Annotated in this window: 95 protein-coding genes, 1 pseudogene and 1 riboswitch (1 of these 97 running past the window's edge); of the genes and pseudogenes, 32 read left to right on the plus strand and 64 right to left on the minus strand. The window is 34.0% G+C overall.

What is annotated here, in order from left to right:
- Window positions 1–516: 516 nt before the first annotated feature.
- Window positions 517–1,752, minus strand: a complete 1,236-nt coding sequence (locus BLR17_RS00005; RefSeq protein WP_066328735.1) for an ABC transporter permease — start codon at window positions 1,750–1,752, stop codon at window positions 517–519.
- 91 nt (window positions 1,753–1,843) lie between these two features.
- Window positions 1,844–2,341 (minus strand): YkgJ family cysteine cluster protein, encoded by a 498-nt coding sequence (locus BLR17_RS00010; RefSeq protein WP_066328733.1) that lies wholly within the window; start codon window positions 2,339–2,341, stop codon window positions 1,844–1,846.
- A gap of 89 nt (window positions 2,342–2,430) precedes the next feature.
- Between BLR17_RS00010 and BLR17_RS00015 the strand changes: the two genes are divergently transcribed.
- The gene (locus tag BLR17_RS00015; protein WP_066328731.1) at window positions 2,431–3,132 is read left to right on the plus strand and encodes a class I SAM-dependent methyltransferase; all 702 of its coding nucleotides are present in this window, start codon (window positions 2,431–2,433) and stop codon (window positions 3,130–3,132) included.
- A gap of 48 nt (window positions 3,133–3,180) precedes the next feature.
- Here BLR17_RS00015 and BLR17_RS00020 read toward each other — a convergent pair whose 3' ends face one another.
- From BLR17_RS00020 to BLR17_RS00055, 7 genes are all read right to left on the minus strand, one after another.
- A complete protein-coding gene (locus tag BLR17_RS00020; protein ID WP_066328729.1) occupies window positions 3,181–3,813 on the minus strand; it encodes a 7-carboxy-7-deazaguanine synthase QueE in 633 nt (210 codons plus the stop codon).
- 132 nt (window positions 3,814–3,945) lie between these two features.
- The gene (locus tag BLR17_RS00025; protein ID WP_066328751.1) at window positions 3,946–5,616 is read right to left on the minus strand and encodes a tetratricopeptide repeat protein; all 1,671 of its coding nucleotides are present in this window, start codon (window positions 5,614–5,616) and stop codon (window positions 3,946–3,948) included.
- A 47-nt stretch (window positions 5,617–5,663) separates the two neighbouring features.
- Window positions 5,664–6,575, minus strand: a complete 912-nt coding sequence (locus tag BLR17_RS00030; RefSeq protein ID WP_066328727.1) for a PstS family phosphate ABC transporter substrate-binding protein — start codon at window positions 6,573–6,575, stop codon at window positions 5,664–5,666.
- A gap of 232 nt (window positions 6,576–6,807) precedes the next feature.
- Window positions 6,808–7,620 carry an energy transducer TonB gene (locus BLR17_RS00040; protein ID WP_066328724.1) on the minus strand — a complete coding sequence of 271 codons (813 nt, stop codon included), beginning with the start codon at window positions 7,618–7,620 and terminating at the stop codon, window positions 6,808–6,810.
- Window positions 7,621–7,660: 40 nt separating this feature from the next.
- Window positions 7,661–8,212: an ExbD/TolR family protein gene (locus BLR17_RS00045; protein WP_066328723.1), complete on the minus strand. Its 552-nt coding sequence runs from the start codon at window positions 8,210–8,212 to the stop codon at window positions 7,661–7,663.
- Between the two features lie 19 nt (window positions 8,213–8,231).
- Entirely contained in the window at window positions 8,232–8,870 is a 639-nt protein-coding gene (locus BLR17_RS00050; RefSeq protein WP_066328721.1) for an ExbD/TolR family protein, read from the minus strand.
- A gap of 47 nt (window positions 8,871–8,917) precedes the next feature.
- Entirely contained in the window at window positions 8,918–9,736 is an 819-nt protein-coding gene (locus tag BLR17_RS00055) for a MotA/TolQ/ExbB proton channel family protein (RefSeq protein ID WP_066328720.1), read from the minus strand.
- A gap of 378 nt (window positions 9,737–10,114) precedes the next feature.
- On the opposite strand from BLR17_RS00055, the gene BLR17_RS00060 reads away from it, so the two are divergent.
- Window positions 10,115–11,629, plus strand: coding sequence for a helicase HerA-like domain-containing protein (locus tag BLR17_RS00060; RefSeq protein WP_066328719.1), 1,515 nt, complete (start codon window positions 10,115–10,117; stop codon window positions 11,627–11,629).
- 133 nt (window positions 11,630–11,762) lie between these two features.
- Here the strand turns inward: BLR17_RS00060 and BLR17_RS00065 are convergent, their stop codons facing one another.
- Window positions 11,763–13,106 (minus strand): FAD-dependent oxidoreductase, encoded by a 1,344-nt coding sequence (locus tag BLR17_RS00065; RefSeq protein WP_066328717.1) that lies wholly within the window; start codon window positions 13,104–13,106, stop codon window positions 11,763–11,765.
- Between the two features lie 229 nt (window positions 13,107–13,335).
- On the opposite strand from BLR17_RS00065, the gene BLR17_RS00070 reads away from it, so the two are divergent.
- Window positions 13,336–15,153, plus strand: a complete 1,818-nt coding sequence (locus BLR17_RS00070) for a hypothetical protein (RefSeq protein ID WP_066328748.1) — start codon at window positions 13,336–13,338, stop codon at window positions 15,151–15,153.
- Between the two features lie 57 nt (window positions 15,154–15,210).
- Here BLR17_RS00070 and kynU read toward each other — a convergent pair whose 3' ends face one another.
- The 17 genes from kynU to BLR17_RS00155 form a co-directional block, all read right to left on the minus strand.
- Window positions 15,211–16,488 carry a kynureninase gene (kynU, locus tag BLR17_RS00075; protein WP_066328716.1) on the minus strand — a complete coding sequence of 426 codons (1,278 nt, stop codon included), beginning with the start codon at window positions 16,486–16,488 and terminating at the stop codon, window positions 15,211–15,213.
- Window positions 16,489–16,621: 133 nt separating this feature from the next.
- Complete coding sequence (queA, locus tag BLR17_RS00080; RefSeq protein ID WP_066328715.1) at window positions 16,622–17,671, minus strand: tRNA preQ1(34) S-adenosylmethionine ribosyltransferase-isomerase QueA; 1,050 nt, start codon at window positions 17,669–17,671, stop codon at window positions 16,622–16,624.
- 173 nt (window positions 17,672–17,844) lie between these two features.
- Window positions 17,845–19,074: a 3-phosphoshikimate 1-carboxyvinyltransferase gene (gene aroA, locus BLR17_RS00085; protein ID WP_066328714.1), complete on the minus strand. Its 1,230-nt coding sequence runs from the start codon at window positions 19,072–19,074 to the stop codon at window positions 17,845–17,847.
- 113 nt (window positions 19,075–19,187) lie between these two features.
- Window positions 19,188–19,514, minus strand: coding sequence for a nucleotide pyrophosphohydrolase (locus BLR17_RS00090; RefSeq protein WP_066328713.1), 327 nt, complete (start codon window positions 19,512–19,514; stop codon window positions 19,188–19,190).
- A 1-nt stretch (window position 19,515) separates the two neighbouring features.
- On the minus strand, window positions 19,516–21,507 hold the full coding sequence (locus tag BLR17_RS00095) for a DUF3857 domain-containing protein (RefSeq protein WP_066328712.1): 1,992 nt from the start codon (window positions 21,505–21,507) through the stop codon (window positions 19,516–19,518).
- 4 nt (window positions 21,508–21,511) lie between these two features.
- On the minus strand, window positions 21,512–23,533 hold the full coding sequence (locus BLR17_RS00100) for a DUF3857 domain-containing protein (protein ID WP_066328711.1): 2,022 nt from the start codon (window positions 23,531–23,533) through the stop codon (window positions 21,512–21,514).
- Window positions 23,534–23,539: 6 nt separating this feature from the next.
- On the minus strand, window positions 23,540–25,447 hold the full coding sequence (locus BLR17_RS00105) for a DUF3857 domain-containing protein (protein WP_066328710.1): 1,908 nt from the start codon (window positions 25,445–25,447) through the stop codon (window positions 23,540–23,542).
- A gap of 180 nt (window positions 25,448–25,627) precedes the next feature.
- Window positions 25,628–27,148, minus strand: a complete 1,521-nt coding sequence (locus BLR17_RS00110; RefSeq protein ID WP_066328709.1) for a hybrid sensor histidine kinase/response regulator — start codon at window positions 27,146–27,148, stop codon at window positions 25,628–25,630.
- 160 nt (window positions 27,149–27,308) lie between these two features.
- Window positions 27,309–27,680, minus strand: a complete 372-nt coding sequence (locus BLR17_RS00115) for a DUF7793 family protein (RefSeq protein ID WP_066328708.1) — start codon at window positions 27,678–27,680, stop codon at window positions 27,309–27,311.
- Window positions 27,681–27,757: 77 nt separating this feature from the next.
- Complete coding sequence (locus BLR17_RS00120) at window positions 27,758–28,147, minus strand: DUF7793 family protein (protein ID WP_066328707.1); 390 nt, start codon at window positions 28,145–28,147, stop codon at window positions 27,758–27,760.
- Between the two features lie 120 nt (window positions 28,148–28,267).
- Complete coding sequence (locus tag BLR17_RS00125; protein WP_066328706.1) at window positions 28,268–30,679, minus strand: aminotransferase class I/II-fold pyridoxal phosphate-dependent enzyme; 2,412 nt, start codon at window positions 30,677–30,679, stop codon at window positions 28,268–28,270.
- Between the two features lie 193 nt (window positions 30,680–30,872).
- Entirely contained in the window at window positions 30,873–31,325 is a 453-nt protein-coding gene (gene dtd / locus BLR17_RS00130; protein ID WP_066328705.1) for a D-aminoacyl-tRNA deacylase, read from the minus strand.
- Window positions 31,325–32,302 (minus strand): ribosome small subunit-dependent GTPase A, encoded by a 978-nt coding sequence (gene rsgA, locus BLR17_RS00135; protein ID WP_066328703.1) that lies wholly within the window; start codon window positions 32,300–32,302, stop codon window positions 31,325–31,327. The genes dtd and rsgA overlap by 1 nt, the downstream gene beginning before the upstream one ends.
- 105 nt (window positions 32,303–32,407) lie before the next feature.
- Entirely contained in the window at window positions 32,408–33,490 is a 1,083-nt protein-coding gene (locus tag BLR17_RS00140) for a bifunctional 3-deoxy-7-phosphoheptulonate synthase/chorismate mutase type II (protein ID WP_066328702.1), read from the minus strand.
- A gap of 55 nt (window positions 33,491–33,545) precedes the next feature.
- A complete protein-coding gene (locus BLR17_RS00145; RefSeq protein ID WP_066328701.1) occupies window positions 33,546–34,403 on the minus strand; it encodes a prephenate dehydrogenase in 858 nt (285 codons plus the stop codon).
- Window positions 34,404–34,406: 3 nt separating this feature from the next.
- Window positions 34,407–35,552, minus strand: a complete 1,146-nt coding sequence (locus tag BLR17_RS00150; protein WP_066328699.1) for a pyridoxal phosphate-dependent aminotransferase — start codon at window positions 35,550–35,552, stop codon at window positions 34,407–34,409.
- A gap of 58 nt (window positions 35,553–35,610) precedes the next feature.
- A complete protein-coding gene (locus BLR17_RS00155; RefSeq protein ID WP_066328698.1) occupies window positions 35,611–36,447 on the minus strand; it encodes a prephenate dehydratase in 837 nt (278 codons plus the stop codon).
- A gap of 287 nt (window positions 36,448–36,734) precedes the next feature.
- On the opposite strand from BLR17_RS00155, the gene gldA reads away from it, so the two are divergent.
- The gene (gene gldA, locus BLR17_RS00160) at window positions 36,735–37,631 is read left to right on the plus strand and encodes a gliding motility-associated ABC transporter ATP-binding subunit GldA (protein WP_066328696.1); all 897 of its coding nucleotides are present in this window, start codon (window positions 36,735–36,737) and stop codon (window positions 37,629–37,631) included.
- An 80-nt stretch (window positions 37,632–37,711) separates the two neighbouring features.
- On the opposite strand, the gene BLR17_RS00165 is transcribed toward gldA, so the two are convergent.
- The 12 genes from BLR17_RS00165 to BLR17_RS00220 all read right to left on the minus strand — a co-directional run bounded on the left by BLR17_RS00165 (window position 37,712) and on the right by BLR17_RS00220 (window position 54,375).
- The gene (locus BLR17_RS00165; RefSeq protein ID WP_139068380.1) at window positions 37,712–40,783 is read right to left on the minus strand and encodes a T9SS type B sorting domain-containing protein; all 3,072 of its coding nucleotides are present in this window, start codon (window positions 40,781–40,783) and stop codon (window positions 37,712–37,714) included.
- A 109-nt stretch (window positions 40,784–40,892) separates the two neighbouring features.
- Window positions 40,893–41,729 (minus strand): polysaccharide deacetylase family protein, encoded by an 837-nt coding sequence (locus tag BLR17_RS00170; RefSeq protein WP_083189472.1) that lies wholly within the window; start codon window positions 41,727–41,729, stop codon window positions 40,893–40,895.
- Between the two features lie 56 nt (window positions 41,730–41,785).
- The gene (gene metF / locus BLR17_RS00175; RefSeq protein WP_066328694.1) at window positions 41,786–42,739 is read right to left on the minus strand and encodes a methylenetetrahydrofolate reductase [NAD(P)H]; all 954 of its coding nucleotides are present in this window, start codon (window positions 42,737–42,739) and stop codon (window positions 41,786–41,788) included.
- A gap of 78 nt (window positions 42,740–42,817) precedes the next feature.
- Window positions 42,818–45,502, minus strand: a complete 2,685-nt coding sequence (gene metH, locus BLR17_RS00180) for a methionine synthase (RefSeq protein WP_074517096.1) — start codon at window positions 45,500–45,502, stop codon at window positions 42,818–42,820.
- A 190-nt stretch (window positions 45,503–45,692) separates the two neighbouring features.
- Window positions 45,693–46,022 carry an NTF2 fold immunity protein gene (locus tag BLR17_RS00185; RefSeq protein ID WP_066328693.1) on the minus strand — a complete coding sequence of 110 codons (330 nt, stop codon included), beginning with the start codon at window positions 46,020–46,022 and terminating at the stop codon, window positions 45,693–45,695.
- 53 nt (window positions 46,023–46,075) lie between these two features.
- Window positions 46,076–47,077, minus strand: a complete 1,002-nt coding sequence (locus BLR17_RS00190) for a homocysteine S-methyltransferase family protein (RefSeq protein WP_066328691.1) — start codon at window positions 47,075–47,077, stop codon at window positions 46,076–46,078.
- 326 nt (window positions 47,078–47,403) lie between these two features.
- Window positions 47,404–48,456: an NAD(P)/FAD-dependent oxidoreductase gene (locus BLR17_RS00195; RefSeq protein WP_066328690.1), complete on the minus strand. Its 1,053-nt coding sequence runs from the start codon at window positions 48,454–48,456 to the stop codon at window positions 47,404–47,406.
- Between the two features lie 101 nt (window positions 48,457–48,557).
- Window positions 48,558–49,178, minus strand: a complete 621-nt coding sequence (locus tag BLR17_RS00200; RefSeq protein WP_066328689.1) for a precorrin-2 dehydrogenase/sirohydrochlorin ferrochelatase family protein — start codon at window positions 49,176–49,178, stop codon at window positions 48,558–48,560.
- Window positions 49,179–49,188: 10 nt separating this feature from the next.
- A complete protein-coding gene (locus tag BLR17_RS00205) occupies window positions 49,189–51,279 on the minus strand; it encodes a HEPN domain-containing protein (protein ID WP_066328688.1) in 2,091 nt (696 codons plus the stop codon).
- Window positions 51,280–51,366: 87 nt separating this feature from the next.
- Window positions 51,367–52,611, minus strand: a complete 1,245-nt coding sequence (locus BLR17_RS00210) for a sulfate adenylyltransferase subunit 1 (protein WP_066328687.1) — start codon at window positions 52,609–52,611, stop codon at window positions 51,367–51,369.
- 94 nt (window positions 52,612–52,705) lie between these two features.
- A complete protein-coding gene (gene cysD, locus BLR17_RS00215) occupies window positions 52,706–53,605 on the minus strand; it encodes a sulfate adenylyltransferase subunit CysD (protein ID WP_066328686.1) in 900 nt (299 codons plus the stop codon).
- Between the two features lie 68 nt (window positions 53,606–53,673).
- Window positions 53,674–54,375: a phosphoadenylyl-sulfate reductase gene (locus tag BLR17_RS00220; RefSeq protein WP_066328685.1), complete on the minus strand. Its 702-nt coding sequence runs from the start codon at window positions 54,373–54,375 to the stop codon at window positions 53,674–53,676.
- A 346-nt stretch (window positions 54,376–54,721) separates the two neighbouring features.
- On the opposite strand from BLR17_RS00220, the gene BLR17_RS00225 reads away from it, so the two are divergent.
- Window positions 54,722–55,504, plus strand: coding sequence for a sulfite exporter TauE/SafE family protein (locus BLR17_RS00225; protein ID WP_066328684.1), 783 nt, complete (start codon window positions 54,722–54,724; stop codon window positions 55,502–55,504).
- A gap of 78 nt (window positions 55,505–55,582) precedes the next feature.
- On the opposite strand, the gene BLR17_RS00230 is transcribed toward BLR17_RS00225, so the two are convergent.
- The gene (locus BLR17_RS00230; protein ID WP_066328683.1) at window positions 55,583–55,993 is read right to left on the minus strand and encodes an RrF2 family transcriptional regulator; all 411 of its coding nucleotides are present in this window, start codon (window positions 55,991–55,993) and stop codon (window positions 55,583–55,585) included.
- A gap of 263 nt (window positions 55,994–56,256) precedes the next feature.
- Between BLR17_RS00230 and BLR17_RS00235 the strand changes: the two genes are divergently transcribed.
- Window positions 56,257–56,892, plus strand: a complete 636-nt coding sequence (locus BLR17_RS00235; protein WP_066328682.1) for an outer membrane beta-barrel protein — start codon at window positions 56,257–56,259, stop codon at window positions 56,890–56,892.
- Between the two features lie 66 nt (window positions 56,893–56,958).
- On the opposite strand, the gene BLR17_RS00240 is transcribed toward BLR17_RS00235, so the two are convergent.
- From BLR17_RS00240 to BLR17_RS00265, 6 genes are all read right to left on the minus strand, one after another.
- The gene (locus BLR17_RS00240; RefSeq protein WP_066328680.1) at window positions 56,959–58,131 is read right to left on the minus strand and encodes a trans-sulfuration enzyme family protein; all 1,173 of its coding nucleotides are present in this window, start codon (window positions 58,129–58,131) and stop codon (window positions 56,959–56,961) included.
- 109 nt (window positions 58,132–58,240) lie between these two features.
- On the minus strand, window positions 58,241–58,672 hold the full coding sequence (locus BLR17_RS00245; protein WP_066328678.1) for an OsmC family protein: 432 nt from the start codon (window positions 58,670–58,672) through the stop codon (window positions 58,241–58,243).
- Window positions 58,673–58,735: 63 nt separating this feature from the next.
- Window positions 58,736–58,978: a putative signal transducing protein gene (locus tag BLR17_RS00250; protein WP_066328677.1), complete on the minus strand. Its 243-nt coding sequence runs from the start codon at window positions 58,976–58,978 to the stop codon at window positions 58,736–58,738.
- Window positions 58,979–59,030: 52 nt separating this feature from the next.
- Window positions 59,031–61,442 carry a bifunctional aspartate kinase/homoserine dehydrogenase I gene (gene thrA / locus BLR17_RS00255; protein WP_066328676.1) on the minus strand — a complete coding sequence of 804 codons (2,412 nt, stop codon included), beginning with the start codon at window positions 61,440–61,442 and terminating at the stop codon, window positions 59,031–59,033.
- 22 nt (window positions 61,443–61,464) lie between these two features.
- Window positions 61,465–62,427 (minus strand): alpha/beta fold hydrolase, encoded by a 963-nt coding sequence (locus tag BLR17_RS00260; protein ID WP_245683094.1) that lies wholly within the window; start codon window positions 62,425–62,427, stop codon window positions 61,465–61,467.
- Window positions 62,428–62,498: 71 nt separating this feature from the next.
- Window positions 62,499–62,603, minus strand: a riboswitch (SAM riboswitch).
- A 173-nt stretch (window positions 62,604–62,776) separates the two neighbouring features.
- A complete protein-coding gene (locus BLR17_RS00265; RefSeq protein ID WP_066328672.1) occupies window positions 62,777–62,983 on the minus strand; it encodes a hypothetical protein in 207 nt (68 codons plus the stop codon).
- A 931-nt stretch (window positions 62,984–63,914) separates the two neighbouring features.
- On the opposite strand from BLR17_RS00265, the gene metK reads away from it, so the two are divergent.
- Both metK and BLR17_RS00275 read left to right on the plus strand, forming a co-directional pair.
- The gene (gene metK, locus BLR17_RS00270) at window positions 63,915–65,165 is read left to right on the plus strand and encodes a methionine adenosyltransferase (RefSeq protein WP_066328671.1); all 1,251 of its coding nucleotides are present in this window, start codon (window positions 63,915–63,917) and stop codon (window positions 65,163–65,165) included.
- 187 nt (window positions 65,166–65,352) lie between these two features.
- On the plus strand, window positions 65,353–65,967 hold the full coding sequence (locus BLR17_RS00275; RefSeq protein WP_066328670.1) for a deoxynucleoside kinase: 615 nt from the start codon (window positions 65,353–65,355) through the stop codon (window positions 65,965–65,967).
- A 58-nt stretch (window positions 65,968–66,025) separates the two neighbouring features.
- Here BLR17_RS00275 and BLR17_RS00280 read toward each other — a convergent pair whose 3' ends face one another.
- From BLR17_RS00280 to BLR17_RS00295, 4 genes are all read right to left on the minus strand, one after another.
- Window positions 66,026–68,449 (minus strand): sodium-translocating pyrophosphatase, encoded by a 2,424-nt coding sequence (locus BLR17_RS00280; RefSeq protein ID WP_083189469.1) that lies wholly within the window; start codon window positions 68,447–68,449, stop codon window positions 66,026–66,028.
- A 109-nt stretch (window positions 68,450–68,558) separates the two neighbouring features.
- Window positions 68,559–69,089, minus strand: a complete 531-nt coding sequence (locus BLR17_RS00285) for an inorganic diphosphatase (protein ID WP_066328669.1) — start codon at window positions 69,087–69,089, stop codon at window positions 68,559–68,561.
- A gap of 92 nt (window positions 69,090–69,181) precedes the next feature.
- Window positions 69,182–71,671: a DUF5686 and carboxypeptidase-like regulatory domain-containing protein gene (locus tag BLR17_RS00290; protein WP_066328667.1), complete on the minus strand. Its 2,490-nt coding sequence runs from the start codon at window positions 71,669–71,671 to the stop codon at window positions 69,182–69,184.
- A 69-nt stretch (window positions 71,672–71,740) separates the two neighbouring features.
- Window positions 71,741–72,718 carry a pyruvate dehydrogenase complex E1 component subunit beta gene (locus BLR17_RS00295; RefSeq protein ID WP_066328666.1) on the minus strand — a complete coding sequence of 326 codons (978 nt, stop codon included), beginning with the start codon at window positions 72,716–72,718 and terminating at the stop codon, window positions 71,741–71,743.
- A 267-nt stretch (window positions 72,719–72,985) separates the two neighbouring features.
- Between BLR17_RS00295 and BLR17_RS00300 the strand changes: the two genes are divergently transcribed.
- From BLR17_RS00300 to BLR17_RS00315, 4 genes are all read left to right on the plus strand, one after another.
- A complete protein-coding gene (locus tag BLR17_RS00300; protein WP_066328665.1) occupies window positions 72,986–73,732 on the plus strand; it encodes an electron transfer flavoprotein subunit beta/FixA family protein in 747 nt (248 codons plus the stop codon).
- A gap of 81 nt (window positions 73,733–73,813) precedes the next feature.
- Window positions 73,814–74,782, plus strand: coding sequence for an electron transfer flavoprotein subunit alpha/FixB family protein (locus BLR17_RS00305; protein ID WP_066328664.1), 969 nt, complete (start codon window positions 73,814–73,816; stop codon window positions 74,780–74,782).
- 139 nt (window positions 74,783–74,921) lie between these two features.
- A complete protein-coding gene (locus BLR17_RS00310) occupies window positions 74,922–75,542 on the plus strand; it encodes a bifunctional nuclease family protein (protein WP_066328663.1) in 621 nt (206 codons plus the stop codon).
- Between the two features lie 63 nt (window positions 75,543–75,605).
- Window positions 75,606–76,430, plus strand: a complete 825-nt coding sequence (locus BLR17_RS00315) for a thymidylate synthase (protein WP_066328662.1) — start codon at window positions 75,606–75,608, stop codon at window positions 76,428–76,430.
- 27 nt (window positions 76,431–76,457) lie between these two features.
- On the opposite strand, the gene BLR17_RS00320 is transcribed toward BLR17_RS00315, so the two are convergent.
- Window positions 76,458–76,754, minus strand: coding sequence for an isoamylase early set domain-containing protein (locus BLR17_RS00320; RefSeq protein WP_066328660.1), 297 nt, complete (start codon window positions 76,752–76,754; stop codon window positions 76,458–76,460).
- Window positions 76,755–76,993: 239 nt separating this feature from the next.
- On the opposite strand from BLR17_RS00320, the gene BLR17_RS00325 reads away from it, so the two are divergent.
- Window positions 76,994–77,329, plus strand: coding sequence for a 2TM domain-containing protein (locus BLR17_RS00325; RefSeq protein WP_066328659.1), 336 nt, complete (start codon window positions 76,994–76,996; stop codon window positions 77,327–77,329).
- Between the two features lie 6 nt (window positions 77,330–77,335).
- A complete protein-coding gene (locus BLR17_RS00330) occupies window positions 77,336–77,833 on the plus strand; it encodes a dihydrofolate reductase (protein WP_066328658.1) in 498 nt (165 codons plus the stop codon).
- Window positions 77,834–77,880: 47 nt separating this feature from the next.
- On the opposite strand, the gene BLR17_RS00335 is transcribed toward BLR17_RS00330, so the two are convergent.
- A complete protein-coding gene (locus BLR17_RS00335; protein WP_245683095.1) occupies window positions 77,881–78,216 on the minus strand; it encodes a hypothetical protein in 336 nt (111 codons plus the stop codon).
- A 139-nt stretch (window positions 78,217–78,355) separates the two neighbouring features.
- On the opposite strand from BLR17_RS00335, the gene ubiE reads away from it, so the two are divergent.
- Window positions 78,356–79,087 (plus strand): bifunctional demethylmenaquinone methyltransferase/2-methoxy-6-polyprenyl-1,4-benzoquinol methylase UbiE, encoded by a 732-nt coding sequence (gene ubiE / locus BLR17_RS00340; protein WP_066328656.1) that lies wholly within the window; start codon window positions 78,356–78,358, stop codon window positions 79,085–79,087.
- Between the two features lie 11 nt (window positions 79,088–79,098).
- Window positions 79,099–79,800: a type IX secretion/gliding motility protein PorT/SprT gene (porT, locus tag BLR17_RS00345; protein WP_066328655.1), complete on the plus strand. Its 702-nt coding sequence runs from the start codon at window positions 79,099–79,101 to the stop codon at window positions 79,798–79,800.
- A gap of 5 nt (window positions 79,801–79,805) precedes the next feature.
- On the opposite strand, the gene BLR17_RS00350 is transcribed toward porT, so the two are convergent.
- Window positions 79,806–80,537, minus strand: a complete 732-nt coding sequence (locus BLR17_RS00350) for a TrmH family RNA methyltransferase (RefSeq protein ID WP_066328654.1) — start codon at window positions 80,535–80,537, stop codon at window positions 79,806–79,808.
- A gap of 37 nt (window positions 80,538–80,574) precedes the next feature.
- On the opposite strand from BLR17_RS00350, the gene tamL reads away from it, so the two are divergent.
- From tamL to BLR17_RS00370, 4 genes are all read left to right on the plus strand, one after another.
- Entirely contained in the window at window positions 80,575–83,130 is a 2,556-nt protein-coding gene (gene tamL, locus BLR17_RS00355; protein ID WP_066328653.1) for a translocation and assembly module lipoprotein TamL, read from the plus strand.
- 69 nt (window positions 83,131–83,199) lie between these two features.
- Complete coding sequence (fbaA, locus tag BLR17_RS00360; RefSeq protein WP_066328651.1) at window positions 83,200–84,267, plus strand: class II fructose-bisphosphate aldolase; 1,068 nt, start codon at window positions 83,200–83,202, stop codon at window positions 84,265–84,267.
- An 82-nt stretch (window positions 84,268–84,349) separates the two neighbouring features.
- Window positions 84,350–85,204 (plus strand): acetyl-CoA carboxylase, carboxyltransferase subunit beta, encoded by an 855-nt coding sequence (gene accD / locus BLR17_RS00365; RefSeq protein ID WP_066328650.1) that lies wholly within the window; start codon window positions 84,350–84,352, stop codon window positions 85,202–85,204.
- A gap of 348 nt (window positions 85,205–85,552) precedes the next feature.
- Window positions 85,553–85,954: an FEKKY domain-containing protein gene (locus BLR17_RS00370; RefSeq protein ID WP_066328649.1), complete on the plus strand. Its 402-nt coding sequence runs from the start codon at window positions 85,553–85,555 to the stop codon at window positions 85,952–85,954.
- A 329-nt stretch (window positions 85,955–86,283) separates the two neighbouring features.
- Here the strand turns inward: BLR17_RS00370 and BLR17_RS00375 are convergent, their stop codons facing one another.
- Window positions 86,284–87,534, minus strand: coding sequence for an ABC transporter permease (locus BLR17_RS00375; protein WP_066328648.1), 1,251 nt, complete (start codon window positions 87,532–87,534; stop codon window positions 86,284–86,286).
- Window positions 87,535–87,728: 194 nt separating this feature from the next.
- On the opposite strand from BLR17_RS00375, the gene purH reads away from it, so the two are divergent.
- The 6 genes from purH (at window position 87,729) to rodA (ending at window position 94,943) form a co-directional block, all read left to right on the plus strand.
- Entirely contained in the window at window positions 87,729–89,255 is a 1,527-nt protein-coding gene (purH, locus tag BLR17_RS00380) for a bifunctional phosphoribosylaminoimidazolecarboxamide formyltransferase/IMP cyclohydrolase (protein WP_066328647.1), read from the plus strand.
- Window positions 89,256–89,310: 55 nt separating this feature from the next.
- A complete protein-coding gene (locus BLR17_RS00385; protein WP_066328646.1) occupies window positions 89,311–90,339 on the plus strand; it encodes a rod shape-determining protein in 1,029 nt (342 codons plus the stop codon).
- Window positions 90,340–90,431: 92 nt separating this feature from the next.
- Complete coding sequence (mreC, locus tag BLR17_RS00390; protein WP_066328645.1) at window positions 90,432–91,259, plus strand: rod shape-determining protein MreC; 828 nt, start codon at window positions 90,432–90,434, stop codon at window positions 91,257–91,259.
- Window positions 91,252–91,758 carry a rod shape-determining protein MreD gene (locus BLR17_RS00395; RefSeq protein WP_066328643.1) on the plus strand — a complete coding sequence of 169 codons (507 nt, stop codon included), beginning with the start codon at window positions 91,252–91,254 and terminating at the stop codon, window positions 91,756–91,758. Before mreC ends, BLR17_RS00395 begins: the two co-directional genes overlap by 8 nt.
- The gene (gene mrdA, locus BLR17_RS00400) at window positions 91,755–93,695 is read left to right on the plus strand and encodes a penicillin-binding protein 2 (RefSeq protein ID WP_066328638.1); all 1,941 of its coding nucleotides are present in this window, start codon (window positions 91,755–91,757) and stop codon (window positions 93,693–93,695) included. Before BLR17_RS00395 ends, mrdA begins: the two co-directional genes overlap by 4 nt.
- Before the next feature lie 15 nt (window positions 93,696–93,710).
- The gene (gene rodA / locus BLR17_RS00405; protein ID WP_066328637.1) at window positions 93,711–94,943 is read left to right on the plus strand and encodes a rod shape-determining protein RodA; all 1,233 of its coding nucleotides are present in this window, start codon (window positions 93,711–93,713) and stop codon (window positions 94,941–94,943) included.
- A 21-nt stretch (window positions 94,944–94,964) separates the two neighbouring features.
- Here rodA and BLR17_RS00410 read toward each other — a convergent pair.
- Both BLR17_RS00410 and BLR17_RS00415 read right to left on the minus strand, forming a co-directional pair.
- Window positions 94,965–95,794, minus strand: a pseudogene (locus tag BLR17_RS00410) (DNA/RNA non-specific endonuclease).
- 76 nt (window positions 95,795–95,870) lie between these two features.
- The gene (locus tag BLR17_RS00415) at window positions 95,871–98,141 is read right to left on the minus strand and encodes a carboxy terminal-processing peptidase (RefSeq protein WP_066328636.1); all 2,271 of its coding nucleotides are present in this window, start codon (window positions 98,139–98,141) and stop codon (window positions 95,871–95,873) included.
- A gap of 173 nt (window positions 98,142–98,314) precedes the next feature.
- On the opposite strand from BLR17_RS00415, the gene surE reads away from it, so the two are divergent.
- The 4 genes from surE to BLR17_RS00435 all read left to right on the plus strand — a co-directional run bounded on the left by surE (window position 98,315) and on the right by BLR17_RS00435 (window position 102,835).
- Window positions 98,315–99,094 (plus strand): 5'/3'-nucleotidase SurE, encoded by a 780-nt coding sequence (surE, locus tag BLR17_RS00420; RefSeq protein ID WP_066328635.1) that lies wholly within the window; start codon window positions 98,315–98,317, stop codon window positions 99,092–99,094.
- A 78-nt stretch (window positions 99,095–99,172) separates the two neighbouring features.
- Window positions 99,173–100,288: a lipid-A-disaccharide synthase gene (gene lpxB / locus BLR17_RS00425; protein ID WP_066328632.1), complete on the plus strand. Its 1,116-nt coding sequence runs from the start codon at window positions 99,173–99,175 to the stop codon at window positions 100,286–100,288.
- Window positions 100,281–100,772, plus strand: coding sequence for a C40 family peptidase (locus tag BLR17_RS00430; protein WP_066328630.1), 492 nt, complete (start codon window positions 100,281–100,283; stop codon window positions 100,770–100,772). The genes lpxB and BLR17_RS00430 overlap by 8 nt, the downstream gene beginning before the upstream one ends.
- Before the next feature lie 38 nt (window positions 100,773–100,810).
- Entirely contained in the window at window positions 100,811–102,835 is a 2,025-nt protein-coding gene (locus tag BLR17_RS00435; protein ID WP_066328629.1) for a ComEC/Rec2 family competence protein, read from the plus strand.
- A gap of 20 nt (window positions 102,836–102,855) precedes the next feature.
- Here the strand turns inward: BLR17_RS00435 and BLR17_RS00440 are convergent, their stop codons facing one another.
- From BLR17_RS00440 to BLR17_RS00450, 3 genes are all read right to left on the minus strand, one after another.
- Window positions 102,856–103,317 carry a thioredoxin family protein gene (locus BLR17_RS00440; RefSeq protein ID WP_066328628.1) on the minus strand — a complete coding sequence of 154 codons (462 nt, stop codon included), beginning with the start codon at window positions 103,315–103,317 and terminating at the stop codon, window positions 102,856–102,858.
- Window positions 103,318–103,371: 54 nt separating this feature from the next.
- A complete protein-coding gene (locus tag BLR17_RS00445; protein ID WP_066328745.1) occupies window positions 103,372–104,913 on the minus strand; it encodes a peptide MFS transporter in 1,542 nt (513 codons plus the stop codon).
- 237 nt (window positions 104,914–105,150) lie between these two features.
- The gene (locus tag BLR17_RS00450) at window positions 105,151–107,319 is read right to left on the minus strand and encodes a S9 family peptidase (protein ID WP_066328625.1); all 2,169 of its coding nucleotides are present in this window, start codon (window positions 107,317–107,319) and stop codon (window positions 105,151–105,153) included.
- 180 nt (window positions 107,320–107,499) lie between these two features.
- On the opposite strand from BLR17_RS00450, the gene BLR17_RS00455 reads away from it, so the two are divergent.
- Window positions 107,500–108,819 carry a hydroxymethylglutaryl-CoA reductase, degradative gene (locus BLR17_RS00455; protein ID WP_066328623.1) on the plus strand — a complete coding sequence of 440 codons (1,320 nt, stop codon included), beginning with the start codon at window positions 107,500–107,502 and terminating at the stop codon, window positions 108,817–108,819.
- A 30-nt stretch (window positions 108,820–108,849) separates the two neighbouring features.
- A complete protein-coding gene (locus BLR17_RS00460) occupies window positions 108,850–109,773 on the plus strand; it encodes a GYDIA family GHMP kinase (protein ID WP_066328621.1) in 924 nt (307 codons plus the stop codon).
- An 86-nt stretch (window positions 109,774–109,859) separates the two neighbouring features.
- On the opposite strand, the gene BLR17_RS00465 is transcribed toward BLR17_RS00460, so the two are convergent.
- From BLR17_RS00465 to BLR17_RS00485, 5 genes are all read right to left on the minus strand, one after another.
- A complete protein-coding gene (locus BLR17_RS00465; RefSeq protein WP_066328620.1) occupies window positions 109,860–111,959 on the minus strand; it encodes a peptidylprolyl isomerase in 2,100 nt (699 codons plus the stop codon).
- A gap of 107 nt (window positions 111,960–112,066) precedes the next feature.
- Window positions 112,067–113,326 carry a hemolysin family protein gene (locus BLR17_RS00470; RefSeq protein ID WP_066328618.1) on the minus strand — a complete coding sequence of 420 codons (1,260 nt, stop codon included), beginning with the start codon at window positions 113,324–113,326 and terminating at the stop codon, window positions 112,067–112,069.
- Between the two features lie 3 nt (window positions 113,327–113,329).
- Window positions 113,330–113,524 (minus strand): DUF6526 family protein, encoded by a 195-nt coding sequence (locus BLR17_RS00475; RefSeq protein ID WP_066328617.1) that lies wholly within the window; start codon window positions 113,522–113,524, stop codon window positions 113,330–113,332.
- A gap of 19 nt (window positions 113,525–113,543) precedes the next feature.
- Complete coding sequence (gene lptC / locus BLR17_RS00480; RefSeq protein WP_066328616.1) at window positions 113,544–114,098, minus strand: LPS export ABC transporter periplasmic protein LptC; 555 nt, start codon at window positions 114,096–114,098, stop codon at window positions 113,544–113,546.
- A gap of 41 nt (window positions 114,099–114,139) precedes the next feature.
- Window positions 114,140–115,343, minus strand: partial view of a BamG family beta-barrel-assembly machinery protein gene (locus tag BLR17_RS00485; RefSeq protein WP_066328615.1) — the 3' portion only. 47 nt of this gene lie beyond the right edge of the window; only the last 1,204 of its 1,251 coding nucleotides appear in the window; its start codon lies beyond the right edge, outside the window; the stop codon is at window positions 114,140–114,142.

The following is a 115,343-nucleotide window of genomic DNA, read 5'->3' on the forward strand; positions in this document are numbered from 1 at the left end:
TGCGGGGTGCAAATGTAACATCTGTTTTTAAATCTCACAAACTTTTTTAAACCTTTTTTTTAGAAATTAATTTCTAATTTGATTTGTTAGTTTGTCAGTATTTTAAAGAACGTCTGCGTTGTTGCGGGTGCAAAAGTAGAACCTTTATTCGTTTTAACAATAGCTTTTCTAAACTATTTTTTAATTATTTTTTAATCAACTGAAAACGTGAAACTTATTTTTTGAGTTTTTTAGCCTTTGTAGGATTTTAGATGGATGAATACCCTGTTTTATGGTTTTTTCACAAAGATTCTCTAAGAAAACACAGAGGCTCGCTAAGGAGCTTTCTCTAATTTAAAGCTCAAATACTGTTTTTTACCCAAATCCCCTAGCCCTGATAGAAGCGAAAATCCTTTCCTGACGACCTTTAGTCATGAAAGATTGCAGCGGATAGCAGGAAATAGCTCCAAAAAACAAAGACTAAAACAGTAACAAAACACCATTTTAGTCTCTCTATAAAATATAATGAGAACTTAACTAATCGAATCGAATTGCTTTTACAGGAGTAATTTTAGTAATAATATAGGACGGAATCAACAAAACCAGGAAACAAACCCCAACCGTCAGCACATTCAACAATATGATATAAACAATATTTATATCTACCGGAGCCTGGTTAACATAGTAATTCTCCGGATTAAGCTCGACAATTCCAAAATACTTTTGAATAAGAAGAATACTAACACCTATTAAATTCCCCCAAAACAAACCTCGAAAAATTAAATAAGAAGCATTATACAAAAACGTTTTTCGGATTGACCAGTTACTCGCGCCTATTGCTTTTAAAATACCAATCATTTGCGTTCGCTCCAAAATCAAAACCAATAACGCTACAACCATATTTATAGTAGCCACCAATATCATTACAATAAGAATGACCACAATATTAAAGTCGAACAATTGAAGCCATTCAAAAATATAATTGTATTTCTCAACTATGGTCTGCGAATCTAAGGTTGAACCGGTATGCTCATAAACCTGCTCCCCAATAGCACTGATATTATCAAAATTATTTACAAAAACCTCAAAAGCACCTACCTGATCCGGTTTCCATTTATTGATTCGCTGAATATGACGAATATCCCCCAACACATAAGTCGCATCAAATTCCTGAAAACCTGAATTAAAAATCCCAACAATTTTAAACCTTCTTATATTAGGTAATTTATTTTGCCCCTCTTTCATAAAGAAGGTATTAAACTCATCGCCTACTTTAAGTTTTAACCTATTGGCTAAAAATTGAGAAATCAACACTTCTGAATTCAGACTTACAGCTAAATTAGGTAACCTTCCCGAAATAAGATACTCCTTTATATTATCCCATTTATAATCGGCACCGACTCCTTTAAAAACAATTCCTTCGAAAGCTTCAGCCGTTCTGATAATCCCAGCCTTACTGGCAACAGCCTGAACATGGCTCACTTCGGTCACCGAACTAAATTTAGGATAAAACTTTTGACTTTTAGAAACCGGAACTAAAGTAGCATCCGATTGATTATTGTCGTAATTAGCAATAATAATATGTCCGTTGAATGCGGAAATTTTTTCTCTGATCTTTTGTTGAAGTCCAATACCCGTCGCCACAGACACAATCATCATAATCATTCCGATGGCAATAGCCGAAATTGCAATCTTTATAATAGGTGCAGAAATACTGCTTTTATTATCTTTAGCAGTAATAAGTCTTTTGGCAATGAAATATTCTAAATTCAATGGATATGATTTCAAATTTGGTGTTCAAAAATACAGCTTTATTCTTAGCCGTTCGCAAATCCCAACATATTAAATAAAGTAAAACCTATAATTAAAGAGGCATTTTCTTTTTCATCTCCTCTACAATATTATATACCGCAGGACAAATAGGAATATTTTTCAAAGTAATATTAGAAATTTGCTGAAACTTCTTCCTATCGGTATGCGGAAATTCTCTGCAAGCTTTTGGACGGACATCATAAATAAAGCAGGTATTATCCGAATCCAAAAAAGCACAAGGAACAGTTTGTAAAACATAATCTTTATCTTCATCAATGCGAAGATATTGTTCAATAAACTGCTGTGGTTTTTGTCTGAGATGTTTCGAAATTCGCTCAATATCGGCAGAAGTAAACAACGGACCTGTCGTTTTACAACAATTAGCACACTCTAAACAATCTGTTTTTCTAAATTCAGCATCATGTAAATCCTGCATTACATAATCTAAATTCTTTGGCGTTTTCTTTTTAAGCTTATCAAAATACTTTTTATTTTCAAGTTGCTTATCTTTGGCCAGTTTTCCGAGATCGTTTAAAGATGGTTTGAGCATTTGTGTTTAATTATTCGTTTATTCGAAAATAACGCAGCAAAATTACTCAAATCCAATAAACAAATTAGCACTTTACCCAACAAACTATTATGAAAGACCTATTTGGCAAAGCCATTCTTGACTACCAAACCAATAATTCCCCAGAAGATTTAATTACCGAAACCACTATTTCAGAGGAAGACGAAATGAGTGTTGCTTATTTATTTCGAAATTTCGACGCAATGCCTATCATTGAACAAAAGGCTTTACAGCTAGCCAAAGGAAAAGTTCTGGATGTTGGTGCTGGCGCAGGTAGTCATAGTTTATATTTACAAAATGAGAGGAATTTAGACACGACTGCAATTGACATTTCTGCAAACGCCATAAAATCATGTCAACTTCGTGGTGTAAAAAAAGCTTTTGTTCAGGATATTCTAACTTTAGAAAATGAAAAATACGACAGCATTTTACTTTTAATGAATGGAACGGGGATTTTTGGAACTTTAAAAAATACTCCTAAATTTCTTCAAAAATTAAAATCGCTATTAAATCCCGGAGGACAAATTTTAATTGACAGTTCCGATATCATTTATATGTTTGACGAAGATGAAGACGGCGCATACGAAGTCCCCGCCAATGGCTACTACGGAGAACTGGAATTTACAATTAGCTACAAAGGAGAAAAAGAAGATTCATTCCCCTGGCTTTACCTGGACTTCAACACACTTCAAAATGCCGCAAATGACAATGGATTGCAATGCGAATTGATTTCAGAAGGAGAACATTATGATTATTTAGCACGATTGTTTTAATTTTTTTCCAATAAAAAAGCCAAGTAAATTTTACTTGGCTTTACTATTTTAAGGAATATTCAAATACTTATGTGTTTGTAACGAAACTCTCCATTTTGGATTATTCATCACATAATCTACAATTAAAGGAGTCATTTCTTCTTTTTTACTCCATTCAGGTTGCAAAAACAAAATAGCATTATCATTTACCAATTCCGCCTGTTCTTCTGCAAAAATAAAATCATGTTTATTGTAAATAATCACTTTTAATTCATTAGCAGCCGAATAAACCGTATCAGTAGGTAATTTATTTTTTTTAGGTGAAAGACAAATCCAATCCCATGTTCCCGAGAGCGGATAAGCTCCTGAGGTCTCTATATGCACTTTCATGTTTTTTTCTTTCAATTTAGAAGTCAACAAACTCATATCCCAAGTCAAAGGTTCACCTCCGGTAACAACTACTGTATCGGCATATTTACTGGCATTATCAACAATCTGAGAAACAGCTGTAGGCGGATGTAACTCAGCATTCCAACTTTCTTTAACATCACACCAATGACAACCCACATCGCAACCACCAATCCTGATAAAATAAGCCGCTGTCCCTGTATGAAATCCCTCCCCTTGTATAGTATAAAATTCCTCCATCAAAGGCAACATAGCCCCTTTGTTTACTTCTAATTGAATTTCTTTTGATAGCATTTCTATAATTTAAGCTGCAAAGATAACCAATTTGCAAAGAGATTATTTAATTTATCAATAGCTTAACAAATGCGCATAAAAAAAATGCTGCCTCATTAATGAGACAGCATCTTCCATATTTTCAAAAAACAATTATTGAAGTGTTTTCAAAGACTGAGTAGCATATTTATTAGCCGGATCCAAAGCAAGAGTTTTATTAAAATGCTCAATTGCTTTTGGCTTATCAAAGTTTGCATATCCTGCAGCCATTGTATTATAAGCCTCAATTAATTTCGTTTTTACAGCAGGTTTAGCAAGCTCTTCAGCACCTTTTGCAGTAACATGATCAATGTATTCCTGATAATATTTAATCATCGCCTGATCATCTTCTAACAAACTATTTGTTCTTGCACGAGAAAGATATGCATCAACAGTATCTGGAGACGCTTCTAAAACATTTGCATAAGCAGCATCTGCTTTTTTCAATGCCGCCATATCTCTTTCAGCAACAACTTTTCCTGCATTAGAAAAATAAATAGCGTTACCTAAATAAAAATTATCAATTAAAAACGTTCTGCTTTCTTTGTAAGAAGTTGCTAATTCAAGGATAGCGGCCGCTTCTTTGAACATTTTTTTCTCATAGAATTTTTTACCTAAATCGCCTAAACCATCTGCCACAGCAGGTTCAAGTTCAACTGCTTTTTTAATAAAACCTATTCCTTCTGCATATAAAGCAGGATCTACAGCTGTACCTTCAGGATTAGTTGCTTTTTTAATCTTTGCCTGTCCCAAATACAAATAATCTAAAGCGATTACCTTATTAGACGGATTGTTAACAAAATCCTGTAAAGAAGAAATAGCCGCATCATTATTACCATTTTCAAAAGCAGCATAACCTAAATACCTGTAGATTCTAGGATTCACATTATCCAATTCCTTCATTTTATTCGCCTCAATTTCCAAAGCTTTATAGTCTTTAGCTAAAATCAAGAAATCAGCGTGACGCATACGAGAAGCCAATGAATAATCAGTAAGTGACATGTATTTTTCATAATAAGTCAAAGCTTGCTTAATATATTGGTCGTAACGACCAGGAACATTAAGAGCCCAATAGTAATACGTTTGAGCCAATTCTCTATAAACCGGACCATAGTTAGGACTTAAAGCAATCACTTCGTTATAAGCAGCAACAGCTTCCTGATACGCTTTTGCCCCTTTCAACAACACACCTAATTGCATTTTAGCTCTAATCAAAGTATTATCTGCCTGAAAAGCATTACGATATGATGTAAACGCTTCATTTTGATTTTTATCTCCATAAAACGCATCACCCAAAGCCAAAAGAACCTGAGGCTCAGTTGGGTTTTTCTCTTTAGCTAATGCTAAAGTTGCTAAAGCAGCCTTGTAATCAGGATGAGAATTATTCATATAAGCTTTAGCGATATAGATGTATTCATCAAAATCCTTTTTACGTGCCTGACTTTTTGCCAATTCGAATTTTGCTTTCGCAGCAGCTGCATCGTTATTCTCCAAATCAATTTGACCTAATCCAATATTGTTAAAATGTGCAGCATCTTTAGCCTTCAATCCTTCATTAAAAGTAATTTTAGCCGAATCAATTACATTTTGATTCAAATAAATATTTCCTAAAAGAAAATAAGCTTTTCCCTCAGCAGGGTCTGCTTTTATAATTGATTTTAAAGATGTTTTTGCTTTTTGAAATTGCTCAGCGTCAATTTGTTTTTTTACTTCATTAATATCTTGTGCATGTAACACAGAAGCCGAAGCAAATAAAGTAAGACTTAAAAATTTAAATTTATTCATTGTAACTTTATTTAATTTATTCATTTTCATTAATTCGTTTCTCTTTATTATTTAATTCTATTTTTTATCAGGATTTTTCTACCCGGCATAGCCGATGGTAACATTCCGGATTTTAAAACAATTCTTTGCCCAATTTCTCCCGCTAAGAAAGATGCAAATCCCATTCCTAAGCCCGAAGTTCCCTGACAATTAATAATAAACAAATCACGTGCCAAAGGATAAGTCCCTTCTGCAAGATTATTTTGAGTAGGCGCAAAATAAGATTTTTTATTTAAACCCTCTACGTTTAAAACGTTAATATTAGTTAAATAATTTTTAATATTCGACGTTGGCTGTAATAACCAATTAACACCAACCACACCAATCATACCTTCATTTTCAGCAACAAACTTAACGACTTCTTCATTCGATTTAAAAGAATAAACATCTTTTTGAGGCATTTCTTTTACAGCCGCAAGCTCAGTCAAATAACGAACGGTACTTGAATTAGGATTATCAAACACCAAACCCTTTATCTTCGATTGTGCATCACCTTTCAAAAAAGAAACAACATCTTTTAAAGCAACTAAAGTATCTAAATCTTTTGCGTTAGAAATAAAAGCTATCGCATCGGTTGCAAATTTTGTTACCCTCGGCTTAATTTTAAAACGCTCAAAAAACTTAGTTTCTGTAGTATCCAATGGTCTTGAAAGAATAACCACACCCGAAGTATCCTTCATAAAAGATTGGATTAATTCTTTTTCTGACTTAGCAACAAGTGTAATCTTAGCATTATAAGTACTTTCAAAAACAGCAATTTGATCTTCAATTAAAGGCTTTACAGTCTCATCTACTAAAATAGTTACTTTCCCTTTAAGAATAGTCTCTTTGTCTTGTTTAGAGCCAGATTGTTTACAAGAAATAAATAACCCAGAAACAAAAACAAAAGACACTGTCAACAGCAAAATTAATTTTCTCATTCCTCTTCTTTATTATCATTAATAATCCTTAAGCAACGAATAAAAGCATAAATTATCAAAAGAGCTCCAAAAGCCAATCTATAATTAAGTGGCAGAGCTATCGGAAAATTATCCATAAAGATAACTATAAGCCCTAAAATAAAATAGAGAATAAAAAACAATATGCCTATAACGAGAAGAAATCGCTCTTTGAGCGATTTCTTCTGAATATTTGTGATAAATCTCTTCAACATTATTCTCCCGAAGTTATACTAATTGGCAAAGAGTAAAGTACCCTTACTGGTTTTCCATTTTGAATACCCGGATTCCATTTTGGACATCTTTGCAATACTCTGATTGCTTCTTTACCTGTTCCGTAACCTATATCTCTTAATACTTTAATATCTGTTAATGAACCATCTTTTTCAACTACGAAAGTAACGTATACTTTACCTTTCAAACCTTCTTCTTCAGGTGTACGGTAATTTTTACCCACAAAAGAATAAAACTTATCCATACCACCAGGGAATTCCGGTTTTACTTCAATACCTGCAGTGTTATAAACCTGATCATCAACCTCCTCAACCACTTGACTGGTTTTTGGACCTGTTCCTGCCGGAGCAACAGTTAATACTGCATCAGGATCACCTTTAATATTTTCAGTACCTGTTTTTTTATCTTTGATTTCTTCAATCTTAGGCGGTTCTTCTACAACCTCTTCAGCTTTTGCTACCACTGGCTTAACAAACTTCACCTGATCAACTGCCGGTGGCGGTGGTGGTGGTGGTGGTGCATTTAACTTAGGCGGTTCTACTTTTTTTGGAGGCAACTTCACATTAGTAAGCTTAACCTCTTTAAGTGAATTGTCTTCGTCATCTGTTGATTTCGGAATCAAACTGATAATAAGAGGAGCACTAACTGCCAAACTAAAGAAGAAAGCACCAATAAGCAGCGCTTTAATAGTAGTCTTACGGTTAGATTTTCTTAACTCGTAAGCTCCATAGAGTTTATTACGACCCTCGAAAACAATTTCAACCCATTGGTTTTTTAATATATCTAATTTCATTTTTCTTAATTATTAGGTTATTAAGAAAATAAGATTGCTCTTATTTCCCTTCTAACAATTTTTGTTCCTCAGGTAAAAAATCATTAACGATTGTATAAGTAGGAATAGAAGATATAGCCATTTCATCTAAAATATCAACTACATTCTTGTAATTTGATTTTTTACCAGGTTTGATAATTACAATCATCCCTTGCTCTGGTTTACCTTTTGCAGCTGTATAAGCAGCAACATCTTTTTTCCTTTTAATCAACTCTTTACGAATCCCGTCTTTACCATAGGCAATAAGTTTTGGCGCCATAGGATTATTAATTAATCCCATGTAAAAGTACATTTTATCACCACCTCCTAACAAAACGGTCATTGTACGATTTTCATCTACTTTCATATCCTCAGTCTTATCCTTCGGATCCTTATCTGGCAAACCCAAACTCATCGCTTGAGGTTTTGACAACGAAGTAGTAAGCATAAAGAAAGTGATAAGCAAGAACGCTAAATCCACCATGGCAGTTAAATCTACCTTCGAATTTTGCTTTTTACTTCTTACCTTGCCGCCTTTACCACCACCACTGTCGCCGGTATTTAATTCAGCCATTTTAGTATATTTTTTTTAATTAAAAATCTTTTCCTCTTAACCCTGTTACTAAACTGAAGGAATTGATATGTTGATCTTGCAAAATATCCATTACTTTTTTAATAACCGGATACTCCTCTTTAGCATCTCCCTTAATGGCAATTTGTAATTCTTGCTTGCTACCTTTTGCATTATTAAATTCATTGTTAGCAATACGAGCATTATAAACCCACTCTTTTACTTGATTATTCAATGAATCCATTGGAATACCAGGTTGATCTGCTTTCACACGATCAGAAGCCTTCATGTCAAGTATTTGCTTAAGATTTTGAATTGGTACACCAAAATCAGTCATCAAAGCGAACTTTTCTTTATCTTCTTCAGAAAAAGTAACACCAAACTTATCCCCCATTAACTCAAGGGTTCTCTTACGAACATCTCTACCTTTCAAATCAAAGAAAACTCTATCTTTTCCATCTTTTTTACCAACAGTTAATGTTGCCAAATCAGACTCAGGTAATTTTGTTTGTACAGTAGAAGCAGGTGTATCCACAGGCAATGCCTCAGGAACTTTAGCTGTAGCTGTCAAAATAAAGAAGGTAAGCAAAAGAAACGCAACGTCACACATCGCAGTCATATCTGTCGATGTCGACTTCTTTTTCATTTTTATTTTAGCCATTCTTTTTATTTTTTATTTTGATACAATATTATCTATATCAAAAATGATTATTGTTTCAAACTTCCTCTGAATTTTCTGTAAGTATTAACGATTGTAGTACCTGCCTCATCAATAGAGTAAGTTAAATCATCAATTTTTGCAGTAAAGAAGTTGTAAGCAACAATTGCTAAAATAGAAGTAGAGATACCTGTTGCAGTATTGATAAGTGCCTCAGAGATACCTGTTGCAAGTGCAGCTTGGTCAGGAGTTCCAGCAGAAGCTAACGCACCAAACGCTTTAATCATACCAGATACAGTTCCTAATAATCCTCCAAGAGTTCCTAACGATACTAAAGAAGAAATAATAGTCATGTTTTTCTCTAACATTGGCATTTCAAGAGAAGTAACCTCTTCGATTTCTTTATGAATAGTTTCAGAAGCTTCCTCACTGTTGAATCCTTCTTTCTTAACATCTTGATATTTAACTAAAGCTGATTTAATTGCATTTGCAACAGAACCTTGTTGTTTATCACAAGCAGCAATAGCCTCTTCAATATGACCACCTTTAATACTTGCCTGAACATTTGACATAAAAGCATCTAAATTTCCTTTTCCAGCAGCTTTAGTAATTACGAAGAATCTCTCAATAGAGAAAGTAATTACCATTAATAACATACCTAATAAAACTGGTACAATGAATCCTCCTTTGTAAACTTGTCCTAAAGTATTAATTGGATGTCCTGTTTCCGGATTTCCTCCTTCAAAGTTAGCAGGTGATCCCATGATAAATTTCCAAATCACAACTCCCACCGACACACATAATAAAATAATGATTCCTGAAATCATTCCTCCTCCTTTTGAACTGCTTTCTTTTTTAACGTTTGCCATTTTTTTTAAAATTTTAATAGTTTTAAATAATTTATATTAGTTATAATTAACTTGTAGTCCCGCAAATTTATACGTTTCGTTCAAATAAAAAAATTTTTTTTCATTATATTCAAATTAACTAATCGCAAATTAACACCTGAAAAATATAACCATTGTTTTTTTATCAATTTCACTGTATTTTTTCAAAGATATTGACAAAATAATTAATTAAATTGCAACTTTAAGCATCAATATCTCAACAACTAAAATCTTAACCAAAAAACACTATTTTTCAACATTTAACAAAAAAAAAGGCTTAAAATTACAGTAAACATTAAATTACTGAGTTAAAAAAAACACATTAATTATAATTAAAAAACTTAAAAATACCCTTAGTTTATGAATACGACTGAAAAATTCATTGAAGAAATCAATATGGGATACCAATCAAAAGGAGATAGCATCCTTTTAGGCGGAGCTATTTTAAACGGTCAGGCCATAAATAACGCTCATATAAAAATACCATTAAAAACATTAAACAGACACGGACTTATTGCAGGAGCGACCGGAACCGGAAAAACCAAAACCATCCAAGTCTTATCCGAACAATTATCTTCATTCGGCATACCGGTATTAATGATGGATATTAAAGGTGATTTCAGTGGCATAGCCAAAGCAGGAGAAGAGAAACCTTTTATCACTGAAAGACATCAAAAAATCAATATTCCCTATCAAAGCGCCAGCTTTCCTGTAGAATTACTAAGCTTATCCGAACAAAGCGGAGTCCGTCTTCGGGCAACCGTTTCTGAGTTTGGTCCCGTTTTATTTTCCCGAATACTCGATTTAAACGACACACAAGCTGGTGTAGTTGCCATCATATTTAAATATTGTGATGACAATAAAATGCCATTACTTGATTTAAAAGATTTCAAAAAAGTCATCAACTTTATAACAGAAGAAGGCAAAGAAGAAATCACAGAAAGTTACGGAAAAATATCAACTTCTACAACAGGAATCATTCTTAGAAAAATTATCGAATTAGAACAACAAAGTGGCGAACTGTTTTTTGGCGAAATGTCTTTTGATATTGATGACCTCATGCGAATTGATGAAAACGGCAAAGGCTACGTTAATATCCTTCGGCTAAACGATATACAGGACAAACCCAAACTATTTTCCACCTTCATGCTTAGCTTACTTGCCGAAATATACCAACAAATGCCTGAAAAAGGAGATGTTGATCAACCGGAACTGGTTATCTTTATCGACGAAGCTCACTTAATATTTAAAGAAGCCAGCAAAGCACTTTTAGAACAAATCGAAACTATTGTAAAACTAATTCGTTCTAAAGGAATTGGAATTTATTTCATTACTCAAAATCCTATGGATGTTCCTAGCGGGATATTGGCACAATTAGGTCTAAAAATCCAACACGCCCTAAGAGCATTTACCGCTAATGACAGACAAGCCATAAAACAAACCGCAGATAATTATCCAAGTTCAGAATTTTACAACACCAGCGAACTATTAACGAGCCTCGGAATCGGAGAAGCTCTGGTAACAGCCCTAAGCGAAAAAGGAATTCCTACCCCATTAGCCGCAACAATGTTAAGAGCACCTATGAGCCGAATGGATGTTTTGACAGAAAGCGAAATTCAGGAAATCAACAGTAAATCGAAATTGGTAAAAAAATACAGCGAAAACATCGATCGCGAAAGTGCGTACGAGATGCTGAACAAAAAAATCACAACTATAGAAGAAGAAAACACTAAAAAAGAAGAGACAGAGAACAAAACAACTTCCAACCAACCAAGCGCTTCGGAAGTGGTTGGAAAATCAGTTTTAAAAGTACTTACGAGTGCTACATTTATCCGTGGTGCGTTTGGAATCCTTTCTAAATTCATGAAAAAATAAAGCAACAGCAATAATCAATGGTAATTTCAAAAATCTATCTCAAATTTGGAATTGCCATTGTTTTTTTGAAATTGATATTCTTTTTTTCATATTGTTATTGACTTTTTGATATTGAAATTGCCATTGATTATTGCTATTGAGATTGCAATAATTCTAAAATTTTATTTTCGACTTCGGGAAAATTCCAAATATTCTCTATGTTCTCCATTCTTAAAACTTCTTCCATAATTGCATTTTGAAAATCGCCAATTGCTAAAGCCTCTACATAAGGACGATCACTAAAAGTTACTCTGCTATACAATGGAACCCATTTATCCGGATGCTTATCCGAAAACCATTTCTCAATTTTCTTTTGCAACAAAAACTTATCATCCGCAGTCTTAGTACTCATTTCCAGAAAATTTCGATACGAAAGTTCTGCAATTGCATCGGCATTTGGTTTACGAGATTTTTCATACTCTGAAAAAACTTTCTCCCAATCATCTCCGTATACCAACATCATTTCATAAAGCACCGTAATATCTTCAAAACCTGCATTCATTCCCTGCCCATAAAAAGGAACAATTGCATGACAAGCATCACCTATTAAAGCAATTTTATCAGTATAAGTCCAGGGAAAACACTTCATTGTCACCAAAGTACTTGTGGGATTCCTGAAAAAGTCTTCAGCCAAATTTGGGATTACATCTACTGAATCAGAAAAATTCTTTTCAAAGAATGCTTCTACTTCTTTTCTATCTGTCAAAGAAGCAAATGAATTTTCTCCTTCAAACGGCATAAACAATGTACAAGTAAAACTTCCGTCTAAATTAGACAACGCTATCAGCATATATTCGCCGCGAGGCCAAATATGGAAAGAATTTTTATCCAATTTATGAGAACCATCTGCATTAGCAGGAATATGCAATTCTTTATAACCAATATTTAAAAACTCCTGAGAATAATTAAACATACTTTGACGCTGCATACGATGACGAATTCTCGAAAAAGCACCATCCGCTCCAAAAACCATATCGTACTTACGATCTTCCCATTCTCCTCTTTCAGTTTCTCCAATATGCAAAGTTGCAGAAGCCAAAGTAACATCCCAAATTTTTTGTTCAAAGAAAAACTCAGCACCAGCAGATTCAGCAAGATCAATCATCTTACGATTTAAAGTTCCCCGCGAAATAGAATAAATAGATTCTCCTTCCTGACCGTAATTTTGAAATTTAAGACTATCTACAAGATGAATTGCCCGCTTATCCATAGGAATAGCAATTTCACGCACGGCATCTCCCACTCCTACCCCATCAAGCGCTTTCCATCCACGGTTTGACATAGCTAAATTAATAGAACGACCAGAGAATTGTATTTTTCTAATATCCGGACTTCTATCATAAACATGAACCGTATGCCCAGATTTTTTTAGATAAATAGCTAATAAAGAACCTACTAAACCAGAACCTACAACCGCTATTTTTTTAGAAGTCTGCATTTTTTCATGTATAAAAAGTTAAACAAAATTACTGATTTATTATTGGAGCATCATCCAAAAACACCAGTTTTCGTTGCACAAACACAAAACCAAACCTCTTCCATCAGCTAGCTAAACTTTTCAACCTCAAAAAAATAATAGACAAGCTTAAAAGCATATATGACATTTATCAGTTTTTAAGCAAATGATTATTACAAACTTTGCACAAACTATTAATGAAGGTATGAACATGACTAAAAATCCACAACCATTACACAACTTCCATATTCCGGTTATGGGGCTTGCTTACACAATAGACAGTCCCATAAGAGTGGCACATTATGGGATTTCTTCTGTGATTTCGATTGCAGATGATGAGTTGATAGAAAAAATGAATGCATTCTATCACGAAAAATTCAATCTCCCATATCAAGAAATATCAAAAAAAGTAGCTGATTACAGAGCTAAAAGAATCACTTCTTATTTAAACTTAGTTGACAAAATTGTAAAAGAAAAATTCGATAATTTTAAAAACGAATTAGTTGAAAGCAAAGAAGCTTTAGAAAACTACATTGCTATCTTACCCAACAAATCTGAAATCAAAAAAGGGCTGCAATCCTTTATTGAAGAAGGAATGAATTGGAAAGAAAACGTTAAAAGCTATATTGAAAAACACTTGTCAGCAGGTGCTATTGATGTCAACATTATGACAAAATTAGACAAAGACAACTTTGAAAAGAACGAACAATTACCTGTTATTTACAACGACGCTCACGCAGCATTAAGAGGATTCGCTAATAGCACAACTAATTCTTCAATTGTACTTTCGGCAGGAATGAATCCAAGATTATATAGTTACTTTGAAAATTTTGAAGATTTCTACCCAGACGAGAACAACCATTTAAAAAAGAAAATCACTTTAAAAGTAAGCGACTTCCGTTCGGCAATGATACAAGGAAATTTCTTAGCTAAAAAAGGCCTTTGGGTTTCAGAATACCGCATCGAATCAGGATTAAATTGTGGCGGACATGCGTTTGCAACAGAGGGGTTTTTATTAGGACCAATTTTAGAAGAATTCAAACAAAAGAAAGAACAACTTATCCAATCGGCACATGAACTAATGATTAAATCATTGGAACAAAAAGGAAAAAGAATTCCAGACAAACCATTAGAATTAAAAATTACGGTTCAGGGAGGAGTTGGAACTTCAGAGGAACACGATTTTTTATTGAATTACTATAATGTTGACTCTGTAGGCTGGGGTTCACCATTTCTATTAGTTCCCGAAGCTACCTCGGTAGATCAGGCAACCCGCAACTTATTAATTAATGCAAAAGAGGAAGATTTATATTTAAGTCAAATTTCTCCTTTAGGAGTACCTTTTAACACTTTAAGAGGTACGACAAATGAAAAAATAAAACAAAGACGCATCCAAGAAAGTAAAGCAGGAAGTTCGTGTCCTAAAAAATTTCTTGCACTAAATAAAGATGCTGAAGGAAACGGAATTTGCACGGCTTCTAAAAAATACCAGGATTACAAATTAGAAGAATTGGAAGCAAATAAAAACAACATTTCTTTAGAAAATTACGAAAAAACAAAACAAACCATAACGGAAAAATCGTGTCTTTGTGTTGGTTTAGCCAATGCTTCCTATTTAGAAAACAACATCAAAATAAAAGGACAAGACCAAGGTGTGGTTGTTTGTCCGGGACCCAACATGGCCTATTTTGATCAGGAAGTTTCACTTTCTAAAATGATTCAGCATATTTATGGAAATACCTCAGTTTTGAGAAATCCCAATCGACCACATTTTTTTGTAAAAGAATTAAAAATGTACATTGCTTACCTGAAGAATGACATCCAAACTATTAGCGAGGAAATCAACAATGCCAAAACCAAAAAATTAGAAGCATTTAAAGCCAATCTTCTTGAAGGCATCAACTATTACCAAACGCTTTTTGCTGCAATTCCTAATTTTGAGACCATCAAACAGGAAATTACTAAGCAAATTGAAGGCTATAAAAATGAAATCAACGCTATTGAGATTCCAAAACTACAAATGGCTTAAAAACAAGAAGTCCCTTAAAATTATTTTAAGGGACTTTTACTTTTTACATTTAGAAGATTATTTATTTAAAATTCCTCTTTTTAATATTTGTCCAAAGTTATACATATCTTCAAAAGAACAATACAGCGGAACAGGTGCCAATCGAATAACATTAGGCTCTCTCCAATCCACAATCACACCATTTTTCATTAGATAATCAAATAGACTACGCCCTTCGCCATGAAGAAAAACAGATAATTGACAGGCTCTTTCGGAAGGATTTGACGGTGTAATAATTTCAAAACTGCTGCTTACTTCTTTATCAATTTCACTCAAAATAAATTCCAAATAAGCTGTAATCTTATCTCTTTTTTCAATTAAGGCATCCATTCCAATTTCGGCAAACATTTCTACCGAAGCCAGATAAGGTGCTAAAGACAATACAGGCAAATTACTAATTTGCCAGCCATCGGCTCCTTGAATCGGATCAAAAGCCGGTTCCATTTTAAAACGACGTTCTTTATTATGTCCCCACCATCCGGCAAACCTTGGCAAATCAGGATTATTATGATGTTTCTCATTTACAAAACAACCCGAAGCATTTCCAGGTCCTGAATTCATGTATTTATAACTGCACCAGGCAGCAAAATCTACGCCCCAATTATGCAATTCCAGCTTAACATTTCCAGCTGCGTGAGCCAAATCCCAACCTACATAAGCTCCTGCTTTATGTCCCGCTGCTGTGACAGACTCCATATCAAAAACCTGACCTGTATAATAATTCACTCCCCCTATTAAAACCAAAGCCAACTCATCACCTACTTCATTAATTTTAGCGATTATATCTTCTGTTCGAATATTATGTTCTCCGTCACGTCTCTTGATTTCAACAATAGCTTCTTCTGATTTAAAACCATGAAAATTCACCTGACTTTGAAACATATATTGATCCGAAGGAAAGGCTTTTTCTTCGCAAATAATTTTAAATCTCGTTTTTGTAGGTCGGTAAAAAGACACCATCAACAGATGAAGATTCACCGTAAGCGTATTCATTACAGTAACTTCTGCAGGTTTTGCTCCTACTATTTGACTCAAGGGTTTAGCAAAACGTTCCTGATAATCCCACCATGGCTTCCCTGCATAAAAATGACCTTCAACAGCCAGATTAGCCCAGTCATTCATTATTTCATCCACATAAGCTTTAGTCCGCTTAGGCTGCAGACCTAAGGAGTTTCCAGCAAAATAGATGACTTGTTTATCATTAACTTTTGGAAAATAAAATTCGTTCCTGTATTTATACAGGCTATCCTGAGCATCTAATTTTTGTGCGAAAGCTTTAGTGTTTTCAAAAACCATACTGTTCTTTGCGTTTATTTTGTAAAAGTAAAAAAGAAAATCAAGAATAAGTCTAAGCTATAAAAATGACTATAAACAAAAAAACTCGTCAGTAATTGACGAGTCTTTTTTATGAATTAACCTTTTATGGTGATTATAGAATTAACATTGCATCACCGTAAGAATAGAATTTATATTTTTCTTTAATTGCTTCTTCATAAGCTTTCTTCATTAAATCATGTCCGCAAAAAGCAGAAATCATCATCAATAAAGTTGATTTTGGCGTATGAAAATTAGTAATCATACAGTTAGCCACACTAAAATCATGTGGAGGAAAGATAAACTTGTTAGTCCATCCTTCGTATGGATTCAAAGTGTTTTGTGAAGAAACTGAACTTTCAATAGCACGCATAGAAGTGGTTCCTACAGCACAAACACGTTTTCTTTTTGCTTTAGCCTCATTAACAATATCACAAGCTTCCTGAGTAATTTTCAATTCCTCAGAATCCATTTTGTGTTTGGATAAATCTTCTACCTCAACTGGGTTGAAAGTTCCCAAACCTACGTGAAGCGTTACTTCAGCAAAATTCACTCCTTTTATTTCTAAACGTTTCAATAAATGTTTAGAAAAGTGCAATCCTGCGGTTGGCGCAGCAACAGCTCCTTCTTCTTTAGCATAAATAGTTTGGTAACGCTCAGCATCTTCCGGAGTCACTTCTCTATTGATATATTTAGGAATTGGAGTTTCTCCAAGTTCCGTCAATTTATTTCTGAATTCTTCATAAGAACCATCGTAAAGGAAACGTAAAGTTCTTCCACGAGAAGTGGTATTATCAATAACCTCAGCAACTAATGAATCATCATCGCCGAAATACAATTTATTTCCAATTCTGATTTTACGAGCCGGATCTACTAATACATCCCAAAGACGTTGTTCAGCATTTAATTCTCTAAGCAAAAAAACTTCGATTCTTGCCCCGGTTTTTTCTTTGTTACCATATAAACGAGCAGGAAAAACTTTAGTATTGTTCAAAATCATTACATCTCCATCATCAAAATACTCGATAATATCTTTGAACATTCTGTGCTCAATGGTTTGTTTTTTTCTATCTATTACCATTAAACGAGCTTCGTCTCTGTTTTCTGCCGGAAATTCAGCTAAAAGTTCCTTTGGTAAGTCAAAATTAAAATGTGATAATTTCATTCAAAAAAGTTATAAGTTATGAATTATAAGACTTAAGTTTTGATTCTTAGTATTATAATCGGCTGCAAATATACGATTGTCAAATAGGCGATGTCAAGTATTTTGTTGTTTAATTTAAAATTAAAACAACAAAAGCCCAAAGCATCAATGTTTTAAGGATGCAACGAAAATGATTAACCTATTAAATCCGAAACTTTGTAGCCTAATTTTTCCATATCAGTCCAAAAATCAGGATACGATTTAGAAACTACATCGGCATTTTCGATAATAATTGGTACTTTTAATGCTAAAGGAGCAAAAGCCATTGCCATTCTATGATCATTATAAGTTCCAATTTTTACGTTAGAATTAATGTCTGAAGTAGCCACAAGAGTAAGGCTATCATTCGTAACAGAAATATTAGCTCCGAGTTTACTTAATTCAATTCGCAAAGCTTCCAATCTATCGGTTTCTTTAATTTTTAAAGTATGAAGTCCTGTAAGGTGACAACCTATTCCTAAACCAAGACAAGTAACTACGATCGTTTGAGCAATATCAGGTGTATTATTCAAATCGAAAGTAACGTCTTGATGTTTAAATTTTTTATTTTTAGTTAAAGTAATTGTATTTCCGTTAAAATGCGTTTCTACCCCCATTTCTTTATAAATAGAAACTAAAGCTGAATCACCCTGTAAACTAGATTGTTTGTAGCTACTTAAAGTAATCTCAGCTTCTTCAGACAAAGCAGCTAAACTAAAGAAGTATGAAGCAGAACTCCAATCGGATTCTACAGTCATTACTTTTGATTCCACCTCTTGTTTTGGATACACTTTAATAACATTTCCTTCAAAACTCGTTTGAATGTTCAAATCATTCAACAAAGCCAATGTCATTTTAATATAAGGAATAGAAGTAATCTCGCCTTCTAAAGTCAACTCAATACCATTTTCTAATTTTGGTGCAACTAATAATAAAGCCGAAATATACTGACTGCTCACATTAGCCGCCATTGTCACTTTAGACTGGGTGATTTTTTGTCCTTTAATTTTAATTGGCGGATAACCTTCTTCTTTTAAGAAAGAAATATCAGCTCCTAATTGACGTAAAGCTTCCACTAAAATTTTAACAGGACGTTCCTGCATACGGCTGGAACCTGTTAAAATCACTTCACGACCTTCTTTTACAGCAAAATAAGCCGTAAGAAAACGCATTGCTGTTCCGGCATGATGGATATCTACTACTTCTTCATTTCCGCTTAATGCCATTTGCATCACTTCGCTATCGTCAGAATTAGAAGTATTACTTAAGGTAATATTAGGAAATAATGCCTGCAAAAGTAACAATCTGTTGGTTTCACTTTTAGATCCTGTTACTTCTATTTTAGCATTTAATTTAGAATATGTTGTTTGTAGTAGTAAATTCATTTTTTAAATTATTAGGGATGAATTATTTGTTATTGCCTAAGACTTTTAACATAAATAATTTGAGGGCGCAATTTAGCACTCCCAATTCACAATTCATAATTCACAACTAATAATTATTTCAATTTTTCATTGTTTTTATGTCGGTCTTTATCACGAACAGATTTTAAATCCATTTTTTTATCAAAAGCAGCCTGCAAATCGATTCCTGTTTGATTAGCCAAACATAAAACCACAAAAACCACATCGGCTAATTCTTCTCCTAAATCTTTGCTCTTATCACTTTCTTTCTCAGACTGTTCACCATAACGACGGGCAATAATTCGGGCTACCTCCCCTACCTCTTCGGTAAGCTGAGCCATATTAGTCAATTCATTAAAATAACGAACACCGTGTTCTTTTATCCAGGTATCTACGTCTAACTGGGCGTTTTTAAGGTCCATTCTATATTTTTTTTAATACTATTTTTTCTTTTTGTTTATCTACTATTTTTTGGTAGAAATCTTTAAGCATGGAATAATCCTCAGCGGAAACAATTGATTTTTTCAATTCTGATTGTACAGCTATTTGAATTCGATTTTGATTTTTTTCTAAAATACATTTAAAAACCAAAGCACCATCACCTGCCGACAAATTTATTCCTTTTGGTATTGATTCCACCTCAAAACCTTCAGGTATTTCAATATTTATGGTATATTTTTTCTGAGTAGGATATCCAAAATAAACAGGCATCTTTCTATTCTCCTGAAAAAATGGATTTCTATTAGTTGTAAAAAACAACAAAGGATTTATAAAAAACTCTTTTCCAATAATCTCCGTATGATTCACAGACTGAAATGAAAAACTTTCATCTACAGGTTGCAATAAATCAGCATTCTTATTTTTCACTTCATAGTTACTGATTTCAATACCATTATATAAATTCTCCATTTTTTCTATATAATTATCTGCATTTGCCTGAGCATATTTATCTCTGTAACTATAGGCTTCATAATTTGTTTTACGACTTCGTAAATTACCCGTAATTTTTCCGGAATCATCCACTTTTACAACAACACTACAATTTAGAACTGATGGCATTGTAGGCAACAAATTAACTTCTTTTGAAGTCCCGTCTTGTTGTATTAAACGTCCCGTCCAATTTAGAGTGTTTAGAGGCAAAACATTTTGTGTAGTAAATTTATGTGTTGCATCCAGTAAAACTTGTTGACCATCAATATCAGCCATTGCCACTACATAATTAAAGACTGTGCGACCGGGATAAACCGGAACGCCATTATTTATAGTACTTAATAAAACAGGATCCGTATTTATTCCTGCCAATCTCAACATTGAAATTAATATAAAATTAATTTCAGCCACATTCCCTGTTCTTTCCTGATAAGCCTTAACAACTCCTTTATCTGTATAATATCCATAATCCTTATTCCAATTCATTTTTTCCTGAACAAACTTAAAAATTTTTCTAAGCCTTTCTTCTTTCGAATCTTCACTATTAAGAATCAATTTTACATCATTAATTAAAAAATCTTTTTGCTCCAGTTCCTTACCAAAATCTTTATTTTCAAAAATAGTTTTAGCTACTCCTTCCCAAGTTATAGCATAATCTTTAACCGGTTGCCCCGGAAAACGTGTTCTTTCCAATTCATTATGAAGCGAGCATTGATAATTTTTTACATTATCTACATATTCTTCTTCTTTCAAAGCAGGAATATCTTTAGCAATATAACTACTGCTAATTTGTTTATATGTCATAGTATTCGTTTGCCCGTATTGATTGTCAAAATTTACCGATCCCTGTTCCATCTTAGATTCGGTCTTCACATCTATATACCCTTTTAGAATAGTTTTATAGATATAATATTCCGGAATTTCTGTTTTATACTCCGCATAATTCACCGGAATAGTGTATTGAAAATCACAAACAGGAAATTGTCCTAAATTTTCAGATTTTAACAAATAACTAAACTCAACAATAGAACCTGCTTTGACATTTGGCATTGACAATTTTGCCATTTTCCAGTTATCATTTAACTTCGTTTTGAAAATACCCTCATTACCCAATTTGGTTTTTACAATAACTCCTCCTTCTAGATTATAAGTTACTGCATCATGAAATCTTAAATTTTCCTCATTCAAATTTTCATAACCTACATAATAGGGCACTTCAAAATTGGCCCAATTCAAACCTTCTTTTTTATATATTTTAATCCTATACGTAAATTCATGGTTCATAACAAACCCACTCTTTTCGTTATAAGTAAAAAAAGTTCTTCCTTTTTTATAAAGGATGGCTGCTGCTGCACTAGTATCAACCGAATGCTTTTTTGCCTGCAGTTCAGTAACAGTAACTTTATCAAGTTTAAGTGCTTGTGCTTTTACCGAAGTCGCTATTAAAAAAACAACTAAAACTATTTTAAAACTATATAACTTCATAGGACTAAATTTTTTTCAGGACAATTTTCTCGTTTTGCTTTTCTATACTTTTTTGGAAAAAATCTTTCAATACCTGATAGTATTCAGGAGTAACAATTGGAGAATAAATATCCGATGTAGAGACTATTTGGATTACACCATTATTATTACCAATAACAAATTTATACATTCCTATATTTTCACCTCCATCAACAGTCATTGCTTTAGGCAAAGATTCTACTTCATAACCTTCAGGAATTTTAAGAGTTATACTATACTTTTCTTGAATTGGATATCCAAAATCAACCGGATACTCTCTTACTTCCTGCTTAAAAGGATTCTCTCTGAGACTAAAGAAAATCAAAGGTGAAAGATATATTTTATTATTGATAATCTCAGCCGTTTTAGTGTCTTTGAAAGTATAATTTTCTATTATTGGCTTTGCCAAATCCAACTCATTTTCCCGCACATAATCATTAATTTCAATATTATTATTTTTATTCTCCAGCGATTCTAAATAGGCATCTTTATTCGTAACAATATGATTTTGTCTAAATCGCAATGCCTCATGATTAGCATGATACAGCTTTACTTTCCCATTTATAACCCCATGATTGTCTACATCTAAAGCTACATTTGCAAATTCTTTAGAATTCACCTTAGGCATCAAGTCTACATCTTCAGAACTTCCATTTTTTCGTATTAGTCGTCCAGACCAATTCAAATCTCTTAAAGGCAAAACATTTGGCACGGAATATTTTTCAGTTGCATCCATTAATATTAATCCTTTATCCGTTTCTACAGCTGAAATAACATAATTAAAAGCTGTTCGATTTGGAAAAAAAGAGATTCCATTAGAACGCGTACTTAGCAATACAGGATTAGCATTAAGCTCAGAATAACGCAACATAGCTGTAAGCATTAAGTTAATATCGGCAACATTACCAACTCCCGTTTTATAGGCTTTCCTAACTCCTTCTTCACATGAATAACCATGATAACCATTCCATTTTACCTTAGTTTTAACAAAAGTAAATATTACAGCTATCTTTTCTTCTACCGAAGTTATCCCTTTAAGAATCTGATTTAAATCTTCTTCAAAATAACCTGTTTTATTTAATTCCAGACCAAAATCTTCATAATCATAAATTGTTTTAACCACTGCATCCCAATTTGTTGAATACATTTTAGGCATCGAATTAGGAAACTGAGTCATAGACAACTCTTGCTCTAAACTTGTGGTATAATTTCTAATATTATTAACGAAAGACTCTTCTTTAATTGCAGGCATATTTTCAACCAAATAAGTAGTTCTGGTTTCTGTATAAGGTATATCCTCACTGCTAAAATTAGTTCTGGTTGCACTAAATCCAGCCTCTGACACCCTAACTTTACTATCAATTCTTAATGACTTATTGTGTTTCTCAACAGTTACTTTTGGGCTAATAAAACCTTTCAAATTGGTATTATAAACAAAATATTCAGGGATAGAATTGATATATTCCGAATAATTCACAGGAATGTCTGATTGAAAATACCAATCTCTTGGATTTCCAATATTAGGCGAATGCAACACATATTCATACTCAATAACAGAACCTTCTTTTACATTAGGCATTACTATTTTTTTTTGCCCCCAATACTTGTTAATTACCTCATCAAATTCACCATCACTTTTAAGCTTTGTTTTTTCAATCTTGCCGTCTACTAAATTATAAGTCGCAACTTCTGAAAATGACACTTTTTCTCTTGAGTTATTAACTAAATAATAACGTAAGGTTTTATTAGCCAAATCATACCCCCCTTTTTTGTAAATCTTAATCCTTGCTCTAACTACCAATTCAATTTCAAAACCGTTCTCTTGGTTGTATACCAATTTATTCTCTGCCTTTTCAAAAAGCACAGCTGCAACTGCCGAAGAATCTTTTGGATGTACTTTTTCTTTTAATTCCTGGAGAGATACTTTTCCTAATCTAAAATCCTGAGCATTGGAAGTACAAACAACTATAAAAGCTGTAAATACAGTTAGTAAAAATTTGGGTTTCATATTGGTTTAAATCTTGGTTAGTATAATTTTAGCATTATCATTTCTTGAAATTTGTTCCATAAAAAGACGATAATCTTCATATTCTGCACTGGAATAAACTCCTTTATTTACAAGTAAACTACGTTTATATACCAAAGAGCCATCTTCTTTTTTAACGACTTCCGTTTTACATTCACCAAATTTCCCTTTCAGCTCGAAATTATCAGGCAAAAACTCAATCTTGTAACCTTTAGGCAAAGCTACATTGACTTCATCGGTATCCAGATAACCTCTTTGGATTTCAAATGGACTTTTCCGATTTCGCACTCTCTTAACTGAATTTGAATTCAAATTATAGACATTTACAACAAACATCATTTTGCCATTTAAAACACTACCGTAATTCTTAGCGCTTATTTGCACATTCTCTGTAAATTGAATTTTTTCTTTATCATTAGAAAAGGAACTCTTTTCAATTTTTAAATTATTGATATGATCCCAATATTCTTTATAATGCTCTTCTTTTTCAACAGGCTGCAACTTTTCTACATTAGTTTTATGACCATACTGAGCCCCGGAAGACATCATTTTAATATTCCCCGTCAAATCTCCTTCTTCAGTTAACACATAACTCCCAATACTATTTTGACAATTCCCATTATCTTCATAATTCTTAGTTCTTACAATTTCTCCTCCTTCAGGCTTAATGATTAAAACATCTCTATCGTCGGTAAAATTAGCCTGATATCCAAAAGGATCATCTTGACTGGTACATTCTAAAAAAGTATAATTATTACCATTAGGAATAGCAAGAATAATATGATTCCCTTGTGTTGAAACAAAATCTGAAACAATATCAATCTTATATCGATCTCCATAAACTTTTGTGTAAAAAGATTGTACACCTACAGCCTCTAATAATGCTTTAGTATAATTAGACAATGCCTTACAATCACCATAACCTAAGCGATCTACATCTTTAGCAGACATAGGCATCCATCCACCAATTCCTTCCTGAATACTAACATATCTAACTTTTTGTTGAACATAATTATATATAAGTTTTGCCTTCGCAATTGGATCTTTTTCATTACCCACAAGTGCAATCATTTTATTTTTAGTTTCTTCTGACAATTCATTTTTGCCTTCTAATATTTTACTATTCCACCATTTACCAAACTCAATCCAAGAAGTTGCATTTCCATCAATCCCTTCTAAATTAAAAATCTCTAACCCCAACATTACTCTTGGAAAAAGAAGAGATTGCGAAGCATAAGGTTCTGACTTAAGTGCTGGAATGTTTGACGCTGAATACGACAACTGAGTAGCAGTATCAGTAGTCTTTTGAATAGTAAAATTTGAAAAATTGATTTCTTTTTTCTTAAATCCTAAATTATTTGGATAGCTAATATTAAAAATACTTTTTTCAACACTAACATAGAATTCCGAAACAGGATACCATTTAGGAATAAAAGCCGTATTTGAAGTAGCAACTTCACTTTGATAAACTATGGTAAAAGGATAATTTACAGGAGTATAATCTAAAAACAAAACCCTATTATCAGAAAACAATGTACCTTCTCCGGCAGCACTTTGGTCTTTAAAATCTTTTCGCTTTATCCTTTTTATTTCATTACCAAAAACATCATAGACTACGGCTTCAATAGATTTAACAGTAGTTGTTTTATCATAGTTTTCATAACCATTAACTGCACTTAAACCTTTTTGGTTCAAAACAGTAATAGCCCGATAAGTTTTGACATTCATACTCCTTTGTGAAGCAATATTGATGTCTGTCTTTTCAAGACGAACAACAGCATTAGCATTATCTTTTAATTCTTCTGCAATTGCAGCAATTGGGTATTCACTCTTTTGTGCACAAACTGTGCACGAAAAAACAGCCACTAAGGCTATTATAACATTTTTTATATTCATTTATAATTAAGGAATTAAAACCATAGCAGAGAAACACAAATTATAAATCCATCTATAGACTTACACTTTGTGTTTTTGGTCATTTTAATTTTTCGTGGTAATCAAAAATAAACTAAATCCTGTTAAAAACAAATTTATTATTGACTTTAGGAGATATTAAATGAAATTTTAAAAAATCATTTATACAAAGTTGTTTTTCTTAACAATCAACTCAGTGATTACATTATACAACTCTTCAGAATCAAAGGGTTTTGAGAGATATTCATCAATTCCAACCGTCTTACAGACATTGACCACAGTATCGGTTACTACTGCCGAAAGCGCCAGAATAGGAATATTTTTTTTACTATGATTTTTTAATTTCCGAATTTCTGAAGCGGCTTCATAGCCATTCAAAACAGGCATCATTAAATCCATCAAAACTAAATCAAAATCATCCTGAATTAAAGCATCAACAGCTAATCTTCCGTTTCCTACTGCAACACAATCGATATTATAATTAGATAAAACTTTCTGAACTAAAATTTGATTAATACGATCATCTTCCGCTAATAATACTTTCATTTTCTTACTACTATCAACAGAAACGCTTATTTTATTTTCGCTTTCAACTGAAGATTCAGAACTTGACGAATAATGAGTACTTTTAGAAAAAGGCAATGTTACTGTAAATTTTGTACCAAGATTCGCTTTGCTTTTTACAACAATCTCACCATTCATCAGATTAACTATCTTTTTGACAATGGTTAATCCTAAACCTGTGCCTTCATTTTGAGCCACAACATCATTACTTACCTGAACAAAAGGATCGAAAATTCCTTCTAATTGCTTAGCAGTCATTCCTATCCCCGAATCTTTTACAGTAATTCTTACCGAATAGGAACCTTCTTCTTCATCTTGCAATTTGATTTTCAATCTAATTTTTCCATTAACAGGAGTTAACTTAATTGCATGACTCATTAAGTTAAATAAAATCTGAGAAACTCTTACTGAATCACCACAAAGTAAAGACGGCACTTCTTCATCAATAACAAGCTGTAAATCAATTTCTTTATCAGCTATTTTTACCGAAAATATTTCACGCAGCAATCGGGTTAATTCAATCAAATTAAATGGTTTATCAGAAATAACAACCTGACCCGATTCAATTTTTGCTAAATCTAAAATATCATTTATCGTCACCATTAAAACATCAGCAGACATTTTAATATATCCCAACTGTTCTTTAGTTTCAGTATCTAACGAAGGACTATTCAACAACAAATCAGCAAATCCTATAATTCCATTAAGCGGAGTTCGAATCTCATGACTCATCCCCGACAAGAATTGATCCTTTGTAAAAACTAATTGCTCTGTACGTTCTTTTGCTTCAGCTAATTTTCCATTTATCGTTTCCAGTAATTTTTTGGAAACCATAGCAGATTTCAATTCCTCGATATAGGTATTGAACCCCATACAAAAAACATCCAATTCGTCATTTTCTTCCGAAATTGGCAAATAATTAAAAAAATCTCCTGCAAAACAATTCGATATTTGCTCTATAATTACCCCGGTACGCTTCTTTTTAGATTCAATTTTTTTTGCCAAAAACAATAATTCCTCATAAACATCGTCCAGACTATCTCCATGAGTTAATTGTTCCTGAAACTCATCTTCGTTTATGGAACGCACTAAGGCTAATATTTTTTCTAGTTTGGACATTTATTATGCTATGTTCAATATTGGATGATTATTTTTTCTCTACCTTAACGAAAAAGTAAAATAATTATTACGTATCAAAAATAAATATAAGAAATATCTTTTAAAAAAAATTTACTAATTAATAATTTAAAATATATTTCTACAATTGTTTTACACTCTTTTATCTTTTATCTCTCAACCATTCTACAGCTTTCTCTCTATTGGTAAAGACCAAGAAAGGCATAATAGGTTTTTTTAATTTAATATAAGTATTATAAATAAACTTTGTTATATGAGAATCTACTATTACTGCCACAACTTTGAGATAATTTTGACCATATTTATCCGCATAATCGCGAGCTTCTTTAGTAATAAATTTTACATTTCCTAAATCATACAACCAACATTGATTTTCTCCATTTGAAATTTCTTCTCTAAGTCTGACCACTCCTTTCATCCTTTCAACATCAATTTCAACTCCCTCCCGGAATTTTGAAAACAGAATTCCATTTTCCAACCAAAATTCTATATAATCATTTTTAACAGAATTCATCTTCATTATTTTCTGCTTATTAATTCCATATTTTTCACTTCTACAGCCAGCAAATTATATTGTAGTTACAATTAAAATTAGCCATTTTTTCTCTTTAACTCATTTAACCACTTAACGGCTTCGCTTTTTTTTGTAAAACCTTTTAAAGGAATAAGAGGTGTTTTCAATATCATAAATGCATTAAGAGTAAATTTTGCTATATGAGAATTAAAAATTACCGCACATGCGTGTAAATATTCCTGCCCATATATTTCGGCGTAATCTCGTGCTTCTTTATCATAAGATTTAATTCCATCAAAATCATAACACCAATATTGTTTTTCACCTTCTGATATTTCGTGGCGTAACTCAATTAACGCTTTTATTTTTTCTATGTTGACAATTGTTGGTTGCTTAAATTTAGAATACAGAATACCATCTTCTATCCAAAATTTAATAAAATCATTTTCTGCTTCTTTGATAACCATTGTTTTTTATTTAAATAGAAATTTAACTGTTTTTAAAATTTAAATATTTTAGTGAAAACAAAAACATCCTAAAATATAATCATAGAGAATATTTTTTTAGGCAGTTATTTTTGCAAAAATTTAATCACTTAGCGAAGATAACAAATCCAAATTATATATATTATCAACTTTTAAATAACCGTAAAAAGGAATTGATTTTGCGCCATATTTTTGCTTTTCATAATCCGAAGTTAAACCTAAATAGGTTTTTGCCTTTCCTAAATCATTTCCTCTTTTTACCATATAGTACATAATTTGTTTATATAAATGATGTGATTTAATATAATCATAATTTAATCCAACAATAAGTGGACATGCATGATTTTCACCAATAAAAAACCAAATACAACCTATTAATTCATCAGAACCTTTAATACGAAATTCGAGAAACTCCCAATCAGAGTATTTGGATAAAATTTTTACTGTTTTCTCTGGATAAGCAAAAAAATTAAATGCATAATTAGCTTTCTTGACATTCAAAAACAACTGATAATGCTTTTCAGCCTCTTTATCTGTCAATTTTTTCTTGATAGCGACATCAAATTGGTCTTCGTATTTAAAAACGTAACGCTTAATATTATTTATACTATTTTTAGAATTCAGAAGCGAAAGTAGCTCTTCTTTCGTATTCCATTTTGAATGGCTTATAATATTAGTATTGGGCATTCTCATTTTAGCATAGCCTTCATCTTCCAACATCTGGTTTAAAAAACCTCCTTCTTCAAAATCCCTAAAAATAACCACTTTGGCATCAATATCTTTTTTTACTTTGGAAACAAAATCAAATAAATAATTAACCGAATTTCTCCATTCAGTATGCTGAGTGTCCTGATATATAAAATCCCCCTCGCAAAACAAAGAACCCATTGCTAATGTTTTTGAACACAAATAATAAGGATCAGTCTTACGCACCTCTTCAATTTGTTTAGAAACATTTTCCTGTGCTACCATATCATCTTTATAAATAGCTCCTGTGAAAAATGTAGCCAATACTAACTTCCCTGTTTTATCTTTAACTATTATATAATGAAAACTCCAATTCTCTTCGGGCTGCTCATTATTAGAAAAAATTTCTTCCATGCATTGCATTCCCGAATGACTGATGTTTCCCCTATCCTTAAACATTAAGTTCCAATCAGCTGTATTAATATCGTGAATTGTTGTATATTCTTCAACAATTAAGTTCGAATTTTTTATTGGTTCTACTAATAAACAATCTTCTTTTTGCTGCAAATGATATCCAAATTCTTTATAAACTCTTTCAACACTATCACCTTCTTCTTCAACAGCCTTTGGCAAATGATACGCCATTGCATCGGTCAATAAATCGATATCTGCTTTTGTATTATGACGTGTTAAAGTAAATCGCAAACCGGATTTATCGTTAGGAACAACCGGAAATGTCGCTGTATTTACATAAATTCCTTCTTCCAAAATGCGATGAACAAAATTGCGTGTTACCTTATTCAAGCCACTTCCGATAAAATAAATAGGAGAATCCGGAGAAGAAATATTCGTCAGATTTTTTTCTTCCAATCTCAAATTCATATAATTCATCAAGTCTTTTAATTCGGACTGATAGGTATAAATATCGTCAGACAAATGAATTTTTGCCGAAGCGATTGCTGCTCCTACATTAGCCGGAGACAAAGGATGCGAATAACTTAATGGTCCTCCAAAAATATCGGTTCTACGATACATTTCGGAATCCGCAAAAATGGCCATTCCTCCTACACAGCCAAAACCTTTTGCCAATGTTGATATAATAACAATACGCTCACTAGCTCCTAATCGGTCATAAATATAGCCAGCTCCATTTTTTCCAACCCAACCCATACCGTGTGCATCATCAAAATACAAATGCAATTTTGGATATTTATCCAATAATCTTTTCAAAATAATGGTATCAGGCAAATCACCGTGCATCGAATAAACACCATCCGCCATGTACCAAATACGATTGTATTTATTATAATTCTCACGAATCATTTCCTCCAGCATCTCATAATTGGAATGTCTGACCATTTTTACTTCTGTCCCTTGTAATTTGGTGTTTTTACAGGGAAACTGCACACTAAAATGCACTTGCTGGTCGAGTATAATTAAATCATCCGGCTTAATAATTGTAGCAATAACCGAAATATGAGCATTGGATGTTGAAGTATAACAAATCACTTTATTACCATCAAATAGCTGAGACATTAACTCTTCCAACTCCTGAATATAAGCAGGACGAATATAGGCTCTGGACATTGACAACTGAGTTCCAAATTTCCTTGTCAATTCAATTGAACCGGCTATCAAATCAGGATGCGTTTCTAAACCCAAATAACCACAGGTTCCAAAATTGATTAATTCTCTGCCTTTAATACTGAATTTTTCACCTTTAAAACTTTGTTCTTCTGAATTAATATGCATGATTCCTTTTTCTTTTGCAGAGGTCCACACATTATCAACAACATCCAAATAATTATTGTGATTTATTTTTGCCAAAATTCCGAAATATTAATTAATAAATAATTTAATCTGTTGTTTAGTCATTGTAATAACAACGAAGCAATAACAAACGCAAAACTATTTCGGGGCAAAAACAGTATTGAATTGTAAAAAACTATCCTTTATGAATACAACCAAATATAACAAAAAAACAGCCCCTATTAGAGCTGTCGTATTTATAAATCAAGTTTTACTCTCTGTTTTTACTATCAATTAGTATCGTAACAGGTCCATCATTAATGAGACCTACTTTCATATCGGCACCAAACCGACCGGTTTGTACTTTTTTACCGATTTCCTGTTCTAATTTTCGAACAAAATTTTCGTAAAGGGGAATCGCTATTTCAGGTTTGGAAGCTTTTATGTAAGAAGGACGGTTTCCTTTTTTAGTGCCTGCATGAAGTGTAAACTGACTCACCACAATTATATCTCCATCAATATCCTGAACCGATAAATTCATCACATCATTTTCATCTCCAAAAATGCGGATTTTAGCAATTTTAGCCGTCAGCCAATCAATATCTTCTTGATTATCGGCATCTTCAATACCTACAAGAACCAATAAACCTTTTTGAATTGAAGCTACTATTTGGGAATCTATCGTTACTGAAGCTTCGGAAACCCTTTGAATTACAACTCTCATTAACCTCTGGATTTATCGCTATTTTTTCGGTCCTCATCATAAATATCAGTACGATAATGTTCGTCATCACCCTCTAAGATTTTAAGATAACTATTGTAACGTGACCAGGCAATTTCTTCTTTCTCTAAGGCTTCTTTAACAGCACATTTGGGCTCTTCTTTATGCAGACAGTTATTGAACTTGCATTTGTCTTTTAATCTAAAAAATTCCGGAAAATAATCACTGATTTCTTCTTTTTCCATATCTACCACACCAAAACCTCTAATTCCGGGTGTGTCAATAATTTTGGCTCCAAAAGAAAGATCAAACATTTCGGCAAAAGTAGTAGTGTGCTGTCCTTGCGAATGAGAATCGGAAATTTGTTTTGTTTTCAAATTCAAGCCCGGTTCAATAGCATTTACCAAAGTTGATTTTCCAACTCCAGAATGCCCTGAAAACATACTCACCTTATCTTTCATTAAGAACATTAGTTTATCCAAACCTTTGCGTTCCTGAGCAGAAACACGCAAACATTGGTAACCTATATTTTCATAAGTATATTGAAGGAATAACTGTTCGTCTAAAGCAGCTTCATCAAAAGTATCGATTTTATTAAAAACTAAAATTGCTTCGATACCATAAGCCTCGGCAGTTACTAGAAAACGATCAATAAAACTGGTAGTGGTAGGCGGATTATTAATTGTAACTAACAAGAATACAATATCAATATTAGAAGCAATAATATGAGTTTGCTTAGAAAGATTAACTGATTTTCTAACAATATAATTTTTCCTGTCCTGAATGGTATTAATCACTCCCGTTATTTGATCATTATTTTCTTCCAGTTCAAAATCAACACGGTCGCCCACAGCAATAGGATTTGTACTTTTGATACCTTTCATCCTAAACTTTCCTTTAATTCTACACTCCACAAAATTCCCTTCATCGGATTTTACCGTGTACCAGCTCCCTGTTGATTTATAAACGATTCCTGTCATGCTGCAAAGATAATTTTTTGTTTAAAGTTTTGAGCCATTCGATAAAAATAAAAAATCCCTTTAACTAAGACAGTCAAAGGGATTTTAAAATATCTGGAAAATCAATTATCCGTTGATAATTTTCTCCTGATGTTCGATACTTTCCTGGTGAATTGATTTGAACAATTTAGTAATAAATTCTTCTGACAATCCTTTTTTAGAACCTTCTGCAACCATTTTTTCCTGGATTTCATTCCAACGGTTGTTTTGCAACACAGCTACATTGTTTTCTTTTTTCACCTGACCAATTTCGTCAGCTACTTTCATTCTTTTTCCTAAAAGCTCTAATAAATTAGCATCTAAAACATCGATGTTAGCTCTTAATTTAGACATTTTTTGTTCGAAATCAGCAGTATCTCCACTTACTTTTCTAATTTTCAAATCTTTCAAGATTTGTTTCAAAGCATCCGGAGTAACTTGTTGAGCTGCATCAGACCAAGCGTTATCAGGATCATTATGCGTTTCGATAATCATACCGTCATAGTTCAAATCTAAAGCTTCCTGAGTTACTTCAAGAATCATGTTACGGTTTCCAGTAATATGAGATGGATCGATAATTAATGGTAAATCAGGGAATTTGTTTTGTAATTCGATAGCAATTTGCCACTCAGGAATGTTTCTGTATTTCGTTTTCTCATAAGTAGAAAAACCTCTGTGGATAACTCCTAAATTCTTAATACCAGCCATGTGCAAACGCTCAACACCACCTAACCATAAAGCCATATCAGGGTTTACAGGGTTTTTAACCAAAACAATTTTATCAGTTCCAGCCAATGTATCAGCAATTTCCTGAACTGCAAATGGATTAGCTGTTGTACGAGCTCCAACCCATAATACATCGATATCATATTCTAAAGCTAATTTACAGTGAGCAGCTGTAGCAACCTCAGTTCCCATCAACAATCCTGTTTCTTCTTTAGCTTTTTTCAACCATTTTAATCCTATTTCTCCAATTCCTTCAAATCCTCCCGGACGAGTTCTTGGTTTCCAAATTCCTGCTCTGAATACGCTTACATCTGAATTTTTCAATTCGTGAGCAATTTTCAATACCTGCTCTTCAGTTTCAGCACTACAAGGTCCTGCTATCACAAATGGATGATTCAATTTGAAAGCATCCAACCAATTTCTCATTTCTTTGTTGTTTTCCATCTTTTAAAATTTATTTCTTTTTAATTTGTGTTGTATATATTTATTCTTTTTACTCCTATTTTTTAACGCCTATTCCGTTTAATATTTCTCTAATCTTATTGACACTTGCCATTTCTTCATAGATTGCATTGTAATCATCCTGTGCCAACAAATCCCTAAACTGGGTCAGATTAGAAATATATTCTTCCAATGATTCTAAAACCTGCGTTTTATTCTGTTCAAAAATTGGCGTCCACATCGCTGGCGAACTTTTAGCCAATCTCACGGTACTTTCAAATCCGGAACCCGCCATGTCAAAAATATCCTGCTCGTCTTTCTCTTTATTAATCACTGTTTTTCCTAACATAAAGGAACTGATGTGCGATAAATGCGAAACGTAAGCAATGTGCTTATCGTGTGATTTTGGATCCATATAACGAATACGCATTCCCATTTTATTGAAAACTTCTAATGCTTTTTCCTGTAATTTGAAAGCCGTTTTCTCTACTTCGCAAATGATATTTGTTTTTCCTCTGAACAAATCTCTCAACGCTGCCGATGGTCCCGAAAATTCAGTTCCTGCAATAGGATGAGTTGCAATAAAATTTCTTCTTTTAGGATGATTCGCAATTGCCTGACAAATTGGATTTTTAGTCGAACCTACTTCAAAAACAATAGCATTATCACCAACCAAATCCAATACTTTAGGTAATAATCCAATAGCAACATTTACAGGAACCGAAACAATTACAAAATCTGCCTCAGACAAATCTTCCATTGTAGCGGCAACATCAATAACGCCTAACTCTAATGCCTGTTGCAAATGTTTTTCGTTATTGTCTATTCCGTAAATAGTGGCACCCGGATACAGCGCTTTGATGTCTAAAACCATCGAACCGCCTATTAAACCAATACCTATTACAAATACTTTCATTTTCTAAAATCTATCTATTGCTTCCTGTACTTTTTCTTCTTTCACACATAATGCAAATCGAATATATCCTTCTCCGTTTGAACCAAAAATAGTTCCCGGCGCAATAAAAATATATTTCTCGTGCAATATCTGATCGATAAACTTCTCAGCTGATTCAATTCCTTCCGGCAATTTTGCCCAAACAAATAAACCTACTCCTTCTTTATAAACTTTACAACCTAATTTTTCAGCCAATTGCTCGGTTAAAACGCGGCGTTTTTTATATATTTCATTCATGGAATTAAACCATGATTTATCACTTTTTAATGCTTCGATAGCGCCTTTTTGGATTCCAAAAAACATTCCGCTATCCATATTACTTTTCACTCTTAAAACAGCATCGATCAATTCAGCATTTCCGGAAACCATTCCTACTCTCCATCCTGCCATGTTAAAAGTCTTACTCAAAGAGTTCAATTCCAAAGCTACTTCTTTAGCTCCTTCCACCTGCAACAAACTCATCGGATTGTCATTCAAAACAAAACTGTACGGATTGTCATTTACTAACAATATCTGATGTTTTTTGGCGAAAGCCACTAACTTTTCAAACAAAGCTAAACTTCCTCTGGCTCCTGTAGGCATGTGCGGATAACCTATCCACATCAATTTTACTTTGGATAAATCCAATTTTTCTAAAGCCTCAAAATCAGGTTCCCAATTATTAGCTTCTGCCAAATCGTAATAAACAGCCTCCGCTCCCACTAAATTCGTAACCGAAGTATACGTTGGATAACCAGGATTAGGAATTAAAACCTGATCTCCTTCATTCAAAAAAGCCATTGAAATATGCATGATTCCTTCTTTCGAACCCATCAAAGGCAAAATTTCCGTATTTGGATTTAATGCTACCTGAAAATTGTTCTGATAAAAATCAGCCATGCTTTTTCGCAACTCAGGCAATCCCTGATAACTTTGATAACCATGAGCATTTACATCCTGCATAGCTAAAGCAACCGCGTCAATCACAGCCTGTGCCGGAGCCAAATCAGGGCTTCCAATTCCCATATTGATAATAGGCTTTCCTTCTGCTGCCAATTGTCTTACCTCTCTCAATTTTGAAGAGAAGTAGTATTCTTCAACTGTATTTAATCTGTTTGCTGTTGTAATCATTTTTATTCTTTCGCTTTTGAACTTGGTTCAAATTGACAATCTGCTTTTACTTTTTTATTTAAATCAAACTAGGTTTTGTATTGGTGTACTCGCCTAACACTTTAAAATATTCTGCCATAATTTCTAACAAAGATTTTGCTTTTGCATAGTCTTCGTACTTTTCGAAAGTAACATCAACAAAAAAAGAATATTTCCAAGGCGTTTCTATCTTTGGCAACGATTGAATTTTAGTCAAATTCATTTTACAATCGCTCATTACATTCAAAACTGCCGCCAAACTTCCGCGTTTGTGATCCAATTCAAATTTCAGAGAAGCTCTGTTTATCTCTTCTTCCGAAACAAATGAATTTTCCTTTTGAATAATCACAAAACGAGTCATGTTATTTTTAATCGTTTGGATTTCGGGAGCCAGGATTTCCAAATCATACATTTCTGCTGCTGTTTTACTCGCAATTGCAGCAATACCTTTTAATTGTTTTTCCTGAATTCTTCTTGCTGTTTCAGCCGTATCTTTATCTTCAACTAATTTAATGTGTGGGTATTTTTTCAAAAAATCCATACATTGCAACAAAGCCATCGGATGCGAATATACTTCGGTAATATCTTCAATCTTCTGACCTTTTAAAGCCATCAGGTTTTGATGAATACTCAAATAATGTTCTCCAATAATGTGCAATTTATTCTTATCAATCAAAGCATAATTAGGAATAATAGGTCCCGCAATAGAATTTTCAATAGCCATTACTGCCTGAGATGATTTCCCTGACAAAAGACTATCTACTAATTCCTCAAAAGACATACATTCATCAACAACCACTTCCTTACCATAATACTCCTGAGCCACCTGATGATGAAAAGAACCTAGTATACCTTGTATTGCAATTTTTGTTTCCATTTATTCAAAAAAAAATCCTGATTTTCATCAGGATTGTATATTAGTTTTATTTGTTTATTTATTTTTCAAATTACCATAGCACAATCCTTATCTCTCGCTAAAGAAATAAAAAGAAAAGCTAAAATAGAAACGGTTATTTGACATTGTGAGATATAATTATCTTTATTAATTTTTACTCTGCAAATGTATAATTAATTTTTAATTCAGCAAAAAATATTTTGCATTTTGTATAAAAAAAATAAAGCAATCCTTTTTCTGTTTATTTTTGCCCTAAATATCAAATAAACATGTCAATAGAAGTAAAAAATATATCTAAAAGTTATGGCGCCCAAAAAGCCTTGGACAACATTTCATTTTCTATAAAAAAAGGAGAAATCGTTGGCTTTTTAGGACCAAATGGAGCCGGAAAATCTACGTTGATGAAAATATTGACAACCTACCTTTCTACCGACGAAGGTACAGCATTGGTTAACGAACAAGATGTAAACTCTAATCCAAAGGCAGTTCAACTTTCTATTGGTTATTTGCCAGAGCACAATCCGTTGTATCTGGATTTATACGTGAGAGAATATCTGGGTTTTAATGCCGATGTTTATAAAGTTGCCAAATCCCGTATTGAAGAAGTAATCCAGCTAACAGGTTTAAGCGCCGAAAGCCATAAAAAAATAGGAGAACTTTCTAAAGGATACCGTCAACGTGTAGGACTTGCAAATGCTTTACTTCACAATCCTGATGTTTTGATTCTGGACGAACCAACAACCGGTCTTGATCCAAACCAACTTTTGGAAATCCGTAACCTTATTAAGAATGCAGGAAAAGACAAAACCGTTTTTCTTTCTACTCACATCATGCAGGAAGTAGAAGCTATTTGTGATCGCGTGATTATCATCAACAACGGAAAAATAGTTGCCGATAAAAAACTAGACCATCTTATTTCGGAAGAAAAAGAACAAATTATTGAAGTCGAATTCGATTATAAAATCGAGGAACAGGCCATCGCTAAAATCGAGAATTTAATTTCGTATAAAAACACACACGATATGACCTGGGAACTGGTTTTTAAAACCGACAAAGACATGCGTTCTGTAGTCTTTGATTTTGCCACTGCCAATGGCTTGAAAACCCTTCAACTGAATCAAAAGAATAAAAATCTGGAAGCTATTTTTAGAGAAATCACCAAATAACATCCACTTTTAAAATCAAAAAGAGCTCTTTCAAAAAAAATGAAACGAGCTCTTTTCTTTTTAGAAACCCAAATCTAATATTATCTTTTCATTGCGAAATGTCCTCTGTAAATTTTATTATCCCCTCTAAACACCTCAAACCAATAATCATCTGACGGCAATTGGTGACCATTATAAGTTCCGTCCCATGAAGAAGTATTCCCAAACTCTTTCAAAAACTTGCCATATCTGTCAAATATTCTTGTCTTCAAATTAGACTCTGTCTCTGATAGTTTCACTGCCCAACTATCATTAAAACCGTCGCCATTAGGCGTGAAAAACTTAGGATAATTTAAAATATACACTACTTGAGTTACTATTCCACAGCCATTTTTATCACGCACATACACCGTATACGTTCCACTCAACAATCCTGTAAAAACATTTTCATCCTGATAGTTAACACCGTCTAAAGAATACTCATAATCACCTAAACCCGCAGCCGATAAATTAACCGTAATAGCATTTTGATTATCGGTCCAGTCCACAATATCAATGGAGCTAATTACAGCCGCATTAGACAAAGCAACCACAAAATCCTTAGTCGCAGAACAACTTATAGCCCCATTATTTTTAGCAACTGTTACCGAATAATTCCCCACAGCGGAAACACTTATAGACTGCGTTGTTTCAGCCGTTGACCACAAATAACTATCAAAACCAGCTCCTGCGTCAATATTAACATTTGAGTTTTCACAAAGCGACACCTCATCAGCAATAGCAATTACAGGATTTGAAAACAAAGTCAGTACTACTTTTACAACCTGATAACATTTATCATTCGAATCCACTCTGGCATACAGCGTCGTTACACCTGTTTGCAAATTATAGGTATTTGCAGAAACTATTTCATCAGAACTATTTTGATTTTGAGCAGCTGCGAGAGAAGTATAAAAACGAATTTGCGCGGATGCATCCGAAGTAATCGCTCTATTATAAGATACTAAATTCACTATTTCAACCCCATCATTCAAATCGTCACAAAATGAATCCGCCACATCATTCACAACCAACGTTGGCGTACTTATTGCTACTGTAACAGCAAGCCTGTTCACACTTGCACAGCCATTCAGCGTTTGCGAAGCATAGTAAGTTCTCCCATCAATCAATGGAGTCGAACTACTCAAAACACTTCCGTTTGCAGCAGCATCATACCAAACAATTGCTGTTCCTGTAGCCTCTAAAAAACTAATAGTTGCATTTTGAGTAGAACAAAAATTCTGAGTCACATTTCCTGTTGGTGCAGCTGTAGTTTGAATATTTATTGTCACAGGAATTCTTTCGCTTTCGCAAATGGAAACAGTCTGCGAAGCATAATAAGTTTTATTCGTTAAAATTGTTGTTCCGCTCAACAAATTTCCTAAAGTAGACGCATCATACCATTTTATATTAGTTCCTGAAACAACAATATCGTTTAGCGATTTATTGTCCTGCACACAAAAACTTTGAGGAGAAGTTGCAACAGGAAGCGGTTCGTTATTTATATATGGATTCAACACCACTTCATTAGCCACAAGAGAGCTACATCCCAAATTATTTTTTATCAAAACCTGATAAGTTCCGGCAACTAAATTATTTTTAGAATTTGCAGTTCCCCAGTTAGTTCCTCCGTCAAAACTATAAGCTGCAGCAACATCTGAAATTGTAATCGATCCTGTTGTAACAATACAATCAGGTTGAATGACCGTAACCGATGGCGTAGGCGGATAACCCGGAGGCACAGCAATATTTACTGTAGCAGCCGCCGTTTCACACAAAGAACTGTTTCTGGTTTTCACCAAATAATCCCCCGGAATCAATCCAGTTTTTACATTACTGCTTTGCCATGTTTGTCCGTTATCAAAACTGTATTCAGCATTTGAACTAGTCACCGTAATTGTCCCATAAGGATTAGTACAAATTACCGGCTGAATTACCAAATAGACAGGTACTTCACTCGAAGTAGCAACACTATTAATATGCGCCACAACCGGGCTCGAGGCACATCCCGAATTTAATTTTGCCGTTACATTATAATCTCCTCCTACCAAACCTGAAAAAACACCCGATACCTGATAATTCACTCCATCAATACTATAGGTTGTATTAGCTGCTGTAGTAATATTAATCGTTCCCGAAGGCAGGTCGCAAGTAGGCTGAACGGTTGTAAAAGTTGGTGCCACCGAACCCGATTTGACAACAATGGTTATTTCGTTCGAAAAAATACGGCAGTTTGAAGACGAAATATTCGAAATATCAGCAGTTGCCAGTCGGTATTTAAAAGTACCCGCTGCGCCGGATGTGAAAGTATAATTAGCCGAATTAGCTCCCGAAATATCAGTCCAGGTTGTTCCTCCATCAGTACTCGTTTGCCATTGATAACCTGTAGTTGTATATGCCGAAGACGAAACTGAACCCGACAATGTAATTGGTTTTGATTCGCCCTCACAAACTTCTAAATTAGTTGTTGATTCATTTTGGATTGCAGAAGTAACTGTTGGCCCACAAGCTCTAAAAGTAATATCATCCAAAGCAATATCATTTCCGGGTGCAGCACCCACCTTATTATTCCGCATTCGGATAACAACAGTTGAAACTCCTGATGGCGTTGTAAAATAAAATCCATATTGTTTCCATACAGCAGTTGATGACAGTCCAATATCTCCCGTATTATATGTTCCCAAAATCGTTCCGCTCGTATCTTCAATTGTAAAAGTGATATTTGGCGGACTATTATCTCGACTCACCAAAAGGTTCATAATCCAGGCCGCAAACTCATAAGTTGTTCCGGGACACAAACCCGTAACTGTATTTTTATAAAAGTAATCTGTTGTTGAAAAACTCGCATTCACTACCATCATATAGCCTCCGCCTGTATGGTCAGTAGTTGTCCACCAGGTTCCTGATGTGTTTGTCCTGCTTTCAATTGTATAGGAACCATCACTGGGAAAATCTGCTGAAGTATAAGTATAACTTGTAATCCCCGAACCCAAAGCCGAACCATGTGTAGCAGTCCCTGAGCCAAAATCCAATTTCACAACAGGATCACCTAAGCTTCCTGTGCATAGCTGGGCTTGCATTCGAACAGAAAACAGAGCAAAAACCAATATAATTACGAAATAATTAACCTTCAAAATGTTCCTGATTTAATTTTGTAAAACTAAAACATACGAACATCAATATTCAAAAATTGAGGTCAATCCAGGAAAAGAAGCGGTGAAAAATCCAACAATAGCTAATTGACTAGTCTTTATTAATCTCTTTTAGATACAATTCAGAAACCGTATAAAATTTCATATTGTTTTCCTTAATGTATCTGCATATTTCTATTAGCGTTTTATATTCCGTTTCATATTTCCCGTTGGCCTTTACAACAGGTTTATGCGCATAGAAAATGACAATTTTATTGTTCTTTTTGGCATAATCCAATAAAGACAAAAAATACGGAATACTATATTGAGCATAACTATTATCAATACCTAAACCAAACAGAACCCTACTGCTATTATCAAAATAACATTTTTGCTCCTCCGGCGGCTCACTGCCATAAGTAGTACCTCTTATAATATTGAATTCATGCAGCAAAATCGTATCTGTAATAGCATCTCTGGAACCATAAGGATAAGCAAACGAATGTACCGCCAACGATTTTTCTCTCATAGACTTCAGCATCGGAAAAATTTCATCATCCAGGTAGTTTATTTCCCCATTCTTTTTTTCAAAAGGCGCTGCTTTCAAATGAATCCAACCATGCCCTCCTATTTCGTTACCTTGTTTTTTCAGTGATTTTAGTTTATTTAATTCTTTGTACGAAAGCGAATTAAATTGAGAAACAAAAAAAGTTGCTTTCCAATTGTACGGTTTAAGAATTTGGTCTACGGCATACCATTGATCAATATAATTATCATCAAAAGTAATGGCGACACCTGCCTGTGAATTTTCCGTAAAAGGAATTTCTAATTCTTCTTCGTATTTTCTACAAGAAGACAAAACCAATAAACTACAAACAAAAACAGCACACCAAATAGTGTACTGCTTTGAAAAATATCGAAAACGAATAATTTCTTTTATACTTATCATGACAAAATATTCTACTATAAGCCTATGATTCTAAATTAGAATAAACAGAAAAAAGTTTAAAAAACCTGACTTGCTATTTGCTGAATATTATCGGATTTACCCATTGAATAATAATGCACACATGGAACTCCAAACTCAATCAACTCTTTTGATTGTTGAATAGCAAACTCTACTCCTATTTGACGAACTGCTGCATTATCTTTGGCATTTTCAATAGCATGAATTAGTTCCTCCGGCATATCCAGCCAAAAAACCTGTGGCAATAATTGTAAATGACGTTTTACTGCTACCGGTTTAATTCCAGGAATAATAGGAACATTGATTCCAATAGCACGAGCCGCTTCAACAAATCTAAAATAACGTTGGTTATCAAAAAACATTTGCGTCACAATATAATCAGCACCAGCATCTACTTTTTCTTTCAAGCGTTTTAAATCAGCTTCTAAGCTGGGAGCTTCAATATGTTTTTCCGGATAACCTGCAACGCCTACACAAAAATCAGGAGCATTTTCAAGAGGTAATTCACCGTGTAAAAATTTCCCATTATTCATAGCTTTGATTTGTCTAACCAAATCCACTGCATAATGATTTCCGCCCACAGTTGGCTCAAAATATTTCTCCCCTTTCATTGGGTCTCCGCGTAAAGCAACTAAATTATCAATACCTAAATAATGACAATCCACCAACAAATATTCTGTTTCTTCTCTGGTAAATCCACCACACAAAACGTGAGGAATGGCATCTACACCATATTTATGCTGGATAGAAGCACAAATCCCAACTGTTCCCGGACGCATACGAGTAATACGACGATCAAAAAGTCCGTCTTTTTCAATATACACGTACTCTTCTCTCGAAGTAGTTACATCTATAAAAGGAGGTTTAAATTCCATTAACGGATCTATATTAGCATATAAATCTTTTATATTACTCCCTTTTTGTGGCGGGACAATTTCAAATGAGAATAAAGGTTTCCCTTTTGCTTTTTCTAAATGCTCTGTTACTTTCATTTTAAGTCTTAAAGTTGAATGTCGAATGTCGAAAGTCAGTCCTTTGGACTTTATAACTTTAGACTTTATGACTATTTTTTAATCTGCTATATTTGGACTCAACCATTTTATGGCTTTGTCCGTTGAAATACTTCTTCGTTTTGCGTAATCAATAACCTGGTCTTCTTTTATTTTTCCAAGTCCAAAATACCTGCTTTCAGGATTTCCAAAATAATATCCGGAAACTGATGCTGCCGGCCACATCGCCATACTTTCGGTCAAAGTTACTCCTATTTCTTTTTCTACGTTCAGCAATTTCCAAATCGTTGGTTTTTCCAAATGGTCCGGACAAGCCGGATATCCCGGTGCAGGACGAATTCCTTTATAGCTTTCTTTTATTAATTCTTCATTAGACAAAGACTCTTCAGCATCATAACCCCAAAATTCTTTACGTACTTTTTCATGTAAATATTCAGCAAAGGCTTCGGCGAAACGATCACCTAATGCTTTAACCATAATAGAATTATAATCATCTAAATTATCGCGATATTCATCAGCCCATTCGTCAACACCAAAACCGGTCGTTACACAAAAAGCCCCCATATAATCAGTCACTCCATTGTCTTTTGGCGCAATAAAATCAGCCAAAGCAATATTTGGTGCTCCTTTGGTTTTTTGTGACTGCTGACGCAAAGTCAGGAATTTTTCCGTCTCTTTTCCTTTTTCGTCGTACAATTGAATATCATCATCATTTACCTGATTAGCAGGAAAAATGCCGTAGATTCCTTTGGCTTGCAATTTTTTCTCTTTCAAAATCACATCCAACATTGCCTGAGCGTCTTTAAATACAGAGGAAGCTTGCTCTCCCACTACTTCATCCGTCAGGATAGCAGGATATTTTCCGTATAATTCCCATGTTTGAAAAAATGGTGTCCAATCGATATAAGGAACCAAAACATCCAAATCAACTTCTACACTTTTTGTCCCAATGAAATTTGGTTTCTTTGGCGAATAATTCGCCCAATCCAATTGTAATTTATTTTTACGGGCATCTTCAATAGACAGGAAATTTTTATCTCTCGAACGATTTAAAAACGACTCTCTAAAAGCATCATATTCTTCTCGAATTCCATCTGTATAAGTTTCTTTATTATCATCTAATAAATTTCCTGCTACCGTTACCGCTCTCGACGCATCATTTACGTGAACTACGGTTGCTTTGTATTGCGGTGCAATTTTCACGGCTGTATGTGCACGCGAAGTAGTTGCTCCACCAATCATCACCGGAACTTTCATGTTGCGTTTATCCAATTCTTTGGCTAAAAACACCATTTCGTCCAGCGAAGGCGTAATCAAACCACTCAATCCGATGATATCTACTTCGTGTTCCAAAGCGGCAGCGATAATTTTTTCCGGAGGAACCATTACACCCAGGTCAATAATCTCGTAATTATTACAAGCTAATACCACCGAAACAATATTTTTACCAATATCATGAACATCCCCTTTTACAGTCGCCATCAATATTTTTCCGTTTCCTTCTTTGTCTCCGGCTTGTTTTGAAGCTTCAATAAAAGGCAATAAATAAGCCACCGCTTTTTTCATTACACGTGCCGATTTTACTACCTGTGGCAAGAACATTTTCCCGGAACCGAACAAATCCCCAACAACATTCATACCCGCCATTAAGTTGATTTCGATTACTTCGATAGGTTTTGTTGCTGCTAAACGGGCTTCTTCCACATCTTCTTCAATAAAAGCATCAATTCCTTTTACTAATGAATGTGTAATTCTTTCCTGTACCGTTCCTGAACGCCATTCCTGTACTTCTGCTTCTGTGTTTTTAGAACCAGTTCCTTTTACACTTTCAGCAAATTCTAATAAACGTTCCGTAGCATCATCACGTCTATCCAAAATTACATCTTCAACGTGTTCCAATAAATCTTTTGGAATATCATCATAAATAGTCAACATCTCCGGATTCACAATTCCCATTGTCATTCCGGCTTTGATAGCATGATACAAGAAAACCGAGTGCATGGCTTCACGCACCACATCATTTCCTCTAAAAGAAAAAGAAACATTACTCACACCACCACTAATGTGTGCATGTGGCAAATTTTCACGAACCCATTTAGTTCCTCTGAAGAAATCCAAAGCATTCAAACGGTGTTCTTCCATTCCGGTTGCAACAGGAAATATATTCAAATCGAAAATAATATCCTGTGGCGGAAAGTTTACTTTGTTTACCAAAATATCATACGAACGTTGACAGATTTCAACTCTTCGATCGTAATTATCAGCCTGACCTACTTCGTCAAAAGCCATCACAATTACCGCCGCCCCATAACGTTTGATTAATTGGGCGTGATGAATAAATTGCTCTTCTCCTTCTTTCAACGAAATCGAGTTTACCACACATTTTCCCTGTACTACTTTCAATCCGGCTTCAATAATGTGCCATTTCGAACTGTCAATCATAATAGGTACACGGGCAATATCCGGTTCGGCAGCAATAAGGTTTAAGAATTTCACCATTGCATATTCACCATCAAGCATTCCCTCATCCATATTGATATCAATGATTTGTGCTCCCCCTTCTACCTGCTGTCTGGCGATATCTAAGGCTTCATCGTATTTTTCTTCTTTGATTAATCGAAGAAATTTTCTGGAACCTGTTACATTAGTACGCTCACCTATGTTTACAAAAACACTCTCCGGCGTAATAATCAACGGTTCTAATCCCGATAAAACTAAATTTCTTCTTGCTTCTGTTACTGCCATTTTTTTCTTAAGTTACTGAGTTCCTAAGTTTCTTAGTCTCTAAGTTTTTTTTTATTTTTTCACGCAGATTTTACATATAGAACAGATTTCTTACTCTGCTAAAATCAGCTGAATCTGCGTGATATATTTTTTCATTCTCTTTGTGGGCACGGATTGCAAATCCGTGTTATCAGAGTTAATTTGGAAAATTTTATTTACCATGCATCATATACTTAACTCTTCCGTCTTTCGCTGAAATATCAATTTCAAATGTTCCTCCACAACAACCAATTTGCCAAAAAGTCCCCTTAAGATGCCAAATTGAATCATTCTCTATTGATACATTATATGGTCTTTGTTTTTCTATCTGATCTTTCCCATATGATTCAAAAAGAACTGATTCAGCAATTCCAACTGCTGTTTCTTCTTTTGTAACTAAACATTCTTCACAATTAATCTTTTTTTTAATTACAGAAGTTGTTTTTACTGCTTCATTACAACTTAAAAATACAAGACAAATTAAAATCAAAAGCTCTTTCATTCTATAACATTTAAAAATTAAGAAAACATTTTAATTAATCTTGATTAATATTTTTACAAACTCGCCGTCGAAACCCTCGGTTTATAATCCTTAGCGATATCTGCAATTAATCGGATATGTTCTGGGGTTGTTCCACAACATCCTCCAATAATATTCACTAAATTATCATCCAGATAACTCTTGATTTGTGCCTGCATTTCCTGTGGCGTTTCATCATATTCTCCAAAGGCGTTTGGCAAACCTGCATTAGGATGCGCCGACACATTAAAAGAAGTATGCGAAGACAATGTTTGCAAATACGGTTTCAACAAATCGGCTCCTAAAGCACAATTGAAACCAACACTCAACAACGGAATATGTGACACAGAAATCAAGAATGCCTCCACCGTTTGTCCTGAAAGTGTTCTTCCGGAAGCATCTGTAATTGTTCCTGAAACCATGATTGGAATATCAATATTGCGTTCTTCTTTTACTTCTTCAATTGCAAAAAGAGCTGCTTTGGCATTCAAGGTATCAAAAATCGTTTCAACCAATAACAAATCGCATCCTCCATCCATCAAAGCTTCTACCTGTTGTTTGTAGGCAATACGCAAATCATCAAAAGTTACCGCTCTGTATCCCGGGTCATTTACATCCGGCGACATCGATGCCGTACGGTTTGTTGGCCCAATAGAACCTGCAACAAAACGTGGTTTTTCGGGATTTTTAGCAGTGAATTCGTCAGCTACCTGACGGGCAATTTTTGCCGACTCATAGTTCAACTCATACACCAAATCCTCCATGTGATAATCGGCCATACCAATTGTTGTTCCTGAGAACGTATTGGTTTCCACAATATCGGCGCCTGCTTCAAAATAAGCAGCGTGAACCTCAGCGATGGCTTTAGGTTGAGTAAGCGACAATAAATCGTTGTTTCCTTTTAAAGGATGTGGAAAATCCTTGAAGCGCTCGCCTCTAAAATCTTCTTCCGAAAAATTGTAGCGTTGCAACATGGTTCCCATTGCTCCGTCGAGAACGAGTATTCTTTTTTTGATTTCTTCCTGAATGCTTGGCATAACTTATTTTTTATTTTCCTGCAAAGTCTGTTTTGACCTTGTAGGTATCTAATTCTATACTAATACCTACAAGGTTTTTAAAACCTTGCAGGAGTAAATTTTCCAAAAACAATTGTGGCTCTATAGCCCCGATTCTAGTGGAAATCCTTGTGGCGGCAGGCATTTATGCCGACACAAGATTAAAGCGAAAAGCGGGAACTATATTCCCTAAAATGCCTTATGCTGTGCTCCTAATTATTTTCAAAATTTGGAAATGCAAAGTAAAGCAATAGCCTTACCACTTGCAAGTGATAAGGCTATTTATAATTGTAAACAACTAGGTGTTTTTAATTTATCGCTTTTACAACTGCTTTAGGTGCTTCTTTACGGGTTCCGTCAAATCCGTCAACTCCAGATACCGTAGTATATTTCAATACATAACGTTTTCCAGGGTTGATGATTTGGTAAGCTGCCTGACACATTAAAGTTGCTTCGTGGAAACCACAAAGGATTAACTTTAATTTTCCAGGATAGGTATTGATATCTCCGATAGCAAAAATACCAGGAATGTTAGTTTGGTAATCCAAAGCATTGTTTACTTTGATAGCGTTTTTCTCGATTTCTAATCCCCAGTTTCCGATAGGTCCTAATTTAGGAGTCAATCCGAAAAGTGGAATGAAATAATCACAAGGAATGTTACGGTGTGCACCGTTTTCCTCTAAATCTACTGATTCAACATGCTCTGCACCGTTGATTCCAACAACCTCTGCAGGAGTAATCAAATGAATTTTACCTTTATCTTTCAATTCCTGTACTTTTTCTACTGAATCCAAAGCACCACGGAATTCATTACGACGGTGAACTAAAGTCACTTCTGAAGCTACATCAGCTAAGAAGATACTCCAGTCTAAAGCTGAATCTCCACCACCCGCAATAACTACACGTTTGTTTCTAAATTCTTCAGGATTTTTAATAAAATATTTTACTCCTTTATTTTCGTAAAACTCAATATCCTCGATTAAAGGTTTTCTAGGTTCGAAACTTCCTAATCCACCAGCAATAGCAATAACTTTAGCATGGAATTCAGTTCCTTCATTAGAAGTTACAATAAAACTTCCGTCCTCTTGTTTTACAATAGTTTCAGCACGCTCTCCAAGTGTAAAACCTGGTTCGAATTGCTTAATTTGCTCCATTAAGTTATCTACTAAATCTCCTGCTAATACTTCCGGGAAACCTGGAATATCATAGATTGGTTTCTTTGGATACAATTCGGCTAATTGTCCACCCGGCTGTGGTAAAGCATCCAGGATGTGACATTTTAATTTCAATAAACCTGCTTCAAAAACGGCAAATAAACCAGTTGGACCGGCTCCTATTATAAGGATATCTGTTTCTATCATTTTTTATTTATTTATAATCATTCTTAATAATTGCAAAGAAACGAAAAAAATCAAATCTATCACCTGATTTATATCATTCGTTTGTTTACGAATTACATTTTTTATTTATTTTTTAATGATTGAGTAATCTCATTCATCTTTTGAACTTTGTCTTCAAAATCTCCTTTCAGAGTATTTCTATAATCATTAAGATTTTGTACCATTTGATTAATATCTTCCGGTATTACTTCCTCAAAAAACTCTCTCAAGCGCTTAGCCGTTGTAGGTGATTTTCCATTAGTTGAAATAGCAATCTTTACATTTCCTTTGGTCACGATTCCTCCCAAATAATAATCGCATAAATCAGGTGTGTCAGCAATATTGCATATCAAATATCTTTTTCGGGACAATTCGTATACGCGTTTATTTACCTTTAAATCATCTGTACAAGCGATTACCATGTTGCGCTTTTTCAGCATTTTTTTCTTGAACTTTTTATTAGTTAATTTCACAGCAGGATGTTTTTCTGCCAGAGTAACTAATTCATCAATAAAACGCGGCGCAACCACCTCAACCTTAGCATTAGGGCTTGATTTAAGCAAAAAAGATAGCTTTTCTAAACCTACATTTCCTCCGCCTACAATAAGCACGCTAAGGTTATGCAGTTTTAAAAATATTGGATACAATTCATTGCGCTCCTGACTATTTGAATCGTTACCAGCGGTATCTTTAATTTCACTCATCTTTTTTAATTTATGCTTTAGCTAAATCCTGTTCTCTGTAAGCTTCTAATTTTCCGAAAAATTCAACAGCTTCCTGAATGTATTGTTTAGCGAAGGCTTCTGTTGGCTCGTTTTTATTGATTTGGTAAACCAATTCTCTGAAAGAAGTAGCCAATTCAATTTTATTCCCTGCAACAAAAACAGTATCGAATGAATCAATAATTCCTGCGTGTGTATTTGTTTTTTCTTTTTCAGCAAGCAATAATGCTTTGGCACCATTTACAAAACCTGCATAAGCAAGGTAAATAGCATCTGACCATTTTTGCTCTTCTAATAATTCCTGAGCTACAGTAATTTTATCTTTAGCTTCGAATAATAAAGTAGCAACCAAGTCAATTACCACACCGGCACATTCTCCAACACCTACAGCTTTTACATAGTTATCGGCATTACCCCAATCCACGAAATCTTCTTCAGTAAGATTAGTAACATCAGCCAATGGTTTCAAGAATTCGTAGAAATATTTCTCTCCGTTAGCATCGTAATAATCTAAGAATTTAGCTCCATTAGCATTTGCTTCAAAATCATTTAAGATTAAACGCAAAGCTTCAGGACCACGACGGCTAGGGATTTTGATTACTTTATCAGCAAAACGACCGTTTCCGTTTCCTAAAATTCCACCACCTAACAATACCTGTAAAGCAGGAGCTACTAATTTACCAGCGTTGATTGACATTCCCTGGAAACCAATTTCAGCCATATTGTGCTGTCCACAAGCATTCATACAACCACTGATTTTTATTGCAATATCCTGGTTATTTGCAAATTGTGGGTATTCAGCTTTTAACACTCTTTCTAATTCATCAGCAATACCTGTACTACTTGCAATACCTAAGTTACAAGTATCTGTACCCGGACAAGCCGTAATATCACCAATAGTGTTGTAACCTAAATTAACCATGTCTAATTTGGCTAATTCCTGATAGAAGAATGGTAAATTTTCTTCTTTAATGTTACGGATTACAATGTTTTGACGCAATGAAAAACGCAATTCATTGGCTCCGTAGTTTTTGATCAAATCAGCTAACAATCTCGCTTTGTCAATGTAAAAATCTCCTAAAAGTACTTTTACACCAATAGCTACATAACCAGCTTGTTTTTGAGCAATAACATTTGATTTTTTCCAAGCTTCATAAGCTGCTACATCTTCGATAGTTACTGTTGGTACTTCTAATAAAGGCTCAGTAATTGGACCTTCGAAAGCAGTAGTATCAATTTCGTAAGAATGGAAAGGCAATGCTTTTTTCTCTTCTTCAACCAAACGTAAAAATTCGTCACGACCTAAATCTTTGATTAAGAATTTCAAACGTGCTTTCAGACGTTTTGCTCTTTCACCATAACGGTCAAAAATACGGATTACACCTTCGGCAGTTGGGATAATTTGGTTTACCGGAATAAACTCAGAAAGTAATTCGGCGTGAGAAGGCTGAGAACCTAATCCACCACCTAACATTACTTTGAAACCTTTTTGTCCGTCTACAATTTTAGGAATAAAACCTAAATCGTGTAAATAACTCAAAGCAGAATCTTTCTCAGAAGAAGAGAACGAAATTTTAAATTTACGTCCCATTTCCTGACAGATTGGGTTACGTAAAAGGTATTGAAACAAACCGTGTGCATAAGGAGTCACATCAAATGGCTCATCAACATCCACACCTGCTAATTCACTTCCTGTAATATTACGTACTGTGTTTCCACAAGCTTCTCTTAAAGTAATATCATCTTTAGCCAAATCTGCCCAAAGTTCAGGAGTTCTGTCTAAACTCACGTAGTGAATTTGGATATCCTGACGTGTAGTAATGTGTAAACGACCTGTAGAATATTTTTCTGAAACATCAGTAATTCTTCTTAATTGCTCACTCGTTACTTTTCCGTAAGGCAATTTGATACGAATCATCTGAACGCCTTCCTGACGCTGACCATAAATACCACGTGCTAAACGAAGACTACGAAAACGCTCGTCATCAATTTTCCCACCACGGAATAAATGTATCTTTTTTTCTAAATCGATAATCTCTTTTTGGACAATCGGATCCTCTATTTCTGTTCTAAAACTTTGCATCTTTCTTTTTTCTTTTTGCTATTAGTCATTAACTAATGCGTGTAATGGTTATTCTCATTTATTTGTATGAGGCTAAAAAGCCAAAGACTATCTAATAAACCCTACTCCTGCAGTTGTATTAGTATTAGGATCAATTAAGATGAATGCTCCATTTGACTTATTCTCTTCGTAAGTATCAAAATATAAAGCTTTGCTCAATTTAATAGTTACTTCACCAATTTCGTTAATAGCTAACTGAGAAGCCGGTGTAGTTCCTGAATAATCCGTAGCAATTACATTATTAATGCTATCCACCTTAGCTAAAACTCTGTTAGTATTATGTTGAACCAAATATTTAGTTCCGGCAACTAATTTTTTGCTATCCATCCAACAAACTGTTGTTGTGATTTCTTTTTCAATTTTTGGCAACTCGTTAGATTTCACAATCATATCTCCTCTGGTCACATTGATATCATTTTCTAATTCAATTGTGATTGAAGAACCGGCAACTGCTTCATCATATTGTTTATCAAAGAAGTGAATTTTAGTCACCACAGATTCTGTTAAAGAAGGTAAAACCGTAACAGCATCTCCAACTTTAATATTATTTCCGTTCAATTTTCCGGCGTATCCTCTAAAATCATGGTATTCTTCGGTTTTAGGACGAATTACAGTTTGAACCGGGAAACGGGTTTTTCCATTATCATAAATATCTTTTGACTCTAAAGCTTCTAAATGCTGTAAGATTGTTTGTCCTGTGTACCAAGGCATTTTCCCTAATGATTCCACAACATTATCTCCAGTTAAAGCACTTAAAGGAATATAGCTTACGTTTTGTTCTTTGTATGAACTCTTAGCATTCAATGCCTGGAAATCAGCTTTGATTTTATTGAAAACTTCTTCTGAATAATCCACTAAGTCCATTTTGTTGATTGCAACAATCACATCTTTAACTCTCAATAAGTTATTGATGAAAAAGTGACGATACGTTTGCTCAATTACTCCTTTACGAGCGTCAATCAAAATGATAGACACCTGAGAAGTTGAAGCACCTGTAACCATGTTACGTGTATATTCCACGTGTCCCGGAGTATCAGCAATGATATAACTTTTCTTAGCTGTAGAAAAATAAATATGCGCCACGTCAATTGTAATTCCTTGTTCTCTCTCTGCAACTAATCCGTCAGTAGCCAAAGAAAAATCTAAATAATCATATCCTTTTTGCTTACTGCTTCTTTCAATTGCTTCTAATTTATCTGTAGTCAATGATTGTGTATCATACAACAATCTTCCGATTAATGTACTCTTTCCGTCATCTACACTTCCTGCTGTTGCTATTTTTAAAACTTCCATTCTAATATTTTGTTTCAGGTTTCAGGTTCTTTCGAAACTTAAATCTGTATGTTTTTTTGATTCTTCTAACTTCTAACTCTTAACTTCTAACTTATTAAAAGTATCCTTGTTGTTTTCTTTTCTCCATCGCTGCTTCCGAACGTTTATCGTCAATACGTGCTCCACGCTCAGAAATAGTAGATTGTCTGATTTCACCAACAACTTCAGCAATAGTACCTGCATAAGATTCAACAGCAGCTGTACAACTCATATCTCCTACAGTTCTAAAACGAACTACTCTTTCTTCGATTTCCTCATCTTCATCCTGATAAACAAATGGAGAATGTGACCAAATCATTCCGTCTCTTACAAACACTTTACGTTTGTGTGAGAAATAAATAGATGGAATTTCAATTTGTTCCTGCTCGATATAACTCCAAACATCTAATTCTGTCCAGTTTGAAATTGGGAACACACGAACATTTTGTCCTAATTCAATTTTTCCGTTCAATAAATCAAACAACTCAGGACGTTGATTTTTCTCATCCCATTGACCAAAATCGTCACGAACAGAGAAAATACGTTCTTTAGCTCTTGCTTTTTCTTCGTCACGACGCGCTCCACCAATACAAGCATCAAATTTAAATTCGTCGATAGCATCTAAAAGAGTGGTTGTTTGCAAACTGTTTCTACTTGCATAACGACCTGTTTCTTCAACTACTTTTCCCTGATCGATAGCATCCTGTACATTACGAACGATTAACTCTAATCCTAATTCAGCAACTAATTTATCTCTGAATTCGATAGTCTCAGGAAAGTTGTGACCTGTATCTACATGCAACAATGGGAAAGGAATTTTAGCAGGAAAGAACGCTTTTTGCGCTAATCTCACTAAAGTAATAGAATCTTTTCCTCCTGAAAAAAGCAACACAGGTTTCTCAAATTGAGAAACAACTTCTCTGAATATGTAAATCGCTTCGCTTTCTAAAGCATTTGTTTTTAAAACTGAACTCATTTTTTTTATTTGATAATTTGTTTATTTGTTTATTCGATTAAACGATTTAAACCTAAACGATTAAACTTTTATTTTCCATGTAATCCACATTCTTTATGGCTTTGTTCCCAATACCATCTTCCTGCTCTGATATCTTCTCCTTCAACAATTGCTCGGGTACAAGGCGCACAACCAATACTTACGAATCCTTTTTTGTGCAAACTATTTTGTGGCACATTATGATCGTCAATATATTTTTGTACTTCTTCCAAAGTCCATTTTAATAACGGATTGAATTTTACGATGTCAAAATTAGCATCATATTCGAACAAATGCAAATCGCTTCTGTTTTCTGATTGCTCCGCTCTTAAACCTGTTATCCACATTTTGTTCCCGGCCAATGCTTTTTTCAAAGGTACTACCTTACGAATAAAACAACATTCTTTTCTGTTTTCAACTGATTCAAAGAAACTATTAGGTCCTTTTTTCTCTAACAATTCCTCTACCGCTTTAGCTTCAGGAAAATACACTTTAATCGGTGTTTTGTATTTTTTTTGTGTTCTGTGAAAAACATCATAAGTTTCCTGAAACAAACGTCCTGTATCTAAAGTGAAAATTTTTATCGCAGCACCGCTTTTTTCAATTAAATCAGTTATTATCTGATCCTCCTGACCAAAAGAAGTCGAAAAAACAACTTCACCTTTATATTCCTCAGCCAAAAAAGCAAAAGTTTCCTCAATCGAGAAACCCTTTGTTTTTTCTAATAATATTTGAACAACCGCTTCGCTCATTTCTTTTACTTTTTCATTTAAAAACTATTACCCTATCGGTTTAGTAGATTACTATGCAAAAGTAATACTTATTTTCAAATTACAAAAGGTTTTTTATTTTTTTTCAAAATCAAAACACACACAAAACCAAACTAAACATCTAAATATCAACTCATACCATAAATACAACAACCCCAAACTCTAGTCTACCTAATAACAGCACCCATAAAAAACCCATTTTAAACAAGAATACTTCTAACTATAAAATTATGCAAAAAAGATAAATTCTATAATTTTTAAATAAATTCTACTAAACCTATAGGATTATTGTAAAATAATTGTAATTTTGCACAAAAATTATTTTATCATGGATATTGAAATAGGATTTGTAGTTGCCGGATTAGTAGTTGGTTTTATAGTAGGAATGACAGGAGTAGGTGGCGGTTCATTAATGACCCCTATTTTATTATGGTTTGGCATCTCTCCAACAACAGCTGTTGGAACCGACTTATTATATGCTGCATTTACTAAAATAGGTGGTGTTTTTGTACACCATAAAAAAAACAATATTAACTGGACAATTACCGGATGGCTGGCTTTAGGCAGTGTACCTGCTGCTCTAATAACTTTATGGATTCTGGAAAGTATAAAAACAGACATTACACACATCAACACAATTATAAAATACAGTTTAGGCTGGGCTTTATTATTCACTTCGGTAGCTGTATTATTTAAAAAGAAATTATTAGATTTTTCTCAAAAACATGCTGGTGATAAATTCCACAGCGAAAGTAAAACACAAAACCTTTTAACTGTAGCTATCGGAGTTTTATTAGGAGCTACTGTAACGCTTACTTCTATTGGAGCCGGAGCTTTAGGTACAGTAACATTATTTTTTCTATACCCACTTTTACCAACTCCAAGATTAGTTGGAACTGAAATCGCACACGCCGTTCCTCTTACATTAGTAGCAGGACTAGGTCACGCTTCGATGGGTAATTTAGATTTGACTTTGTTAAGTCAACTACTAATGGGATCACTTCCTGGAATTTTTATAGGAAGTTTATTAAGCGGAAAAGTACCTGATTTATTACTTAGAAACGCTATAGCAATTATGTTATTTTTCGTAGGATACAAATTGGTATTCTAATTAAATACCATCATTAAATAAAAGAGCGGATTTCTTTATCTTAAGAAATCCGCTCTTTTTTTATAGCAATTAACTCTTTTAAAAAGCAATATCAGCTAAGCTGTTATTTTCCAAAACCTTCAGGGTATTATCCCGAACTTCAGTCATTAAACGGCGTGCTGCACAAGTTGTTTCATCTTCACAATCATCACATTTTTCATAAAAATTATGACTGGCACATGGTAACAAAGCAATAGGACCTTCCAATATACGGTACACTTTTGCCATGCTAATATCTTTAGGTTCCTTGATTAAATAATAACCGCCTCCTTTTCCTTTTTTAGCCCCTAAAAAACCTGAATTACGAAGCAACAATAAAATACTCTCCAGAAACTTAATAGAAATATTTTCACTTTTAGCAATATCAGCAATAGCCACCGGAATCTGATCTTCCTGGCGCGCCAAATAAGTCAATGCTTTTATTCCGTATTTTGTCTTTTTAGAAATCATTTAAGATGTTTATTGTGAAACAGTTTTTGATTTAATATTTCAGGTTCAAAAAACAAATCTACAATCAAAAATTGTCATTCAAAAATATTCTCGAACAATATCAACATCTTAAATCAGAAATATTACCAACGAATTAAATAATCAATCCAAAACAGTTTTAAAGTAAGACACTAACTTAACAATGAAATGTAAAATTTCAAAGATTTTTATTAAAACCAAAAATAATCTTACATATATTTATTGCGAATTTTAATCAAACCAAAATGAAAAAACTATTTTTATCAGCATCTCTTGCCTTTTTTGGCGTAATCTCGGCACAAACAGAAAAAGGGGCATTTATTATCAGCGGAAAAACAGGTCTAAATTTTACATCAAACAATGTAAAATACAAATTAGGCGGAGAAACTGATGAATCCAAAACAAATTCATTCAATATCTCACCTGCTATAGGTTATTTCGTTGCCAATAATTTTGCACTAGGATTAGCATTCGATTATAAATCGACAACAACCAAACAACAAGTAAAAACAATCATTCCCATCGCAACAGAAAACACCAAAGAAACACAAAACATACTTTCTATAGTTCCAAATGTAACTTATTTCTTTTTTAAAGGAAAAACGAAACCTTATTTTGGCACAGGGTTAGGCTTAGCAAATTCAAAATATAAAAGCAATTACACAAAAAATTCATCTTCTGAATATCAATTTTCATACACTACTAAAAACAACATCGGATTAGTTTTAACAGCAAATGGGGGAATACTCTTTATAATCACCCCAAGCATAAGTGCAGATCTAGGAATAGGTTATGCTAATTACTCACCTAAAAACAACGGAATTAAAACAAGTTCCAGTGCTTTTGGTGCAAATGCTGGTATCAGCGTATTTTTAAAGTAAAAATGAACCAAACAAAAAAGGGTTAGCAAAACAAGCTAACCCTTTTATATTTATAAAGCAATCTTACTATGAAAGCGCCTGCTCTAAATCGGCAATTACATCTTTTACAGTTTCTAAACCTACAGAAACACGTACTAAGCCTTCGGTAATACCAACCGCTAACTTTTCTTCAGTAGACAACTTACTATGAGTAGTAGAAGCAGGATGCGTTACAATTGTTTTCGCATCTCCAATATTAGCCGAAAGTGAACACAATTTTATTTTATCTAAGAAAGCCCTACCTGCTTCAAGCCCACCTTTGATTTCAAACGCAATAATATTCCCACCCAAAAGCATTTGCTTTTTAGCCACTTCATATTTTGGATGTGACTTTAAGAAAGGATACTTCACACTGTTTACGCTAGGATGATTCTCTAAAAACTCAGCTACTTTGATGGCATTTTCACAATGTCTTTCCACACGAAGCGCTAAAGTTTCCATACTTTTAGACAATACCCAGGCATTAAATGGTGACATTGCCGGACCTGTATTTCTTGAGAAAAGATAAATTTGACGAATTAAATCGGCATCACCTACTGCAACTCCGCCTAAAACTCTTCCCTGACCATCCATCAACTTCGTTGCCGAATGTACCACAATATGAGCACCATATTTAATAGGCTGTTGGATATAAGGCGTTGCAAAACAGTTATCCACAATTAAAATCAAATTGTGTTTTTTAGCAATTTCTCCCAATAATTCCAAATCAATTACATCAACACCCGGATTGGTAGGCGTTTCAACATATAAAATTTTAGAATTAGGTTGAATAAAACTTTCAATTGTTTCTGGCTTATTGATATCAAAATACGAAGTCGTAATATTCCATTTTGGAAAATAAGTCATGAACAATGCATGCGTAGAACCAAAAACACTTCCGGCAGACACGATATGATCGCCTGAACTTAATAAAGCCGCGAAAGTCGAATAAATAGCAGCCATTCCTGTTGCAAAAGCATAACCAGCCTCAGCTCCTTCCATAGCACAAACCTTGTCTACAAACTCAGTTGTGTTTGGATTAGAAAAACGACTGTAGATATTACGAACCTTTTCTTCCGTAAAAGAAGCTCTCATATCCTCAGCATCCTCAAATACAAAACTTGAAGATAAGTACAAAGGTGTTGAATGTTCCTGATATTGCGTTCTATCTAAATGTGTACGTATGGCTTGAGTTTCAAAACCAAATTCTTGTTCGTCCATTTTTTTTTATTTTTTAACACAAGTTGCACAAATTAGCACAAATTCATATTGTTTTAAATTTTACCAATTAAACTTAATAAAACTGTTTAATTTTTATTTTCTATATTAATTATTTCGCTAATTCGATTCCGTTCAAAATTACTTTGTAATGAATCGTAGCTGTAGGTTGTACCGTTTTAGAAACTGAGCAATATTTTTCAAAAGATAATTGTGCTGCTTTTGCTGCTTTATCTTCTTTGATATCTCCTTCTAAAGAAAATACTACATAAATATTTTTAAAAGGTTTAGCATCTCCTACCTGAACCCTTTCACCTTCCACCTCAGCTTTGAAAGAAGTGATTTCCTGACGTTGTTTTTTCAAGATCGAAATCATATCAATTCCACTACATCCTGCAACTCCCATCAATACTAATTCCATTGGACTTGGCCCCATGTCATTACCTCCAAAATCAGGACGGGCATCTACATTAACTATATGTCCTCTTTCATTTTTCAATTGAAAATGAAAGTTTTCGTTTACTCTGTCTAATGTTATTTTCATAATACAATTTATTTTATAGAACACGGGTGAAACTAGTTTCAACCGATGATTTAACTATTTTTTTTATTTATCTTCAGTTTCTAAATTATTAATTCCGTTTAAATAATCCTCAATAATTTCTTTTGAAACCTCTAAATCGGACTCATCAACTTGAAGCTTAACAGGATTTAAACCTCCAGAAGCAACAACCCAAGGTTCAATATTTGACATATATTCATTTTGACTAAAAACTGAAATTTCTCTTCCTTCCAATAAATTTTTAACATTCATTGCTTCAAAATAAGATCCACTAAAAACTACTACCATAATTTTAAATTTTTATTTCTGAACACTAAAAAAAACACTGAATACTAAAAAACTATCCTTTATCCGATAATCTTAAAATATCTCCAAAAACCCCTCTTGCGGTTACTGCCGAACCAGCTCCGGCTCCCTGAATTACAATTGGTCGGTCGCCGTAAGATTCTGTATAAATTTCAAAGAAAGAATCCGAACCTTTCAAACCTCCTAAAGCAGTATCTGATGGAACCGAAACTAATTTCACTTCTAATATTCCTTTGTCATTCTGTAAATCACCTGACAATTCACCTATATAACGTAACACGTGATTTGGTTTTTGCTCTTCTTTAATCTTGGTATAAATTGGATCAAACTCTTTTAATTTAGTCAGGAAATCAGCGGCGCTTCCTTCACGCAAATGCTCCGGAATTAAATTTTGAATTGCAATTTCTTCAAATTCATTTTGCAAATCCAATTCTCTGGCCAAAATCAATAATTTTCTACCTACATCATTTCCACATAAATCCTCACGTGGATCTGGTTCAGTATAGCCATTATCAATCGCTTCTTTCAATATATCACTGAACGGAGCATCTTTTGCAGAGAAATTATTGAATAAATAACTCAATGTTCCTGAGAAAACGCCTTTGATTTTCGTGATATTTTCACCCGAAAGATGCAATAATTTTATCGTATCAATCAACGGCAATCCCGCACCTACATTGGTTTCGTACAAATAATTCTTTTGATTTTCAGCCAATACTTTTCTCAGCTCTTTATAGAAACCATAACTCAACGTATTAGCTACTTTATTGGACGAAATTAAATCAAATCCATTTTCAACTAATGGAATGTAATTTTCTACAAATGCAGCACTGGCAGTATTATCAACAGCAATTAAGTTTTCCAGATGATTCTCATTTGCGTAAGCGATAACATCTTTGATCGTATATGCAAAGCCGTTAGTTTGAATTTCATTTACCCAGTTAGGCGAAACACCGTCTTTGTTTAGCAACACATTTTTAGAATTAGCAATCGCAAAAATATTCAGTTTAATATCTTTTCTTTTCTCGATAGCTTTTGCCGATTCTAAAATTTGATTAATCAATGTTCCTCCTACTAATCCGTGACCAAAAACTGCAATATTGATTTTTTTAGACACTCCAAAAATCTCACCGTGAATTACATTTAGCGCTTTGTTCAGTTCGGATTTTTTAACCACTAAACTCACATTTTTTCCGGTAACTGTATTATTGAAAAGAATAGGAATGATTTTATTTTTAATCAAAGCCGTATAAGGACGATAAAAAGTACTTAAATCCTGCCCGATAATTGAAATTACCGAAACATCATCAGTCACCGAAATTTTATTTACATCCTTAGAATAAAAGTCATTCTCAAATTCTTTTTCCAACTCTATCATTGCTTTAGTAGCCTGAGATTCTGCAACCACTAAACCAATTCCTCTTTCAGAAGACCCCTGAGAAATAATACTTACACTGATATTATTATCTCCCATCACTTTAAAAATACGGGCATCTACTCCTGTCTTACCCAGCAAACCTCTACCTTCCAAATTCACTAAAGCCAAATCTTCTAAAACCGAAAGCGTTTTAATTCCTCCTGATTTTGAAGTAGCCGTAATTAATGTTCCTTCGTTTTCATGATTAAAAGTATTCAATATTCGAAGTGGAATATTTTTTTCCAACAAAGGAATAATGGTTTTAGCATGTAAAATTGTAGCTCCAAAATTAGCCAACTCATTCGCTTCATTAAAAGTCAAATGGTCAATTTTTTTTGCATCGGCTACTAAATCTGGATTAGCGGTATAAATCCCATCGACATGGGTGTAATTTTGTAATTCCTTTGCATCTAAATAATTAGCCAGCAACGAAGCCGTATAATTACTTCCGTTGCGACCTAAAGTAGTCGTAACATTGTTAATATTAGAGCCAATGAAACCGGTCACAACATTAACCGCATCATCGTTGTCTTTGAAATATTTAATTACATTTTTCTTAGATACCTGCTCCAAAGGTTGAGCATCCCCAAATTTTGAATCGGTTTTCAGAAAAGTTCTCGAATCGGCAAAACGAGCATTTACGCCTTTTTCAACTAAAATTGCCGTTAATAATTTTGCCGAAAGCAATTCGCCAATTGAAAGAATCTGATCTTTAATCTTCGAACTGTAATCACCAATTAAGCTAACTCCTTCAAACAATTTATCCAAAACTGCAAATTCTTCAGATAAGTCTACATTTGCATAAACATCTTGTTGGTATTTTTTAAATTGCTCCAACAAACTTTTATAATCGGCATTTTTTGAAGCTACCGCTAATATCTCTTCTAATTCATCGGTTGCATTTCCACGTGCAGAAACTACAATGGCTATTTTTTCACCTTGATTTACTTTATCAGTAATAATAGAAACAACTTTATTGATTCCTTCACCATTCGATAAAGATTTACCTCCAAATTTTAATATTTTCATCTAATTATATTTTGTGTTGCTACTAAAAAACAGGAGCAAGCAAGTTGTTTAATTGTTCATATTCTATCAGGAAAGCATCGTGTCCGTGAATGGACTCTATTTCGTTATAAGAAACATTTACGTTATGCTTTTTCAACTCCTGATAGGTTTCCTTATTCTCTTTGGCGGTAAAAAACAAATCTGAATTTATACCGATAATATGTATTGTGGCCTCAATTTTTGAAGCAAAAACTTCGAAAGAATCACTATTTCGGGTCACATCGATCGTTTTTAATAATTGATTCATCATTTTATAAGAGGCCAATTGAAAACGTTTTTGCAATTTTTTCCCGTGATGAAGCAACCAACTTTCGATATTAAATATAGCTAATTCCTCATTAATGGTTCGGTCAAATTTCATCTTGAAAGATTCCGGAGTTCTGTAACACAACATCGCATGAATACGAGCATCTTCAATTGGATTTGACGAATTTTTTAAAATTTGCTCCTGCAAAAAACAATTCGCTATCAACCAATCAGTCGATTTCCAGTCAGTAGCTATTGGAATTAAATGCAAGGCCAACTTAGGTTCTAAAGCAATCATTTCCCAGGCAATTCCTCCACCTACTGAACCTCCAATAACTGCATATAATTGTTCTATTTTAAGACATTTAACCCCCTCCATAAAAAGTCTGGCAACATCTCTGGCAGTAAAATCCAAATAATTCTCCACTATAATCCCATCATAACCATTCCCTGGAACATTAAAAGCTAAAATGCTGTATTTATTGGTATCAATAGTTTTATTTTCTCCAATTAAATCATTCCACCATCCTGCTGAACCAATAACCTGAGAATTCCCAGTCAATGCGTGATTTACCAAAACAACAGGTGCTGTATTCAATTCAGGCCCAAAAGCCTGGTAGCTTAAATTTAAAACAGGATAAAACACACCACTCTCGGTAGTGAAATTTTGAATTATAATGTGATTGGGTTTATTTTCCAACTTCAAATCTTTAATATAGGATTGATTATGGAAATATTAAAAAGAAAGTTCAATAAACTAGAAGATTTACATTGTTATCTTTTCCCGATTCGGGATAGAATGTAGCACCTTCTTCGACAATCGAAGGGTTGCTAAGGCTTCATCGGGTCTAATCCCTCGTCCTTTCTTTATAACATTTCAATATGCTTACGAACTTTAAAGTGGCAAAGTAACCACTATTTTTCCAAACAAACAAATTTTGCCAATGCAGTTTTAAATTGGCAATTATATAATAAACAAACGCAGACCATCGCTGAACACAAAATCCAGAAATTACCTGCGTTTGAATTTTATAGTAACGAAATTACAATTAGATAAATAGTGTTTCATTTTCTTTAGAATACATCAAAAACGTTAATGAATTAGATGCTTTTTTTTGACTTTTAGCATCCTCCGCTACATTAATACCAAATCTGGTATTTGTTAATTCTATTCTATTTCTGTTTTCTTCACTATTATTAGTCCTTATTTCTCTTATAAAGTCTAACGCCCTTGTAATCATTCTTCTTGTGCTCATGATGTTTAAATTTAATTTATTTGACTTATTGTTTGTTTTATTAAAATCTATGTTTGTTGTATAAAAAAACCCTTTTGATAGGTACCAAAAGGGTTTATATATTTTTATAAACGATACTTTTGGTTAACAACAGACCAGCATCTGTACACAAAGTACAGCCGCCGAAGATTGCTTTTTCATCTTATTGTTAATACTAATCATTGTTATTCTATTTTAATTTTATTATTTGTGTTGTAAACAAAAAGCCTCCTAATTTCTTAGGAGGCTTTTGCTATATTTTTGTCTTATTTGAATAAAAACATTAAGCAATTGCACTCCTGCAAATTCCCTTAGATTGAACCATAGCTTTTTTACAAATAATAAAATTCATTTCTCCTTTTTTGTTTTGTGTTACAAAGATATAAAAAAAACTTTACCACCAACTACATTTTTAAAATTTTAAACCCAAAAAAAGCTAATTAACAGTTAATTATGAGTTTTTATGTCTATTTTAAGATATTGATTGTAAAAACAAATCAAAAAAGAGCTTTTTCGCTCGGAAAATTCACTAAATTAACCTTATTCCACCCTTTTGATTTGATATTCAAATATACTACCAAAAACAGAAACACATGTTAATTGATCTTTAAATTAAAGTTATCTTAAACCAACCTAAAACCATCTATTTGTATTTACATTTTCCCAAACAATCCCAATTCTCTTAAATATTTAAAATTTTAGTTCAGTTTCATTTACAATTCAAAAATGGTTTCATACCTTTGCACCTCAAAATACGAGAGGAAAAATTTGAACTGATTGCAACCTCTTCATAATGAACCCAGTTGATTATGAATACTGAAGATTTTCAGTAGAAAAAAATGCTAAAGCAGAAAACCTCCTTTAGTCCTTTTTGCAGTTATTTTTTCCTCGCTTAATATTAAAAACAATAATTATGGCCTATTTATTTACGTCAGAATCTGTGAGCGAAGGACATCCGGATAAAATTGCAGATCAAATTTCAGACGCATTAATTGATAATTTCCTGGCATTTGATGCTGATTCAAAAGTAGCTTGCGAAACCTTAGTAACTACTGGTCAGGTTATTTTAGCCGGAGAAGTGAAATCGAACACCTATTTGGATGTACAACAAATTGCCCGTGATGTAATCAAAAAAATTGGTTACACTAAAAGCGAATACATGTTTGAAGCCAATTCTTGTGGAATCCTTTCAGCTATTCACGAACAATCTGCCGATATTAATCAGGGAGTTGACAGAAAAACACCAGAAGAACAAGGAGCTGGTGACCAGGGGATGATGTTTGGTTATGCTACTAACGAGACTGAAAACTACATGCCTTTAGCATTAGATATTTCACACAACCTATTAAAAGAATTAGCAGAATTAAGACGTGAAAATAAAGAAATCACTTATTTACGTCCTGATGCTAAAGCACAGGTAACTTTAGAATATAATGATGATAATACTCCAGTTCGTATTGATGCTATTGTAATTTCAACTCAACACGATGATTTTGATGAAGAAGCTGCCATGCTTGCTAAAATCAAAAAAGATATTATCGAAATTTTAATTCCTAGAATTATCGCTAAATATCCGGTTTATGCTCACTTATTTAACGATAAAATCAACTACCACATTAACCCAACAGGAAAATTCGTTATTGGAGGACCTCACGGAGATACCGGTTTAACAGGAAGAAAAATTATCGTTGACACTTATGGCGGAAAAGGAGCGCATGGCGGAGGAGCTTTCTCAGGAAAAGATCCAAGTAAAGTTGACCGAAGTGCTGCTTATGCAACACGCCATATTGCTAAAAACCTTGTAGCTGCCGGTGTTGCTGATGAAATTTTAGTTCAGGTTTCTTATGCAATTGGTGTTGCAAAACCAATGGGAATCTTTATTGATACATACGGAACTTCAAAAGTAAATTTAACCAATGGAGAAATCGCTAAAAAAGTGGAAGCCATTTTCGATATGCGTCCTTATTTTATCGAACAACGTCTAAAATTAAGAAACCCTATTTACAGCGAAACTGCTGCATACGGACACATGGGACGTACACCAGAGGTAGTTACTAAAACTTTTTCGGCTCCCGGAGGTGAAGAAAAAACAGTAACTGTAGAATTATTTACATGGGAAAAATTAGATTATGTAAACCAAATCAAAACAGCATTTGGATTATAATCTATCGTTTTTATACAATTCAAAAAGCCATTCGCAAAAAACGAATGGCTTTTTTTATTATTAAAACACAAATTCAAACGACCTTAACAAAATTCAAAATCAATCAATGTTTCCCACAACAAAGACTATTTTTTTTTCTATTTTTACAACAAAAGTAAAATACAAATCATAAAACGCTAACAACATAATGCACATAGCAGTAGCAGGAAATATAGGCTCAGGAAAAACCACATTAACCGCTTTACTATCCAAACATTTCAAATGGGAACCTCATTACGAGGATGTAGTAGACAACCCTTATTTAGATGATTTTTACCATCAAATGGAGCGTTGGTCATTTAATCTTCAGATTTATTTCTTAAATAGTCGTTTTCGTCAGGTGATGCAAATTCGCGAAAGCGGAAAAAAAGTCATTCAGGACAGAACCATTTATGAAGATGCCCATATCTTTGCTCCAAACCTATATGCAATGGGATTAATGGCTACTCGTGATTTCCAAAACTATTCAACTCTTTTCGAATTAATGGAATCTACAGTAAAAGCTCCTGATTTGTTAATTTACCTAAGAAGTTCCATTCCAAATTTAGTGGGACAAATACACAAACGCGGACGCGAATATGAGAATTCGATTTCAATTGATTATTTAAGCCGTTTGAACGAGCGTTACGAAGCCTGGATTCACACTTACAACAAAGGAAAATTATTAATTATAGATGTAGATCGTATCAATTTTGTGGATAATCCGGAAGATTTAGGAAATATTATAGAGCGAATCAATGCCGAATTAAACGGATTGTTTTAAAATTCAAACAGCATAAAAAAATGCCCTGCAATTGCAGGGCATTTTATTTATAACATATTTACTTTTTATGAGCACAACAACTCTTTTTCCCTGAAGTTGGAGGCACAAACTTACCATTAGCATCATAACAGGACAGACAAGCTTCTTTTTCTTCAGGAGTACAATGCAAGCTATCACACATTTTTGCACATTCTTCTTTAGTCATCGTTGCACATTTAGTCATATCACAATGTCCCATCATTTGTCCACCATGATGACAGGATTCCATTTCCATCATATTACTATGCTTGTCTAACATAGTATGAGAACCATTCCCTAAAATGGGCGCAATAACCAAACCAATCAAACAACTTAACTTAATTAAAATATTCATCGAAGGCCCCGAAGTATCTTTGAATGGATCACCTACCGTATCTCCAGTTACAGCAGCTTTATGCGCATCAGAACCTTTATAAGTCATTTCGCCATTAATCATTACTCCTGCTTCAAAAGATTTCTTGGCGTTATCCCAAGCACCTCCGGCATTGTTTTGAAAAACCGCCCAAAGCACTCCCGAAACCGTAACTCCAGCCATATAACCTCCCAGCATTTCGGCAATTAATTGATTATTATCACCATAAACTAATTTACCCAGTAAAACAATTGTAATAGGAAAACCAATCGTCAGAACACCCGGCAACATCATTTCGCGAAGCGCAGCTTTAGTAGAAATAGCAACACATTTAGCATATTCCGGTTTTGCAGTTCCTTCCATAATCCCCGGTATTTCCTTGAACTGACGGCGTACTTCATACACCATATCCATAGCCGCTTTCCCAACCGAATTCATAGCTAATGCCGAAAAAACCACCGGTATCATTCCACCCACAAACAACATTGCTAAAACAGGTGCTTTGAAAATATTAATTCCGTCGATTCCTGTAAAAGTTACATAAGCCGCAAACAAAGCGAGCGAAGTCAATGCTGCCGATGCAATTGCAAATCCTTTTCCGGTAGCTGCCGTTGTGTTTCCTACTGAATCTAAAATATCTGTTCTGGTACGCACTTCTTTTGGTAATTCGCTCATTTCGGCAATTCCTCCCGCATTATCTGATATTGGACCAAAAGCATCAATAGCCAATTGCATTGCCGTGGTAGCCATCATAGCCGAAGCTGCCAGTGCCACCCCATAAAAACCTGCCAAAGCATAAGAAGACCAAATTGCTATTGCAAATAATAAAACTGTTGGAAAAGTAGAAACCATTCCTGTTGCTAAACCAGCAATTACATTCGTTCCCGCTCCCGTACTCGATTTTTGAACAATAGCCATTACTGGTTTTGTTCCTAAACCCGTATAATATTCTGTAACCGAAGAAATCACTCCTCCTACTATCAATCCGATAATAGTGGCGTAAAAAACACGCATAGATGAAATTTCCTGACTTCCTTCTCCGAAAAACTCCATTCTCATGGATTGTGGCAACATATATTGCACTAAAAAGAAACAACTAATAGCCGTTAAAATTATGGCAACCCAATTTCCTTTATTCAATGCTTTTTGTACCTGAGCTTCTTTAGCATTATCATCGGTTATCTTTACTAATAACGTTCCAATAATAGAGAACAGAATCCCAAAACCTGCAATTGACATAGGCAATAAAATAGGACCAATTCCGCCAAAAGCATCCTGGATATTTCCTCCCATATCTTTGATAACATAATTTCCAAGAACCATAGCTGCCAGAACTGTTGCCACATAAGAACCGAACAAATCGGCACCCATTCCGGCAACATCGCCTACATTATCCCCTACGTTATCTGCAATGGTCGCAGGATTCCGAGGATCATCTTCAGGAATTCCAGCCTCAACTTTCCCAACTAAATCTGCTCCAACATCAGCGGCTTTGGTATAAATTCCACCTCCAACTCTGGCAAACAAAGCAATAGATTCTGCTCCTAAAGAAAAACCCGCTAAAGTTTCTAATACAACTGTCATGTCTTCAATAGAAGTCCATGTACCGCCCATAAAAAAATGATAAAAGAAAATAAAAAAGGAAGTTAAACCTAAAACCGCTAAACCAGCAACTCCTAATCCCATTACTGTACCGCCTCCAAAAGAAACTTTTAAAGCCTGAGACAAACTGCTACGGGCAGCCTGAGTGGTTCTCACATTGGTTTTAGTTGCTATTTTCATTCCCATATTTCCCGCTAAAGCAGAAAAGAAAGCACCAATAACAAAAGCTACTACAATTAATAAATGTGTTTTAACTCCGGGTAGAAAAGTAATTCCTGCTAAAACAATACTGGCAAAGAGAACAAAAACGGCAAGTAACCGATACTCGGCTTTCAGAAAAGCCAAAGCTCCTTCGTAGATATAATCCGAAATAGAAGCCATTTTACCATCGCCGGCGTCTTGTTTTAAAACCCAGGCTCTCTTTAAAAACATAAAACTAAGTCCAATCAATGCCATTATAACTGGCACCCAAATCATAATTGTATTCATAAATTCGTTTTTGGTTAAGATTAATAATCAACAGCATACAAACGAATTTAAACAAAAAAAGCAATATTTCTGAGAAATATTGCTTTTTTATAAGATTTATAATCTAAAATTATTTAATACTAAATAATCCTTCTGGTTTGTTTTCAATTGCGTTAAAACGATCAGTACACTCTTTGATGATTGCTTTTGCTTCACTCAAATCTCCCCAACCTTCAACATCTACTTGTTTATTTTCAAGGTCTTTGTACACTTGGAAGAAATGCTCGATTTCTTTCAATAAGTGTGGGTTAACATCTGATAAATCATTCAATTTATTCCAAATAGGATCAGATACTGGTACACAAACAATTTTCTCATCTGGTCCTTTATCATCTGCCATATGGAAAACACCGATAGGTTTTACTTCCATGACACAACCTGGAAAAGTAGGCTCATTTACTAAAACCAAAACATCTAATGGATCTCCATCTAATGCTAAAGTTTCAGGAATAAATCCGTAATCAGCAGGATACATCATTGAAGAGAATAACATTCTGTCAAAACGCATTCTTTTGATTTCGAAATCGTATTCATATTTGTTTCTACTTCCTCTTGGAATTTCGATCAAAACATCGAAAGTGTTTATTTTGTCTGCAGTCATTTTATTTATTATCTTAAGTTGATTTTATTTGCGCACAAAAGTAATTTAAATCCTTATTTATAACAAAACATTTAGTTTAGATTTCGTGATTTTTAGAAATAAAAGCCAAAGGTTCCTTTTACTGAAAATTTTTGCGCATCAGGTGTATTTAAGTAATTCCCTCTCCATGTAAAATCAATTCGGAATACTTTAAAAATATTTCCAATTCCGGCACTGTATTCCCAATACCCATTTTCGGGTGCTACATAGGTTAATCCCGAAGCATTAATAGCTTTATTAGCATCTGATACTGTCCCGTAAACTCCCTTTGCTCCTATAATTTCCCTCCAGTTTAACTTTCTCATAAAAGGAATTCTGGAAAATAATCGCCCACCAAAATTATGCTCCCATTGTAAAGTAGCATATTGGTCAGCAACAAATTCATAAAAGTTAAGATTATTGAAAGTATTTTCAATTGTTGAATATGATTGATTTCCAGGAATCACACTCATCAACCCTAACGGAATAGTTCCAAAAGTTTTCCCTAATTCCACAACAACATTAGAACGCCCTAAAGGACCAATAATTATAGGTTGTTTGTAATACAATTGCAATTTATCATAATCAAAATCACTATCTAACAATCCTTTAAATCCATGACTGTAATTAACATAAAAGCGACTAAAAGGACTATCAACAGTATTCCTTTCAACCCCATAACCAATCATTTTTCGGTTTGGAGTTAGCTCTACCTGAAAATTAACTTCCGATTGTTTTACATCACTTTTCTTAGTCATCGTATTCAAATCTGTATAATAATCCAGACTAAACACATCTGAAGCTGATTCTAAAGTTCGATAGGAAAATCCTGCCTGAAACATCAGATTTTTTACCGGTTCGATTTCAACAGCTACATTGGACAAATTAATATTCGTCAATTTTCCGTTACTACTTGTTGAAACTATAGACGACGAAGCAAAACTTCTTCCCAAAACATCGTTAGTCGTGGTTAAACTAGCACCAATTTGCTCAACATCCCGCCTGTTTCCTCCTGAAATAATAATTCTTCTTTTCTTGTCCACCATCCATTTTCCGGACAGACCATATTTGAATTTATTATCATCAAAACCATAAGCAGTATATCCTTGTAAACGCCAGGGATCATTAGGTCCAAAATAAGTTCTTCCTCCTGTTCTTATTCGGACTCCTTCTACCTGATTGTATCCAAAAGTGGAAAATATAGGCCCGTAATCAAAATGCCCAAATTGAATATAACCACTACCAAGAATCGAAACCAGATTATACAAACGCTTGAATTTCTTAACAGTTTGTAAGGTATCCAGCATTTTGTAGATTCCTTTTTCGTCTTTATTTAGATTTTCAAAACGATTATCTTCCCAATATTTATCTGACTTATTGTAAACCTCATTATCAATATAATTTACTTCCTCTTTATAAAAAGCAGCCGGTTTTTCGATATTGAATTTATGATTTTGATATAACGTAGTACGTTTTCCATAAACACCTTTAGACTCATCTTTTTTATTCAAAGCAAAATCCGACATCATATAATCACGGGTCAACAGAAAAACCGAATCATTTTCCACCTCAAATTCCTGCTCGATATAAATATCTTTTACCCAGTTAATATTAGCACTTTTAGTAACTGCCATATTAATTTTCTTGATAGCAAAAGTGGTATCATTTACCCAAAAATCTCCTTTAAAAGTAAGTTCGTTTTTTCGTCTTGGATAAAACAAAATATTATAACACCATTTTTTACCTATAAAAGCACTATCTCTTAAAACATAATTATAGACATCTATACCTGTTTTAGACAATGGACTGGTAAAACTTTTATCAAAAAACGTCATGTGATTATTATAGATATCGTAATCTGAATACAAGTCTTTCACAAAAGACAATATCTGTTGGTTATCGCTAAATCCGGAGTTTTTATTAGCCTTAAGCTTTTCTTTAACCTTTTTCAGTTTATTATTTCCATACACATCCGATAATGACTCATTAATAAAAATAGGCAAATACGTTTTTCCGGTAACCCTTGAAGTATCAATATGTTTAAAAACAAATTCCATTCCTTTAAAAAGCTTGCTCTTCATAAAAGCACTATCAATAGTATTCATATCGAATTCTACTTTTTCGTACTTCTCCATTTGATATTGATCAAACTGATACAAACCATTTTTCCTTTTTCTTTCCCAAATTTTTCTAAGAATATCTAAAGCCGGATTATTCTTTTTAGAAGTTTTTCCCGTATAAATAACCACTTCTTTTAATTCTTCGGCATCTTTCATAACTACTTTAAAGTTGTAATTAACAGCCTTAATCAAAGTAATTTCTCTATCCGAAAAACCAACTGAAGTAACAACTAAAGTAGTATAAGTTTCAGAAGACTCTATATAAAAGCGTCCGTCTTCATTAGACATAACTCCCTGAGTCGAACCTTTCAAAATAATATTCGCAAAAGGAACGGGCTGATTAGACTTATCTACCACCATCCCACTTACTTTAGTTTGAGCCAAAAGCGTTATAAAAAAAGACGATATAAAAAACAGTGCTAAAAATAGGTACTTCTTACTCATATAGTAAATTTAAAAAAAAAGCTTCATCAAACTAACGTAAGATGAAGCTTTAATAGTATTTATTATGTATTATTTATACATTACTTTCTTTACAGCCTTAACAACATCATCAGCATTAGGCAACCATTCTTTTAAAAGTACTGGTGAATATGGCGCTGGTGTATCAGCAGTTGTAATTCTTTGGATTGGAGCATCAAGAAAATCAAAAGCTTGTTCCTGAACGATATAAGTAATCTCAGAAGAAATACTTGCAACCGGCCATGCTTCCTCAAGAATTACCAAACGATTTGTTTTCTTAACAGAAGTAAGAATTGCATCTTTATCCATTGGACGAACTGTTCTCAAATCGATAATCTCACAAGAGATTCCTTCTCTAGCTAATGCATCAGCAGCAATAAAAGCTTCTTTGATAATTTTACCAAAAGAAACGATAGTTACATCAGTTCCTTCTCTTTTAATATCAGCAACTCCAATTGGAATTACATATTCTCCGTCTGGCACCTCACCTTTATCACCATACATTTGCTCAGATTCCATGAAGATAACCGGATCATTATCACGGATAGCAGCTTTCAAAAGACCTTTAGCATCATAAGGAGTTGAAGGCACAATAACTTTAAGTCCCGGAGTATTAGCAAACCAGTTTTCTAAAGCCTGAGAGTGAGTAGCTCCTAATTGACCTGCAGAAGCAGTTGGTCCACGAAAAACGATAGGCACATTGAATTGTCCACCTGTCATTTGACGCATTTTAGCAGCATTATTTATAATTTGATCAATACCTACTAAACAGAAGTTGAAAGTCATGTATTCTACAATAGGACGACAACCGTTCATTGCAGATCCTACTGCAATTCCTGAAAAACCAAGCTCAGCAATTGGAGTATCAATTACCCTTTTTTCACCAAATTCAGCCAGCATTCCTTTAGAAGCTTTGTATGCTCCATTGTATTCTGCTACTTCTTCTCCCATTAAATATATGGATTCATCGTGACGCATTTCTTCGCTCATCGCTTCGCAAATGGCCTCTCTAAATTGTATTGTTCTCATATTTATATTGTATGTTGAATTTTCTGAGGAGCAAAAATAAATATTTTAAACCATTTAAAGCACAAATTAACTTAAATAATCAGCCCTAAATTCTAACATCTTATTGTCGGTATGTGAATATCTCGCTTTTATCCCGTTATTTTAGCAATATCAAACAAGCAAAAAATATCCAGTATCATTCCTAAGTAGTTATTGATAACCGATTATTCGAAATATTATTCTAATTTTGTAACTCAATCTTCAAAAAATACATTAAATCTTCAAAACATGAAAATACTAGTTTGCATCAGTCATGTTCCTGATACTACCTCTAAAATCAATTTTACCAATGGTGATACAGAATTTGACACGAACGGCGTACAATATGTAATCAACCCTAATGACGAATTTGGATTAACTCGTGCTATTTGGTTCCAGGAACAACAAGGCGCTACCGTAACAGTAGTAAATGTGGGTGGCCCGGAAACCGAACCAACATTAAGAAAAGCACTTGCTATTGGAGCCAACGATGCTATCCGCATCAATGCAACACCTACCGATGGTTTTTTTGTTGCTAAACAATTAGCAGAAGTTATTAAAAATGGTGCTTACGATTTAATTATAGCCGGAAAAGAATCCCTTGATTACAATGGAGGAATGGTTCCCGGAATGACAGCCGGTATTTTAGGATACAATTTCTTAAACGCCTGTATCGATATTGCAGTTAATGAAACTAACGTAAAAGCAGTTCGCGAAATTGACGGAGGAAAAGAAACTGTTGCCACTTCACTACCTTTAATCATTGGTGGACAAAAAGGAATCGTAGAAGAAAAAGATTTACGTATTCCAAACATGAGAGGAATCATGACTGCCAGAACAAAACCTTTAAATGTAATAGAAGCTGTTGATGCTGCTACAAACACAAAAGCGGTAAAATTTGAAAAACCAGCTCCAAAATCAGCTATAAAAATGGTTTCTCCGGATAATTTAGACGAATTAATCGACTTATTACACAACGAAGCCAAAGTAATTTAGTATTCAGTTAGCAGTCACAGTAATCAGTTTCAACTTTGACAAATAACCGAATAAACAAATAACCGAATAAACATAAAGAATATGTCAATATTAATATATGCAGAATCCGCAGAAGGAAAATTAAAAAAAGTAGCTTTTGAAATTGCTTCTTACGCAAAAAAAGTAGCTGAAACTTTAGGGACTACAGTAACTGCTTTAACCATAAATAGCGATAATGTTTCTGAATTAGCCAAATACGGTGTTGATAAAGTTTTAAAAGTTACCAATGATAAACTGGCCGGATTCAACGCTAAAGCTTATGCCGACGTTATCAAACAGGCAGCTCAACAGGAAAACACAAAACTTGTTGTTTTATCTTCCAGCACTGACAGCATCTACCTTTCGCCTTTAGTTGCCGTAAACCTGGAAGCAGGTTATGCTTCTAACGTGATAGATTTACCTGTAAACACGGCTCCTTTTCAAGTAAAAAGAAATGCTTTTTCAAACAAAGCATTCAACATAACCGAAATCAATACCGATATCAAAGTTATCGGACTGGCTAAAAACTCTTATGGTATTTTCGAAAATGCTTCAACTTTAACTGAAGAAGTTTTTTCTCCAAACCTCGAAGACAATGACTTTGATATAAAAACAGAATCAATTGAGAAATCGTCAGGAAAAGTTTCTATTGCCGATGCTGACATTGTAGTTTCAGGAGGACGCGGATTAAAAGGACCGGAAAACTGGGGATTAATTGAAGATTTAGCCGCTGTACTTGGCGCCGCTACCGCTTGTTCTAAACCAGTATCTGACTTAGGCTGGAGACCACACGCAGAACACGTGGGACAAACAGGGAAACCAGTTGCCACGAACTTATACATTGCCATCGGAATTTCGGGAGCTATTCAACATATCGCCGGAATTAATGCTTCTAAAGTAAAAGTGGTTATCAATACCGACCCTGAAGCTCCTTTCTTTAAAGTTGCTGATTACGGAATTGTAGGAGATGCTTTTGATGTTGTCCCAAGATTAATAGAAAAATTAAAAGCTTTTAAAGCCCAAAACGCTTAAGATTATTAAGTATCAACAATAAAATAATTCTGCCTAATAAAATAAGATAATCGTATCTTTGCTTATTGGCAGAATTTTTAATTAATATTGCAGCCTAAAATTAAAAACCTAAAAACTACATTTTTTCATTTCAACAATTATGAGCTTAGTCAAACTATCCATAAAAGGAATTTCATATAGCCAAACACAAAATGGAGCCTATGCTTTGATTTTGAATGAAGTAGACGGCGAGAGAAAACTCCCTATCGTAATAGGTGCTTTCGAAGCTCAATCCATTGCTATTGCTTTAGAAAAAGAAATAAAACCTCCACGCCCGCTAACTCATGATTTGTTCAAAAATTTTGCCGAACGCTTTGACATAGTCGTAAAACAAGTCATTATCCACAAACTGGTTGACGGTGTTTTCTACTCAAGTATTATTTGCGAAAGAGACAAAATCGAAGAAATAATTGACGCCAGAACTTCTGATGCTATCGCATTGGCTTTACGTTTTAACGCTCCAATTTTCACTTACAAAAACATTCTTGACAAAGCAGGTATTTACCTAAAAACAAATCCTACTGACCCTGATCAAGAAAACCAGGCAATGGATGATGTTATTTCAAATCCGGAATCTTTCTCAACAGAAGCCGAAAGCGGAAGAGCTTATATCAAATACAGTCTACAGGAATTAAATGATTTATTAATTCAGGCTGTTGAGCAGGAAGATTACGAAAAAGCAGCAAAAATAAGAGACGAAATTTCAAAGAGAGAATCGTAGTTTTATTTGATTATTTGTTAATTCGAATAACCAAATTACCAAATCCACAAATTACCATTAGAAATGAAGCAATATTTAGATTTAGTAAAACATGTCATGGAAAATGGTTGCCAAAAAGGTGACCGAACCGGAACAGGAACTAAAAGTGTATTTGGCTACCAGATGCGTTTTGATTTAAGCGAAGGTTTTCCAATGGTTACCACCAAAAAACTACATCTTAAATCCATCATCTACGAATTGCTTTGGTTCTTAAAAGGAGACACTAACATTGGCTACCTTAAAGAACATAATGTAAAAATTTGGGATGCCTGGGCAGATAAAAACGGCGATTTAGGCCCTGTTTACGGACATCAATGGCGCAATTGGAACAGCGAAGAAATTGACCAGATTTCAGATTTAATCCAGGAATTAAAAACCAACCCGAATAGTCGCAGAATGCTGGTTTCGGCATGGAATCCTTCGGTATTACCGGACACTACAAAATCATTTGAAGAAAACGTAGCTAACAACAAAGCAGCTTTGCCACCTTGCCATGCTTTCTTCCAATTTTATGTAGCCGATGGAAAATTATCCTGTCAACTTTACCAGAGAAGTGCCGACATATTTTTAGGAGTACCTTTTAACATCGCTTCATACGCCTTGTTAACGATGATGATTGCACAGGTATGCGACTTAGAACCGGGAGAATTCATCCACACATTTGGTGACGCACACATCTACAACAACCATTTCGAGCAAATCGAACTTCAATTATCCCGCGAACCAAGACCATTACCAAAAATGATCTTAAATCCGGCGGTAAAAAACATCTTCGACTTTGACTACAATGATTTCACTCTTGTAGGCTATGAACCACATGAAACCATCAAAGGAAATGTAGCTGTATAAAACGAATTAAAAAAAAAGCGTTTTAGATTAAACCTCTAAAACGCTATTTTCTGTTCCTGCAAATTCATTCCATTTATAAGAATCCGCTTCTGTTTCGTTGATATATTCTCCGTCAACCAGATATTTAAATTCGTAAGCTGCGTCTTTATCTAAATCAAAAGCACCTTTAAAAGTACCGTTTTTCAATTTACTCAAAGCACCTTCTTCAGGATTCCAATTATTAAAATCACCTACTACCGAAGCGTTGGTAGCCTCTTTAGCTTCTATTGAAAACGTAACTTTACAAACCGGTTTTGACTTTATAAATTGTTTTTTAATTGACATAACTGTTTCATTTTTAGATTTATGAGACAAAGTAAATCAATTTATTTGAAGTCCAGACACCACTAATAAACTTTTAAGATAAAACGTAATAAAATGTTAAAAACAAAATGAATTGATAATTTAAAAAGGTCAAAATTTTCAAAACCCAAAAAATCAAGCGTCTAAAATCAAATATTTTTCCGACACAATTTAGCTTTTCGAAATTATATTTTATCTTTATAAGCAAAAAAAATCAATCTATGAAAACCGAACAACATGAATTATACGAATACGCCAGAAAACGTATAAAACAGAAAAAGAGAGTTTATTTTCACTTTGTTTTATTGTTTTTATCCAGCTTATTTTTATTTGTTGCCACAAAAGTTTTTAAATTTAACGAAGGTGCTCATTGGCATATTTGGCTAATTACTGCTTGGTTGTTTTTATTTATTTTACACTTTACAAAAGTTTTCATCACTGATCGTTTTATGGATAAAAATTGGGAAAGAGAACAAATTGACCGATTAGTAGAATTACAACGAAAAAAAATCGAAGAATTAAGCAATCATATAAACGACGAACCCACTACTAAATAAACACTAATGATTACAATGATTGCTGCCGCTGCCGAAAACAGAGCACTCGGAAAAGACAACCAATTAGTTTGGCATTTACCCAATGATTTTAAAAGATTTAAAAGCTTAACTACAGGTCACCATATCATAATGGGAAGAAAAACATTTGAAAGTTTTCCTAAACCACTACCTAACAGAACACACATAATTATTACCAGACAAAAAGACTACAAAGCCGAAGGTTGTATTGTAGTTGACAGCATAGAAAAAGCGATAGAAAGTTGCCCTAAAAACGAAGAAGCTTTTATTATCGGCGGAGGTGAAATTTATAATTTAACTCTTTCTTTTGCAGATAAAATTGAACTTACAGTTGTGCATCATAATTTTGAAGCCGATGCTTTTTTTCCGGAAATAAAAACTGATGACTGGGAATTAATCAATAGCGATTTTCAAAGTAAAGACGAAAAACATCTTTATGATTACACTTTTGAAACTTACATCAAAAAACAAAAAACACCTCAATAAAAGAGGTGTTTTTTTTAACTCGTGCAATAGCATTTAAAATTAACGTTCTATTCTTGAAAAAGAATTTGACATAACAATACCAAATTCACAAATAATAAACTCATCCCTGAAACGAGAATAATAATATTTGCGATTTTTCGAGAGAACATCTCAAAAAAGCCTTTAATACCAAATACCACGAAGGTAGTAAAGACCATGAAAATTAAAATTTCCAAAAACAAATTTAATCCTAAGAACGTATTTTGCGCCTGAACCAAAACGCCATTTTTAAGCAAAGCAGCGCCGTCAAAATAAATCACAAGAACAAATGAAATTGCCAACGCAAAAAACAACCATCTGAGTTGAACCATCAATTCTCTATTATGTATTGCAAAGAAATTCATATTGTAAATTTCAACATATCAATCTTGTCATACAATACCCACTTTTAGTGATTTTTTAATTTTTTTTTACAAACAAATTGAAACTCAATTTAAACACCAACTTAAAAGGCATTATAGTATATTTGCCAAAATTTAAAAAATGGACAAAAACATCACCCCATATAAAGACTCTTCTTTAGGCAAAAAAGAACAAGTTGCAAAAATGTTTGATACAATTTCAGGAAATTATGACAACTTAAACCGTGTTATCTCTTTTGGTATTGATGTCAAATGGAGAAAAAAAGTGCTTAAGATTGTCAACGACAATAAACCTGAAACCATTTTAGATATTGCAACGGGGACCGGAGATTTAGCCATACTGATGTCAAATACTAGTGCTAAAGAAATTATAGGATTAGACATTTCAGCCGGAATGCTTGAAGTAGGAATCAAAAAAGTAGCTCAAAAAAACCTGTCTGACAGAATAGAGATGATCTTAGGCGACTCGGAAAAAATCCCTTTTGACGACAACCATTTTGATGCTATCACAGTTGCTTTTGGGGTTAGAAATTTCGAAAACTTAGAAAAAGGTTTAGCCGAGATATTGCGTGTTTTAAAACCAAACGGGACTTTTGTAATCCTGGAAACATCAGTTCCTGAAAAAACACCATACAAACAAGGTTACAATTTTTACAGCAGAAACATATTACCTATTATTGGAAAATTATTTTCAAAAGACAATGTTGCTTATGGTTACCTGTCAGAATCAGCAGCTGCCTTTCCTTATGGAGAAGCCTTAAACAATATTTTAAGAAAAACTGGGTTTATAGATGTAAAAGCCATGCCACAAACTTTTGGTGTAGCCACAATATATGTTGCCTCTAAGAAATAACCTTTTATAAAATGAAAAAAATAGCCGTCTTTATTCTATTATTACTTTCTTTCGGGGGATATCCTCAATCAAAAGGTATGTTTAGTAAAGACCCTATTATCAATCTGGAAAATTTCCAAAAACAAAAATTATATTTTGGTTACTATTTAGGTTTTAGCTCATTCGATTTTAAATTCGATTACAAAACTGTAGCCCCTGATATTCAAGTCCAAAAAAGCACCGGTTTCAATGTAGGAGTTGTAGCCGATTTAAAGCTTCAGGAATACATTAACCTGCGTTTTGAACCTGGTTTATATTATACAAAAAGAACACTAAATTACCCCAATTTCACCAGAGAAATTGATGCCGTAAGAGACGTAAACAGCACCTATATTCATTTTCCTTTATTATTGAAATTTTCATCATTACGAACAGGTAATATTCGTCCATATATAGTAGGCGGATTATCAACCACTTTGAATTTATCTTCTAACTCAAAGTCTATAGATGATAATCTCCAACAAAAATTCAGGGTAAAACCTTGGAGTACGAATTACGAATTAGGCTTTGGAATCGATTTTTTCTCCGAATATTTCATATTCTCTCCTTCTATTCGTGGCTGTTTTAGCCTCAAAGACGAACTCATCAGAGACAACGACCCCAACAGTCCTTGGACAGCTAACATCGAATCAATGAAAAGTCGGGCTATCTTTATTAACTTTACCTTTCATTAATTGAACTAAGTCTGATTTCGCTTAAACTCACTTAAAATAATTCCGGTTGCAGTTGCCACATTTAAACTTTCGGCTTTTTGCAAATTTCCAAAACGAGGAATTGAAAGTCTGTTTTTAATCATTGACTCAATTTCCTGCGAAATACCATTCGCTTCATTTCCCATAATAACAATTCCTTCCTGAGGCAAATTACTTTTATAAATATTTTCACCATCCATAAAAGTTCCAAAAACAGCTAATTTAGTCTGAGAAATATATTCCACTAAATCCACATAAGTCACATTAACCCTGCTAATAGAACCCATTGTTGCCTGAACTACTTTTGGATTATAAATATCTACTGTTTCCTTAGAACAAATAAGCTGCTCAACTCCAAACCAATCACATAAACGCAAAATAGTACCTAAATTTCCCGGATCTCTAACATCATCCAATGCAATAATTAAACCTGATTCTATGATTGTTTTTTCTTCCGGAATTTTAAAAACCGCCAAACAGCTGTTAGGTGTAGCCAAAGCACTAATTTTTTTCAAATCATTTTCGTGAATTAATGATTTCTTACTCCCTAAAACTTCTTCAAAATCATGTTGGGTAGTATACAGATGTTCTAATTCAAAATTAGACTGTAAAAGTTCCTGAATTACTTTTACTCCTTCAGCAAAAAACATTTGATTGATTATCCTATACTTTTTTTGCTGTAAACTAGTTATAAGTTTTATTTGGTTTTTACTAACCATAAAAATATGTACTTTTGAATTAAATATTTTAGACCTCTTGAAAAAAATTTCAACAAAAATATCACTATTTATTCTAATAGGAATAATTATATCCGCTTGTAACGCCGAAAAAAGAGTTCCTGATGGAAAGCAACTTCTTGCAAGCAACCAAATTATAGTAAATGGAAAAAAAATTAATACTGAAGATGTTCATGAACAATTGTACCAAAAACCTAACGGTACTTTTCTAGGTTACCGTTTACGATTAAATCTATATAACTTAGCTAATTTAAACCCTGATTCTACTTATCAGGCTAAATTCACAAATCATCCGGGAAAGTACGAACGTAAATCAAAATGGCTTTCGGCAAAACAAGTAGACCGTTTAGGAAAATCTTTTTGGTATCACGGTATTCACGACTTTTTAAAAAAAACAGGAGAACCTCCTGTGATTATCGATACAATAAAAACCCAAAAATCAGTTTCAAGACTTAAATATTACTATTTCAACAATGGCTATTTTGATGTAAAAGTTAATTCACAGCATGACACTGTAAAACCAAAAAGAGGAAAAATAAAATACGAAATTACAACTAACAATGCTTATACGCTGGATACTATAAAAGCAATAATTAGTTCACATCAACTCGATTCTTTATACAAAAACGCAAAAGAAACCTCAATCATTAAATCTGGAAACCAATTCAAAACAATTGACTTTTCGGATGAAAAAAACCGTCTTTCGAATTACTTTAGAAATCATGGCGCTTATTATTTTCAGCCTACATCTATTGTATTCGACATTGATACCATTGGTAAAAAACACAAAGCTAATGTTAATATAAACATTGGAAACTACAGCTATCAGGATAAAGATTCCACCATAGTAGAACCCTATAAATTATACAAAATCAGCAGCGTTGACATTTATACCGACTATGCTCCAAACACTAACAAACAAAACATTACTGACAGCATCTCTTATCAAAATTTCAACTTATACGGAAGAGAAAAAATAAAATACAAACCACGAGCTATTACCAATGCCGTTTTTATTTCCAAAGGAAGCCTCTTTGCCGATTACAAAACCGTATTAACGTCAAGATATTTTAGCAATCTTAAAATCTTCAATGCACCAAGCATTCAATATGAAATAGACAAAAAAGATTCGCTTCATAACTCTTTGATTGCAAAAATTTACCTGACTCCAAGAAAAAAATACAGTTTTCAGGCATCATCCGACTTTACGCACTCTAACATTCAGGACATTGGAATTTCATTTAGCCCGTCACTAACCATTAGAAACATTTTTAACGGAGCTGAAACCTTAGAAATTTCAGCCAGAGCCAATGTGGGATCTTCAAAAGATTTAGCCAATCCAAACAACCAATTCTTCAATGTTTCGGAATATGGAGTCGATTTAAAACTGAATTTTCCCCGAATATTTTTACCTTTTTCCACCGAGAAAATCATTCCTAAGAGTATGATTCCTTCTACACAAATTGGTATTGGTTATGCTACGCAAAAAAACATTGGATTAGACAAAGAAAATTTCACCGGAGCATTCACTTACAATTGGAATCCAAAACAAAACAATACGGCAAGATTCGATTTACTTAACATTCAATTTGTACACAATCTGAACCCTCAAAACTATTTCAACGTATATAGTTCCTCTTACAGAGCATTAAACGCACTAGGAAAAATTTACAATATAAATCCTGATTATGTCGATACCGATAACAATCTTATTATTGACCAAGGAGCAGCCGGTTTTATAGTAGATGCACTAACACAACAAACCAGTTTAACGCCACAAAGCAAAGAGTACAAAGAAATTTTAAGTATTGCAGAAAGAAGAGTCCGACTGAGTGAAAACAATTTTATTCTTGCTTCTAATTTCACTTTTACCAAAACCACAAAAAAAGACTTAAAAGACAATAATTTTTACCAATTTAAAGCAAAAATAGAAACTGCCGGTTCGCTGCTGTCTTTACTCTCAAAAACAATCGGTTTAGACAAAAACAGCAACGGCAACTATGATATTTTCAAATTAGAATACTCAGAATACGCTAAAACAGAATTTGATTACATCAAGCATTGGGATTTATCCAGACAAAATGTTTTAGCGCTGCGAACATTTTTTGGCATTGCCGTACCTTTTGGAAATTCTGATTACATTCCTTTCTCCCGAAGCTATTTCGCAGGTGGATCTAACGACAACAGAGCATGGCAACCATACAGCCTCGGACCCGGAAAGACAGAATCGATATTAGATTTCAATGAGGCCAACATGAAGATAGCCTTAAGCGCCGAATATAGATTTAAAATTTTAGGAGACTTAAAAGGAGCACTATTTGCTGATGCAGGAAATATTTGGAATGTATTTGACAACGTAACCGACAAAAAAGCAACATTCAATAATTTATCCAGTTTAAAAGATCTGGCTTTAGGCTCCGGATTTGGACTTAGGTACGATTTAAGCTTCTTTGTAGTCCGATTTGATTTTGGATTTAAAACCTTCAATCCTGCCGAAGAATCAGGAAAAAAATGGTTCAGAGATTACAATTTCGGACACTCCGTTTTAAATTTTGGAATAAATTATCCTTTCTAATACTAATAAATTCTTATTTTTGCGAACTTAATCTAAAAACTAAAAATCTAACTAAAAACAAAAAACAAAATGGGACACAACATTAAACCCGGTGTAGCAACTGGCGATCAAGTTCAGGAAATCTTTAATTATGCAAAAGAAAAAGGCTTTGCTTTGCCTGCTGTAAACGTTACAGGATCTAACACAATTAACGGTGTTCTTGAAACAGCTGCTAAATTAAAAGCACCGGTTATTATCCAATTCTCAAACGGAGGAGCGCAATTTAATGCAGGAAAAGGACTTTCTAATGCGGGAGAAAAAGCTGCAATCGCAGGAGCAATTGCAGGAGCAAAAAGCATTCATACATTAGCAGAGGCTTACGGAGCAACTGTAATTTTACATACTGACCACTGTGCAAAAAAATTATTACCTTGGATTGATGGTTTATTAGATGCTTCAGAAGAGCATTTTGCTGCAACAGGAAAATCATTATTCAGTTCTCACATGATTGACTTATCTGAAGAGCCAATCGAAGAAAACATCGAAATTTGCAAAACTTACTTAGAAAGAATGAGCAAAATCGGTATGACATTAGAAATCGAACTTGGAATCACTGGTGGTGAGGAAGATGGTGTTGACAACTCTGATGTTGACAGTTCAAAATTATACACTCAACCGGAAGAAGTAGCTTATGCTTACGAAGAACTTTCTAAAGTAAGCCCAAAATTCACTATCGCTGCTGCTTTTGGAAACGTTCACGGAGTTTACAAACCAGGAAACGTAAAATTAACTCCAAAAATCTTAAAAAATTCTCAGGACTTTGTTCAAAAGAAATTCAATACGGAACACAATCCGGTTGATTTCGTATTCCACGGTGGATCAGGTTCTACTTTAGAAGAAATCAGAGAAGGAATTAGCTACGGAGTTATCAAAATGAACATTGATACTGACTTACAATTTGCTTTCACTGAAGGAATTCGTGATTTCATGGTAAACAACATTGAATACTTAAAAACACAAATTGGTAACCCAACAGGTCCTGATGCTCCAAACAAAAAGTATTATGACCCAAGAAAATGGTTGCGTGAAGGAGAAGTAACTTTCAATGCAAGATTGGAACAGGCTTTTGCTGACTTGAACAACGTAAATACACTATAATTTTAGATTGCTGATTTTAGATTTTAGATTTTTCGAAATCTAAAGTCTAAAATCTAAAGTCTAAAATCTAAAATCTAAAAAAATGGCTTGGTTTAAAAGACAAGAAAAAGGAATCACAACTCCTACCGATCAGAAAATGGATGTACCAAAAGGACTTTGGTATAAATCTCCAACAGGAAAAATCATTGATGCTGAAGAACTGGAACGCAACTTATTTGTAAGTCCGGAAGATGGTTTCCACGTGAGAATAGGTAGTGCTACTTATTTTGAAATCTTATTCGACAACAATGAATTTACCGAATTAGATCCAAACCTAACGTCTAAAGACACTTTACATTTTGTTGATACTAAGAAATATTCTGACCGTCTGAAAGATGTAATGGAAAAAACCAAACTGAAAGATGCTGTACGCACAGGTGTTGGTAAATCCAAAGGAAAAGATTTAGTAGTTTGCGCTATGGATTTTGCCTTCATTGGAGGTTCTATGGGAGCGGTTGTAGGTGAAAAAATCGCCAGAGGAATTGACTACGCTATCAAAAACAAATTACCATTTGTTATGATCTCTAAGTCAGGAGGAGCCCGTATGATGGAAGCCGCTTATTCCTTAATGCAATTAGCTAAAACCTCGGTAAAATTAGCCCAACTTTCTGAAGCTAAATTACCATACATTTCTTTGTGTACTGATCCAACTACGGGAGGAACAACAGCTTCTTACGCCATGTTAGGAGACATCAACATTGCTGAGCCGGGTGCCTTAATTGGATTTGCGGGACCACGTGTTGTAAAAGACACTACAGGTAAAGATTTACCGGAAGGTTTCCAAACTGCCGAATTCCTTTTAGAGCACGGTTTCTTAGACTTTATAACCGCCAGAAAAGAATTGAAAGACAAGATTAACTTGTACATTGATTTGATTCAAAACAACGAAATTAGATAAATTAAAATCCCGATTGCTCGGGATTTTTTTTTGCTTTAAACTTTCCGAAAAAGTATTTTCTTTTTTTTAAAAGCAGAACGATTATCGCTTTTCAACAACATCCCATATACTCTGCGCTATATCTTTGTTTTTTCTGCAAAAAAACAAAGGATGCCGTTCCGATAGCTATCGGAACGATCAGGGTTACGAAATTACGTTTTATTTCCAATAATTAATTTTGTAAGAATATTTTAATATATTTGAAAAAGCAATAAAGCAAGACAAACCTTCGCCAATCTACCCGATTTTGGATGCATATACGAAGGTTTTTTCGCCTATAAACTAGTTAGCAGCCATTTTAAACCCGTTATGAAAACAATACTTTTCTTTCTTATTACTATTAGTTGTTTTGGTCAAAACAAAAAGTTGACTGACAAACAATATAACGAAAGTGGCGCTGCAAAAATTGAATTTTGCCAAACTGTAGAAGACGCAGAAAAGTTAGCAAGAATTGATTTAGCTAAAACACCTTTTGTGTTAGTTCAAGGCGGAATTGCCCCAATTGCTTATCCCATCAATAATGAGTTTAGTAATTCATGTGGTGTTTATTATTACGAACTTGGTTGTACTGGACCTGAAAGAAAAATTTCTGCCGCTTATAACAATATTGTATTTAAACATTTATGTGACACTTACGGCAAAAAGTGGAAAAAAACAATCCGAAAAGATGCTATTGGGCTAAAGGAGTTCAAAAAGAAAAACGGCTGCTAACAGCAGTTTCACGCAATTGCGAGTTTTGTGGTAAATTCAAGTTCTGTTTCCACCAAAGCTGGCACAAGCATCTTGCTTGTGCATACAAAGAATTTCAAAACTAAGCGGAATCCGTTAACGAAACCCCTCCTGCCCCACGCTGGCGCAAGCATCTTGCTTGTGCACACAAAGAATTTCAAAACTAAGCGGAACGTGATGATGAGATCCCTCCTGCGTCGGGATGACAATATTGCGAAATTAAAACGAGATTGCTTCATCCCTCGCAATGATTCTGAAATCTAATCCCGATTAACTATCGGGACTGCGACTGAACATTGAACACTAAAAAACTACATTCCAGTTCTAATAGCTTCAACCGGATCCAGTCTCGATGCTGAAATAGCCGGTAAAATCCCGGATATTAAACCGATTATTCCCGCTAAGCCTGCTCCTAAAAACACATTACCCATACTCAGCACAAACTCAAAGTCTAAAACTTTAGTCAAACCTACGGCTATTCCCCAAACCATCAACAAACCTACAAGCCCACCAATAACCGATAGAATAATTGCTTCAAACAAAAACTGAAAAAGAATAAATCGGTTTTTAGCTCCTAAGGATTTTTGAATCCCTATCAAATGCGTGCGTTCTTTTACCGAAACAAACATGATATTAGCAATTCCGAAACCACCAACCAACAACGAAAAGCCACTTATCACCCAACCTCCCAGTTTCATACTCCCAATAATCCCATCAATCAAATCCGTAAATCCCGAGAAAACATTAATAAAAAAATTATCCATTTCTCCTGCCTTAATTCCGCGATAAGCACGAAGTCTTTGTGAAATCTCAGCTTTATAAGCTTCCATATCAACACCATCCTCTGGTTTAAAAATAATTACATTAGAAAGCGAATCATTATTATCTCCAAATTTTTGTCGGACAAAATTAACCGGAATATAAGCCGCAGAATCCGTACTATCTCCAAAAAGACCAGCGCCTTTTTTCTTTAAAACCCCAATAACTCTAAAACGCTGCCCGTACAATCGCACATCCTTACCAATTGGCTCAACATCCTCAAATAAATTAGTTGCAATATCATTTCCCAAAACAACAACCTTTGCTCCTGAATTGGATTCGGATTCATTATAAAACCTCCCTTTTTCAAATTCTAATCCCTGGATATCAATCAATTCATGAGAAACCGGAACAATAGTTACCGTACTAACAATCTTGGAATCATATTTTATATTCTCTGTTTTAGTAAAAATTTGATAAGCAACTTCAGCCGTATTTGTCACAGACCCTTTCAAATAAAGATACTCATCGTATTTTACATTAGGAAACTGATCTCTTTTCCAGGCAGGAATATCCGAAGGTCCAAAAGAAAATTTCATTAGATAAATTGTATTCTTATCCAAACCTCTCAAATCGGTACTGATTTTATTATCCAATGAATCTACCGCCGCCAGAACAGCAATAATAGAAAAAATTCCAATTGTCACTCCAAGTAGCGAAAGTAAGGTTCGTAATTTATTATTTCGCAATGCATTAATCGCAAAAGCAAAACTTTCTTTCAGTAATCGAAGATATAGCAACATAAAATCTATTTTTAATAAAGTAAAATTCTGTAAATATTATTCAAAAACCTAATATAAAATTCTTTTAACACAATAAAACACAGTGATTTCAATAAGTTTTCAAAAAAATGTGTCAATTAAAAATTATCTTATTTTTTGATAGTTTATTTTAACATTAAAAAAACTATTTTTGCACTTTATAATTAAATCTATTCATGAGCACATCTAAAACAATTCAATCTGCATTAATTTCGGTTTTTTCGAAAGAAGGTCTTGAGCCTATTGTTAAATTATTACACAGTCAAAATGTTACTCTTTATTCAACAGGAGGTACTGAAGAATTTATCAAAAATTTAGGCATACCTGTTGTTGCTGTTGAAGACATTACTGCATTTCCTGAAATTTTAGGCGGAAGAGTAAAAACATTACACCCAAAAATTTTCGGAGGAATCCTGAACCGTCAGGACAATGAGAGTGATGTTCAACAAATGCAGGAATTCAACATTCCGCAGATTGACTTAGTTATTGTAGATTTATATCCATTTGAAAAAACAGTAGCTTCCGGAGCCAGCGAACAAGACATTATTGAAAAAATCGATATTGGAGGAATTTCATTAATCCGTGCAGCTGCTAAAAATTTCAAAGACACTGTAATTGTTCCTTCTATGAACGAATACGCTTTGTTTTTAGATATGATTACAAAACAAAACGGAGCTACAACTCTTGAAGACAGAAAATTATTAGCTACCAAAGCATTCCACGTATCTTCACACTACGACGGAGCTATTTTTAGCTACTTCAATACTGACGAAACCATCTATAAAGCAAGTATTGCTAATGGTCAGGTATTACGTTACGGGGAAAACCCACACCAAAAAGGATTCTTCTTCGGGGATTTTGACGCTATGTTCCAAAAATTACACGGAAAAGAATTATCATACAACAACTTATTAGATGTAGATGCAGCAGTGAATTTGATTAACGAATTCAAAACTGACGGACCTACATTTGCTATATTAAAACACAACAATGCCTGTGGATTAGCTTCCAGAAACACTATTGAAGAAGCTTATTTAGCTGCTTTAGCCTGCGATCCTACATCAGCATTTGGAGGAGTTTTAATTTCGAATACTAAAATTGATGTTGCTACAGCTACAGAAATCAACAAATTATTCTGTGAAGTAGTAATTGCTCCTTCTTATGATGCTGAAGCTGTAACTATTTTACAGGAAAAGAAAAACAGAATTATTTTAGTTCAAAATGATGTTGAATTACCACAAAAGCAAGTTCGTACTTGTCTTAACGGATTGTTAATTCAGGAAAGAAACAACATCACAGACAATAAAAAAGATTTAACTACCGTTACCATTACAAGTCCAACAGAACAAGAAATTGAAGATTTAATTTTTGCTTCTAAAATTTGCAAAAACACTAAATCAAACACAATTGTCTTTGCTAAAAACGGAACTTTAATCTCATCCGGAACAGGTCAAACTTCAAGAGTAGATGCTTTACAACAAGCTGTTGAAAAAGCCAAACACTTTGGATTTGACTTGACAGGAGCCTCAATGGCAAGCGATGCTTTCTTCCCTTTCCCAGACTGTGTAGCTCTTGCAAAAGAAGCCGGAATTACCGCTGTGATTCAACCGGGAGGATCAATTAAAGACCAATTAAGCATTGACTATTGCAATGAAAATAATTTGGCAATGGTATTTACAGGGACACGTCATTTCAAACATTAATTTGATTAACTTTGTACGCTCCTAATTTTTAACTTTTAAACCCCCTAAAAATCGTATGGGATTTTTTGATTTCATGACCGAGGATATTGCAATAGACCTTGGTACCGCTAATACACTAATCATACACAATGATAAAGTTGTCATTGACAGCCCGTCAATAGTAGCCCGAGATAGAATTTCTGGTAAAATCATTGCAGTTGGTAAAGAAGCCAACCTAATGCAAGGTAAAACGCATGAAAACATAAAAACCATAAGGCCTTTAAAAGACGGTGTAATTGCTGATTTTGATGCTTCAGAAAAGATGATCAGTATGTTTATTAAAAGCATACCGGCATTAAAAAAGAAGATGTTTACACCTGCTCTAAGAATGGTGGTTTGTATTCCTTCAGGAATTACTGAAGTAGAAATGAGAGCCGTAAAAGAATCTTGTGAACGTGTAAACGGAAAAGAAGTTTATTTGATTCACGAACCAATGGCAGCAGCAATCGGTATTGGAATTGACATCATGCAACCAAAAGGAAACATGATTGTAGATATTGGAGGTGGAACCACAGAAATTGCCGTTATTGCTTTAGGTGGTATTGTATGTGATAAATCGGTAAAAATTGCCGGTGACGTTTTCACTAATGATATCGTTTATTATATGCGTACCCAACACAACTTATTCGTTGGAGAAAGTACTGCTGAAAAAATCAAAATTCAAATTGGTGCTGCCATTGAAGACCTGGAAACTCCTCCGGAAGATATGTCAGTTCAAGGTAGAGATTTGCTTACCGGAAAACCAAAACAGGTTGATGTTTCTTATAGAGAAATTGCAAAAGCTTTAGACAAATCAATCCAACGTATTGAAGACGCTGTAATGGAAACCTTGTCTCAAACCCCTCCTGAATTAGCTGCCGATATCTACAACACAGGGATTTACCTTGCAGGTGGAGGTTCTATGCTAAGAGGATTAGACAAACGTATTTCTCAAAAAACGGATTTACCGGTATACATTGCTGAAGATCCTTTAAGAGCAGTAGTTAGAGGAACAGGAATGGCATTGAAAAACATTGGAAAATTCAAAAGTATTTTAATAAAATAGATTTATAAAGTATATTTATAGCTCATAAGCTATAGGTTTTAACAGTGGAATACCTTATCAGCATATCCTGAAATTAATAACCAAATAAGAGAATGCAGCAAATATTTAATTTTATATTCAAAAACAGTAATAAATTACTGTTTTTGCTGTTATTAAGCGTTTCGCTTTTGCTTACCATACAGTCTCATTCTTACCATAAAAGTAGAATTATTAGCTCTGCTAATTTTTTAACGGGTGGCGTTTACGAAGAAGTAAACAACGTAACTGAATATTTGAATCTGAAGTCTGAAAATGATGCTTTGGCTCTTGAAAATGCCAGACTTAAAAGCATCATTTTCAACACTAAAGACACTACTAAAGTTCCAATACCACAAAATCTAAAAGGTACTGCTCCTGAAGACATCATAGTATCTAAGGTAATTCACAATTCTTACAATACTCACGAAAACTTCCTTACTTTGAATTCAGGTGCGAACGACGGAGTAAAACCTGACATGGGAGTTATTAATAGTTTAGGAATTGTAGGTATCGTTGACAAAACCTCTCCTAAATACGCAACAGTTGTAAGTATCTTAAATACAAAATCCCAAATCAATGCTAAAATCAAAAAGTCAAATCATTTTGGCTCCTTAATTTGGGATGGAAAAAACACCGGCTTCGTTCAATTGATTGACGTTCCCCGATTAGCTTCTGTTAGGAAAGGAGACACTATTGTTACCGGAGGACAATCGGTTATTTTTCCTGAAAATATTAATATTGGTACGATCAATAATATTTACATAGATAACCAAACCAATTATTACACTTTAAACATCAAGCTTTTTAATGATATGACTAACTTAGGTCATGTGTACATTATTAAAAGTAAAGACAGAGATGAAGTTAACAATTTAGAAAAAGAAACCCAAAAAGATGAATAGCACTTTGTTACTCAATATCCTCAGGTTTATTTTATTATTAACTCTGCAAATTGTCATATTCAACAATATGACCTTTTTAGGGTTCATAATGCCATTACCTTATATTCTATTCATCATCTTATACCCTGTCAACTCAAACAGAGCAGCCTTACTAATAAGCAGTTTTTTTCTAGGATTAACAATGGATTTATTTTCAAATTCCGGAGGAATTCATACAACAGCCTGTCTTATCTTAGCTTATTACCGACCTTATATTTTTAAATTTGCATTTGGTGTCAGCTACGAATACCAAACCATAAAATTGAATGAATCATTAACACCTGAAAGATTTACGTTCATTCTTCTGGCAGTGGTAATCCATCATTTTACCCTATTCATTCTGGAAGCCTTTCAAGTGAGTTTCATTTTAGACATTTTAATCAGAACCTTACTGAGTACCGTATTTACAATTATTAGCTGCATTATAATAATTTACCTTATTAAGCCAAACAAACGATGAGAAAACTACTGCTGCCTTCTATAATTATTGTTGCAGCATCATTGCTCCTGATTCGGATTTTTTATTTGCAAGTCATTAATGACACTTTCAAATTAAAATCTGAAAATAATGCTATCAAGATAAAATACGAATATCCTGAAAGAGGCTATATTTATGATAGACATGGAAAACTTTTAGTTGCCAACCAGGCTTCTTATGACATCATGGTTATTCCAAGGGAAATAAAAAATCTGGATACTTTAGAACTTTGCCAGCTATTAGATATTAGCAAAGAAGAATTTTTAAAAAAAATAGCTAAGGCTAAAGTCTATAGCCCGAGACTTCCTTCTGTTTTTTTACCTCAACTAAATAAAAGTGAATATGCGGCTTTTCAGGAAAAAATCAGAAAATTTGAAGGCTTCTATGTTCAAAAACGTTCCCTTCGTGATTATGAAGTAGATTTTGGCGCTAATATTTTTGGTTTTATCACTCAGGTAAATGATGGAATTATTAAAAGTAATTCTTATTACAAAAGTGGTGACTTAATAGGAAAACAAGGTGTAGAACAATACTACGAAGATATCTTACGAGGAGTAAAAGGGGTTAAATATTTCCTAAAAGACAAATACAACCGCGAAATAGGTTCCTACAAAAACGGTAAATACGATACCATTGCTGTACAAGGAGAAGATATCAATCTAACGATTGATGCCGAAATTCAACGTTATGGTGAGCAATTAATGATTAACAAACGAGGTGGTATCGTTGCTATAGAGCCTAAAACTGGTGAAATCTTAGCATTAGTTACCGCTCCATCCTATGACCCTGGAATTCTTGTAGGAAGACAACGCTCTAAAAACTATACACTACTTTATAATGATTCTATAGCAAAACCGTTATATGACAGAGGTCTATTAGCCGAATATCCTCCTGGCTCACCATTCAAAATTTTAACAGGTTTGGTAGCCTTACAAGAAGGTGTAATAGATGAAAATTTCACCGTTTTTTGTCGCCACGGATTTAGTTATGCCAGAGGCCGATTCATGAGATGCCACTGTCATGGAGGAGCATTACAATTACACCGTGGTATTTACGAATCTTGTAACGCCTATTTCGGGACAGCTTACATGAAAACCATCAACAAGTATGTCAAACCTTCTTATGCGGTTGATGTTTGGAGTAGTCATGTGAAAAGTTTTGGACTTGGTCAATACATGGGTTATGATTTACCAACAGGAAGAAAAGGAAGTATTCCAACTTCTAAAACATATAAACGTATCTACCCTAACGGAGGATGGAGAAGTACAGCAATCGTTTCCAATTCTATTGGACAAGGTGAAGTATTAGCAACCCCTATACAATTAGCCAACATGATGGCTACTATTGCAAACAAAGGATATTATTACACCCCTCATATCATTAAAAAAATCAAAGGAGAAAAAATCGATCCTAAGTTCAAAATAAAGCATGAAACAACTATCGATAAAAAATATTTCGAACCTATAATCAGCGGATTATTTGATGTGTATAACTTAGGTACCGCTAGAGGCTTAAAAGTTGACGGAATTGATATTTGTGGAAAAACAGGAACAGCCGAAAACTTTGCCAGAATAGACGGAAAAAAAGTTCAGCTGGAAGACCACTCTATCTTTGTGGCATTTGCTCCAAAAGACAATCCCAAAATTGCCATAGCAGTATTGGTTGAAAACGGAGGATTTGGTGCTACCATAGCAGGACCAATTGCCAGTTTGATGATTGAAAAATATTTGAGAAAAAAAATCACCCGAACTGATTTAGAAAAAAGAATCCTTGAAAAGAGTTTAAGAAGTGAATATGCTAAATTAGGCGGAATGGCAGAAGCAAGCTCTATTGAAACCACTCCAAAAGATTCAGTAAGCAAATACAAGGAGGTTAAAACAAATTCTGCAGTAGATACCACTAAGAAAAAAATTAATTAAGCCATTCATTTACAAATGAAAAATCAAAGTGTAAAGAAAAATATTGACTGGATATGTGTTATTATTTATAGCACCTTAGTGATTATGGGATGGCTAAACATCTTCTCTTCATCATTATCGTCTACTGAAGATACCTATCAAAAACAATTGATTTTTATTGCGTTTACAATCCCTTTAATATTTGTAATTCTTGCAGTTGACGGCAAATTTTACGAAAAATACGCCAGTGTTATTTACGTCGTAGGATTACTGTCACTGGCTGGTTTATTTGTTTTCGGTAAAACTATTAAAGGACAAACTAACTGGTATTCATTTGGTTCTTTTGGTGTGCAGCCATCGGAGTTTGTAAAAACAGCAACAGCATTGGCAATTGCCAAATACATGAGTGATAGCCAAATCAATCTAAAAGATACCAACAAACAAATACAAGTCCTGGCCATTTTAGGATTACCTATACTTCTGATAGTCCCTCACGATCCTGGTAGTGCCTTAATCTACACTATATTCTTAATTGTTTTGTATCGTGAAGGTTTACCGGCCTGGTACATTTGGACAGGATTTATCGCCATCACTTTATTTATATTCACGCTGGTATTTGAACCCCAATATGTAATTTTAATGGCTTTAATAGCCATAATTATTGTTTATTGGAGGTCCAGATTAGCCAATAGAAACATTATTGCAAGCGGTATTATATTTACGCTTATTTCAGGTTTTGTTTTATCTGTAAACTATGTTTTTGAAAATGTTTTCAAACAACACCACAGAGATCGTTTCAACATCTTGCTTGGTAAATCTGTCGATTTAAAAGGAATTGGATACAACACCAACCAATCTGAAATTGCAATTGGTTCTGGCGGATGGTTTGGAAAAGGTTTCCTTGAAGGTACACAAACTAAGGGAGGATTCGTTCCTGAACAACATACCGACTACATCTTTACCACTGTAGGTGAAGAATGGGGATTTGTGGGTTCGCTTGTTGTTATTGCTTTATTTGTCACTCTATTTCTAAGAATCATTTTCTTGGCCGAAAGACAAAAAACAAAATTTAGCAGAGTTTATGGTTACTGTTGTGCCGGAATTTTATTCATCCATTTCTTTGTAAATATTGCCATGGTTATTGGAATTTTCCCAACTATCGGAGTTCCGTTGCCTTTCTTCTCCTATGGAGGTTCGGGATTATGGGGATTTACAATCCTGCTTTTTATATTCCTTAAAATGGATGCCAATAAAGTGAACGAATGGTAAAATTAATTCCTGGCTTTGAATTTATTTAGCAAACCAGGAACTAATATTTACATTCTTCTCTAAATTGTTTTCTAATTTATCTTCCAGTTTAGGGAAGAAATCAATACCTGTAATGGATTCTATTTTATCAACAGCAACCACATAATCAAAAATTGGTTTACTGCTTTTTTCATTTGGAACTAAAAAAGCAATCATTTTACAGTTCCCGTTTGAATAGTTCAGTGCTATTTTATAAAAGTAATTTGGCACTACTACTTCTTCATCCCCTATAGTTTTAAGACTACCTTTTAACACACCTCCTGTAACAATGAGCAGTCCATTGTATTTGACTGCCCAAAAACGGATTTTTTGCTCCAGTCGACTCCAAATACCCGAATTAAACTCATGCACTGCGGACTAATATTCGATGTAAAAAACGTATCATTATAAGCATCCAGATTAAATTCCATATCAGCAGCAGGACATAAATGGCCTTTATCATAACCCGATTTTTTATAATTTCTCCAGTCAGCAGATTGTGTTATTACTTTTGGATCTTCAATAAAAAAAGGACGTTTAAAATTACTATTACGAACATAATCTTTCTTCAACTCATAAACCACCCATTCCGCTTGTTCTGCCTGTTCATTGTAAGACAAAGTATAATAGGAATGTTCTACAACTTGTGAAGTAGTCGATTTTGGCAAATAAAAACTCAAATTCCTATTCGTCTGATTTTCTACTTTCGAATCCAAATCAGCTACAATTCTATTTGTATTCTGAAAAATTTCGGCTTGCAGCTTTACACTTTGCTTACCCACTAAAAAAATAAAAGCGGAAATTAACAATCCTATAAAATATCGGTTTCTCATACCTTTTTAATTAAAATAAAAACGCTCTGAAAATTCAATTGATTTCCAGAGCGAATATTTATAACACATCTTATTTTTAAGATTTAGCTAACTTTTCTTTTTTCAATTTATTAGCCGGAATCGCATTGTTTTTTAAATTAACTCTGGTTTGTAAATCATCTAATACATTTAATGCCTCTTCTATGTAAATATCTTTAGATAAACTTTCGTGCCAACGATCTCTTTTCTCTTTCAAAACATTGTCTTTACTCATTTGCTCTACCTCATAAGGCAAAGAAGTAAATTTCAAGTCATTTTTATAATCAAAAACAGGTTTGAATTTCTTAGCTTTTTCTTCTATTGCAGCCTGAGCTTTTCTAAACTTATCTATATTTAAACTGTACTCATTTTCTTTACTACGGGCATCAATCCATTTAGCATTTTCATCAATAAGTTTAAATTGCGGATTAGCAGCAATACGTTCTTTACTGTGCAAAATAGCCTTACTAAAATTGCTACTGTTATTATTCCAAACATTATATTCTGCAGCATCTATTTTATCCCAAGGCATTGCATTTTCTACATCGCGTTCCCCCATTTTTAAATAGGAATAACGGTCTGGCATAACCACATCACTACTTACACCTTCTAACTGAGTAGAGCCTCCATTGATTCTGTAAAATTTTTGAGTCGTTGTTTTAAGCGCACCCAAATCACCTAATTCATTACTACGAACAAACTGATTCAAATCAATTACATTTTGAACTGTTCCTTTACCATAAGTTTGTTTACTACCAATGATAACGCCGCGTTTGTAATCCTGAATAGCAGCAGCCAAAATCTCAGAAGCAGAAGCCGAGAAGCTATTCACCATAATTACTAATGGCCCATCCCACTCAATTTTCTTATCTCTGTCGTATAAAACTTCTTTCTTTCTGCCGGCTGATTTAATTTGGACAATTGGTCCTTGTTCAATAAACAAACCTGCAATATCTACTACTGTTGATAAAGAACCTCCACCATCATCACGAACGTCTAAAACAATTCCGTCTACCTTAGCCTGTTTTAATCTTTCTACTTCCAAAGCAATATCTTTACCCGCATCCCTTCCGTCTTTATTTTCGAAATTGATATAGAATTTAGGCAAATAAATCACTCCATACTTCAATCCGTTTTTGTTAACGATACTTGATTTAGCATAAGTTTCTTCAATTTCAACAACATCTCTAATGATTGAAATTACTTTAATCGTTCCATCAACTTTTTTAATTGTCAAACGAACTTCTGTTCCTTTAGGACCTTTAATTTTTTTCACCACATCATCCAAACGCATTCCAACAACATCCACTGGCTGATCATCACCCTGAGCTACTTTAAGCACTAAATCTCCGGCTTCCAGTTCTTTTCCTCTCCAGGCAGGTCCGCCGGAAATCAATTCTGAAATTTCCGTATAATCGTTTTTCTTTTGTAAACGGGCTCCGATTCCTTCTAATGTTCCACTCATACTCACGTCAAAACGCTCTTTTTCCTCAGGGGCAAAATAATTAGTGTGCGGATCAAAACGAGCAGTAATAGAATTAATATAAACCGAAAACCAATCATTTCGATCTAAATCTTTCATAAAACCAAAATACTCATCTAAAGATTTAACCGTACTTTCACGTGTTTCTTTTTCTAACACCTCAAAAGATTTAGGTTTAGCATCTTCCTTAGAAACTTCCTTCTTAGGTTCTACAGGAGCAGCATTTTCTTCTTCATGCAAAGGATTTGAAATTAAATCAGTTTCTTCTTTAGAAAGCTTTCCTTTATTTTCCTGTATTTTTAAACGATCAGTCAATGAGGAAAGCGTTGTTAATTTTAACTGTTTTCTCCAACGCTCTTTTAATTCAGCACTGCTTTTAGCATAGGGTGCTTTTTCATAATCGGTATTAAAACTTTCATCAATTGAATAATCAAAAGGCGTTTTTAAAATCTCTTTGTATAATCCCTGACTCTCTTTCATTCTTTGCATCAAACGGTCGTAAGTTAATGCAAAAAAGGTCAAATCCTTATTCATTAACTCATCGTCTAATTCTAATTCGTATTTTGAAAATTCATCAATATCTGATTGCAAAAAGAAACGTTTTGAAGGATCTAATGCCTGTATGTAATCTTTATAAACTCCTTTAGAGAAATTATCATCAATAGCTGCCGGACTATAATGCCCTTTTTCAATCACAAAAGTCAATAATTCTAAAAGTAATTTATCTTTATCGGGATCAGCCTCAGAAGCTGATTTTATTTTAAATGCAAATAATGTTACCGATAGGAAAACTACGGCAAGAAGTATTTTATAATTTCTCTTCATAAGACTAATAATAGTATTCATTCAATTTTTTAAACTAAGTTACGGGAAAAACCAAGCCTACAATGATAAGGCTTCCATAATTTTTTGTTAAAGATATAAAATTGTTCTTTTCTTAATCCCAATAATCAACCAACTGAATAAAATTTGTTTTCTTTGTTTAAAAAATATGAGTTTTCATATCTAATTTTTCAAAAATGAATCCAACTAAGCCCCTAATTTTAATTACCAATGACGACGGTGTTTCGGCTCCTGGAATTCTGGCTTTAATTGCCGTTATGTCCGAAATAGGAGAAATTGTAGTGGTAGCCCCTGACAAACCACAAAGCGGCATGGGACACGCCATTACTACCAACGAAACCTTGTATCTAAACAAAATTTCTAACGAAAGCGATGCAATTAGCATATACAGCTGCTCAGGAACTCCTGTAGACTGTGTAAAAATAGCTACTAACGAAGTCCTGAAAAGAAAACCCGATTTATGTGTTTCAGGTATCAATCATGGTTCCAATTCTTCAATAAACGTTATTTATTCAGGAACGATGAGTGCTGCTATCGAAGCCGGAGTTGAAGGAATTCCCGCCATAGGTTTTTCGCTTCTGGATTTTGACTGGAATGCCAATTTTGAAGAAATCAAACCTTTCATTCGAAAAATAACTTTAGAAGTATTACAAAACAAATTACCGCAAGATGTGGTTTTAAATGTTAATTTCCCAAAACTAAAAAGAGAAGAAATCAAAGGAATTAAAATTTGTCGTCAGGCTAAAGCACTTTGGATGGAAAAATTCCACAAACGTAAGACACCACAAGGTCGGGATTATTACTGGTTATCAGGCGAATTTGTAAATCAGGATCACGGCGAAGATACCGACGAATGGGCTTTGAAAAACGGTTATATCTCGATTGTTCCTGTGCAATTTGACTTAACAGCTTACCACGCAACAAAACAACTCAATACCTGGAATTGGAACGAATAATTCAATTTTAAATCTTAATTTGATTCCTGACAATGGAATAACTAATTTTGATTACCGATTTATAATTAAACAGCAACAATGAAATACTACATTATAGCAGGAGAAGCATCAGGCGACTTACACGGTTCAAATTTAATGAAAGCACTCCTGAAAAAAGACAACAATGCCGAAATCCGTTTTTGGGGAGGCGATTTAATGCAGGCTGTTGGCGGAACTTTAGTAAAACATTACCGTGAATTAGCTTTCATGGGATTTGTAGAAGTGCTGTTTAATCTAAAAACCATTTTAAACAATATCAAAATTTGTAAAGAAGACATCCTCAAGTTTCAACCTGATGCCATCATCTTTATTGATTATCCCGGTTTTAATATGCGCATCGCCAAATGGGCTAAAGAAAACGGAATTAAAACCCATTATTACATTTCGCCACAAATTTGGGCATGGAAAGAAAACCGTATCAAAGCCATCAAAAGAGATGTTGATAAAATGTATGTGATTTTGCCTTTCGAAAAAAACTTTTACGAAGACAAACATCATTATCCTGTGGAATTTGTTGGACATCCGCTTATTGATGCCATTCAAAATCAAAAACCCATTGAAGCTGCTGTTTTTAAAGCCGAAAATAATTTAGACGAAAAGCCTGTTATTGCCTTACTTCCCGGCAGTAGAAAACAGGAAATCACTAAAATGCTTTCGGTAATGCTCAGTGTAGTCGATGATTTTCCGGATTATCAATTTGTCATTGCAGGTGCTCCAAGTCAGGAATTTGCTTTTTATGAGACTTTTATAACCAATAAAAACATTAAATTCATTTCTAACAAAACCTATAATTTATTAAAAATCGCTCATGCGGCCTTAGTCACTTCAGGAACAGCCACCTTAGAAACAGCCCTTTTTAAAGTACCGGAAGTAGTTTGCTACAAAGGAAATTCAATTTCATACCAAATTGCAAAACGCATTATTACCCTGAAATACATTTCATTAGTGAATTTAATTATGGATGAAGAAGTGGTTACTGAATTAATTCAGGACGAATGCAATACTAAAAACATAAAAAAGGAGTTAACTAAAATACTGAATCCTGAATACCGCAAAAAACTTTTGGCTAAATATGACGAATTAGAACAAAAATTAGGCGGAGCCGGAGCTAGTGAAAAAACAGCCCAATTAATTATTGCCGATTTGAATGCTTAAACAACTTTTAAAACCTTTATTTATAGTAATCCTGCTCCCAATTGTATTTACTTCCTGTAAATCAGTATCTGGTGCAACCACTAAATCATCAGCTCATCTTGCTGAAAAAATAATTAATTCTGCCACCGAAAACATTGGTGTTCCATACAAAGCAGCCGGAACAACCAAAGCTGGTTTTGATTGTTCAGGATTAGTATTCACGACTTTTAATCAATTTGACATTAAATTACCCAGGAGCTCTTCGGAACAGGCCAAAATAGGAATTGATTTAGGAAAAAATATTTCGAAAGCACAAAAAGGAGATTTAATATTTTTTAAAACCAATAATCGAAGCCAGATTAACCACGTAGGCATTATTGTCGAAACCAAAGATGACGAACTCCAATTCATTCACGCATCAACTTCCAGAGGCGTTATAATATCCTCAACCAAAGAAGCTTACTACGAAAGAACTTTTAGTCAGGTTAACAGAATTTTACCTTAAAAAAATATTTTATTGCCGAAAATTCGTACTTTAGAAATATGAAAGTACTCGAATTTCCTTTGGCAAGAATTACAATTTGCTTCCTGTTAGGAATACTATCGGCTTATTTTTTTGTTCCAAATCCAAATTTCATTTTTGGATTACTACTGCTTTTGCTACTACTTTTATGTATTTTATTTTGGGGTCCAAAAACAAATCAAAAGTTCAAACTGTATTTTTCGACAGTCACCTATTTTACTTCATTTTTAATCGGGATGAGTAGTTTAATTGTCCAAACTGATTCCTTTCAAAAAAGCAATTACACACATCTGATTGACAAATTTGACAAAGAAATCTCGACAACATTAGTCATTAGAGAGAAATTAAAAAACACAAAATACAACCAACGCTACATAGGCATAATTCAACAAATTGACCAACAAAACTGTAACGGACGCATTTTATTAAGCATTCCCAAAAAACATTTCAAAGTGTTTGAAACCGGTACAATTTTAAACATCAAAGGTGTCATCCAGCGCAACAAAAAACCCGATAACCCAAACCAATTTGACTATGGCGCTTACCTAAACCAAAAACAAATTTATGCGCAGCTGTATGCTAATTCAGGAAATATCAAAATAAGTCCTGAACCACAAAAAGACATTTGGTATTATATTTCAAAAATCAATTCCAAAATTAGCCATAATTTAGAACAATCACATTTTGACAAAACTGCTTTAGCCGTTGCATCTGCTTTGATTTTAGGGCAAAGACAAGACATTTCCCCCGAAATCATTCAGGATTATCAATATGCCGGAGCGGTACATATTTTATCGGTTTCAGGTTTACACGTAGGTTTTATTTTTCTGTTTATCAAATTCCTGTTAAGCCCTATCCCCAATACCCGAAAAGGCTCTCTTTTAAAATTAAGCATTCTGTTAATTAACCTATTCCTTTTTGCTTTAATAGCCGGACTTTCACCTTCTATAGTCCGCTCAGTTGTTATGTTTTCTTTTGTTGCTATTGGATTATACTTTCGAAGAAGCGTCAATATTTACCACACCTTATTAGTTTCGATACTGTTGATATTGCTTTTCCAAGCTTATTTCCTGTTTGATGTAGGATTTCAACTCAGCTATCTTGCCATATTTTTTATCGTTTGGTTCCAACCCATTCTGGCATCCTATTGGAAACCAAAGAATAAAATTCTAAAATACTGCTGGGACATACTCACCGTTTCTTTTGCTGCACAAATCGGTACTTTACCTTTAAGCCTGTATTATTTCCATCAATTTCCGGGATTATTTTTCATCACTAATCTGGCTGTCATTCCATTACTTAGCATAATTATGTTTTTAGGCGTTGTTGTCATGTCTTTTGCTGCAATAGGATTTCCACCTATTTGGCTAAGCAAACCTTTAGAATGGAGCATTCTTTTCTTAAACAAAATCATTAATTTAATTGCTTCTTTGGAACAATTCATCATCAAAGACATTTCATTTAACTTTATCCTGCTTAGTTGTTCTTATATCCTGATTATTTCAACAATTATTTGGCTCAGAAAACCTCAGTTTAATAAACTAGTATTAGTCCTAATCTCAATAATTACAATGCAATCATCTCTTATTTTTAATCGATGGAACATTCAAAATCAGGAAGAATGGATTGTTTTTCATTCAAAAAGAAAGACATTAATCGTTCAACGTTTCGGAAATGAAGTTTATCTCTACACTAATGATACTGCTTCCGCAAAATCCAAAACACTGAACTCCTATTTAGTTGGTAATTTCAGCCACATACAAAAACAGGAATCACTTAATCACACGGCTTATTTTAAAGGAAACAAAATCCTGATTTTGGACAGTATTGGCACTTTTCCAAAAGACATCAAACCGAATATCGTATTACTTACTCAAACCCCAAAAATCAATCTGGAACGCATGCTATTATCCTTAAAACCAAAATTAGTTATTGCCGATGGTTCTAATTACCAATACATTTTAAAGCTATGGAAAGCGAGTTGCAAAAAACAAAAAATCCCTTTTCATGCTACTGCCGAAAAGGGATTTTATAAGTTAGATTAAAGATTTAATCTATAGTAATCTTATTTTTGATTTAGAATTCCATTAGCCACTTCCAACCAGGCCACCGGACCTCCAGGCACATAACCAGTTTTTCCTAAACCTCCAAAACTTGGTTTTCCATCTTTAAATTGAGCGGTAGCAAACCAAACTGTTGGATAACCCTGAACACCAAAAGCTCTTTGCAAACCATCATTTTGCATTTTAATCTCATCAGTTTGCGGAACAGCTCTGGGATAATCCAATTCCACCAATACGACTTTTTCTTTTGCCCACTTTCTAAATTCAGGTGTTGTCAAAACTTCTTTTTGCAAACGGATACACCATCCACACCAATCACTTCCAGTGAAAAACAACAACAAAGGTTTATGCTCTTTATTTCCTATAGCCATCGCCTCCTTAACATCCGTATGCCATTTTAGTTCCTGTGCCTGAGTTGCAACAAGACCAATAAAGAAAACAGCGATTAAATATATTTTTTTCATAATTGATTTATTTGATATACAAATTTACACAAAAACAATACCACTAAACTGCATCTAGTTAACTCCGTGCATTATTTTTTTCATTAAAGGAGATAACAACAGCATAATTATCCCTAAACCTATCGGTATGATTGTAAATAAAAGGAAAAATGCAGACAAACTGTATTGTTGGCTAATGGTTTCAATTAATCCTCCCATAGAACCTGCCAGTTTGTTCCCCATTCCTAAAAACAGATAATAGACTCCAAACATAATTCCAATCCAGCTTGCCGGAACCAGTTTACTGATATAAGACAAACTCACAGGCGAAATACACAATTCTCCCAAAGTATGAAACAAATAAGCCGCAATAAGCCAAATCATACTCACTCGTACAACCGAATCAGTAGTAATTCCCATACTTCCATAAGCCAAAAATCCAAAACCCAATCCTAACAAAGACAGTCCAAGTCCGAATTTCATTGGCCCCGAAATATTATATTTACTCTCCCACCATTTTGAAAAGAACGGAGCAAAACAAATAATAAATAAGGAATTCAAAATCCCGAACCACGAAGCAGGCACTTCGGCCTCAGTTGTTGAAAAATCCCTATTTATTTTCCAAATTACAATTCCCCAAATGATAATAAAACTCAACGATAAGATACTATTTCCTAAAGTGTATTCTTTTACTGTTTTTGAAAACAATTTCAACAAAACATAACTAATCACCAGCAACGGAATAATAGTCAGTAAAGCATCGGTGATTTTAAAAATCCAGGCTGAATTACCAAACAATTCCCTTTGTGTAAATTTTTCAGCAAAAATAGTCATCGAACCTCCCGCCTGTTCAAAAGCTGCCCAAAAGAAAACAGAAAAAACAGAAAAAATCACTACCGCTATTATTCGATCCCTAACAATATGTGGCGCTGCACTTTCCTGAGCTTCCTTTTCTTTTATTGCCTTTTTTGTTTCCGATGTAGGAGGCAAACCTATATTCCCAAAAATATTCTGCGTAAAATAAAATTGCAGCATTCCGAAAAACATAAATATTCCTGCCAGTCCAAAACCTAAACTCCAGGAAATTTTTTCACCTATATAACCACAAAGCATAATTCCTAAAAAAGCGCCTGCATTTACTCCCATATAAAACAAGGAATAAGCACCGTCTTTCTTTTCCGGGTGTTTTTCATAAGCATTAGAAATAATAGAAGTCATATTAGGTTTGAACAAACCATTACCTATCATCAAACAAATAATACCGATATATAAAAATGTAGGTGTTTCAACCGCCATAGAAGCGTGTCCCAATGTCATTACAAAAGCCCCTATAACAACAGCCCAGCGATAACCTAAAAACCGATCTGCCAAATAACCTCCAACAATTGGCGTAAAATAAACCACCATCGTATAAGTTCCATACAATGCCATTGCATCTTCCACATTCCACGCCCAACCTCCTTTGGCTATTGAAGTTGTAAGAAATAAAACCAACAAAGCACGCATTCCATAATAGGAAAAACGCTCCCACATTTCAGTAAAAAACAACACAAATAATCCCGCAGGATGCCCTAAAACGGAACTTTTAAAAAAATCATTTGGAGTATCTTGATTCATAAATAAGGTGTTAGCAGGTTGGTATTTATAAATGGGTATTTTGGAAAATTCAAATTTCAAATCCAAATATAGTTCTAAAATTCTAACTTCTTAGAATCTGTTTAAAATTCATCAAAATTAATTCCCCGTCCCTAAAGGGTGTAATTTTGATGAATCTTTAAGAAATTTTTCACCCTTTAGGGACGGGGAAAAGAAAATTTCTTTTTTAAAGAAATCTAAACAGACTCTTAATTCGATTTAAAGATTTTCAATTATAAAATTAGTCATCTTATTAAACAGCTGAATTCGGGTCATTCCACCGTAAATCCCATGATTGCAATCCGGATAAATCTGGGAATCAAATTGTTTATTCGCCTGAATTAAGGCATTCATCATTTCCATCGAATTTTGCAAATGCACATTATCATCGGCACTTCCGTGAATCAAAAGATATTTTCCTTTTAAACGATTAGCAAAATTGATAGGCGAATTATCGTCATATCCACTCGCATTTTCCTGTGGTGTATGCATGTATCTTTCGGTATAAACCGAATCATAAAAACGCCAATTAGTCACCGGAGCTACCGCAATGGCCATTTTAAAAATGTCATTTCCTTTCAAAATACAATTAGAAGCCATAAATCCGCCGTAAGACCAGCCAAAAATCCCAATTCTACTTTTATCTACATAAGGATAATTCCCAATCACTTTAGCGGCATCAATCTGATCTTCCACTTCGTATTTTCCTAATTGCAACTGCGTCACTTTCTTAAAAGCCGCTCCTTTAAAACCGGTTCCTCTGCCATCCACACAAACCACAATATATCCTTGTTGAGTAAGCATCAAACACCAGTAATCATCAAGAGAATTCCATTGATTAGCTACTTGTTGTGAACCAGGACCCGAATATTGCGTCATAAAAACAGGATATTTTTTTGAAGCATCAAAATCTTTTGGTTTGATTATCCAGACATTGAGTTCATTGCCTTTCTCGGTTTTTAAAACAAAAAACTCTTTTGTTGGCAAATTATATTCTTTCAATCTGCCCGACAACGCAGCGTTATTTTGAATTACTTTTACTTCTTTCCCTGATTTCACTTCATTCAAAGTATAAGTAGTAGGCTGAGTTGCGCTTGAAAAAGTACGAATATAATAATCAAAATTAGGACTAAAAGTAGCCTCATTAGTTCCTAATTCATTAGACAAAGCCACCTTATTATTTCCCTTCAGGCCTATTTTATAAACGCCTCGATTGATAGAACCATTTTCGGTTGATTGATAAAAAACAGTATTGGTTTTCTCATCCAACCCATAAAAAGCAGTCACTTCCCAGTTTCCTTTAGTCACTTGATTTTTCAACTGCCCCGTTTTATCGTAATAATAAATATGATTGAATCCGTCTTTTTCACTTGTCCAGATAAAACTATTATCCTTTAAAAAAGTAAGATTATCGGTTACATCAACATAAGCTTTATCCTTCTCATTCAAAACCACTTTTTTAGCAGCTGAATTTCCGTCAATAAAAAGCAGGTCTAAATTATCCTGATGACGATTTAAAACCTGAGCCGACAAAACATTGGCATCATTAGTCCATTTTATTCTGGCAATATAGAAATCGGTATAATTACTCAAGTTCACCGTTTTGGAATCTTTTGAAACCACATCAAAAATATATAACGAGACCTCCGAGTTCTTCTCTCCTGCTTTTGGATATTTAAAAGTATTCACCGCAGGATACAATTCCTTATTGAAAACCGTCATTGAAAACTCAGGCACTTGTGATTCATCAAATCGGATGTAAACAATCTTTTTGCTGTCGGCAGACCAATCAAAAGCCCTTACAAATTCAAATTCTTCCTCATAAACCCAGTCGCAAATTCCGTTAATAATTGCATTTTTCTGTCCATCAGTCGTAATCTGAGTTGTTATTTTTGATGCTAAATCATAAACATACAAATTATTCTCTCTGGCAAAAGCAATCTTCGTTCCATCAGGAGAAAATGTAGGTTCCTGAATTTGGAAATCAAACAATCGGGTCAATTCCTTTTTCGAAATATCATACAAATAGTAATCAGCAGTAAAGGAATGACGGTAAATCTGATTGGAATTACAAGCCAGCAACAGCATTTTTTCATTCGAATCAAAAACATAACTATCAATCCCCGGCATGCCTTTATGATCTTTAGAATCAATAATCGTGGCTGTTTTTTGCAAAGTCGCAAAATCATACAAGTCAATCTGCGTGGACTGTGCCGACTGATTGTAATTCAAAACCGTATATTGATTAGATTTTTGTAACGAATGCAACTCATCCATATCCTGAGTCCGAAACATTCCGCGATAAATCGATTCAACAGAAATTTTTTGTTGTCCAAAAATACTCGCTGTCAACAAAAACAAAACGAAAGGCAGCAACTTATGCTTCATAAATTTAAGTATAAATAAAAGTACCCCAATTTTAATAAAAAAACTACAATTATCTCACATTTGACTTATATAATTATACTTAACAAAATAACAATAATCCCATTTATTGACACTAAATTAATGGCAAATAAAAAGGCTAAAACGTATCTTTGCGCCACATTACACTATAATCCACTGAAAATGAACAAAGCCGTAGCAGGATTCTCTAAATTATCAAAAGAAGAAAAAATAAACTGGATTGCCTCAGCCTATTTTTCAAATCCGGAAAATGCCATCCAATTATTAAAAAAATACTGGAACAGCGACGAAAAACTCCAAAAACTACACGATGAATTTATAGAAAACACCATCAGTAATTTCTATATTCCGCTGGGAGTTGCTCCTAATTTCCTTATCAACGGAAAATACCACACCATTCCAATGGCTATCGAAGAAAGTTCGGTAGTAGCTGCTGCATCAAAGGCCGCAAAATTCTGGTCAACAAGAGGCGGTTTTAAAACCACGGTGATCAATACCGAAAAAATCGGTCAGGTTCATTTTATGTACAAAGGAGATGTTTCTAAACTGGATTTGTTTTTTACACAAACCAAAGCCAAATTCTTTTCAGAAACAGAACATCTGACTAAAAACATGCAACAACGTGGCGGTGGGATTCTGGACATTACACTGGAAGACAAAACCACTCTATTAGCTAATTATTTCCAACTCCATGCTACTTTTGAAACCAAAGACAGTATGGGAGCTAATTTTATCAACTCCTGTTTAGAGCAATTTGCTAACATCTTAAAATCAGAAGCGCAGGCTTATGAAATTTTTACCGAAGAAGAAAAAAACATCGAAGTGGTGATGAGTATTCTTTCGAACTATGTCCCCAATTGTATTGTTCGCGCAGAAGTTTCCTGTCCTGTGGAAGACTTAGCCGAAAAACATATTGAAAATCCTCAGCTTTTTGCAGAACGATTTGTTCAGGCGGTACAAATTGCCGAAGTGGAACCTTTCCGCGCTGTAACGCATAACAAAGGAATCATGAACGGGATTGATGCTGTCATTCTGGCTACAGGTAATGATTTCAGAGCCGTAGAAGCCGGAATTCATGCTTATGCTGCCAAAGCAGGGCAATACAGCAGTTTGTCTCATGCTAAAATCGAAAATGGTATTTTCAGTTTTTGGCTCGAAGTTCCTTTAGCCTTAGGAACTGTGGGTGGATTAACCAGTTTGCATCCTTTGGTTAAACTTTCATTAGAAATGCTGGAGAATCCTTCCGCAAAAGAATTAATGGAAATTGTGGCCGTTGCCGGATTAGCACAAAATTTTGCTGCTTTGCGTTCACTAACTACAACAGGCATTCAGGACGGTCACATGAAAATGCACCTAAACAATATCTTAAATCAATTGGAAGCCACAAATGAAGAGCGTCATTTGGTACAAAAACACTTTAAGCACCACGTTGTATCTCATAGTGGAGTAGTCAACTTTGTAGAAAGTTTGAGAAAAAAATAATTGTATTAGTGAAATCATTCAAATTCTAAAATGAATACCAAAAAAACATTCTACAGTAACGGAAAACTATTAATCACTGCCGAATATTTAGTTTTAGACGGCGCTAAAGCTTTGGCATTGCCAACAAAATTTGGTCAAAACCTAACGATAGAAGAAAAAGACAATCCGGGAATCTTATGGACAAGTTATGACAGTGATGACAGTATCTGGTTTGAAGAAAACATTACATTTTCAGAAATTACAAATCCAACAGATTCAAAAGAAGATACCATAAAACACACCCTAATAAAGATTCTTCATGAAGCCTATTTATTAAATCCTGATTTTATAAAACAATCAAAAGGCTACAAGATTAAAACCGAATTGACTTTTCCTAAAAAATGGGGACTAGGCACATCTTCTACACTTATCAACAACATTGCCCAATGGCTAAAAATTGATGCTTTTGAATTATTGAAAAAGAGTTTCGGAGGAAGCGGTTACGATATTGCCTGTGCACAAAATAACGCACCAATTATTTACCAATTAAAAAATGGCAAACCCAAAGTAGAAATCATTAATTTCCATCCTGCCTTTGCAGACAAAATCTATTTTGTATACTTAAACAAAAAACAAAGCAGCAAAGCTGCGATAGCCAATTACAGAAAAAACAAAAACAACAATACCGAAAAGAATATATTAAAAATAGACAAAATCACCCACGAAATTGTTTATGCCAAAACTGCCGGCGCAATGGCTCTTGCTATAGCCAATCACGAAGCATTTATGAGTACCATTTTAGAAACAACTACCGCCAAAGAAGATTTATTTTCTGATTTTATCGGCGAAATAAAAAGCCTGGGCGCTTGGGGCGGTGATTTCATCATGGTAATTTCTGAAGTAAATCCTATCACTTATTTTACCTCTAAAGGTTTTAATACAATCATTGCTTACAAAGACATGATTTTAGATTAAACTTCTAAAAAACCATAAAAAAACGTCCCGTTTTGATAGTAGTCAAAACGGGACGTTTTTTATGAAATTAAAATTAATCTATAATACTAGAAGTTAAATTGTCTACGGTTATCTTTGATATCAGCGATGTCTTTAAGAGCAGGTAATACTCTGTTAACATCTCCTGCTGATTGCGCTTTAACTTTAGCAACATAAGGCGCTACATCTTTTACAGCCGGAGCTTTAACAATACTTGTTGTTTTTACTACATAAACTCCTGTATTTCCTTCAATAGGAGCAGAAACTTTGTTAGCAGCTAAAGCAAATGCACTTCCTACCACTCTTGGTTCCTGACCTACACCACCATTTAATACCGGATTATCCAAAGTAACATTAACAGCTTGTTCTACTTTACCTCCTGTTGCTTTAGCAATAGCTTCAAGAGAAGAACCTGCCATTTTAGCTTTTAGCATTTCCGCTTTTTTAACATTTTTCAATTTAGTTTCAATAAATGGTCTTACCTGATCAATTGGAGCAAATCCTGAATCGTCAATGTTTTTAACTGTAGCAATTACGTGACCAACATTAGCAACTTCGAAACGTTTTACTGAACCCACTTTCGTATCAGCTTCAAAAGCCCATCTTACAATAGCTCTTTGATTTCCTAAAGCTCCAAAATTCTCATCCATTGCTTTTACTGAAACCGCAGGAGTAACAGTTAACTTCATTGACTTGGCAACTTTTTCAAAATCGTTACCGGCAGCATCCATTTCAAACTTTGTTGCCTGAGTAAATACTTTATCTGAAGTCACTTCAGATGGTTCTAATTTTTGAGCTACAGTAGCTAAACGCACTCCGTCTTGTTTATCAGTAACTTTAATAATATGAAATCCAAATTGAGTTTCAACTAAACCTACTTTTCCAATTCCATTATTGAATACAAAATCACTAAATGGTTTTACCATTTGACCAGGTCCAAAATAACCTAAATCACCACCTTGCTGTGCAGATGAATCATCAGAATATTGGAATGCTAACATCATGAAACTTTCCGGATTAGCATTTACCTGAGCCAATACTTCTTCGGCTTTAACTTTAGCTTCTTCTTTAGTTCTTTTTTCTCTTTGGTTAGGAACCTGAGCTCCTTCATAACTAATTAAGATATGACTAGCTTTTGCATTTACACCTAATTTTTTACCTAATGATTTAGAAATACAATAGTAGTTTCCAAAAACATAAGGTCCGTAAACTGCACCAGGAGCTAAATTGTATAATTGCTCAGCATCAACAGCAGGCAAATCTTTTTTGGCTACATAAGAAGAATCATAAGGGATATCCGAATTTGAATTTACAAATTCAACTGGATTAGCAGTTGTTCTGAATCCGGCTACAGTATCATTTTTACCTGTTGCCTGATTATAAACCACACTTCCTGATAATAAGCTGGTGATTTTTGCTTTAACATCAGCCACATCTTCTTTAGAAGGTTTGTCTTCGATTAAAACATACTCTACTGAACGAGATTCATCAGCCTTGTATCTTTTTTCATTTTTCTTCATGTACTCTAAAATCTCAGCATCAGTAACCTTAACTTCACTGTCTTTGATTGAAGAAAACAATGCTCCTACGTATGAAAAATTAGCTTTATTAGCTTCCATTTCATATTTCAATTTCCCTTCAGCTTTAGTAGTATAATTAGCTGCTTTTACCAGTGTGCTGTAAATTTGATATTTAGCATTCAGCTCAGCATCTTTTTCTCTTTCTTTTAAGTACTCAGCCTGAGCAGGATTAGCCTTAAAATATTCTTTGAATTTAGCCAAATCAAACATTCCTGCAGCGTTCAGAAACATTGGATTTTGACCGATATTCTGATCAGCCTTTAGAACTTCGATGATGTGTTTTTCACCTACTCTCAATCCTAATTTATCAAATTCAGAAGTCAATAAAGCCACAGAAACTTCTTGTTCCCAAACTCTGTTAGCTGCTGCTGTAGAAGTGATTCCCTGACCACTTTTTTCAACATTACTTACTTTAATTCTAAAATCCTCAAATGAAATATCTTTTCCGTTGATACTTCCAACATCTTTTGAACTTTGACTAAAAGTCCCTTTCCCAATTAGATCTTGGATAACAAATGCAAATAAAGCAAATGCAATAAGTCCAATCATTAAAGCGGAACGCTGTCTAATTTTTGATAAAACTGCCATTTTTATTGTTGTTAATTTTATATTCAGTTTGCGAAAATACAATTATCTCGCTAATAACAATACAAGTAACGTTTTATTTTAAAAGATTTTTCACTTTTCTAAAAAAATTACTCTTTTACTGTCATTTTTACTAATTCTATTTTTTTGTTTGTTGCTTCTTCTATCACAAAATGATAACTTCCAATTGTGATTACAGCGCCTTTTTGAGGGATTTCTTTAGTAAAATCGACAATAAAACCTCCCAGAGTTCCGTAAGAATCACTCTCCGGTATTTGCAATTTATACGTCTGATTTAAATATTCCACATCAAAACGTGTTGAAAAAAGATAAACATTCTCTTCCAATTCTTTTTCTATCAATTCCTCATCAGAATCATGCTCATCCTCGATTTCACCGAAAAGCTCTTCGACAATATCTTCCACCGTAATTATTCCCGATGTCCCTCCGTATTCATCCAAAACTACCGCTACACTTTTTCGCTTTTTGATAAGCAAATCCATAACGTCTTTGATATAAATGGTTTCCGGAACAAATTCTACCGAAATCACTACTGTTTTAATGTTCTTTGGTTTTTTAAACAAATCAAAAGAATGCACATAACCTACGATTTCATCCAATGAATTTTCATAAACCAATATCTTAGAATAACCTGTTTCAACAAACAATTCTTTTAATTCCGTTACCGAATCAAATAAATCAACTGCCACAATCTCGGTACGGGGCGTCATAATATCTCTTGCTTTCACTCCGGAAAACTCCAATGCATTTTGAAATATCTGAATTTCAGAATCTACTTCTTCATGATCTTCCACGGTACTCATTTGTTCTGTGATGTAATTCCCTAATTCCACTTTAGAAAAGTACAACTGTATCTGATCCCCTTCAGTTCTGAAAAATCGTTTCAAAACAAAATCGGAAACCCAAATGATAAAAGAGGAAACAGAATAAAACAGTAAGTAAAAAAGATAAGCCGGAACTGCAAAAAACTTAATCAAAGTATTCGAATAAATCTGAAAAAATACTTTTGGAAAAAACTCCGCCGTAATCAAAACGATTAAAGTAGAGAGTACAGTTTGAGCAAATAAAATAAAAAAATCAGAAAATGGATAATTCAAAGACTGAATCCATTCCATTAAAAGATCTCCCATAAAAAACCCGTAAACAACCAATGCAATATTGTTACCAATGAGCATTGCTGCTATAAATTTTGAGGGTTTCTCAGTAAGTTTAGTAAGTATTTTTGAAATAAAACTATCTTGTTTTTTTTCAATTTCAAGATAGATTTTATTGGAAGAGATGAATGCAATTTCCATCCCTGAAAAAAAAGCAGATAGTATTAAACATAGTATTATAATACTAATTTCCATAAACTATGATTTACGGTTACGATCCTGCATTTTTTTAGCAAAACGCCTTCTAAAGAAAAACATAAAAACACCCAAACCTGCTATTAAAAGACTCAACATTGGAGTTTCTTTAGGATTATTCCATTTTTCGATAGCATCGTAAACAAAAAAAGCTGAAAATATTAAATAAATATAGGGTGTATACTTTAAATAACTCATAAGTGTGTTAAATTGAAAATTATTCGGCTGTTAGAACTTCGCCTGTTATTCTTTGAGAATTAATTACTTTAAAATCTTTACTAAAATCAATTCCCTGACCGTTTGAAGCCCCTTTCAAGTCAGTAAATTTATATTTTTTCTCTGTAAAAAACCATTCATTTTTCTGGTCGTAATACAATTGCTCTGTCTCAAGCATTTGCCCGTCCTGCGAAACAATTTTTACTTTACCTTGCAAATCAATGATATTAGTAAGCTTATACGAAATAGCATAATTAGAGGTTATGCGTGTTTTTTTCCCTTTTTTATCATAAACAGTTACCACTACTCCTTTTGGAAATTCAGTAAAAGGAAAATCTACTACGGCATAATCCAACATTTTTGAACTGATCAATTCGGCTCTTATAAAACCCGAATCGGTATATTTCAAATTCACATTATCTGCATCACCTGTAGGAGTGAATTCAGCAATATTACTTTGCTGTACTTTTTTAAAATTACTTTCACACCCAAAAAACAGAGTCACGGCAAAGGCCATGACTACTATATAAAATTTATCTTTTTTGAATAAAAACATAAACAAAGTGATACTAAAAACTATTACTCTTATCTTGAAGATTAGTCAAACTTTCTCTTAACAAACCATCTGTCATTGAATGAAAGTCCCACACTCAATTTAAGATAATTTTCCTGAACTAAACCAGCAGCAGTTGTTCCTCGTTTTCCAAATTCAAAACCCAGATTCACATTTGAAAAACTTCCTGTAATTGGCAATCCAAATCCTAAACTAACTCCTTTATCTTTTATAGACTGTGAATTCACAACCAAACCGGTTTCTTCATATTTCAAACCTGCTCTGTAAACGATTCTTTTAAAATAATTTGTAAAAGAATTGTAATTAGGAATAAAATACCCCCCAACACTATATTTCATTGCTTTTTCATAAGAAACATTCGAAGAAGCATTATAAGTATTAGCTAAATCCCCCTGACTGGCTGAAACAATTTGAGCTCCTATTAACCATTTCTTAGATTGCCCAATGCCTAAACCAAATTTCAATTCACTTGGTAAAGTCAATCTGTCATGAAATTTCTCTTCATCAGCACTTTCTACAGCAGAAAAATCAACTCCGTTAGTAGTAGTTACCACGGCTAGATTTCTGGAATTATCCGAAGCCAATTTACTCTCTAATTTATAACTCAAACTACTATACAATCGCAACTTTTTATTCAGTTTCGCCTGATACATCGCTCCGAAATTAAAGTTTACTCCTGACAAATCGGCTCTGTTTATTTCGCGACTTCCTGTATTAACTCCATTTACAAAAGTCAGATTGGTAGTTTCCACACGACCAAAATTATAATCTACATTGGCTCCTACACTTAAATTTGGCAAAAACTTATAAGAAGCTGCAAAAAAAGCTTTATTCACACCTCCATTAGCATAATCACGACTACTGATTTCCCCTTCTGCATCAGAATAAGAATTGATTTTATATCCAACAGATGAATACGGAATCAATCCAAAACCAATTCCTAATTTACCCATAGGCAATCCTACCGCCAAATAATCAAAAGTAGTTCTTTTGGCTTTTTCTGAACCGGAATCATTTTTTAAAGAAGTCAAATTATAAGTTCCACCAACAGTAAATGTGGTCAACTTAAGATTAGAAAAACTCGCCGGATTATCTAAATTAATATGAATACTATCCTGTTCTACCTGAACTCCGCCCATAGAACGACTTTCAATTGTCCCTTTAAATCGTACATCACCAATTCCGTAAAAAGAATAAGGAGATGAAGTTCCTTCCTGAGCTAAAGAT

It is taken from the genome of Flavobacterium glycines, assembly GCF_900100165.1.
Taxonomy (GTDB): Bacteria; Bacteroidota; Bacteroidia; order Flavobacteriales; family Flavobacteriaceae; genus Flavobacterium; species Flavobacterium glycines.

What these genes read in the sequence shown, in the direction of transcription:
- BLR17_RS00070 (WP_066328748.1), top strand. Translation starts at nt 13,336, where the DNA reads ATGACTAAAAATCCACAACCATTACACAACTTCCATATTCCGGTTATG.
- BLR17_RS00045 (WP_066328723.1), bottom strand. Translation starts at nt 8,212, where the DNA reads ATGGCTGAATTAAATACCGGCGACAGTGGTGGTGGTAAAGGCGGCAAG.
- BLR17_RS00115 (WP_066328708.1), bottom strand. Translation starts at nt 27,680, where the DNA reads ATGAATTCTGTTAAAAATGATTATATAGAATTTTGGTTGGAAAATGGA.
- BLR17_RS00305 (WP_066328664.1), top strand. Translation starts at nt 73,814, where the DNA reads ATGTCAATATTAATATATGCAGAATCCGCAGAAGGAAAATTAAAAAAA.
- BLR17_RS00065 (WP_066328717.1), bottom strand. Translation starts at nt 13,106, where the DNA reads ATGCAGACTTCTAAAAAAATAGCGGTTGTAGGTTCTGGTTTAGTAGGT.
- BLR17_RS00370 (WP_066328649.1), top strand. Translation starts at nt 85,553, where the DNA reads ATGAAAACAATACTTTTCTTTCTTATTACTATTAGTTGTTTTGGTCAA.
- BLR17_RS00415 (WP_066328636.1), bottom strand. Translation starts at nt 98,141, where the DNA reads ATGAATACTATTATTAGTCTTATGAAGAGAAATTATAAAATACTTCTT.
- mreC (WP_066328645.1), top strand. Translation starts at nt 90,432, where the DNA reads ATGCAGCAAATATTTAATTTTATATTCAAAAACAGTAATAAATTACTG.
- BLR17_RS00100 (WP_066328711.1), bottom strand. Translation starts at nt 23,533, where the DNA reads ATGAAACCCAAATTTTTACTAACTGTATTTACAGCTTTTATAGTTGTT.
- BLR17_RS00105 (WP_066328710.1), bottom strand. Translation starts at nt 25,447, where the DNA reads ATGAATATAAAAAATGTTATAATAGCCTTAGTGGCTGTTTTTTCGTGC.
- fbaA (WP_066328651.1), top strand. Translation starts at nt 83,200, where the DNA reads ATGGGACACAACATTAAACCCGGTGTAGCAACTGGCGATCAAGTTCAG.
- BLR17_RS00435 (WP_066328629.1), top strand. Translation starts at nt 100,811, where the DNA reads ATGAAAGTACTCGAATTTCCTTTGGCAAGAATTACAATTTGCTTCCTG.
- thrA (WP_066328676.1), bottom strand. Translation starts at nt 61,442, where the DNA reads ATGAAAATATTAAAATTTGGAGGTAAATCTTTATCGAATGGTGAAGGA.
- BLR17_RS00455 (WP_066328623.1), top strand. Translation starts at nt 107,500, where the DNA reads ATGAACAAAGCCGTAGCAGGATTCTCTAAATTATCAAAAGAAGAAAAA.
- metH (WP_074517096.1), bottom strand. Translation starts at nt 45,502, where the DNA reads ATGGCAGTAACAGAAGCAAGAAGAAATTTAGTTTTATCGGGATTAGAA.
- BLR17_RS00290 (WP_066328667.1), bottom strand. Translation starts at nt 71,671, where the DNA reads ATGAGTAAGAAGTACCTATTTTTAGCACTGTTTTTTATATCGTCTTTT.
- BLR17_RS00310 (WP_066328663.1), top strand. Translation starts at nt 74,922, where the DNA reads ATGAGCTTAGTCAAACTATCCATAAAAGGAATTTCATATAGCCAAACA.
- BLR17_RS00170 (WP_083189472.1), bottom strand. Translation starts at nt 41,729, where the DNA reads ATGATAAGTATAAAAGAAATTATTCGTTTTCGATATTTTTCAAAGCAG.
- BLR17_RS00050 (WP_066328721.1), bottom strand. Translation starts at nt 8,870, where the DNA reads ATGGCTAAAATAAAAATGAAAAAGAAGTCGACATCGACAGATATGACT.
- BLR17_RS00060 (WP_066328719.1), top strand. Translation starts at nt 10,115, where the DNA reads ATGAATACGACTGAAAAATTCATTGAAGAAATCAATATGGGATACCAA.
- BLR17_RS00275 (WP_066328670.1), top strand. Translation starts at nt 65,353, where the DNA reads ATGCACATAGCAGTAGCAGGAAATATAGGCTCAGGAAAAACCACATTA.
- BLR17_RS00325 (WP_066328659.1), top strand. Translation starts at nt 76,994, where the DNA reads ATGAAAACCGAACAACATGAATTATACGAATACGCCAGAAAACGTATA.
- lptC (WP_066328616.1), bottom strand. Translation starts at nt 114,098, where the DNA reads ATGTTTTTATTCAAAAAAGATAAATTTTATATAGTAGTCATGGCCTTT.
- BLR17_RS00110 (WP_066328709.1), bottom strand. Translation starts at nt 27,148, where the DNA reads ATGTCCAAACTAGAAAAAATATTAGCCTTAGTGCGTTCCATAAACGAA.
- metF (WP_066328694.1), bottom strand. Translation starts at nt 42,739, where the DNA reads ATGAAAGTAACAGAGCATTTAGAAAAAGCAAAAGGGAAACCTTTATTC.
- accD (WP_066328650.1), top strand. Translation starts at nt 84,350, where the DNA reads ATGGCTTGGTTTAAAAGACAAGAAAAAGGAATCACAACTCCTACCGAT.
- porT (WP_066328655.1), top strand. Translation starts at nt 79,099, where the DNA reads ATGAAAAAAATAGCCGTCTTTATTCTATTATTACTTTCTTTCGGGGGA.
- BLR17_RS00230 (WP_066328683.1), bottom strand. Translation starts at nt 55,993, where the DNA reads ATGATTTCTAAAAAGACAAAATACGGAATAAAAGCATTGACTTATTTG.
- queA (WP_066328715.1), bottom strand. Translation starts at nt 17,671, where the DNA reads ATGAAATTATCACATTTTAATTTTGACTTACCAAAGGAACTTTTAGCT.
- BLR17_RS00150 (WP_066328699.1), bottom strand. Translation starts at nt 35,552, where the DNA reads ATGATTACAACAGCAAACAGATTAAATACAGTTGAAGAATACTACTTC.
- BLR17_RS00240 (WP_066328680.1), bottom strand. Translation starts at nt 58,131, where the DNA reads ATGGACGAACAAGAATTTGGTTTTGAAACTCAAGCCATACGTACACAT.
- BLR17_RS00295 (WP_066328666.1), bottom strand. Translation starts at nt 72,718, where the DNA reads ATGAGAACAATACAATTTAGAGAGGCCATTTGCGAAGCGATGAGCGAA.
- BLR17_RS00320 (WP_066328660.1), bottom strand. Translation starts at nt 76,754, where the DNA reads ATGTCAATTAAAAAACAATTTATAAAGTCAAAACCGGTTTGTAAAGTT.
- BLR17_RS00285 (WP_066328669.1), bottom strand. Translation starts at nt 69,089, where the DNA reads ATGACTGCAGACAAAATAAACACTTTCGATGTTTTGATCGAAATTCCA.
- BLR17_RS00020 (WP_066328729.1), bottom strand. Translation starts at nt 3,813, where the DNA reads ATGCTATCAAAAGAAATTCAATTAGAAGTAAACAAAGGGGCTATGTTG.
- BLR17_RS00440 (WP_066328628.1), bottom strand. Translation starts at nt 103,317, where the DNA reads ATGAAAAAAATATATTTAATCGCTGTTTTCTTTATTGGTCTTGTTGCA.
- BLR17_RS00470 (WP_066328618.1), bottom strand. Translation starts at nt 113,326, where the DNA reads ATGGAAATTAGTATTATAATACTATGTTTAATACTATCTGCTTTTTTT.
- BLR17_RS00195 (WP_066328690.1), bottom strand. Translation starts at nt 48,456, where the DNA reads ATGATAGAAACAGATATCCTTATAATAGGAGCCGGTCCAACTGGTTTA.
- BLR17_RS00385 (WP_066328646.1), top strand. Translation starts at nt 89,311, where the DNA reads ATGGGATTTTTTGATTTCATGACCGAGGATATTGCAATAGACCTTGGT.
- purH (WP_066328647.1), top strand. Translation starts at nt 87,729, where the DNA reads ATGAGCACATCTAAAACAATTCAATCTGCATTAATTTCGGTTTTTTCG.
- BLR17_RS00450 (WP_066328625.1), bottom strand. Translation starts at nt 107,319, where the DNA reads ATGAAGCATAAGTTGCTGCCTTTCGTTTTGTTTTTGTTGACAGCGAGT.
- BLR17_RS00200 (WP_066328689.1), bottom strand. Translation starts at nt 49,178, where the DNA reads ATGAGTGAAATTAAAGATACCGCTGGTAACGATTCAAATAGTCAGGAG.
- ubiE (WP_066328656.1), top strand. Translation starts at nt 78,356, where the DNA reads ATGGACAAAAACATCACCCCATATAAAGACTCTTCTTTAGGCAAAAAA.
- BLR17_RS00210 (WP_066328687.1), bottom strand. Translation starts at nt 52,611, where the DNA reads ATGGAAGTTTTAAAAATAGCAACAGCAGGAAGTGTAGATGACGGAAAG.
- BLR17_RS00155 (WP_066328698.1), bottom strand. Translation starts at nt 36,447, where the DNA reads ATGGAAACAAAAATTGCAATACAAGGTATACTAGGTTCTTTTCATCAT.
- BLR17_RS00055 (WP_066328720.1), bottom strand. Translation starts at nt 9,736, where the DNA reads ATGGCAAACGTTAAAAAAGAAAGCAGTTCAAAAGGAGGAGGAATGATT.
- rsgA (WP_066328703.1), bottom strand. Translation starts at nt 32,302, where the DNA reads ATGACAGGAATCGTTTATAAATCAACAGGGAGCTGGTACACGGTAAAA.
- BLR17_RS00430 (WP_066328630.1), top strand. Translation starts at nt 100,281, where the DNA reads ATGCTTAAACAACTTTTAAAACCTTTATTTATAGTAATCCTGCTCCCA.
- metK (WP_066328671.1), top strand. Translation starts at nt 63,915, where the DNA reads ATGGCCTATTTATTTACGTCAGAATCTGTGAGCGAAGGACATCCGGAT.
- BLR17_RS00040 (WP_066328724.1), bottom strand. Translation starts at nt 7,620, where the DNA reads ATGAAATTAGATATATTAAAAAACCAATGGGTTGAAATTGTTTTCGAG.
- BLR17_RS00120 (WP_066328707.1), bottom strand. Translation starts at nt 28,147, where the DNA reads ATGGTTATCAAAGAAGCAGAAAATGATTTTATTAAATTTTGGATAGAA.
- BLR17_RS00140 (WP_066328702.1), bottom strand. Translation starts at nt 33,490, where the DNA reads ATGGAAAACAACAAAGAAATGAGAAATTGGTTGGATGCTTTCAAATTG.
- BLR17_RS00280 (WP_083189469.1), bottom strand. Translation starts at nt 68,449, where the DNA reads ATGAATACAATTATGATTTGGGTGCCAGTTATAATGGCATTGATTGGA.
- dtd (WP_066328705.1), bottom strand. Translation starts at nt 31,325, where the DNA reads ATGAGAGTTGTAATTCAAAGGGTTTCCGAAGCTTCAGTAACGATAGAT.
- surE (WP_066328635.1), top strand. Translation starts at nt 98,315, where the DNA reads ATGAATCCAACTAAGCCCCTAATTTTAATTACCAATGACGACGGTGTT.
- BLR17_RS00250 (WP_066328677.1), bottom strand. Translation starts at nt 58,978, where the DNA reads ATGGTAGTAGTTTTTAGTGGATCTTATTTTGAAGCAATGAATGTTAAA.
- BLR17_RS00030 (WP_066328727.1), bottom strand. Translation starts at nt 6,575, where the DNA reads ATGAGAAAATTAATTTTGCTGTTGACAGTGTCTTTTGTTTTTGTTTCT.
- BLR17_RS00090 (WP_066328713.1), bottom strand. Translation starts at nt 19,514, where the DNA reads ATGGACCTTAAAAACGCCCAGTTAGACGTAGATACCTGGATAAAAGAA.
- BLR17_RS00025 (WP_066328751.1), bottom strand. Translation starts at nt 5,616, where the DNA reads ATGAATAAATTTAAATTTTTAAGTCTTACTTTATTTGCTTCGGCTTCT.
- kynU (WP_066328716.1), bottom strand. Translation starts at nt 16,488, where the DNA reads ATGGTTTTTGAAAACACTAAAGCTTTCGCACAAAAATTAGATGCTCAG.
- BLR17_RS00015 (WP_066328731.1), top strand. Translation starts at nt 2,431, where the DNA reads ATGAAAGACCTATTTGGCAAAGCCATTCTTGACTACCAAACCAATAAT.
- BLR17_RS00145 (WP_066328701.1), bottom strand. Translation starts at nt 34,403, where the DNA reads ATGAAAGTATTTGTAATAGGTATTGGTTTAATAGGCGGTTCGATGGTT.
- BLR17_RS00300 (WP_066328665.1), top strand. Translation starts at nt 72,986, where the DNA reads ATGAAAATACTAGTTTGCATCAGTCATGTTCCTGATACTACCTCTAAA.
- BLR17_RS00225 (WP_066328684.1), top strand. Translation starts at nt 54,722, where the DNA reads ATGGATATTGAAATAGGATTTGTAGTTGCCGGATTAGTAGTTGGTTTT.
- BLR17_RS00205 (WP_066328688.1), bottom strand. Translation starts at nt 51,279, where the DNA reads ATGCAAAGTTTTAGAACAGAAATAGAGGATCCGATTGTCCAAAAAGAG.
- BLR17_RS00245 (WP_066328678.1), bottom strand. Translation starts at nt 58,672, where the DNA reads ATGAAAATAACATTAGACAGAGTAAACGAAAACTTTCATTTTCAATTG.
- BLR17_RS00460 (WP_066328621.1), top strand. Translation starts at nt 108,850, where the DNA reads ATGAATACCAAAAAAACATTCTACAGTAACGGAAAACTATTAATCACT.
- lpxB (WP_066328632.1), top strand. Translation starts at nt 99,173, where the DNA reads ATGAAATACTACATTATAGCAGGAGAAGCATCAGGCGACTTACACGGT.
- BLR17_RS00235 (WP_066328682.1), top strand. Translation starts at nt 56,257, where the DNA reads ATGAAAAAACTATTTTTATCAGCATCTCTTGCCTTTTTTGGCGTAATC.
- mrdA (WP_066328638.1), top strand. Translation starts at nt 91,755, where the DNA reads ATGAGAAAACTACTGCTGCCTTCTATAATTATTGTTGCAGCATCATTG.
- BLR17_RS00330 (WP_066328658.1), top strand. Translation starts at nt 77,336, where the DNA reads ATGATTACAATGATTGCTGCCGCTGCCGAAAACAGAGCACTCGGAAAA.
- BLR17_RS00335 (WP_245683095.1), bottom strand. Translation starts at nt 78,216, where the DNA reads ATGAATTTCTTTGCAATACATAATAGAGAATTGATGGTTCAACTCAGA.
- BLR17_RS00220 (WP_066328685.1), bottom strand. Translation starts at nt 54,375, where the DNA reads ATGAGCGAAGCGGTTGTTCAAATATTATTAGAAAAAACAAAGGGTTTC.
- rodA (WP_066328637.1), top strand. Translation starts at nt 93,711, where the DNA reads ATGAAAAATCAAAGTGTAAAGAAAAATATTGACTGGATATGTGTTATT.
- BLR17_RS00095 (WP_066328712.1), bottom strand. Translation starts at nt 21,507, where the DNA reads ATGAAGTTATATAGTTTTAAAATAGTTTTAGTTGTTTTTTTAATAGCG.
- BLR17_RS00185 (WP_066328693.1), bottom strand. Translation starts at nt 46,022, where the DNA reads ATGAAAGAGCTTTTGATTTTAATTTGTCTTGTATTTTTAAGTTGTAAT.
- BLR17_RS00190 (WP_066328691.1), bottom strand. Translation starts at nt 47,077, where the DNA reads ATGCCAAGCATTCAGGAAGAAATCAAAAAAAGAATACTCGTTCTCGAC.
- BLR17_RS00315 (WP_066328662.1), top strand. Translation starts at nt 75,606, where the DNA reads ATGAAGCAATATTTAGATTTAGTAAAACATGTCATGGAAAATGGTTGC.
- aroA (WP_066328714.1), bottom strand. Translation starts at nt 19,074, where the DNA reads ATGAATTTACTACTACAAACAACATATTCTAAATTAAATGCTAAAATA.
- BLR17_RS00375 (WP_066328648.1), bottom strand. Translation starts at nt 87,534, where the DNA reads ATGTTGCTATATCTTCGATTACTGAAAGAAAGTTTTGCTTTTGCGATT.
- BLR17_RS00350 (WP_066328654.1), bottom strand. Translation starts at nt 80,537, where the DNA reads ATGGTTAGTAAAAACCAAATAAAACTTATAACTAGTTTACAGCAAAAA.
- BLR17_RS00265 (WP_066328672.1), bottom strand. Translation starts at nt 62,983, where the DNA reads ATGAGCACAAGAAGAATGATTACAAGGGCGTTAGACTTTATAAGAGAA.
- BLR17_RS00395 (WP_066328643.1), top strand. Translation starts at nt 91,252, where the DNA reads ATGAATAGCACTTTGTTACTCAATATCCTCAGGTTTATTTTATTATTA.
- BLR17_RS00010 (WP_066328733.1), bottom strand. Translation starts at nt 2,341, where the DNA reads ATGCTCAAACCATCTTTAAACGATCTCGGAAAACTGGCCAAAGATAAG.
- BLR17_RS00445 (WP_066328745.1), bottom strand. Translation starts at nt 104,913, where the DNA reads ATGAATCAAGATACTCCAAATGATTTTTTTAAAAGTTCCGTTTTAGGG.
- gldA (WP_066328696.1), top strand. Translation starts at nt 36,735, where the DNA reads ATGTCAATAGAAGTAAAAAATATATCTAAAAGTTATGGCGCCCAAAAA.
- BLR17_RS00465 (WP_066328620.1), bottom strand. Translation starts at nt 111,959, where the DNA reads ATGGCAGTTTTATCAAAAATTAGACAGCGTTCCGCTTTAATGATTGGA.
- BLR17_RS00475 (WP_066328617.1), bottom strand. Translation starts at nt 113,524, where the DNA reads ATGAGTTATTTAAAGTATACACCCTATATTTATTTAATATTTTCAGCT.
- cysD (WP_066328686.1), bottom strand. Translation starts at nt 53,605, where the DNA reads ATGAGTTCAGTTTTAAAAACAAATGCTTTAGAAAGCGAAGCGATTTAC.